This window comes from Planctomycetaceae bacterium, from assembly GCA_041398825.1.
In the GTDB taxonomy this organism is placed as follows: domain Bacteria; phylum Planctomycetota; class Planctomycetia; order Planctomycetales; family Planctomycetaceae; genus F1-80-MAGs062.
Genome location: JAWKTX010000001.1, coordinates 980412 through 1087774, shown reverse-complemented (window position 1 = coordinate 1087774; position 107363 = coordinate 980412). Strand labels below are relative to the sequence as shown.

Sequence of the window (107363 nt, the reverse complement as noted above, 5' to 3'; positions counted from 1 at the left end):
CACGGCGAATCGCGGGAAGGACATTCGGCAGATCAATCTCGGCTGCGTCCAACCTGGCGAAAGTACCGCCACCTTCGGCGACGCCCTGCGGCGGCTACAGAACAAAGCTCGCTACCTGCACACTGATGGTGAACGCACCTATTACGATCCCGCTCAAAACATCAGCCGTGACGCGGAATCCCGGAAAGAGGATTTCAGTATCGAATCCGTCCACGAGCGGATTTCAAAGCTCATCAAGAACACCGAACGAGACAAGGCGGACTTTGAGAAGCTGCATCCATGCCCTTCATCGCCTTCGGAAGTTGTTGACGAGCCGTCGGCCCGTTTGGTGATTTTCCAGCCCAATGAGACACACACATCAAACAGCACGGACTCAGCGGCCATCAAGCAGGCGGAAGCCTTCCTGAACTCCCGTGGGTCGGGGCCGCGAATCTATCGCAACATGCTGGTGTTCGTCGCACCGGACCACGCTCGCATCGCCGAGCTGGAAGATGCCGTGAGATGGAGCATGGCCTGGGAAGCGATCTACTCGAAACGCGAAGAGCTGGACCTGAACCAGTCACAGATCAGGACGGCAGATGCGAAGCGCAAAGAATGGGAAGGCGTCGTTGGACAGCGGATCAGCGAAACGTACTGCTGGCTGATCGTCCCGACACAACTGAAGTCAAGCGAGCCGGTCAGCTTCGAGGCGTTTCGGTTGCGGGGATCGGATTCCATTGCAGAGCGAGCGTCTAAGAAGCTCGCCGACCAGGGGGCGTTGGTCACTGTCTACGGCAGCAACCTGCTGAGAATGGTTCTGGACGATATTCCATTGTGGCGCGGCAACCATGTTCTCGTGAAGCAGCTCTGCGAGGACTTTGCCCAGTACCTGTACCTGCCGCGTCTCAGAAACGACCGAGTATTGCTGGCATCGATTCAGCAGGGAATCTCGATGTTGATGTGGGCAGACGACGGCTTCGCCTACGCTCAAGACTTCGACGCAGACCGAAACCGATACGTCGGTCTTTGTGCAGGTCGAAGTACGCAGGTCTCCGCAGATCACACGAGCCTGGTGGTCAAAGCTGATGTTGCGGCAGCTCAGCTTGCGGCAGCAACAACCGCTGCAGGTGCTGGTCCGGCAGCTGCAGGCCGGTCTGTCGGCGATCCCGGCCCATCTACCACGACAACTTCAGTTGGTGGCACGACGCCCGTTGAACCAGAACAGTTCAAGCCAACACGCTTCTATGGAAGCGTCACGCTCGATGCGACTCGCCTCGGCCGTGACGCCGGACGCATCTCCGAGGAAATCCTCAGCCATCTAGCCAGCCTTCAGGGGGCCAAAGCAGAAGTCACCCTCGACATTGAAGTCCGAATCCCGGACGGCGTCCCCGACAACGTCATCCGCACCGTCACCGAAAACTGCCGCACACTAAAGTTCGACAACCAGGGTTTTGAGGCGGAATAGCCCAAAGAAAAAGGACTCACCGAAACCCATACTGATTGGAAGTGATGACACAATGTCGGGCAATGCAAGATTCAAGCTCAAAAGCGAAACGACGATTCCGGTCGTCGAGAAGTATTTTGAGCACATCGCTACATCACCTCAGACGGACGTTCTGCTGCCCACACAGCACATTAAAGCCGCTGGAATGGGCGGCGAATCCGCGCTGATTCAGTTCCTGATTACCTGGGCTCGAAACAACCCAAATTGTGATGTCATCACTCCGGTCCAATTGGGCGACGCAGAGAATGAGGCCCATTCTCTCAAGCACCTTACCAAGTCGAGCATACTCATTCGTGGCGGTGCTTGTCGCGACGTGTTTGCAGCCGATGGCGGCACGTCGATTCGCAAGAGGACAAACCGTACCTGCTCTCTAAGGGTAGACGAAATGGCAAAGGGCCTTCAGAAGGCGGCGCTGGCCATCGTACTTTTCTCGCCTGCGTCGACCACAGCACCAAAGCATATATCCCCGCGTTCTACTTCTCGGATGGCACACTCAGGAACCGGTCAGAGTTTTCTGCTTTGGCTGAAGAATTACTTTTGTCTCGCGCAGCCGCTTTTACGCGGCAAAACATCCATCCTGCTACACGCCGTGGTCTTGGTCTGATTCTCTACGAATTGATTAAGAACACTCACGATTGGGGGCGAACTGGCGTAGACAACGTCCCTCTTCGGCCATCAGTTCGGGGAATTCTTTTCACACGCCTCAATGTCAATCTTGAAGGTGCGATTGCGTCTGCGGGTGGGAATCCGGCTCTTGAATCCTACGTGACTTCACTCGGCCAGAGAAGTCGAGATAATTATGTACGTTTTCTTGAGTTGTCTGTTTTTGACAGCGGCCCCGGCCTAGCGTCACGGTGGTTAAGTAAGCCGCTTACGGACGACGTGACGGCTGAGGAGGAACTCGCCGCTTGTTTTTCATGTCTGAGCAAGCACAAGACGTCATCTCGTGCATCCAATCGTGGGCTTGGCCTTTACGATGTGATGCACACGCTTGACGAGCTTCACGGATTCATGCGACTTCGTACAGGCCGACTGGCCCTGTTCCGCGACTTTGTCTCGTCACCACTCCAAGCAGATGAACAGATGAACGGACCAACACTGTTCGACTGGCATTCCGCCTCGACAGTTCCAACCCGAATACCACAAACCACAGGGACGCTTTTTACAATGGTGATCCCGTTAGTTGAGGAGAACGCCTGAATGTTCTTCTCTTTCCGATCGGACGACGCCGCGAATCGCCAACACCGTCTTGTGCTGTTCACGACATCAGCCATCGAAATCGATGATCTTCTCGACGCAGTGCAGGAGTACTGCGAATGCAATTCTCCTCCCGATGGAATTGACTTGATCACTCCCGAACCCTACGCCGATGCCTGTCGTGCCGCGACGACCTCCGAGCGGTTCTTCGCACGAATGCCAGCAATCTCGCGGCAGCTTAATACTCCAGCGGTGCGTATTCAGGGTTTCGGAATCGGTGGGCTGGCGCGTTCCAACGATAGGACTTCCGAGATCATTCAGACTGGTCTTGTTACGTTGTATAGACGTCACAACGGGATGATCGAGGCAACTGCTGTTCATCACTACGTTAAGCCATCGCTTCGGCACTGCTCAGCCTTCTTGCGGACTGGCAACGTTATGATCAACGGACCAGAGATAGAGTTCATCGCCGCGTGTTGTCTGCCGTTTGTTCCAGAGCTAATGAGCCGGATTTACTGTGACACGGGTGCAATTCACGCGATTGCGTATGCAATTCTTCGCCTACTTGCACTTTTTGGTGACGATAGAACTCAAAGTGTTGTCACGAGTTTTGGGTCATACAGACTTTTGAAGGAGTTGCGATTTACTGATGCCAGCCGTGCGCTAGTGCTAATCTCTGCATCGACGAGTGGCGAGTTGTCAAAGCAATTGCGGGAAGTGGAGCCTCGTTTTCGAAATCCACAGATCCTTACAATCTACTATCTCGGAGACAATGCGGAGAACGAGAATCACATTTGTGACCTCCTCTACCACGCTGAGCGAAATGGTGATGAATTATTCAAGGATCCAAAGTTACTCTGCCGATGCCTGTCCGATGTGTCGCGAAGGATCGATAGCAGTTCCAATACGAGACCACTTCCTGCCAGAAGGTCTGAATGTCTGTGCGGTACTGATTCGCGCGACAGATGCCCCTCGAGTCTCTCACGTTTCCTCGAACACTTGTGGGACAATGCTCTTACGCCCAACTATGCTGATCCCCACAGCGGCACTTCATCCAAAGACCTGTTTGTCGATTTGGAGCGAGCTTTTGCCGACAGTGCCTTCCTTGGAGTAGCACGGTGGCGAAGCCGTTTTGAAACTCTTGTTGCCCATGCGGTTTCCCTCGATACGCGAAGAATTGTCTGCCTTGACGATCCAGCGTCTCAACATCTTACAGACCGGGTGCGTGACTACTGCGTCTCGCTTGGCAAGTCGGTTCCGGTACTTTCGTTTGGCGAACTCCAGCAAAACCTATCCGATCACACGCAAATCGGAGGCGCTACCCTAGTCGTTGCTTCTGCATTTGCGACGGGACGCCAATTGCTGGGCGTCGCGCAGACATTGCGATATGCGCAAGCGACCGGCGCCCTCAACTATGCAATCGGACTTGTCCGCCCCAATGACCGGGAAGTTCTTCGAGATGGCGCCGCCTCACGTACGGAGACAATGGCCCTGACGAACACGGCTTTCATGTCCTTGATCGGTTCTTTTTTTCCATCACGTCGACCTGATAAAGAAAATTCATGGCAGCGTGAGATGAAGGTTCTGTCGGATCTTGATTCGCCTGCCCCAGTTCTTGACCTCACGGCTTGTCGCGATCGAACAGGCGGCTTCATCGGCGACTCGGGGTCTGCTTAACGAACTATTCATGCCATCAATTACTGGATCGATACTGAAGTTACGACCGGGCTTCGCTTTTGGGATTTCGACTACGCCGCTAAAGACGTTTCTCAAGGAGACGTTTTTACTACGGTTTCGCTGGTCTTGCATTCTCTCCGGCGAGCGGGGCGAAGGGGAATCGTTCACTCGGCCAGTATGATCATGTGCGGCGCGTCATCTCTCCGCGATGCTTTGAGAGGTTCAACGACGGTGTGATACAGGCTTCGCTGCTTCGTGCAGCGTATCCGTCAGAGTTGGACTACAGCATCAACGACGGACTGAGCGAAGAGATGCACGACGTTCTACGCACATTGTTTAGTCAACGGACGACTGAAGTTGGAGAAGCCGCGACTGAGTTCCTTGTGGCGCTTGCAACGCGGCAGTTGCGACTGGTGCCATCGTATCTCAATGCCCTATACGAGGAGTTTGAGAGTGCGGATGATGGTGAAACGTGGAGATTCTATTGGCACTGGATTCGCGTTCGCATTCTCAATGTATGACTGCTGCCTGATGGTTCCGTAATTCGGCGTTTTTCGAAACGGTGCCGCCGTGACCTGAACACAGTCCTCTTTCGCGTCAATTCAGTCTAGTTTTCTCGTGCCGAAAATCAGCGTACCGTTTTGCCGTCAATGGCTGACGAAAACGAGAACATCTGCGGCCGCACCATCGGATACGCTCGCGTGTCAACTTCCGAGCAGGACTTACGCCTTCAGCTTGATGCTTTGAAGAAACATGACAATCCGAAGGACTTGATCTTCACCGACAAGGCATCGGGAGCGAAGGAGGATCGCCGGGGACTGGAAGCCTGTCTTGCTGAACTTCGCGAAGGCGACGCATTGCTGGTCTGGCGTCTCGATCGACTTGGGCGATCGATTCGGCATCGGATTCCGTTCCATCTGCGACGTAGCCATCAACTCCGAGTCCGCCAGCGACGAACTTATCCTGAAGGCTTTCATGGCACCCCGCACTTTGTGCGATTTGCCAAACATCGATGCTTTGATCGAAGTTGACTCTGAAGTGCGTCGTCAGCAGTTTCTTCAATTAGTTCGGCTTGCCCGACCTACCGCGGCAAAACGCGGTTGTAGCCTACAACTGGCGGGCCGATCTTGTGTGGTCTTGTAAGAGCTCGCAGATGTGTTTTCACCGGAAAACACGGCGTTCTGCGAGTCGCCGCCAAGTGCCCGAGCTCGTTTAGGAAACCGACGCTCTATCCTGCTGAGCTACGAGGGCAAGTGTCTTGTTGTCAATGACTTACTGCGACTGGCGCAGGCTGCTGAACATACTGGGCTACAAACGAAACTACAACCGACCCGGAAATCGGAAAGGAGTTTTCGCCGTGGTCAGAAAGCCCCAACCGTCCGTTGAAAAACCGGGACAGGCAAGCAGGACGACTGAAACCATCGTGTTTTAAGATCTCCTGCTCGAGCCATTCCCGTTTTTTAACAGGCTAAGCTAACCCCTGAAAGATATCCGGATTTTCCGCTCTCGAGCTACCCGCCCGGCTGATGGTGCAAGAAAATTCAGGGGAATCCACACGGATAAGGTGTGGATGCAAACCAAACCCAGGTAACGGATCTCGCAGTTCGAGACGCGCTGCATGCCGGAAGAGTGCCCCGTGACGACAACCCGGACGGTTGTGGCCTGGGAAATCTCTGCAATCACTACCTGATCGCAAAACTACGTCTGCGCTGATAACGGAGCACTCTTTCTGCAGACATTTGGAGCACACGGCTCCGCCGTTTGAAAACGGCCTGATCAGCAAGCCAGTTCGCATTGGCTCTGCATTGAGCGAAACGGTCGTAGACTCAACGACTCCTTCAGTGCCCGCCCGACGCCCAAGAAAGCCCGATTCAGCGTCGGCATTCTTCATGAACAAGCGGCACGCAGCACGTATTCCTAAATTGGGAGGGAAGCCGCAGAATGAACCGTGTTTACCTCTCACCGATCAAGAGATTTCTGCCCTACGACAGCTTGGCACCGTTCGGCACCCGTTGATCGGGGACAGCCAGAACGACCACTCCATCGTCCCGGTACAATCCTGTGACGAGGAACTCCGAAAGGAATGGACCAATCTGTCTGGGCGTGAAGTTCACGACGCCGATGATCTGCCGACCCACCAGTTCGTCCTTCGTGTACAAATCAGTGATTTGTGCACTGGATTTCCTGACGCCGATCTCCGGGCCGAAGTCCGCCCTGATCCTGTAGGCTGGCTTCCAGGCTTCGGGGAAATCTTCCACAGAAATGATCGTGCCTACTCGAAGCTCGACTCGCTCAAAGTCTGTCCAGGAAATCGTGTCCATCTGTTCGTTCCCAATCTCAATTGATGACTGCGAACTCTCGCTTCGTTCGGCCTGAATGGGTGCCGATTCTGCTCAAATCGCTGGCGGAGCGGCCAGCAGTATCCCCTGCCAAATGGTCACGGCCTGACCATCAACCACAAGATCATCGATGGCCCCCACTATCCTTCAATTCAGTGAAGCACAGACTGTCAGTCTGCACAAACGATTCACCTTGCAAATGGAACGAGATCGCAAGACGGCTCGTAATCGGGCGTAAGCTCTTGCAGCTCACAGCAAAGAATGCCAGCTTCCTGACCGATCACAGGAAAATCTCACGCCCCCGTTTCAGGAGTCAGAAAAGACGGCGTTCACTGCCCGTTGAAGAATCAGGACAGACACGCAGGACGGCTGTAGACCTTGGTATTTTCAGGTCTCCCGCTCGCCAGTCCCGTTCTTAAAAAGGCTACTTGAGGCCACCGCTAGAGAAAGCGTGGTCGCGGCACGTGCCGTCCTTCTTTGGGAAAACACGCGCCGAGTCGGTATCAACCACACGATCGACAGAACTGAATTGTTGTGCCTGCCGACCGGTACGGATCTGGTCGGCAGTGAATCAATGCTGGCTTAATCGGCGAGTGGCATGACTTCAACTTTGCGAATGGCCACCTTGCTACCGGGATCATGCTGCTGGAATGCAAAATGCCCTGCAGGATAGGTCTTCGCAAAATCCAGGTATTCGTAAAGTTCGTTGCCGTTCACGGTGATCTTCACGCGTGTCATTTCACGACCACGCCAAACATCTTCCCGGACTTCGATATCATAGGTGAACCATTCGTCCGGCTTCACGTGCTGCTGGTAGACGTGACAGAAACCATAAAGTGAACCGGTGCGAATTGGATCCGTATGGGTGCTGTCGATTTGGGCTTCGTAGCCGTCTGTGAATCCCGGCTTGCGAGTTGTTCGGAAGTACAATCCTGAGTTGCCGCCGTCGTTGATTTTCACTTCGGCGCGATAACGGAAGTTCTTATACGGTCCCCTGGAACAGACAAGCATCGATGGTTGTCCCGATCCACGAATCTCTCCGTCGGTCACTTCCCAAACGCTCTTGTCGCTGCCAATGCGTTCCCAGCCATCCAGAGATTTCCCGTCGAATAGTGAGATCCATTCACCATCAGCAGCCAGAGCTGTCGAAGTGAAAATCATGCACAATGAAAAAAGAGAAGCGAACTGACGAACACGATACATCAAAAAAACTCCAAATCTGTGTCTTTACGACCTACGAACCGTCTTTTGAATTCACCAAACCTGTAAGAACGAACCCCGGATTAGATCAGGTTACCGTTAGATCTGTCTGGCATTTGGCCCGGCCGAATGAACTGTCGCACCGAGGTGCATGAAGTCTTGCATCACAAAATCGTGCTGTCTACCGATTGACTCATCATTCCCTGCAACCAGCATTGCACACAATCGGTGTCCGATGGATCGTTATCCATTTGAAATGGAACGGAAGCGATCATTCCGGAGGGCACTCACCGGTGGCTGAATCATCACACTTTGCTTGACGGCAACAGCAGAGTTCCGGTGAAATCCGTACCTGGTCGGTCTTGTGGTGAACAAGTCGAGCCGGGCAAGCGATGCATCGCAGAGGGCTGGTGTGCTTTGGATGGTTTTCTCAAACGCTACAGAATGAAGATAGATCTTCGACAGCGGCGACTTCCGCAGCCCCGCCTGCCGGATGAATATCGCTGGATTCCCTGGCGAAGAGTACTGCTTGAGCGGCACGCGCTGGTTAAGTGGCAGGCATTTCGGAATGATCTGGACGGACAAGTGTTTCCAAGCCTCGGTGATCTGGACGGATGCCGTCGCCTGATGAATGAAATAACCAGCCAGCCCCGATTTTGCCCAAGCGCCACGTGGCTGCTGACAAGGCAACCGACATCGGATGATGCTCCTCAGGATTGCGCCTCGATCCAGGGCATCCTTCGGCGAAACTGTATCGGAGCGATTCAAAACGTCGGTGTGATTCCGGAGCATCGATGTAAGGGACTCGGCCGCTCACTTGTGCTTCAGGCGTTGCATGGATTCCGCTTTAGTGGAATGCACCATGGAGTGCTTGAAGTCACGTCCGAGAATCGCATCGCTGTCAATTTGTACGAATCCATGGGATTCGAAATCTGTGAAGTTCTCTACCGGAACTCCAGCACCGGCGAAGTTGTTTCTGAGCTGCCAGAATGAAATCTGTTCGCTCGATTGCCCCCAGCAGGCAGACGACCGAGCACTTTGACCATCCAGCACTTTGACCATCCAGCACACGGACCATCCAGCACACTGGCTACCGGAATGCTTCGAATCACGTCCGGTAAATGAAGAGTGACAGGGCTTATTTCGGGGAGAGCTGTCGATTCGGAAACATCAGACTGCCCAGAATTCCTGTGACGATGTTGGTGGCCAGCGTCACTGGAGCAATCCACTGGAAGCTGATGGGATCAGCGGTTGAGGTACTGCCCATCATCACTGAAACTGGGCCGGAAAACGCGATCAGGATCGCAACCAGAGTGCTGCAGATTGTGCCAATCCACACGCCAGTGGGGCTCGCAAATCGAACAAAAATAGCGAAAAAAAACAGACCGAATATGGGGGTCGAAAGCAGATTCGCTGTCTTATTGGTGACGGTCGTGATATTTCCGGGTACCTGCCCAACCAGCGAACTGCACAAAACGACAAAGGCACCAATCCCAAAGGCCATCCAGCGAGCTGTTCTTACATGTCCGACTTCTGTCTTTGGACTTCGATCAAATCGATCCATGAAGTCCGTCATCACAACGGCTGTGATGGAATTGACACCGGAATCGATACTTGACATGGCCGCGGCAAACATTGCTGCAACGACGAGCCCTGAAATCCCCGGGGCAAGCAGATAAGAAATGAAATACGGAAACACTTTATCCGCATCCTCTTTCAGGTTCATCGTCTTTGGCAGTTGGTCCGGGTTGGATGCGAAATAACCCAATAATGCAAAACCAACCAGCCCCAGAGTAATCGCCACGACAAACGAAACGATCATCTGAATTCCCAGCGCCCTTCTGGCTGCTTTGACGTCCGTTGTCGCCATGAATCGCTGGACCGAAGTTTGATCGCCGCCGGAGGTGGCAATCAGCCAGGTGGTATAGTTAAGAATCCCACCGATAATTGTCACCCGCACTGCCGGGTTCAGACTAAAGACCGGCTGCGTATCCCAGTTGGGATCCCAATGGGTTGGAAACCATCCAAAGCCGCCCAGCCGCCACGTAATCACACCAAGAACTGTCAGCGCTCCGCCGTACAGCAGAATGGTCTGCATCAGATCCGTGATGACAACCGCTCTTAATCCGCCGATTGAAGTGTAGGTCACCGCGATTGCCCCGGTAATCAGAGCAATCAATGGAATCATGTTCGGGCCAACGCCCAGCATTACAGTCAGAGCCTCTGATGTCTTATAAATTAATAGCGACATCCAGATCAGTCGCAACAAGACGAACATGATCGCGCCGAGCATCCGAATACTGAGCCCAAGCTTCAGTTCAAGTAATTCGTACGCACTGGTGACTCGGTGCTTCATATACACGGGCAGCAAGCCATAGCCAACAACCAGATAGGCGATGGGCAGGCCAAGGGGAGTCAGCATGTAGGCTGGTCCCTTACCGAGCGATTCTCCGGGCATCGATAGGTAAGAAATCGTACTCAGCAACGTGGCAAAAAGCGAGACGCCGATCAGCCCCGGGTGCATGCTTCCGGTTCCGACAAAGTATTCACGTGTCGATTTCTGCTGGCGGCCGTAGTACCACCCGAGCCAAAGCGTGCCGACGGCGTACGCTCCGATGATGCACCAGTCGATGGTCGTCAAACCACGGGCAATCCATTTAGGCTCGGCGTTCTGCGCAAGCAGAAAGGCTGAATCATACATCGCTCTAAGTAGCCTGTTTCAGCAACAAAACTATGGGCAGGAGAGGCTCCTCGAATTCATCGAAAGCCGTGAGACATAAGCCAGCCCCGCAGGACGACTGGAAACCAATCGTGTTTTAAGGTCTCCTGCTCGAGGCAGTCCCGTTTTTTAACAGGCTGCTAGTCTTCCATTTCACGCATTCCGGCTCGACGCGCTTTCATGGCCAAACGAAATGCTTCTTCGTCCCCATACTTTTCGACAGAAAATCGACGTGTTCGCCGAACTCCTGGCCTGGGACTCCATTGAGCCACCCAGTAGTGGTAGACCAGTTCGTTGGGCCCGCGTCGATCCACTTCTTCAGACAGCCGCACACCAACGATACCCGATGTGTTGCGCGACGATTTCACTTTTGCAAGGGCTTTTCGTGACTGGACGGGCAACCTGGCCACCAGTTCATCCCGGTACTCACGCGCTGCCGCGAGCGCTTTTCGTTTTCCGCCGAATTTTCGATCGTTGAAGAATTTGTGGAATGCTTTCCCACGCCGCATGACGCGCACCTCGTAGCCATGGGTGCCGACACCAGCGGTCTCAATATCAATTCGAGTAATATTCTTATTCTTGTTTTCAGCCATTGCCAGGTTCTTTCTTTCTCAAACAATCTGCCGACGCGACGGCTTCACGATGGCCCGAATCTCACGTTACAATCCGGCTGCGTCCAGCAACCAGACTAACAACAACAGTCGCCGAAATCACGCCACACAGTAACGACTTTCCACGACCGTCGACTTTTCCCACTGGCCACCAACAATCGCTCAAACTGCAATGAAGCAACCTGCCATTGACCTGAATGATGTTCGACTGGCATCAGAACGCATCCGTCCATGGATTCGAAATACTCCGGTTCTGTCCTCCGAATCGCTGGACCAGGACCTCGGATGTCACGTTCACTTCAAATGCGAAAACCTCCAGCATATCGGAGCTTTCAAGGCTCGCGGCGCCTGTAATGCCGTCCTGAATCTGTCGGATCATGCTGCAGCATCAGGGGTTCTGACACATTCTTCCGGCAACCACGCTGCAGCGCTGGCCAGAGCAGCCCGGATAAGAGGCATCGAAGCCCACATCGTCATGCCTGTCAATTCTGCCGAGGTAAAACTGGCTGCCGTCCGCAGACTGGGGGTCACTCCCATCCTTTGTGAACCTACTGCTGAAGCCCGCGAAATTCGAGCAGCGGAACTCCTGAAAAAGACAGGAGCCACTTTGATTCACCCTTTTGATAATCCCGATGTGATCGCAGGGCAGGGCACTGTCGCTCTTGAACTTCTATCACAACTGAATCACATCGATGCCGTCATCTGTCCTGTTGGAGGCGGGGGGCTACTTTCAGGAACGTTGACCGTCATCAAAACACTGCGGCCTGATGTCGCAGTCTATGCCGCAGAACCCGAATGGGCGAATGACTGTGCTCGAGGAATGAAGTCTGGTCGAATCGAGCTGAATGATCGATTCGACGCACGATTACCGACGGATTGCGAACGCGCCTCAGCGGTCAACCTGACATTCCCCATCATTCATTCACTGAGGTCGATGATGTCCTTCTGATGAAAGCGAAACTTCCATTATTACCGCTACGCAAACGATCAAAGAGAATTGCGAGTGGTGGCGGAACCATCCGGTGCAGTCCCATTGGCTGCCATCATGCAGCATCGCGAACTTTTTTGGGCAGGCACGTTGCCGTTATTATCTCAGGCGGAAACAGTGCATTCCAGCAGTCCTGCCGCCTGATTGCAGTTCACATCCACAAGCGGGCTGGTGGAGACCGGGTTGCCGGCGAAAATGTCAAACCCCGATTCAGTCAAACGTGACGAAGAAGTCTCGCGATAATTGACGAAGGTCTGAGAATCAGTTTTGAGATTCAGACGAATCTGCCACTTAAGTTGAACCGCCTTCAGTTCCCACACGACGTACCAACCAACTACGGTCGAGTGACAAATTCATCGACCGCAAACAAGGCCCGCGCAGCAGTCATCCAGGCAACGCTTCCGTATGGTCGACGGCGGCGGGATTTCACCTGAACGCCCCAGCAGATCCATCGACCTGCTGCCGTTGAACTGAAATCGCTCCCGCTGCTTCTGCAGGAAGAGATTGAGTCCGCCAACAGATTTCTCGGAACGCGTCGGTACTCGTCGGAAGAGCATTTCCAGTCAGATTGAATCGGGTCGGATGACTCTCAGTGGCAGGAAGATCCGCCAGAAGATGAACGGCAGCGTGCTTTGCAAGCTCCACAAACATGACATCATTCATCAATGTCAGTGCCTGCGGGAGTATTTGATCGGTCTCGCTGAGCGATACCGGATTCACCGCCAGGGCCATCGAAGGTCGTCACCATTGCGAATGGTGCCGTGCGTTGATCATGGTGTAAATACTTCGTCGATAGCGATCTTCTCCTCCACTGACTTCCATTTGGGCTGCCAAAAGCCACTTCTGTTATGCCCGCCGGCTGCAGAGGCATAACGGGCAGCCTCCTTTTTTCAGTGAAAGAACCCCGGAAGCGTAACCAACACAGAGTCACGAATAATCTCCGCCTCAGCCTCAGCCGGGGCATATAGGTCAACAATCGATTTTGCGGATCGCTCACTGCTGCATCGTGCCTGTATACTGAGGCCTGCCTGTAAGTCAAGAGCGCTGACAATCCTCCGATGCAATGACTTGATCGACCATGCATCGTCCTGCACAAATGTAACCGCAAGCCAATCCAGAAGTTCCGGAGTGATCCGGAGGCGATCCCTGCAATCAAAAGATCATCGACAGTCTCTACGATGCCGCGACCGAAGAAGGTAGCCCAATGGCTAACAACCACTCGCGATGTCAGGGGATTCTCAGCACAGACGATCCACCGAGCAAACTCGAGCCGGTTCGCAGGCTGGTCGACCGGCGAGAAATGCAGAACGTCTGGCGTGCCCGGCGTGACCATTCTTCCGGTTGTAAATACTCTCCGCGATGATGACGAAATGTGGGTCGAGGATGATTCTCCGGCGTTCGCTGAACACAAGAGTCGACATCGAATCCGGACGCCGTTGCAGATTCCGGATCTGTTCCACTGGCTCACTTGCAGTTTCAGCGAATCGAACAGGAACTGCTGGAAACAGACGGTTCTGGTCCTCCACGCTCAGATCCACTCAAGGGACTCGCAAAAGCTCCTCAATGTCTGAGGCGTAGTCGGTCGCTTTGGGACCATGTTGCGACTGACAACCTGAAAACCGGAAGCGTCCCAGAGAAGAACAGCGAAGTGCCGACCGAATGACATTTGGATACGGATCGGTTCGGCCTGCCTCGATCGGCTCCTTCAACTGAAAAACGGCGACATGCCTCTCTCCCTGCCTGCCGTGCACAGACCAGCCGGTCTGAATATCCCCATCAATGGCTTGCTTTGCGGTAGCCGGATTGTTGCCAAAACGATTCTGGGCATAGGTTTCACTGGCGTCTTCAATGGAGTGTTTTCCGTTAGCCGAAAAAGACTTCGAACTCAGTCAGAAAAAATCACCCAGAGTTCCCCTCGTAGTACATCGAGCCGGGACCTCGATTTGGTAAACGTTCATCGGTAACGCCTCGAGCCGAATTGCGGTCACGACATGGTCTGCGGGAGCCAGTGTGATTTGATAGTCGTCTCGCTTCGCCGTATCGCCGGACGCGAATGGAATCGTCTGATTCGATCGTCAATATAGGCGGGACCGGAGGTTGCCACGAAGTGCGGATGGAGGATTGCCCAGCTCACTGCGGTAGTGGCCTCCTTCAGCCAGTCGTCATACGACGTCTGGATGGATGCCTGACGACTGCTCAATTTCATCTGCTGACAATTGTCGCGCTAGATCGATCTGGCGTCGCCGATCGAATGTGAACTACCATGCTGTTGAGACGGTGAAACCACAAGCTGTGGCTGAGCGTCCCCACGGTAACTGTCGAACGCTGACAGCGGACTGCTTTAATCGAAACGACGCTTCAACGTCTTTCGGAATTCCCTTCGGTCCACTAGGCCCCCCAACCAGTGGATGAATCACCATCGAATGAACGTGCGAGCTCATAACCAGACTGTTCGACCGTCGACGTGGCGGATTCAATCGGAAGTTCAGTTAAACGGACATTGTTGTCTTTCGGCTGGTCAGGCTGTGATGTTGCGGTGATCAGCTTGCCTGAACCTTGATTTCTACTTAATACAAAATTGCCGCCGGAGGAATTGCCCGGGCCCGGACGGCCCCGTCGGAAGTGCAAATTCACGCAGCTTGTCGAAATCAATTGTCTCCGGAGTCAGCGGACTGACATAGGTCAGTCGATCGGGTAAATGAGAAGGGCAGGCAGCCAACTGTCATCAAGTTGTCGAATCGAGGCTGGTCCGACTGTGGGGAAGCATCATCAGGAAAATGTCCGGCGAATTGATCCGGAATCTGGCGAGGAAGCACCCAGCGCATCAGCTTTTATCAACGTTGCCGGGATCGACCTCGAGACCACCGGCCATTTGTCGGCAAGATTCGAGTTAATTCTTTCGCTTTTGCAATGCGTTTTTCCACTCGTCGTCAGAGGCATCGGCCAGTTCCAGCGATGGCTCGTAGCATTGTTCAAACGCCATCAGCCGATAATAGTCGAGTGGGTGATTGGATCGTACTTGTGGGTATGGCACTGGGCGCACCAAATGAAGCGTGAGTCCAAACCACGTCTCGTTCCTGTGGTGGCAACGCGATCCGTCATTGCATGGAATCGAAACTCCAGTGGATCGATGCCCCCTTCTTCGTTGAGCATCGTATTTCGATGAAAACCAGTGGCAGAATTTTTGCGATGTCGTTGCATTGGGAAGCATGTCCTGCGGCCAGCTGTTCCAATCGTAAACTGATCGAACGGCATGTCAGTATTGATCGCATCAATGACCCAGTCACGATAAGGCCAGATGGAACGGGGTCGATCTTTTTCGTAGCCATTCGTGTCTGCGTAGCGGGCGGTCAGCCATCGACGAGCCCAGAAGACCTCGGTTCCGCCCATATTCAGGCGAGACTGCAAGTTGTCAATCAGCTGACGCCAGGAACAGTTCATCGGCAGATGCTTCTGCTGAAACGAGGCGACCAGCCCACCTCATCGGCTTCCTGAACAGTCGGCGGCAGACCGATGAGATCGAGCCAAAGCGCGCCCGGATCAGCGACATGACGTCAGCTTCTCCCAGGCTCGACCCCGTTTCTCGCTTGCGTTGATGCAGGAAAGCGATCCGATCTCATTCCCAGATTTTGAACGCGTCTTCAGGAACGGGTGGTTTGACCGGTGCAATAAATGCCCAATGCTGTGACCAGTTCGCGCTGGACTGAACCCATTGAACCAGCAGTTGATTTCCGCCGCTGATCCCGTCAGTTGCTTCTTCGGCGTCTGCAGGAGGCATTTGTAAATCAACATCATGCGACAGAATCCGCTGGATCAACTCACCGCCATCGACATCACCAGGGTTCACAATGGAATATCCATCGCGTTGCTGAAGAGTCCATTTTGTGTCCAGTCGGAGGTCTGCCAGTCAAATCGTCGGACTGTAGCGGCTGAAAGCAGGCATTGCTGAGGATCGGGCGAATATCCCGCGCGAAATCAGGGGCGTCTTTGGCAGGCATCAGCCCGCGAAATGGCCACGGCTGTTGTAACAATCGTCACAATTTGCAACAAGATTTTCTGCATTCGTCCCGCCTGCATCACTGTCTTACTGACTGGCTCTCACGGATTTGCCGAACCGCTGTGTGACGAATCACCGGTTTGGCATCTTCCAACCTACGGCAAGCGGCCTTCTCGTGATTCGATGGCAGGCCATCATCCGGCACGTCCGAAAGAGGCCTTCGCGACAGGATGCACTGTTGAGGAAGCTACGTTATCATGGGCCAACTCGCTGCCACGGGGAACTGTGTCTGCTTTTGCCCGCGATTTTCAATGCCACTCCTTCTCGATGATACCACCTACTAAGCCATCGCCAGCCCACGGTGCGCCAAACGGGGCATCATTCGAATCAGTGGCGACCAGGCAATCACGCTCGCACTTTCAGGATTCACGGTCCGCGACAACGGCGGCGTGGCTGGGCGTCACGGATGCTGGGCGGGCTTATGTACTACCTATCGACTGGAAGGATTTCTGCAAATCGACGCACTGGGGCACGCGATTCCATGCTCCGCCATGGTCACTGGCCGACGACGAAGTTTCACTGGCCAGCCGATGGCCGAACTGCACCTTCCGGGAGCGACACCACTCATGGATGCCGTGTTGGAGGATAAACTGCGTCTTGGTGCGAGAATGGCCGGGCGAGGTGAATTCACTATGCGTGCATTCCTGGCCGGAAGAATCGACCTGATACAGGCCGAAGCCGTGTTGGGGGTGATCGATGCGGCACCAGTCACGCTGAACTCCAGCAGGCGGCTCACCCAACTTGGTGGAGGAATTACCGAGCGTCTTTCATCAGTGCGGCAGAATCTGATTCAACTGCTCGAGATCTTGAAGCGGATCGATTTTGTTGAGGAGGACATTGAATTCATCACCTGCAGTCAGATCCTTGAGCATTGCGACTCGCATCCGCACTCGATGTGGTTCAAACTCTCAAAGGACTCCGGCAATCGACTCCCTCCGGCTACCCGTCGGGGGTCCTGCTGTGTACCGGGATCCCAAACGCAGGTAAGGTACGCTGTTCAATCATCTGGCTGGCAGCCAGAAAGCCATTGTATCTCCGATCGCCGGAACCGCCGGGACTACCTTCTGACCAGCGTGATACTCGGAAAGACCCCGTTGATTTGATCGACACCCTGGCTGGGAAGTCAGCGTCGATACGATTATGCAAGCACAGCAAAAACGGGGTCAGCAAATCGAATCACGGACCTGATCGTCTGGTGCACACGAGCGGATATTTCTCCACAGGAGCTCGAACTGGATAAGTTACTGCGTCAACAGCTGGACGCTCATCCGGTGCCCGATGCATGTATGGACCCAGGTCGATCGAAAGTCCGAAACGAAATCTTTTGAATCAGCGCCCCTGCACAGCGGCTGAAATCAGCGTGCTGAGGGCAGGGGTGAACGTCAACTTGTTGATGCAGTTGAGAGCCAACTGCTTTCCAGCAAGCCTCGTCTTGTACGGCGAGTTGCTTGGAAGCACAGCCCTCCGAATGCCGTGATTCACTTCACAATGCTGCAACCGCCTTCAAAACCAGCGATCCATGCGACCCAGTCAGGGGCCGGCGATGAACTCATCTCCGTTGAAATTCGACACTGCCTGCATGCAGTTGGAATGATTCTGGGGGACGTTTACACGGACGACATCCTCGATCATATCTTCAGCAGCTTCTGCATTGGCAAATAGGCACTCCGTTCCGGTACCTACTCACCAGAGACGACTGAAGTCAGTTTGCAATTCACGGACGACCGTACCACAGCGCTTGAACCTGCGTTACGAGATGAGAGCGTTCTGCCGCAGATTCGGTGTTGTGACATTCTTCCACGTCGAAATTCTGCGATGTAGATCCAATCCGCTTCTGTCTTCACCCGCACACTATACTCAGGGGCATCCCCTCGCATTTCCTGCTGTCAGGGAGCTTTGTTTGCGGACTCACTGCCTGTGGATGTACCAGCCATGATTGCTCTCACGCAGTTTCCTGATCCGGACTTTTGATGCATAAGCACCGCCGACACAGGGTAAACCGGCGATGTATTATCTAACCCTAGTTCATGCATGCCATTCGCGTCCTGTTTTTCCAGGACTAACGTGCACATTCGTAGCCGACATCCTTCAGAAAATGTGTCCGAAAACATGAACACGAACTCACAGCTAACTCAAAACCATAAACGCGGCAATACCAGAACCAGAGTCTGGTATTACCGCGTTCGTCAGAACAGAGATTCACACGTCTTGCTGAGAGCCGAATGGAGAAAAGCAACACGAAGTTGCTGGCAGACCTAAAAGCACTTGCAGTCACGGAGCTCGGCATGCAAAGCCGCATTGGCGTTTGCAAATGCATCACCAGCCGTCGAAAAAATCGTACAGGCACGCAGACGATGAATATCGTTGTCTTCAGGTCTCCTGCTCGAGCCAGTCCCGTTGTTCAACAGGCTGTCAGGTTAGGTTATCGCCCGATTTGAACCTTAATTGTTTGATGGTGAGGAAGCGACCATTGCTGTTCGGGGCCGCAACTCGTCCTTCGGGCAGCGCAGTCCATCATCGAACTCCGCGACACAGAATCGATTTCGCCCGGACCGTTTTGCGTCGTACATCGCTGCATCGGCCGCCGCAAACAGGCGTTCCGTAAATTCAGCCGGGTCTTCATTGACCGTCCGCTTCACATAACCCAACGCTGATCGTCACCGGAATAGTCGCGGTGCCAATGTGAACAGGCAGTTGTTCGACCGTTTTCCTCATTCGTTCCCCAATCAGATTTATGACATGGGGACTGACATTATCCAGCAGGACGACAAACTCCTCACCGCCATATCTACCCAGCAAATCGACATCATGACAATGCTGAAGGGCCTCAGCAACCAGTTTCGAGACCTGATCGCCTGCCTGATGGCCGTGTATCATTGATTTTCTTGGTGATCGATGTCAACAACACCCATCCCAAAAGAATGGCCTCTCAATCGATGAACTGCAACTCTCTCTTTCATCTGAGCCACCAGATAGCCTCAATTGTACGCCCGTGAGTACATCGATTCGCGATGCTCGAAGCAGATCCGCAACCCGACGCTTCAACATACCGTTTTCTTCGAGCAATTGGTCCGGCACTTTCTCATTGGCCTCTGAAACCGTTGCCATCGGCGATATCCGAGAGAGTTGATCCAGTCTTCTGAAGAATATCCGCGACAGGCGGCACCTTTCGCGGATCGACCTCAAAATCGGCAATAGCTTCAATGCGATCACGGATCATCTGAAGCAAGTCTTCGATGTCATCTCCACCTGGAAGAGCGAGGTCGTCGAGACACTCCTCGAGCTCAACAATTGATACTCCCGCAAGCTCTTGTCGAGAGCAAAGATGCAATGGCATTCGCTGTCCGGGTGATTTTACCAGACGACTGTCTGAATCAGCCGGTTCGGACTGTCGGGCGTCTGGAAGTCAATCGCCCAGAATTGCGGACACAACGAACGGGCAGGCCAATCTGGCCCAGCATCACCGACGACATCTTGTGGTGAGTGAGTCCAAACTGCCAACTCCAGTGCAGTAAGCGGTACTCCTTCGTCGGCAGCTTTATCCAGTAGCGGCATGGCGAGCTGGTTCAGCTCGTAACATGGCCAGCTTACCAACGCGGATAGCAAACTCGTTGTGTAGCATTCCGATTTGAGTTTCGGCGATCCAAAATAACTCCCCAACATTTCCGATGCCGTCGCCTGAACTTGAAGGATCGCAACCCAGAACTGTTTGAAGTATGACGCATGTTCACCGGGCTCGATTGACTGTCGAGCAAGGAGAAACTGAGAACTAATGGGAACAGCACTGTTCCGCCCAGCAGCGTCGTGGCGCTGACAACATCGCTCACGTCGCCCATATTTCCGTATTGAGAAGAATTAGCCGCCTTCAGCAGCCGGGTTGAAATAGCCGGATCTTTACGAATGACCGAAGCAATCTGGTCAATCGAACTGTCCGGATCATCAAACAATCGTAAGACCTCGATTGCGATCGCTAGGCAACGTTGGCAATTTCAAACATCGTGAAGATCGATCGTCATGGTGCGTCAGTACCTCTGAGGTCAAATCACTTACGTCGTGATCAAAACGAAATAGATTTCTCCACTCACGTGAAACGAAATATGAGTCGGCCTGCATACTCACTACTCCGCAGCCCCCGCTAGATGTATGAGTCACCAACATTTGATCAGAGTCCACAGTTTTTCGATGGAATGGAAGAGTTCTGATCTTTACCATGGGTTAGTACCGCGCGAACTTCTGATCACTTTCCCACCGACCCACCGCCGAAACCGCTCGCCCCAAAATGCATGCTGGTAACCCGCTGCATCTACCTGTTCATCTGGGAACCGGATAATCGATCGCCTGCTTCGCGCTCACGCCTTGCGACAGAATTCCCCTCCAATCTTTCCGCGGAAGACCAGCACCACGAACGACCAGGTTTCCGCATACGTGGAATCAGGTAGGTGAAACCGGCACGGGGCATCGCCCGCCACGCCCTGCAGTCAATCAGCCCGTCAGACCTGGACCTGCATCCCTGCACTGAGTGAAGTGGGAATGGCAGTCGATTCACGCATTCCGGGGATCTGATACATTACTGTCCTGATACAGACTGCCCCGGAGTTCATGGAGAGAAAGCAACATTACAATGCAGGACAGTTCTCAAACATATTGATTCGCAGAAGCCCCAGACACTGGATCAGTTGTTCAGGAATTTCTGCGCATCGGTGTCAGTGCAGATTCTGATATGCTGGCGATGTCAGGCGTTGTGCGGAGTGGGTACGGGATGCAATGGAGCGTACTGGTCTGAGCGCAGTGATCGCGACTGACGGACACCCAATCGTTTACGGAGAGCGTGTTCAGGATCCAGCACTTCCGACAGTGCTGGTCTATGGTCACTACGACGTGCAACCTCCGGATCCGCTCACTATCCTGGACGACTCCGCCCTTCGGAACTACAGATTCGCGATGGAAAGATCTTTGCCCACCTGGTGCCACTGACGACAAGGGTCAGGTTTTTACTCATTTTGAAGTCCATCGAAGCCTGGATGCAGATTCGCGGCAGCCTGCCCGTCAATTTGAAATTCGTGATTGAGGGTGAAGAAGAAGTGGGCGGCGAGAACCTGGACCACTTCCTCAAAGAAAATGCAGATCGCCTGAAGGCAGACGTATGCGTTGTCAGCGACACCAGCCAGTATGGTGATGGAATCCCGGCGATTACCTACGGACTACGAGGAATCATCGCGGCGGAAGTACGTCTCACCGGACCATCGAAGGATCTGCACAGCTGGAATCTACGGTGGCAGTATTACAAACCCGGCAAACGCACTGGCTCGAATGTGCGGGACACTTGTCGGAGATGATGGACGCATCCGGATTCCAGGCTTTTACGACGATGTCATTCCGTTGTCGGACGAAGAACGCCGGCAATTTGCAAAACTTCCATTCGAAGAAAGTGTTTTCCTCAGTGAAACCGGATCCCAGTGCAGCATTCGGCGAACAGGGATTTTCAACTCTTGAACGACGGTGGACACGGCCGACCTGCGACATTAACGGCATCGTCAGTGGTTATTCGGGTGAAGGCCCCCAAGACAATTATCCCATCGGCTGCAATGGCAAAAATCACGTGCCGTCTCGTTCGGGAATGAAGCCTGAGAAGGTTCTGGAAAATCACTGGAGCTATACCTCCGCGATCAGTGTCCTGCTGGCATTTGGACTTGGTTTCTTCCGTTCGGCTGCGAAGCCTTTGTGTTTGATCCGACCAGCCCATGGATTTCAGCGGCAGGCGAAGCCGTTGCTGAAGCGTTTGGGCAGCCGCCTGTTTTCATTCGTGAGGGGATCGATTCGGTGGTACTCAGCTTCAAACAGATTCTGGGAATCGATACTCTTCTGCTCGGATGGGGCCGCAATACAGATAATCTGCATAGTCCGGATGAACATATCCACGTCGCAGATTTCGAGCGCCCGACGTACTGTCGAACGGCTGGTTGTGGCAGAAACTCGGTGGTGTAAAACAAGCTGATTCCGAATCTCTGCATCAGTCTTCAATGTCCGGAGTATCGCCAATCAGTGGACGAGACAAAAACCAGACAAGGATTTGTCTGCAATTCCTTTAACGCTTTTCAGGACCGATCTCCAGTGGGTCCGAACCACTCAATAATTCCATGAACCCAAACATAAACAACGTCGGCTGAAGGAGTGCTAACATGCTGGATCTGCAGTTCATCTGCGATCATCGCGATGAGGTTGAGCAGAATTGTCAGAACCGTGGAGTTCAGGTGGACATCGCGTCCATCGTTCGGCTGCGTGATGAACGCAGTTCGCTGATCACCCATGGCGATGAGCTGCGGCGCCAACAGAAAGAGCTCTCTGCTCAGATTCCCAAAGCATCCGCCGAAGAACGCCCCGCGTGATTGAAAAAAGGCAAGCAGCTGCGTGAGCAGTTGCTTCTGCTGAAGAAAGCAGAAACTGGTCGAAGAACAACTTCGTTCAGAACAGTCACGCGTTCGAACATGACTGACACACCCGGACGCTCGGAGAAGACGACGCGCGAGCTGCGTATGAAGCGTGACCAATTGATTTCAAGCCACTCGATCACTTCGATCTGGCAGCAAAGCTCGATCTCATTGACTTCGAAGCTGGTGCGCGTGTTGCCGGACACGGTTTTTACTACCTCAAGAACGATGCCGTCATGCTGGAAATGGCGGTATTCCAGCGTTGCGTAACCAAGTTGCGCAACAAAGGATTCACGCTGTATACGACACCGGATCTGGCCCGGGATTCTGTTCTTGAAGGCATTGGGACAATCCGCGTGGTGACGAAACTCAGATCTGATATGTCACCAGACTCCGACCTGAGCACGGTTGCCACCGCCGAGTACTCTCGGCGGCGCACCTGAGATCAGACCATTGATCTAGCTGATTTGCCAATCAAGTGCTGCGGCCTGTCCCACTGTTTCCGAACGGAAGCCGGCGCGCATGGTCGCCGCTTACGTGGCATCTATCGCGTCCACCAATTCACCGGAGTGGAGATGTTTGGATTCCAGCCGGCGACGTGGCTGCATCAGATGCACTACATCAGGAAATCGTCGCGATCGAAGAAGAAATCTTTCAGGAACTCGGCATCTGTTACCGCCTGATCGACACAGCAACCGGTGACCTCGGCGGCCCCGCCTGGCCTGGTTTGACGCAGGCTGGATGCCAGGCATGGAGAAGCTGGCGAATTCCAGGGTGAAGTCACATCGGCATCAAACTGTACCGACTATCAGGCGTCGACTGGGATCCGTTATCGCAGCCCGGAAAAGAAAGACGCAATTCGTTCCCCCGGTGAACGGTACGGCCATCTCCTGCGGCAGTACCATCATCGCCATCATGGAAAACTACCAGCAATCAGACGGTACAATCGCAGTCCCTGCGGTTCTTCAACCTGGGTCGGTAAAGTCATCGACTGGTTTCACCATCAGCGTCTCTAACCTTGCAACAACACCACACAAAAGCCCGAAGCAGCCTGCCTCGGGCTTTTTTGTTGTGGGACTGTATCACACAATTCTCCTGCGAATGTCTTCCTGCAAATGCCAGGCACTAATCAAAGGAACGAGTACCGTGAATTTCAGGACTCTTCAAATATCTGCGGACCACCTGTACTGATAACTCTGGTGAATCATCCCGGCATTCAGGCGGATGAAGCATCGCCCCTGATCCAGTCCATTTTCGGGGAGGTTGTTGTCTTCAGCAACCGTGATGGCGAATGGCACCACCTGGTTTCACCCTCGAGTTTACGCATGCTCCCCGGGAAATGGCGTGAGCCTTTGGCATTGATGACGCTGCAGGGAATCGGTGGCTCCGATTACTTTGGAACAGTGCACTGGTCCATGTCGCGGAACTTTGGACGCACATGGAGTCAACCTGAACCGATTTCTGCATTCGCCCGGGAAGTCGTAGCAGGGCGAGGCAAGACGGTCTCACAGCAGGTGTTTGCGATGTCGTGCCGGGTATCATCCGGAGTGGACGCAGATCCTCGCGGCTGGTCATGTGGTTTTTTACAAAAGGGGATTACTTCGCCCGAAGGAGCAGCTTCCAAGGTTTCCCGTTTACGCGACCCGATCATCGGATGGAACCTGGTCTTCCCGGCGTATTCTTGAATGGGATGATCCCCCGCAGGCTTTGTTACACCAATAACTGTGGCCGTATCATTACCCAATGGCGACATTCAAGCTCGCGCTCCGCATTACAGGCCTCCAGGAAGCAGATCGACTTGTTGCAGGGGTGCGTGCCAGCTACGACGGACAGGAACAGAATTCGCGATGTGGGACCGCAATGGCCAATCCGCATGGACGAGGATTGTGGAACCAAGCGTCACAAAATTTAGAAATCAGTTCTGGATCACAATGAGAGCCGAAGACAACCATGGCTATTGCCTACGCTGTAACACGGATTGTACTGGGATGAGAAACAAGCCTGGATCTGGGACGACGGAACAACCATCGAAAATGTCAACAATCACTCAACAACACTGGCTCACGCACAGCGATGGGTTGTATCTGGTCTACACTCGAAAAGACGAATCGAATATCAACGTCATACGCTGGAGATCGCCTCTTGGGTTGCCGAGGTTGATACGAAGAAGCGGTGCCTGATCAGATCCACGGAACAGATTGTGCTCCCATTGGCAGTGATGGAATCCGTGCTCCGGAGCAGGTTGCTTTGATGGCAACTTTCATGTGAAGGAATGCTGGTCCGCATGAGTCATGATTACCGCCGTGGGTGAGTGGATCAGAGCCAAAGGAAACACAGGCGACGTTCTTCTTGCTCGCATCCGATGGTCTCGACCAACAAGTACTTCCAGCTCAAATAAAACCGGATGTGCTGACTGCACTGGAGCATGCACAAAATGATCATGGAGTTAACTACCCGCGTGGGCCGGCAGCCCTTCCGCACGAAGCTAGCTGTTCGTTGAAACACCGGGACAGGCACGCAGGACAACTGGAAACCATCATGTTTTCAGGTCTCCTGTTTGAGCCAGTCCCGGTTTTCAGCAGGCTGTTGGGTTAGACGATTCGTCGCCCATGCACCATCACCTGGTTGATCAGCAATCGGCGACTCAGCAGCAGGATATCTGCGGATTTCCCGACCTCGATGCTGCCTGTTTCATTTGCGATCCCGGCTCGTTCTGCCGGCGTCAGGCTCGCCATCCGGATGACTTCCGGCAGGGGTAACTTCGTGGCAGATATCATCTGACGCACCATGTGATCCATTCCGTTGACCGAACTGGCGAGGCTCCCTTCAGTTGCCCAGCCGACTCGACCATCACTTTCAAACCATGTCCCGCTATGTTCGTTACCAAAGCGATATCGTCCGGAAGGCATGTCCATAGCGCGATTACAGTCGGTGACAAGACACAGCCGGGAAGGTCCTTTCATCATGGCAGCAAAATGAAGCAGTTCGGGTGAAAGGTGCATTCCATCCGCGATCACTTCAGTACTCATTTCCGCATTTGCCAGCACAAATTCAGTCATGCTGCCCTGCATCGGCACTCCTAACCGTTGGCGGACAGAGGAAACGTTGCTCATGGCGCACCAAAAATGGTCAACGTGTCGCATGCCAGCTCGAAAAGCGAGTGCCATTTCCTGCCAACTGGAGTTGGAATGGCCACAGGTGACCAGACATTTCCTGCGGCGGGCCACCTTGTAGAAGTCGATTGCTCCCGGCAGTTCAGCCGCGCAGGTGGCAATCCTGATCATTTGGGTTTGGAAGTATCGGTCGAACTCTTTTGCAACCGGCGGGCGGCACTCATCGCGCGGGTGGCATCCCGTTTTGTCCTCGGCAAAGTAGGGACCGTAGAGATGCACACCGGCAATGCGACTACCAGCGTGATCCGTTCCTTCGCTCTGCACCGTCCGGCAGGCGTCAATCATCGCCATAATCTGGTCGAATTCACCAGTGGTGGTCGTTGGAAAAATCGTGGTGGTGCCGTGCCGTGCGTGTGCAGCGCAGACGGTTTTGACCGCCTGGACTGTCCCATCCATGAAATCAGCCCCTGCACCACCATGGACGTGGATGTCGACAAAACCCGGAGAAATGTATCCTCCCCGGGCATTCAGCGAATGTGTATTTGCGGGGATTCGGCCACCCGATTTCACCGAGACGATCCGACCTCCGTCGATGATGATCACCGCGTCATCCAGGAGTCGATCAGGAAGAATGGCTGTGCCATTGTAGATAATCGTTTTCAAGGAAAACTGCTCCATGTCTGTAGAAACTCAACCCTTCCGCATGGTGAACGATTTGCACATCATTGAACAGGACTGCTGGCGACATCTTTCTGCTGCAGTCGATGATCGCGACCACCCGTGGAGGCTACCCGTGATGGCAACGACATCACCGATCGGCGCAAAACAGAGAACGCTCGTTCTCAGAAAGGTCGATGTCTTCGAGAAGACGCTCTGGTTTCACACGGATATACGTTCGGCAAAGGTCGCGCAGATTCAGGCAGATCCCCGAGCTTCACTGTTGTTCTACGACCAGGCGCTGGGGGTCCAATTGCAGCTTTGTGGCGTCTGCACAATTCACACCACCGATTCCGTTGCGGACACTGTCTGGTCGACAGCTGCGCCGGAAACACTGAGAGCGTACCTTGGCCTACTGGCACCCGGTACGGAAACCGCGGCGTCGAATGTTAACCTGCCGGAGAATGTCCGGGGGCGCATTCCAACACGCGATGAAGTTCAAGGCGGGCGCCGCAACTTTGCGGTCATCATTTTTCAGGTACAAAACGCGGACTGGCTGCATCTTTCACGAAACGGAAATATCAGAGCCTACTTTGACATCATTTCAAAAACACGCCGATGGATAACGCCCTGACATGAACAAAGGTGCTTCGCAACATCATTGAAATGGGATTTGCGACTTCCAGGCGTCTTCCACTGACCTGGCCCGAACGGCATTTCGCTCAGGCCAGGTATGGATCGAATCGCCAGGGCTCCGCTGCGTATCTGCGGCCGACGGACTCAGATGGTTGTTGAGGAGAAACCACCGTCAACGACAATGTTCTGTCCTGTTACGAAAGACGAGGCCTTGTCAGACGCCAGCCAAACGACAGCGCCGGAAAGTTCTTCCGGCTTTCCGAAGCGAGCCATTGGTGTATGCCCGATGATTTGACCGCCGCGTTCGGTGTATGACCCGTCATCCCGGAACAGTAGCGCCCGATTCTGTTCGGCAGGAAAGAAGCCCGGACTGATGGCATTCACGCGAACACCTTTCGTTGCCCATTCGCGTGCCAGAAACATCGTCAGGTTGATCACTGCTGCCTTCGCCGCGCTGTAGGCGACAACGCGTGACAGCGGAATCATGCCGGACATGGAGGCGATGTTGATAATGCTTCCTTTGCCCTGCGCCAGCATAGTTTCTCCAAATACCTGCGATGGCAACAGAGAACCGCCGACCAGATTCAGATCAAAGACGCCATTCCAGGCTTCCTTCGGCAACTTGCAGAAATCCGATCCGGGAGGCAACGTTGCGTCAGGACGATTTCCCCCAGCAGCGCTGACGAGAATGCTGACCGGCCCCAGTTGATTGTTGATCTGATCTCGGGCCTCCGTCAGAGAATCGACACACAACGCATCCACTGACTGAAACATGGCTGTACCGCCAGCTGCTTCAATTGCTTTGACGCGTGCGTGGCCACGCTCTTCATTCCGACCGAGGATAGCGACACGGGCTCCAGCTGACGCCAACGCTTCCGCCATGCTGCCGCCCAGTACGCCGGTACCCCCAGTTACAACCGCAACATCGCCGGTCAGGTTGAACAAATTGCCCGTCATTCATCTGCTTCCTGTATTTGACTGCGGGACGAACCCGCTGGAAAATGCATCCGATAAGGCCCGTATCAGAACTCTGACAGTAGCCTGGGTCAAGCCGATGGGTGCTGTTGCCGAACCTGCGAAACTCATCCATGAACTCATGAACCCGATCCGTGGCAACTTTTCCTCAGGTCGCAACATTCGTTTTGTACTGATTGTTGCCCGGCATGAAACCTGGTTACACTTCCGCCTCGTTTCCAAAAGCTGCACGGCAATCCTGTCGTGAGAGTATCGACCAGCGTAATTGTTTCAGAGCGACCGGAGTGACTTCCCATGGTGTTGATTGCTGACTGGAAGAAATCAACCTTCGACCCCCGAAAAGATCTGGAGGTTGACAAGATTTTTCGATTGGCCATCAAACACAAATGTTCCGACATCCATCTGCAGGTCGGGCGGCCACCCATCTTCCGCATTCGAGGCGGTTTGAAAGAACTGGAGATGCCGCCCATTACCGAAAGTCAGATGATTGAACTGACGTTTCCGATGATGGATCAGCGTAACCTGGACATTTTTCACCGGGACGGCGGTGCGGACTTTTCGAAGGTCGTCGCACTGGACAACGATCCCTGGCGATTCCGCGTCAACCTGCTGACTCAGCTTGGAAAAGTCGGTATGGTCGCCCGAAAGATCGAGCGGTCGATTCCACCGTTCGAAAAGCTGTTTCTTCCCCCCTGTATGGTTGACCATTGTAAATACGACCAGGGGATGGTGTTGCTTGCCGGTGTGACGGGGTCCGGAAAAAGTACGACGATTGCGTCGATGCTGGACTGGATTAACCGCAACATGAATAAACACATTCTGACGATCGAGGACCCGATCGAGTTTATCTACACATCCGACAAATGCCTGATCAATCAGCGAGAAATTGGTCAGGATGTCATCGACTTTCACGTCGCCATGAAACACGCGGTTCGAGAAGACCCTGACATCATGCTGGTGGGTGAAATGCGAGACCGTGAAACGTTCGAAACCGCAATTCATGCGGCAGAAACAGGGCACCTCGTTTTCGGAACGATTCACGCTCCGGGAGCACCCGGAACAATTTCGCGTATTCTGGACTTGTTCCCGTTCGACATGCACAGAGCCATCCGCGCCAGCATGGCGATGAACCTCAAATGCATCGTGGGCCAGAAACTGTTGAAGACGATTGTTGACGTGCCGCCACGCGTGCCCATTGTGGAAATCATGAGCTTCAATCCCACAGTACGTAAACTTGTCATGGAAGAAGCTGACGAAAAGCTATGGTCCGCAATCCGGATTGGCAAGGACGAAGGAATGCAGCTGTTTAATGACAGCCTGTACGACTTCGTGACAAGGGAAATAATCAGTCGGGAAGCTGCCTTCGAAATCTCCCCCAACGTCGAAGAGCTCAAGATGCGACTCAAAGGAATCCAGGTCAAAGGACCTTCGATCCTGTAATTCCAATCAAACCCGGAAACGATACTCCAACGGAGCTCGGGTGAATGCACCCCGTCCTGAACCACAATCTGTATCTCGTCAAAGAGCATGTTGCCATGTTCAAGGCGGCCAACAACTTTGACATATTCGCCCCCGAAACAGGTGAATTGCTCATCGAATGCCGAGAACCAAATCTTGGAGCGTTGACGCGACTGTTTCGTTTCTCCGAATACAAGACCATGACGCCGTTCGCCATTGAACTGGCGACACCATCCGGGGAACCCGTCTTAAACGTCTCACGCGGGATTTCACTGTTCCTTTCAAAGGTTGATGTCCACGACGATCATGGCCAGAAAATCGGTGGCTTCAAACAGAAGCTCTTCTCAATCGGTGGTGCATTCAATGTCCTTGGCCCGGACGACCAGACTCTTTGCACGCTCAAAGGAAAATGGACGGGCTGGGACTTCAGTTTCAGGGCGGACGACGTCGAACTGGCTCGCGTTACCAAGAAGTGGGCGGGGCTGGGCAAAGAGCTTTTTACATCAGCCGACAACTACATTCTGGAAATCTCGGATTCTGTGCCGCGGGATAACCCAATCCGAGGCCTGATCCTCGGCGCTGTTATGTGCATCGACATGGTCTTAAAGGAACGCTGAACAATGAACCGCCTGATCGCATATTCGCTTGCCGCTTTGTCCTGTCTTGCAACTGCAAATGCGCAGGAGAAGCTGACAACAGCCGTCGGCCAGCAGGTGGAAGCCACACTGGCTACCAATGACGGTGGCTCCATTTCTTATCTGATTTATCTTCCCAAAGACTACGACCCATCTGCTGCAAAGCTGCCATTTGTACTTTTCCTGCACGGTCGCGGAGAAAGCAATGGTCCCCTGTCTCTGGTTGCCAAATGGGGTCCACCGATGATGGCCGCCGAAGGAAAGCAGTTTCCTTTCATTCTTGTTTCACCACAATGCCCTCGCGACGATGCATGGTCCTCTGAAGTGCAGCAGAAACGACTCGTCGAGTTGCTCGACCATATCGGCAGCAACTATCACGTAGACCAGAATCGTGTTTATCTGACGGGACTCAGCATGGGAGGCTACGGTTCCTGGCGACTGGCTGCCGATCATCCTTCCCGATTCGCAGCAGTTGTTCCGGTCTGCGGCGGTGGAAAGCCGGAAGATGCTGACGCCCTGAAGGCACTGCCTATCTGGGTCTTTCATGGCGATCAGGACAGTGCCGTTCCCTTCTCGAAGTCTGTAGAGATGGTCGATGCAATCCGAGCTGCCGGAGGCACGAAAATTCGTTTCACCACCATGGAACACATCGGGCACAACTGTTGGTCCGCTACCTACGCAACTCCCGAGTTGTACTCGTGGCTTTTGAGCCACAAACGCGAATAATCGCGTCCCTCAGAGTCGCACGAACCCATAAATCCCGCAGAATTCGGACGCTGCGGGTCGGGTCGTAAGATTGGGCCAACGAAGAAGCAGCGCTTGTCGTACCTCTTTTGATGGTCAATGAGGCGAACCGGGAACCGTAATGCTAAGCTCCCAAGCTTCAGAGTACCGCTGCGCGGCAGGGTGACTGCCGAATTGACTGAAATGGGCATGAACTGGAGGGGCAATCCCATCCATACGTGCCCATTCCCCAAATTGTAAGCGAGAGATGGCGCGTGTCCGACGAACAGAAAAAGCCAGCTGACGAACAGTCTTCCCTCAACGGAGCTGAACCCACCGGGGCCCAGGATGCGGAGGCACCAGAGCCCGACGCGTCTGCGGTGTCAGCAAATTCGGCATCTTCCGAAGAGACATCGAGTGATTCGGTCACTGCCGAGACCTCAGTCACGACGACGCCCCAACTGGAAGATGAACTTCCGGACATCGAACCATTGACTCCGGAACTGGTTGAGGAAGAGGCGATTCGGGGCGATTTCATGCTTCGATGGGCGGCCATATTCCTGGCGTTGTTGTTCGGATTCAGCAAAATGTCCGACACACGCACGCTGGTTCATATCAAGACCGGCGAACAAATGCAGTCGGACGGTTTTCTGCCGTCAGCAGTCGATACATTGTCGTTCTCGGCCGAAGGCAAACCAGCCGTCAATCTCAGTTGGTTATTCGATCACCTGACCAGTCTTGTCTGGTCGGCAGCAGGTGACGCCGGACTCTCTGTTTTCAAGGCTTTGCTTGCGGCCATCACCGCATGGATCCTCTCCCGAATCTCAGTACCGGAGATGCCCACCTGGTGGAATTCGATTTGCGCGGTGTTCGCCATAGTCGCTTGTTCCGGCGATTTCACGGTATCAACCGAAATCATCACTCTGCTGGGCATGGTTATTCTGATGGCAATCCTGCATCAGCATCGCGAAGGAGTGGTCAAAGGCATTACGTGGAAACTACCTTTGCTGATCGCCGTATGGGCAAACCTTGATCCCCGCGCGTGGATTGGCTCCCTTGCAACAGTGCTGTACGCGATCGGTCTGATGACTGTGCGCAGCCGCCGCGAGTCAGCTGTTGATGCCGGTAAGCCACCAGAAACAATGCCTGCGGGGCAGGGCCTGGGTCTCGCAGCCGCTCTTGCAGTCGCCGCTCTCCTGCTGAATCCGTTTCCATTGAATTCGCTGCTTTCTGCAACATCCATTTACTCAGTTGAGTATCCAACGATGCAGGAGCAGCGCCCGTTAATGTCTTCACTGGCTGGTGTCAGCTTCGATAACCGCGTCGACTATTTCTCGATGCTTGACCCCGACGCGTTTACACTGTTTGACCACACGCAAATCGCTGGAATTGCTCTTATTCTGATCGCCGTCATCGCCCTGATTCTGTCGCAAAGTGCTGCTGATCGAGGGTTTGCTTTCATGCTGGCAGGACTCTCTGTGCTGGCGATCTATGCGACACACGAATTGCCAGTCACCGCGCTGACAGCAGCGGTGATTTCAGGAACCGTGATCCAGCGATGGTATCGACGCAACTTCAACCTTCAGTATTCGGTGGACACGAAAGAGCTGATGTTTTCGCGCGGTGGCAGGGCCGTCACTGTATTCGTATTCGCGTTCCTGGGCTTTTGCGTGGTTGCAGGTCGCCTGCCAGGCAATACGCCTGTTGGACTTGGATTCGAAGAAGACACCAAGACAACGATTCGCACGATCGGCGAGCAACTGGCGGAGATCCCGGAAGACGCTCGTATCCTTCATACGCGTATCGATCAAGGTGATATCCTGATCTGGCATGGACGCAAGAGTGCTATCGACAGCCGGATTATTCCATTCGGACGGATGAGCAATCCGGATTCCATTACGGCTCGACATCGCATGATCCTGCGAAATTACCTGCGTCCGCCTCAACCAGCCATCGAAGACGAGGAAAAGAAGAAGCAGGAAGAAGAGCTCGCGGCCGCGACACAGTACGTCGAAGAACTTAACGTCACCCATATGATGCCGCGTCTGGCTCCTCCCGGAGTTCCTGACTATCAGTCAATCCAGATGCTCGCCACGCGGCCGGACTGGCTTCTTGTCGAACTGGGACCGTCAGCTGCATTTCTGGAGCGGGTTTCACCGGACTTACCCCAGGCAGAACGAGCCAAAAAACTTCCAGCATTCGGTGTTCAGGCGTTTCAGGAGGCGGAAAGCACGCCCGCTGTGCGCGTCGATTTTGCCAGAACTCCCGATTTCTACGAAACATGGATCTACCGAAAACGGCCGAGCCAGGACGAGCACGTTCGCCAGGCCGAACATTATCTGCGACTGTCCGGTGGCCAGATGCAGTCGCTCGACCAGGTCATTGCGAGCCTTTCGCTCACCACGCTGGCCATCCGCGAACTCAATCAGTCTCTCTACACCGACCCTCAAAACAGTTATGGGTATCGCCTTCTCGGTGAATGCTATCGGCAGATTAACAATATCGAAGGCATCCTGTCCGGCGTTCAACCTGAAGGCAGTTCCTCCACGCGGGAGGAACTTCGGTACATGCAAAGCGTGATGGCACTTCGCCAGTCGCTCAATAGAAATCCCGACGACGTTGATGTTTGGGGGATCCTTTACCAGTTGTATTCGTCCCGCAATAAACAGGACCTGGCATTGGCCGCCCTGGAGAAATGGCTTTCTTTGCAGGGATCCGGCCGTAAGACAATCCAACAGGAAACGCTCATCAAAGAGATGCGTGACACTCGTAATGCGCTTTCCGACGTTGTGAAGGATAATCAGCAGCGTCTGGAAGAGATGATGCAATCCAACCCGCTGCCGGAAGATGCTACGGAGAAGGGCAACGCGATCATCGGTCTGGCTTCTTCTTTGATTCAGGCCGGCTTCCCACTTCAGGCCCTGGGAATCATGAAGGACCACGACGTCATTGTGCAGCAAAATCCAATGGGACAGACCCTGATGGGGGCTTTGCTGCTGGAATCCGGCGATGTTGAGAATGGCTACCGTTCTGTCACGTCATTCGCTCGCATCGCGAGGGATCAGCCGGATGCATTCCCCGGGATGCAATGGCACCTCGGAGGAGCCATCAGTCAGCTTTCTATCGCCGACTACCAGTCAGCCATCGAAATGCTGTCCATTCAGCTGAAAGAAATCGAACAGGCAAAGGCTTCTCCGGAACCGTACCGGGGCGTTCTGTTATCTGCCCCGCTTGCCAGTGAAGTGAATTTGCTGCCGCAGGCCATGATCTCACAGTGGCCGATCGGGCACCTCAGTTCCCTGCAACTGCCGGTTGCCGGAGTGGCTCGAGCCGAATCTGAGGTCCGATTCCTGATTGCACTTTGCCATATCGAAGACGGGAACGTCCAGGCTGCCCGACTGATCCTTCAGGCAATCATTGTCGAAGATGGAGAATCCGCAAGCCGAAATCTTGCATCGTACTATCTCTCACTCATGGATAAAGACGGGCTGAAGTTCATTGAAGAACACAGCTATTCCCCGTGGGAAGATTTCGATTTCGTTGCTTTCGCTGACAATTCCGCAAACACCGATGGAGGCTCCGTGACGGCTGCGCCGGACACAGCTGGCAAACCTGCGGTTCGTAGCCCGGAGCCTGCTCTGGAAGAAACGCCTGCCGAAACGCCACAGACTCAGGGTGAGCCGAAGAACGAATCGCAGGATTCCGCTCCAGCCGAGCAGCCGGCTGCGAAAACGGACAATTAATCGACCGTAAGAATCTCACGGAAGCGTCCCACTGACGCCAGACTTGTCTGCGTCTCCATCGCCGGACGTGTCATAGCTCGCGTGCGCACGGAGGCAAAACCCGCCGACTTGCAACATTGCATCCGCAAAACCTGTGTCACCGTTTGCGAGCAAGATGGGAGGTATGCAGACGGGCGAGCCCCTGCCCACAGCGGTCATTCTTTGAAGAATCTGCCGCTGTCTGTGAACCACCGGGCGTAGGCGGGCTCCAGCGAACTGGCCATTTTTGCCGATTCGCAAGTATCCCCTCGTGAGAAACAGGCTTGTCGGACGACTGTATTCGGCAGCATCTGCGGATTTACGATCATCCAAAGGGTATGCCGTCCGACGTGTCTTTGAAATCTGGCCATTTCTACCAAAGGTGATCTCGGGATGCTTAACCGTGCCAGGTAACCTCTGCCACAGCCGCGTCCGAACGCGCCGGAATGGCGACAGCAAAGATTGTTGTCGCAGGTTCTGGCGGCAGATCACCTGCTGGTTCGGTTTCGTCAAATCACGGATGAGATTTGCAATGAAAACACTTCAACTTTGCATCGCTACAGCATTGCTGGCAACAAGCTCCGGCTGTTGTCTGTTCGGTGGTCGCTCAACGAATGAGCTGGCTGCCTCTCAATTACATGCTCGCGAACTTTACGCCGAGAACCAGCGTCTGTTGTCATCTCAGATGCAGACCCAGCAAATGCTGGCCAGCGCTGAATCAGAAAAACAGATGCTGTTAGAAAACCTCAGCAACACAGATTCGCAGTTACAGAGCGCGAATGCGCGCGTCGAAAACCTGCTGGCTGAACGCGGAGAGCTCACCGACCGATATGCCAGGGCACTGACGGGAACGGACCCGCTTCTGGCAGGCGGAATTCCCGGAGCGGACCTGACGCCTGATGGATTTATCTACGATGCTGGTACCGGGCTGAACAAATTCCGTCAGGACATCCTGTTCGATCTGGGCAGCGACGCTATCCGGGCGGAAGCAGAACCGATCATTGCCGACTTCGCGTCCACAGTGAATTCCGGAGCGGCCCTCGGAATGAAAATCCTGATTGTCGGTCATACGGACGATCAGCAGATCGTTCGAGGAGAGACCGCGCGAAAACATCCGACCAACTGGCACCTGTCAACGGATCGAGCCGACGCCGTCATTCTGGAGCTGACTAAACGTGGTGTCAGCCCCGAACGCATCGCTTCGATGGGCTATGGCGAGTTTCAGCCGGTTGAAGCGTCGGTTGCCGAAACAGCTCGACAGAGAAATCGCCGTGTCGAGCTTTACATTGTGCCTTCAGACATCAATACGGCCAAATGGGATCCGGTATCTGCCGTCCGATAGCAAACGCCGTGTCACAACCGATCCGGAAGACACTCGATCATGTCACACCAGGAACTTCCCGAACCACTCGATGTCATCGCCGTCGGTGCTCACCCGGACGACGTGGAAATTGGCTGTGGCGGTACGCTCGCGCGGATGGTGCAGCAAGGACAGCGTGTTGGCATCGTTGACCTCACCGACGGTGAACCCACACCCCTGTGCCCCGATCCTCAGATCCGACTTGAAGAGGCAAGACAAGCCGCGGATGCGTTGGGCGTTCACGTTCGACACACACTCAATTTACCCAATCGCCGCTTATTCGATTCGTTCGAAGCGAGAGTTGATCTCGCCAAGATTTTCCGAATTTATCGTCCAAGACTGGTCATCGGAATTGCAGAGAAGACTCCACTGGCTTCACCGGATCACTGGCAGGCGATGCAAATCACCGATGCGGCCATTTTCTATTCCCGACTGTCCAAGTGGGATCAGTACTTCGACGAATTGCCCGTTCATCGAATTGATCGACAGCTTTGGTACCCACTGGGACTTCAGAATCTCAGCCGCCCGGAAGGTGGGGGAGAATTCGTTTCGGATATTTCCGAAACACTGGAAACGAAGCTAGATTCGATCCGCTGCTATAAGACTCAATTTCCACCGGGGAAGGAACGGGTCTTTAAACTCGTGGATAGTCAGGCAAGAATGCTGGGGGCCACCACAGGATTCGAAGCGGGCGAACTCCTGATCAGTGCGACGACACTGGGGCTTCAAAGTGTCTTCGAGACAATATGCGGGGCAACGGTCCGGTGAGCTGCTTTTAGGTTTTCCCCTGTTTCCAGATCCCGTATCATTGACCTGTGTTTTGTATCTTTACTTTTCGGTTTGAGGGCGACTTCACATGTCGCCGGCGAGCATACAGATGGTTTCAATCAGGACTGGTCAGGTCAGCATTACAGGCAATTTTCGTGAGAACAACGAAGACAGCCTGGTCGTTGACGAAGAGCATCGCTTTGTCATCGTCGCCGATGGCATGGGCGGCCAAAGTGCCGGCGAAAAAGCCAGCGCGCTCGCGGTCGAACTGATACCGCAGAAGCTGTTGCAACTGGTCGATTTTTCCGGCGGAGAAAGCGCTGGAATAGTAGATGCGATCGATCAGTCCATTCATCACGCCAACTCCGAAATTATGGCACTCAGCGAGGTTAACCCAAGCTATCGCAACATGGGGACGACGGTTGTTTTTCTGGTGAAAGCAGGCAATCAATTTTTCGTGGGTGGCATAGGCGACAGCCGCGCCTACGAACTGCGTGCGGGAAAGCTGAAGCAGATTACGACGGACCATTCTTTGACACAGGCGTTGATTGAAGCAGGTACAATCTCGGCCACTGAGGCCAGAACGCATCGATACCGTAATGTTCTGTACCGTTATCTCGGGACTCGAGATGGCTCTGCGGGCTCGAATGCGGCAGAGATCACTCCACAGCCTGGCGACCGGTTCCTCCTGTGTTCGGACGGCGTAACAGACGGAATACCAGACGACAAGATTGCTGAATTGCTGCAATCATCAGATGACCCTCAGGCAATTGCAGAGACCGTTGTCGCTGCTGCCCAGGAAGGCGGGTCACGGGATAACATCTCCTGTGTCGTCGTGCTGGTTGACTGACAGTCGATTGTACGATGAATAGAAATTCAGCCACGAAATGGCTCAAAGATAACTCATGGGCGATAACCGCCCGAAAGGACTGACAATGCAGGTTCGTTTCGCCATTACGCTTGCGATTGCCGGCGCGATAGCCAGCATCGCCGCACCGGATGCGACGGGGCAGCAACGTGTGCCCGCCCACAACTGCTCGATCCGCATTCTCAAGGAGATCCCTCTTTCGACCCAGATCCCCGGTCACCTGACTTTCGTGAATCCGGTTGAAGAAGGTCGGATGGTCCGCATCGGTGATATCGTGATTCGATTGGACGACGAGCTAATACAGGCACAGCTCGCCCATCTGGAAAAGAAAGCGGCGTCGACCACAGAAATTGACTTCGCTAAAATCGCTCAGGCTTCAGCCGAAGCGGACCTCGAGGTTCAGGAGTCGGCCAATCAACAGTCTCCCGGAACCTTTACTGAAACAGAAATCCGGCGTGCGAAACTGGAAGTCGACAAGGCCGCAGCCCAGCTCGCAAAGGCATCCGAAGAAAAAACCATTCTTGGCCTGGAGGCCGAAACAAAGCGAGTGGAACTCAAGCAGTACACAGTGGAAGCTCCGATCAATGGAGTTGTGACGAAAGTTCATTGCTTCCCGGGACAGGCCGTGCGGCAGGGTGACCCAGTGCTGACTGTTGCAGACTTGTCTGTTGTTCGAGCCGTCCTGGATATCGACCAGTCCTACTTTGGAAGCATCTCCGTCGGTGACGAAGTCGAGCTCACGGCAACCGGGCACGCGGCAAATCCGACAGCACCTTCTCCGGTACCGAATCCACAAACAAACGGTGGAATTCTGTCCCAGTTCCCAGGCGGTGGCAGTGCCTCACCTGTACAAAGCAGTGCCACACCGGAGAATTTCGCGGAAGCAGCAGCAGTTCCCGGACGTGCATCATCTCTCCGCGGAGAGCGATTTGTCGGACAGGTCACCCATATCCTGCCACGGCTCACGCAGGAAGGTGCCCCGAAAATTGAGGTGTATGTCAATGTCCCCAACAGGACGGACAATGAAGGGCGATACCTGCTTCTGGAAGGGATAGGGATGACCGCCGTTGTCATTCACAAATAGAAGCGCCGGTTGCGTCCTCAAAGAATTGATTCTTGTTCTATCCATCGCCGAACGCTGAAAGCCTCTGTGGCAAATGAGTTCCAGCACTGTCGCATCCAACGAACGCCCGATCCCCCTGAAGAAGCGAGCCGACCTTCAGGTTGCCCGGATTGACTATCTGGGTGTCGGATATCAGGTGATCAAAGACCCGGTCGCTTTGAAATATCATCGACTGCAGGTGGAGCAGTACAGAATTCTGGAACTGCTCGACGGAGAACGCAGCCTGGAACAGGTTCGGGATGACCTGAAGCTGGAATTCCCAACACTTCAGGTCACTTTAAGCGATATCCAGCAGCTGATCACGGATCTCCACAAAAAGGGGCTGGTGGTCAGTAACCGACCGGGGCAGGGTGCTGCCGTCGTTCGCGAAAGGACCAAAACGCGCCGTGAGAAAATCAAACAGACGCTGATGAGTCTGCTTTATTTGCGTCTGCCCGGTTGGGACCCCGAACGCACTCTTCGATTCATGTACCCCTTCCTTCGCTGGATCTTTCATCCGGCGGCCTTCTGGATCTGCATGATCTTTGTTTGCAGTGCCTGGTTGCTTCTGGGAGCAAATCTCGACCAGTTCCGTGGACGCCTCCCGGAATTCCAGAGTTTCTTTGGCTGGCCGAATCTGATCTACCTTTGGGTTACCATGGCCCTGGCGAAAATCATCCACGAATTCGGTCACGGGCTCAGTTGCACTCACTTTGGCGGCGAATGCCATGAAATGGGCATCATGCTGCTGGTCTTCAGCCCGTGCCTTTATTGTGACGTGACAGATTCCTGGATGATGCGGAACAAGTGGCACCGCATCATCATCGGCGCGGCAGGTATGTACATCGAAGTCATCATATCTGCAGTTGCCATCTATATCTGGTGGTTCAGTAAACCAGGACTGCTGCACCATCTGGCCCTGAATACGTTCTTTGTCACCACCATCACCACAGTCATCTTTAATGCAAATCCATTGATGAGATTCGATGGTTACTACATGATGAGTGACTTTCTGGAGATACCGAACCTTCGGCAGAAATCAGACAAGCTGCTGCGCGAGGCATTCAGCTGGTATTGCCTTGGTATAGAATCCCGGCCCGATCCATTTATGCCCGAAACCGGAAAGGCGTGGTTTGTCACTTATGCCATTGCTGCCTGGCTGTATCGCTGGGTGATTCTGGTATCAATCAGCACCTTTTTATACACCGTCCTGAAACCGTATGACCTGCAAAGTATTGGCATCACGCTGATGCTGTTTAGTATGGCGGGAATTGTCTTCGCCATGTTTCGAAACATCTATCAGATTGTTGCAACGCCCCGGATGGAACCCATGAGTAAACCAAAGATTGCCATCAGCCTTTCCATTCTGGCGGTCGCTGTCTGGGCGGCACTCGCGGTAAAAATCCCCTGGCATCTGGAAGCTCCCCTGGTTCTGGAGCCTCAGGGAGTTGTCACCGTCACATCACCATTCAGTGGTCGACTCGTCCTGCCCGATGAATATCGAAAGCGGTACCAGGATCTGAAGAACGCAGAAGAATTTGCTCGAAGTCAGGGAATACCGTTCCAGAATCGCATCGATCCGTCGTCAATTTCCCTCACAAAGAACCTTCCGACGCCGGAGGAATATCCAGCAGCCGCTGTCAATGGTCAAATTGTGGAAGAGGGAGATGTTCTGGCAATCGTTGAAGATTCCATCGATATCCGGAACCGTGATGAACTGATTCAGGCAACCCAAAACTGGATTGTCCGAACACTGGAGGTAAACCAGTACCAGGCCAACGACGACGGTGTCCACCGGGATGAAGCCCTCTTCGAAGCCATGCAGCTTCAGGAACGAATCGAAGAACTGAGCCGCCTGAATCTTGGAAGGATCATCCGGGCGTCCATCAGTGGAAAAGTCGTCGCTGCACCTCGACTACCCGAAGCCCCACGCGACGAGATTGATCCCACAAAGCTGGAACGGTGGTATGGGACACCACTGGACCTGCGAAATGAAGGCTGTTTCGTTGAAGCAGGGCAGGAGATCCTGTCAATAGCACCGTCCGATAAGATTCAGGCCGTACTCTTCATCGACCAAAGTGACCGCGACGAATTAAGAGACGAAATGGATATTGAAGTGCGGCTTGATCATCTGGCTGACGTGACATACGTTTCCAGGGTCAACCAGGTCTCCCCGAAAGGCGAATTGGTTGCACCTGAAGCATTGACCACGCGATTTCAGGGGCCCCTCGGCACGGTCGCCGACCAGCAGGGAAAAGAAAAACTGGCGAGTCCCGCTTATCGAGCGACAGTTCATCTTGATTTTGATCAGGACGACATCCGCACAGACGGTGTGCTGATGCGACCTGGTATGCGAGGCAATGCAAGATTCCTCGTCTCGAACAGATCAGCAGGACAATGGCTCTGGCGATACTTTCTGGAAACGTTCCGGTTCAGGCTGTGAGATTCCATCCTTCCTGTTCTCTTCTATCACAATTCCAGCTTGCGCAGAGTGACCGAGGCAGCGGGGCGTTTGATTTCACCATCAATCCATGTTCGTCCCACTGCTGTGAACCGCGCCTGCTGTTCAGGCGTCAGCCGAAGGTAGCGTGCTGCATCCTGTCTTAAGCGATCCGATTGCTCCACTGCACGTGTCCAGGCCGTCTGTGAGGGAGTTGTCGCCCAGACCGTCAGTTCAATTGCATAGTCAGCCTGTCTCAGCATCGGACCAATGCTGTTTAGTGTTTCCTTCATGGCTGGTGTCAGTGGCGAACCTTCTGATGGCATTTTACCGAGAATGTCAAAGCTGACTTCGCCCTCAATATTGGGTTGGCCTTCCAGCTTGTTCAGCCTTCGAATCTCCTGCAGAAATCGATGGAAATCATCTTTCTGCCGATCGGTGACCCGGCCGCGTTCTTCTGTATCGTCCGGCCCGGCTCCGTTCGGATCCGGTGGACGCTTCTCCGGATCCTCCACCATATACAGCGGTGCGGAATCGACCCCCTGAAATGCATTCTGCGAACGCCCGGATTCATACAATCCCGGAACGCCATGCGATTCCAGGGCTTTAATAAAAGACCCCGTTCCGGCGTGCAGATTCGCGCCGGTCTGTTCTTCGGCCAGCGAATTCAACACAATAAAGAACGCCAGCAGCGCAGTCATGCAGTCCCCGAATGAAACCAGGTAACTCATGTTCGGGCCGACGGGAGGACATTTGCATTTCCCCATCTGACATCTCCTACATTTCAGTTCGCGTCAGGACCATCTTCATGTTGCCTTTCGGCACCGCGCCTTCGCCACCGACACTTACAAGAATGCGACCATGCGGGACCTGTTGTGTCTCCATGATGTAACGGGCCATCTGGACGGCGAAATCCACGTCCTGCTTTTCTGAAACACGAAACTCCACCGTCATGGGTAGACCCCGCAACTGGACTGCCAGCATGCGAAGCAATTGTTGTGCATGCGCTGTCAACAGACCGCTGCTGTCACGAAGCAATTGAAGCGAAGCATTCGTGCTGACTCGTTCTGCCGAAACCAGTTCATCATGCTGTGCGAGTGCTTCGAGCCCCTTTGCCACGGATTCGGTTACAGGGTCGGTCTCCATAGGTGCAGCTTCCGCACCGCGTTGTGTCATTCGGGCAGAATTCGGGCGATACCTCACAACAAGCGTATCACTTTCTTTGGTATTCGGTGGATCGCCTGCAAAACCAGTCGCCCCCCCGCCACCGAACACCGCCACCTGCATTCTTTCGAAACTTTCCGGTTCGCTGGACGCAAACGTCAGCAACAGAATAAAGAAGGTCATCAGCAGCGTAATGACGTCGCTGTAAGTCATGAACCACTTTGGTACCTCAGCGGGTTGCGGAGGGCAGGAACATTTCTTTCCCATGACCATTCACTTTCCGGTTATGCCAAAGCTCAAACAACCGACCTGCTGGCTGTCCGTTGAAAAACCAGGACCGGCACGGAGGATGACTGGAAACCATCGTGTTTTGAGGTCTCCTGCTCGAGCCAGTCCTGTTGTTCAACAGGCTGCTAGGCGGCCTGGGCTTTTGCCTCGCCATTACTGCGATTCTTCGGTGATAAGAAGGCCAGTAGTTTCTCTTCCACGGCCCTGGGGGCGTGACCTTCGATCAGAGAAACCAGACCGGAAATCATTAACTCCCGAATCATCATTTCCTCCTGACTTCGGCTCTCCAGTTTGCCCGCGAGCGGGATACAAAACAGGTTGCTGATGACGGCTCCGTACAATGTTGTCAAAAGAGCAACAGCCATACCGCCACCAATCTGGCTCGGGTCATCCAGCGAACGAAGCATCTGTACCAGACCGATCAGGGTCCCGATCATTCCGAATGCTGGTGCGGCGGCGGCGATCGCGTCAACGATCTTCTTCCCCGTTTGATGGCGCTGCTCCACATAGGCAACTTCTGTTTCAAGATTCGCGACAAGCTCTTCACGAGAACTGCCACCAACGACCAGTTCGAGCCCTCGTTTCAGGAATGTGTCATCGACTTCTCCCATATCGTTTTCAAGAGCAAGCAGGCCGTCGCGGCGGGCAGTCGTCGCAAATTTCTTGAACTGTTCAATCACCTCAGGTGGAGTTGGAAGCGACCACAGGAAGCAGTTCTTAAAGACAGAAAACACACTCAACACCTTCCCCATGGGAAAGTTAATCAGGATGGCCGCGATCGAACCTCCAACCGTAATCATCAACGACGGCACATCGACAAACGGCATCAATCCGCCGCCGCCAATCGCAATGGATCCAAGGACAAGCCCCACTCCGAGAACCAATCCAATTACTGTTGCCTTATCCATGTCCCTTCTCCTGTCTCCTGCAGTGATCTGCTCACCACATCGCGACTCTGTATTGTGTTTTCTGTATTGTGTTTTCAGTCATGTTCTTCAGTATCAGGCGGCCTGACGAGCTCGGTAAATCTGCGACAGAATTTCCGCCACCGCACGAAAGAACTCGAATGGTATGTCCTGCCCAACATCGGCAGATGCAAACAGCGCTCGCGCCAGTGGCTTCCGTTCCAGCACGGGAATGTTGTTCTCTCTGGCAATACGAACAATATTCTTCGCAAAAACCCCGGCCCCCTTGGCAACAACCTTTGGAGCCGCCATACGGCCCGTTTCATATTGCAGTGCAATTGCCAGATGCGTTGGGTTCGTCAGGACCACCGTCGCATTCTTCGCGTTCTTCGTTGACTGCTGTTGGGCTAATTCCCGACGCTTTCTCCGCATGGCATCCCGAACATGCGGATCCCCGTTCGAGTCCTTCGATTCTTCCTTCTGCTGCTCGCGAGTCATTTTCAGTCGTTGTTCATGCCTCAACCATTTGATCAGGTAGTCAGTCATGGCCAGTGCGAGCGAAAGCCCACCAAGCATTATTCCGATAGTGAGCCCAAGATCCCACGCAAACGAAACGACCTGACCAACTGAATCGAACTGACAGTTTGCGATCCGATCAAACCTGAGCCACAACAACACAAGCGTTCCCAGCGACAGAAGAATCATTTTTGCAGAGCCCTGAAGACCGCGAATTCCGGATTCCAGTGACCATAGCTTTCCCCATCCGTTGGAAGGAAGTACCCGATCCCATTTGATCTCAAGGGACTTCGTTGAGATCACAAACCCGACCTGCATAAAACTGATCAGCAATCCGGTCGCCATCACAGCCAGCAGAACGCCACCAAAGAGTGCCACAGCTTCAAAGGACATCCACTTCCCGGTCGTTCGTATATGCCATTCGGTCCAGTCATCGGCTGGAATATCCGTCGTCCACAACTGGATCGCCGCCATCAAACGCATACCCAGTGATCGACCAAACATCATGAATGCCCCACAGGCCACCAGCAGAGTTAATGCGGCATTCAGGTCATGACTTTGAACCACGTCTCCCGACTCGCGAGCGCGCTCGCGATGCCGCTCTGTTGGTTCCTCTGTCCCATTATGTTCCTGTCCTTCGGCCATCTCAGAGGTTCACTCCTGTTCCGGCATTCATCAGGATTCCCTGAACGGCGGCAAAGATCTCCGGGAAGAAAAGCACCAGGCCTCCCATTCCAGCCGCCAGTCGAACAGTCATCCCATAGGACATGAAATTAAACTGCGGCACCGCGCGGATTGTGATCAACAGCATGACAACCGTCGCAAACAACAAAACACCCAGAGGGGCGATGACAATGAATCCCTGATTGATCGATGTCGAGACAAGATAGACAACATGATCCCAGCCAGGCATGATCCAGGCAGAAGCGACCGGACGAATCGAAAACGTCGTCTCCAGTGCCAGCAGCATCACGTGATGAAGATTCAGCGCGAAGAACAACATCACACCAATCGCCTCCAGTCCCTGCGAAACCGGGTTGGTTGGCTGATGATCCATCGGCGAAAATATGCCCCCGATCGTTAACCCCATTTCCTGAGCTACCCATGCGCCAGCAATTCGCATTGGTACGATACACAGCCCGAACAGCCAGGCCATTCCGGCCCCGAACGCCGACTCCTTCAGGGCAGCGATAAAAAGGAACAGCAGGTAACCCTGACCTGAAGGCGCATTCAGAATCGCAACAGCACCATCCCAGGCATGGAACGAAACCAGGATGACCGTCAAAGCCACAGAAAGTCCCAGCTTCACGGTTTGCGGAAGGCCCTGACCAGCCAATGGCGGCATGAAGGAGACAAACGCCACCACCCGGAACAGGATCAGCAGTGACGCAATAATGATCGCTTCAATCATTGTGTCACCTGTACGATTCGTTCCATCATCCGCATCGTGAAGGCGGATGACAGCTGAAGCATCCAGGGAAGTGTCAACAGCATTACGGCACCAACAGCCACGATGCGAGGAGCAAAACTCAGGGTTTGCTCCTGAACGCTCGTGACGGTTTGCAGCAGACTGATAACCAAACCAACAATCAGACTCACAGCGACCGCTGGCGTTGCCAGCAGAATGGCCGTCACAAGCAGGTCTCGCCCGATTTCAGCAATTTCGACCGTATCCATGATCTTTGCACCTTCCGACATCCATGTCAGTCGTTCAGACGGGAAGACACCCGGACGCTTCTGAAGACTCAGTTCTGAGGACTACCGTTTCTTCGCTGTTCGGGTCACCTTTGGTCGAACCGACTCCAGCATGGTCTGACGCAACCGAGCGTCCTCAACCTCCTGCACGATGGCTGAAGCCTTCTTCTCGTCCATTAGTCCGAGTAGCAAACCGACCGTTTGCGATCCGCCATTATTCGTCCACTCGATCAGTGTTTCGGATGCTTTTTCCGGAGACATTCCTTCAATCAAAGGAGCCATCGTCCGTGCCTGCAGAAGTGGATCATCCTGCGGTGAATCCGTTGACTCGCCTTCTGCCGGAGTTCGTTGGAACTCCAGTTCCTGGTTCAGTTTTTCCGCACGGGCTTTCTGTTTCTCAAGTTCCAGCTCAAAATTCTTCTTGTCCTGATCCAGTCGAGCACGTTCGGCTTCTGTCTGCTGCTTTGTGGCAACGACCATTTGCAGCAGGTCTTCAGTTGCTTTTGTCTGCGTCTTCGACTGTTCCAGCAAAGTCTCGATTTCGCGTTGTTCGACCTGCATGTCAGCCATCAGCAACTGATGCTGCGATTCCGTTCGCTGCAGAGCTTCTTCTCTTTGAGCTAATGCGGCATGGCGTTTCTTGAGCGAAAGGCTCATGCTGACAATCTCCTCGACAGTCATCGGTTCTGTTCGCACAGCTGTTGGCAGGCGATCATCCGTGGATGGGCGATTCTCACCAAACGGCGAAGTCCGACCGGCGGTCCCTTCCGTCACCGTTGGACTGGTGCCTGGTAAAGGCATGTCCGGCGTTTCCGCCAGATTTGGGTTCACGGCATCAGACGTTTCTTCAACCACTTCAACTGTAGGTTGAGGTCGGAGAAACCAGCCAACACCCGCGGAGACACCGAACAATGCAAAGCCGTAAAGCAGCAGTGGAATCATCTTTTTCATACCGTCGCCTCATTTCTCTTTCGCTGCCACGCTTGTGACGCCTGCTCCTGTAACTCGATGTCTTCCTTCCTGAACATATCAATCCGATGCTCAGCTTTTTCTCGATTCACCAGTTCATTGACGGTCTTTAGTTCCACAGTGGCAGCCTTCAGTACTGCCGCCGCAAATTCGCTTTCCCGTTCAGCATCGATTCGAAGTTTGCGGCATTCAGCCACTGCCTGCTCATGTACTTCAACTTCTTTCAGCAAACTGCCCAGAAATCCGCCGGAGACACCGAACAACATCTGGCTACTCACATTTCGAAGCACTTCCTGAAGGCGATGCTCCTGCGCCTTTTCCTTCTGTTGAGCGTCGATCAGCTCCGAATTCCGCGCAGCAAGTTGTGTCTTCGCGGCATCTTCATGCTGTTCACGAATTCGCTGGATCTGTCGATACCGTGATTCAAATCTCTTTACCATGGCCAGGCCTTGCCAAGTATTTCGAGCTGTTCAAGCGTTTCCTGCCATGTCGATTTCTCATGAACCCTCTGATTCAGGAATCGACGGATCGCAGGCATCAGCTGAACCGCACGATCCACCGTCGCAGATGTCCCTGTCTTATAAACTCCCAACTGAATCATGTCTGAAACTTCGTTCCATGTTGCCAGTATCGAACGCAGCTTTGTCGCATCCTGCTGGTGAGCCGATGTAGTGACTTCCCGAAAAAGACGACTCACGCTCTTCAGCACATCAATAGCCGGATACTGTCCCTGGGTTGCCAGTTTTCTGTCCAGAACAATGTGCCCATCCAGTATTGACCGCGCGGTATCTGTCACGGGTTCATCCAGATCATCCCCTTCCACAAGAACGGTGATTAAGCCTGTGATAGCTCCTTTTTCTCCGCACCCTAATCTCTCCAGGACTTCCGCCATCAGTGATTGCACCGACGGTGGGTAGCCTCGAGCTCCGGGAGGTTCGCCCAGCAGCAATCCCAACTCACGCTGCGCCATTGCAAGTCGTGTCAGGCTGTCCAGAAACAATAGCACGTGGGCGCCGCGATCACGGAAATCCTCTGCAATTGTGACAGCCGTGAGTACAGCTTTGATTCGCATCAGCGGTGTCTGATCCGATGTCGCAACGACCACAGCGGATCGTTTCATCCCTTCTTCACCAAGACAATCTTCGATAAAAGGCTTCACTTCACGACCGCGTTCGCCCACCAGGCAAATCACGTTGACATCAGCTTCTGCACCACGGGCAATTTCCCCCATCAAAGTACTTTTGCCGACACCACTGCCCGCGAAAAGCCCGACGCGCTGGCCACGACCAATCGTCAACAAGCCGTCAATGATCCGCTGGCCGGTAACGAGTGGTTGTGAAATACGTTCACGAATCATTGGATCCGGCACACTCGCCTGCTCCGCACGGTACCGATGCACACGCAGTGGACCCAGTCCATCGAAAGGGCGTCCGATGCCATCGATCACGCGTCCCAGCAACCCGTCACCCACAGGCACCGAACGTCGGCGACCAAGAGCAACGATCTCAAGACCGGGCTGCAGCCCCGTCGTATGATCAAAGCACATCAGCTGCGATTCGTGCTCATCAAACCCAACCACTTCGGCGGTGAGTTCTTTTCCGGCAAGATTCACCGTGCATGTCTCTCCTACGAACGCCGGAATGGACGCCCGCAGCAGACCACGAGCGCTATGCAGTTTCCCGGCGGTCCGGAAAACGTCGCAGCGCCCGGCCATGCGAGCCATCTCCTCGACGTTCAATCTGAGATTCATCAAGATTCTCCATCCATAGACGACGAATTTCTTCCAGCCGACTTTCCATGTCGGACACCAGTAACTTCCGCCCCGATTCAATTCGACACGAGCCACGCTTCAAGCCGGAGTCTTCCGCACAGGTAAACTGCGACTGCAGGTCCTTGTTCTCCGGCTCATTCAGTAATTCGTTCAGGAGTGCTGAATCCAGCGGGTGCAGACAGACACGCACCGGCGTATCGGCCTCCATTCGTTTCAGTGCGAGCCGAATGATGTCATCCACTGCAAACTGCCCCGCATCAATAGCGACTCCGGTCAACCAGGAGGCCGCCACAACAGCCAATTCAACGGCGACATGCTGCAGTTCGTCCAGAGACTGCCGTTGTTGTTCCTGCAACTCTGTCACAGATTCCGCCACGGTCGTCATGAGTTCATGCAACTGCCGCATCTTGTCTGCACGCGCCTTTGCAGCCTGCTTCTCTTTTTGCTCAGGCGTGAATTGAGGGGCTGCATCCGGCACTGATTCTTCCGCAGAAGCTGTACTGCCACGCCCATTCGCAGGGGCACCGGCAGTCCGGGGACGAGCGCCACTCTGTCCGGCCCCCGGATTCGAGAACCGAGCGGCCGCCGCCATATCAGACAAACCGACAATCCGTCCCTGATAACGAACGGATGTCGGAGAACGATTGAGATTGACGCGGATGCGTTTCATGCGGCGTACCCTTTACTCGGTTTCCTGGTCCACACGAGCAATAACTTCCGCAACACTTTCACGAGCTTCCCGGATTCGTGACTCAGGAACCTGAGTCATAAACTCCATCTCTTCCTCAATGGACTGCCGCGCACGTCGTGATAGATTTGTCAGCACCGATTCACGAATGTTTGCCGGCGCATTGAACAATGCCGTCGTTAACGTTGTCCCATCAATTTCGCCCAGGATTCGCTGTATCAGCTTGCCGTCCAGGTTCAGCAGGTCATCGAATCGATACATTTTCTTCATCAATGCCTTGTGGAGTTCCGCGTCCTGTTCTTCGATCGCGTTAACCATCGCCATCCGCTGGTTCTTCGGTACCGAACGCAGGACATCCGCAAGTCGGTCCACGTGTTCACGACGGTCAGGCGGCTCTGGAGAAAGGCTTCGGCCTCGTTGCAGCGTGGCGCGGGCGATCCGTTCCACAAGGATCTGTGGAGCATGCTGTTCCCGGCTGAGTTCCTTGACCACCGACTGACGATAGTCATCCGGCAAAACGCTCAGCGTGTCCGCCGCCAGTTTCGGTTCCAGATTCGCGAGCAGAATCGCGGAGGTTCGAGGTTGCTCTGTCTCCAGCGCCTGGCCGAGCTGCGAGATGCTGAGCGAACGCAAATCGACAATCGGATCTCCCGTCAGTTCAAAGACGGGAGGCCCGGGTTCGGCGGATTCATCATCCGATTCTCCATCGCCACTTCCCTTTCCATTTTCGGTATCGCTCAGCTCATCGTCCGCCGGCTTCTCGTACAGCTTTTGCAGTCCTGCACGGAGCGCAAACTGAAAGAATTCGTCGAATTCATCAAGAATGGCTCTCTGTCGTTTTGGGCGAAACAGCACTTCTCCCGGTGGCTTTGAGATTCCTTCCCGAATGACACTTGCCTTACTCGGATTTAACTGCGCAAGAACAGCTTCGGCGACGTCGTCACCCAGGAGCTGCAGCAGTTCAATCGTTTGTCTTTGGCGATTCATGAGACTTCAGGGCAATAGAATTGAGGATCGGATTCGAACGACCTTGTTACAGATTGATCAGACATAAATGATGAGTTGTCTATGCCGCTCGTCTTGCCGGCCGCGCCGGATTTGCTGCCGGTGGCGAGACCGTCGCGGGTGTAACTCTGGGAGAATCGCCCTCCTCGTCATCCCCCATCCATGCAGCGAGGATACTGGCCACCACTTCCGGATTTGATTTGGCCTGTTCAGTCAATGCCCGAAGTCGCAGCATGTCGGCCATCGACAACGGCTCCTCCTCCGGTGGTGCGACAACCACGGGCCGCATTCGCTTAATCATCAACACGGCAATGACAAGAGCAACCAGGGCGGCCATGGCCAGCGAAACAGACTGAATCAGCCATTGATGTTCATTCCAGTTGAACCCTCCCACTGGAAGTCCTTCGGGGGAATCAACAATCGCAAGCCGATCTGTGATCATGGAGAACTCGTCCCCGCGAGTCATGTCGAAACCCACAGCCTGCTTGATCAAAGATTCAATTTGTTTCAAATCACGCACCGGCGTTTCGGTCGACGCCGTACTTGCCGCTGCTGCGGCCGCGGCCGGATCGGCTGCAGGGTCTGCAGCCGAATCCGCGACCGGTAGCGGATTCACAGTTGGATCCACGACGGCTGAAACTGTCAGACGAAGAATTCGGCCCGGGAACTCGGTCAGCACTTCGAGGGTGTTACTGTTGTCATATTCAATGTCCGACGTTTCTCTGTTGTACTTGCCTCCTCCAGAGTTAACGGAAGACGTATCCGGAACGATGTTTGCCGACGCTCCCACAGAACCGACTGGCAGGGTAACAGTACCGGTCTGCGTAATATTGTCAGTCAACTCCTTCCTTTTCACTTTGGATTCTGCATCGTAAACAGTTTCAGTCCGTTTTTTCTCCTGGAAGTCAATGTCCGCTGTAACTTCGACCGTTGCCTTGTCCGGCCCCAGCCACCGAGTGAGCAGAGTCTCTGCCTTCCTTGCCAGTGAGTTCTCAATCTGTCGCTGAAATTCCAGTTGCAGCGACATGGCTGAGTTCAATCCGGACTCCGCGGAAAACTGCCGCCCCTGTGTATCCATCAGAGTAATGTTTTCAGGCGTGAGACCTTCAACGGCTCGTGAAACCAGCGCGACAATGTTCTTTGCAGCATCTGCCGAGAATCCCCCACCTGGCGTGACGTCGATGACGACACTCGCCGTCGAAGGAGACTTGTCCAGAACAAAGGGAGACGGGTTTGGCAGGCTCACGTGTACCTGTGCCGAGCGGACGCCTCGAATACGACCAATGGTTTTCTCGATACGAGCTTCCAAAGCGCGGCGGCGACGATCTTCTTTTTCAATCGGACTTTCAAACATTCCGGTCGCCGGATTGGCCTGATCCGAAACGAGTGGATCCAGCTGATCCTTCAAAGCTAATCGTGCTGCCGATACCTGGTTTACGGGAACAGAAATGGCGGACCCTGAAAAGTTCATCTCGGCGGGAATCTGTGCAGTTTCCAGGACACCCTTCATTTCGGCCGCGCGTTGGGGCGTCAATTGACCGGCGATGACAACGTATTGATCCTGCAACGCCCAATACAACGTCAGACCGACCAGTGCGACACAGGCAATTGCGGCGGCAGACAGGCCAACTCGCTGAGCCATGCTCCATCGCGCCCAAAGGGCCGAGATCTGTTCTCGAAGTGCTGTTAGAAGTTCCATGATTCTATTCTCAACAGACGTTCGGCAGGGCCGAGTAAACTAACACGCTCATCAGTGCAACGACCGATTGATCAGACCTGCATCCGCATGATTTCCTGATAAGACGCAATCAGACGATTACGAATCTCCATCACAAGTTTGAACGCCAGATCGGCCTTTGACGCAGTTAACACAACGTCGTGAACACTATCTGTTTCCCCGGAGACCAGCTTCTGAACACTGTCAGCGACGGCCGTCTGCTGATTGCTTGTATCCTGAATTAAGCCTTTCACAAGTTCTTCAAATGGCAACTCGCCGCCTGCGGACTTTCCCGTCCCCACAGACGAAAAAGACGGTCGAACGCCCGATGCCGAGCCGCCGACCGTTGAGTTTCCCAGGGATTCCAATGCCATTACCTGGTACCTCGCAGTAACGCCAGTGCCTGCTCGGCAAGCTGACGAAACGTCTCCAGCGACTTGAGATTTGCTTCATAAGCACGGCTTGCAGTCACCATGTCAACCATCTCAACCGGCAGCTGCACATTCGGCATGACAACAAACCCCTCGGCATTTGCATCCGGGTGTCCCGGATCGTAAACCAGCGGCAACGGCGAAGTGTCGTCAGAAACAGCAACGGGCTGCACACCCTGAAGTCCGTCAACTCCGACCGCACCGGGATTCAAAAAATTACTCATCGAAGCGGCAAACGTGACCTGCTGTCGCCGGTAAGGTCCCCCATCGGCAGATCGCGTGGAATGCACATTGGCAATATTGTTCGCGGCCACTTCCATGCGCATGCGTTCGCCAGCCAGGCCACTCGCGCTGATATCCATGCCGGACAGAATCTGATTCATTGACATGTCTAGCTCTCGATTGCTGTTCGCATCTGATTCATTTCAGTCGTCAACAGCTGCAACCAGACCTGTTGCAGCAACGCATTCTTGTTCAGCTGACCGATCTCCCGATCAATATCAACATTGTTACCATCTGCTCGATTGATCAGTCCCGGTGTCTGAATGACTTCCGGCGCAGTGGAACGGTGCCCATCACTCTGCCCTCTGGCCAGTTCCTGACTCAACTGCTGCTCGAACTCAACATCCAGACGCTGGTAGTCCGGCGTATTGACGTTGGCGATGTTGTGACTGATCACTTTGTGCCGCATCTCTGAAGCAGAAATGAGACGTCCCAACAGATCGAATTGAGGATTGAGAGATTGCATATCGGATGTTTCGGCAGGGCTGCTCACAGTCTGCAACCAATACAATCCGCAAAGTTTAGCTGGCTTAACATTCAGGAGGACGCCCGACACGTTCTCCCGTGCGCTGAGTGAAAACACTCACGCATGTCAGTGAAAACCTCAATTCGAGTATCCTCCGGCACTCTGCAGGAAACCCCGGACAAGCCGACTTTCATTCGATGGGAGACCCAACGATGCAAGTTCCTTCATCAGCGTCTGCAGCGGAAAGCACGGATCACACGCGAAGTGAAAGAATCGATGGCAGGTTGATTGATGTCTGATTTCGATACAGACATATTTCCGGTGGCAAATTTCAAACCATTCACAGGTTGCGGGCTGAGCCGAACAAACCGGTTTTCATCGGGACGTATTCACTTTGTCCGGATGTATCCGCCTGCAAATCTCCGGGACTCTTTCATGTGGCCATTTAGTCGCGACGCTCGACACTTCGATACGCCAGTGGATCAGGAACTTGCCGATCGATTAATCACGCACGTCGACGTGCTTTCGGATGTTATTGGCGTCCGGCATCTCGACAAACCCGGTACCATGGAAGGTGCATCTGCGTACATCGAACAGCAATTCAGCCAAATGGGATTTAGCGTTGAGAAAGAGTGTTACGAAATCGGCTCACACTCCACACACAATCTGATCGCACAAATCCCGGGTGTCAGGCGAGCCAGTGAGATCATCATTCTGGGAGCTCATTACGATACCGTCTGGGATTCTCCCGGAGCCGACGACAACGCGTCGGCAGTCGCCGTGCTGATTGAAGTGGCTCGGTTGTTGAAGGATCATCAATCCGCAAGAACAATCCGCTTCGTTGCCTTCACCTGTGAGGAAGCGCCGTATTTCAATCTCGGACAGATGGGCAGCCAGCATCATGCCAGGCAAAGTCGAAGTCGCGGTGACAACATCGCTGGAATGCTGTGTCTGGAAATGATGGGCTATTATCGGGACGAACCGGGATCGCAAAGGTTACCGCCGGGCATTCCCCGATGGGCCACCTGGGCGTTTCCGTCGACTGCCAACTTTCTGGGAGCGATCGGTAACCCAATGTCGTGGAAACTGTGCTGGCAGTTCCGTCGTGGATTCAAACGAGCCACACGCTTTCCGCTGTTCTCAGTTTGCCTGCCGGAGAAGATTCAGGAAATCCGCCGATCCGACAACAGTTCGTTCTGGGACTGCGGCTACCCGGCCCTGATGCTGACCGACACCAGTTTCCTTCGCAGCCCGCACTATCACCAGCCCTCGGACACACCCAACACGCTCAACTATTCGCGGATGAGCCACGTCACGGCTGGAGTCGCAGAAGCGGTTCGACGGCTGGCGAGGTAGCCGTAGACGTAGCCGTAAACGGAACAGCGAACTGTTCTGTGATCACACAGGTACGTTTCGACAGTCGTTATCCAGGCGTCCAGGGAATCTTTCCGATGCGTCCTGTCGAGCTCAATTCGAAATCTTGCTCAATGGCACAGACGTTTTCGAAGGATGGCATCATGATGGCGGACGTGGCCGGCAAGAATGTATGCGAGCGCTCGCACGCTGACTGGTGTTTCGCTCATTGTCCCCATACGTCTCCATGCGTCATCGGGCAGATTCTTCAGCAACAAAACATTGGCCCGTCGTAGTGCTTCAAAGGCCCCAACAATGTCGGACAGGCGGGCGGCTGATTCTTCAGAAGCATTTGCATAGAAGTGTTCGTCAAAACCGGGCAGGGGAGTCTGATCGCCTCTGGCAATTCTTAAGAGTCGATAACCAAAGATGCGTTCACCGTCCGTCAGGTGATCCAACACCTGACGAATCTTCCACGAATAGGGTTTGTGAATAACGGCAGCTTCCGATTCGGGGATACTCTTCCAGAGCTGTACCACTTCAGCCAGCTGCGATTCCAGTACCCGGACGATGTCATTCTCAGGTACCTGTTCCACATATCCCGCATAAAACAAGGCGTATTCGTCGGCGGTGGGTCGCATCTTTAATCCCTTTCTGTCCGCATCTGCCAGCGCCAACGATCGCGATTCGCGGCGATTAACCTCTCAAAACTGCCGCCTTCGGAACCTGGAGCATGAATCCCCGGATGCTCGATTGCGACGGCAACGATTCCAAGCCATGATGATCAGTCATCAGGTCTCAAAATGTTACTCGGGAGTTTACTGGAATGCGACGCTCCGTTGATAAACTGTACCGCATGGCCGTTATCTCACTGGTTGCGCTGTTGCCGACCGTCGTTGCGGCCGAGAGCAGGCCGACGCCCCGCCCCAACGTATTATTGATCTGCATTGACGACCTGAAACCTGTCCTGGGTTGTTATGGTGATGGGACGGCGAAAACCCCGAATATCGATAGACTAGCGGCGCGAGGAGTGGTGTTTGAAGCCGCTTATTGTAATCAGGCAGTGTGTTCACCGTCGCGCAATGCTTTAATGACGGGGCTTCGACCTCAAACGCTTGGTATCTACGATCTGGATACGCATTTTCGATTCGGGGCACCCGATGCCGTTACGGTGGCCGAATATTTCCGAAAAAACGGCTACCACACACAGGCGATGGGAAAGATTCTGCACACCGGCCACGGGAACAAGGAAGACGAGGCGTCGTGGACCACTCCACACTGGCGTCCCAGGGCCAGTCAGTATCAACTGCAAAGCAGCACAGCCAGCAAACGCGACAATAAGAATGGCCCCCGCGGAACAGCCACCGAATCAGCCGACGTTCCGGACAATGCTTACGCGGACGGAATGATTGCGGATGAAGCCGTATCACGGATTGCAAAGGCAGCAAAAGCTGACGAACCCTTCTTCATCGCTGTTGGATTCCTGAAACCACATCTTCCATTCGTTGCCCCGGAAAAATACTGGGATCTGTATGACCCGGCATCACTGCCGATGCCGCAGGTGACCGAAGCCCCCAGGGGAGCACCCTCATACGCAGCGCAATACGGCGGCGAACTGCGTCAGTACAGCGATATGCCAACGAAAGGCGATATTTCGCCAGAGGATACCCGAAAACTGATTCACGGCTACTACGCAGCGACAAGCTACACCGATGCCCAGATCGGCAAAGTTATGGCGGCACTGGATCAGGCAGGCGTTTCGGACAATACCATTATCGTGATGTGGGGAGATCATGGCTGGCATCTGGGAGACCACAGCATGTGGTGCAAACACACCAACTACGAACAGGCAACCCGTATCCCGGTCATTGTCGCCGCGCCTGGGGGCGTGTCGGGGGCGAAGACAAGCTCACTGATTGAAACTGTCGACATTTATCCAACGCTCTGCGAGCTTGCAGGGCTCCCACCGCGCGAAGGTCTCGACGGAATCAGTTTTGCGCAAGTGCTGAAATCGCCCACAATCAGGACTCGCGACAGTGTCATTCACGTCTACCCACGCGGCGGCCGTCTTGGACGAGCCATCAGAACCGACCATTACCGCATGGTCGAATGGAAAAAACCAGGGGACGACAACACAACGGCGGAATACGAACTGTACGATTATCAATCGGATGCACTGGAGACCATGAACCTGGCTGGAAATAAGCCGGAGGTGCTCGCTTCTTTGAAAGTGATACTGGCACAGCATCCGGAAGCCCGGCCGCAGGTGTCCGGGAAAGCGACACAAGAGAAGCCGACTTCGGACAGGAAGAAATCGGCCGACGCATCCACGAAAAATCGAAAACCGCTGGATCGAGTCGCCATGTTCAAAAAGCGTGACAAAGACAACGATGGCAGGCTTTCTCGTGAAGAATTCCTTGCCAATCAACCAGACCCGGACGAAGCCCCCGCTCGCTTCCCGCGTTTCGACAAGAACGGTGATGGCACACTCAGCCAGATTGAATTTGTCAGCAGCGGAAAACAGACAGACGGTGAATAACCCCTTTCGCAGTCCGGCAATGGCGTCGTAGCTTTGAGCTGTCAGCAGGGTTCGTCCGGGAATCTCCGCGTCGGATGCCTAATTCGACTTCAACTCTGTAAAGCCAGTCAGTGAAGATACGAGAGGACCGTTGCCGGACTGTCTGTGCCCGGGCTGTCTGTGCCCGGACGATCCGTGCCCGGACTTACACGAACCTGACATTCGACTCACGCAACCGGAAGAGTGAATGTCCATTGGGTGAATAATTAAGTTCTGATCGTGCGGCGCCACTGCGATTCGGGCATTGCGACCCATTCGAATTGTTCCGGCTTATTCTCAGCGGATCAAACTCAAACGACAGCGCGACGTCGATTCAGGCGTCCATCGGCAGGACAACACTGGAACCGGCGTTTCGACGCCGAGATCGCTGACGTAATCCGAAAGACGGTATAAATCTACGCCAGCGCACTCCGCGTCTCGACCTGCACCGTACGGTGACCCACCTGAACACTGGTTGAATGATCAATTTGTCCCGACTGAATATGAGCCTGAACGGCACGCACACTGGCAATCACGAACTCGAATTCCCGGAGTTCCAGCGGGCGAAACTCCTGGTTTGAAACGAACATTGTGTTAGGCCAGGCTTCCGGCGCGGCGACAGGCCAGCCAAACTGCTCGCAGGCCGCCACATCAGCGGGAGAGCAGAAATTCTGTTCCTGAAGTGAAAACCCAATTCCGTGCATTTGACGTACAGTTCCTGCCCGAACGTCATCGTCATCCTCCACCATCATCAACGCATGGACGACGTCGGGATCATCAAACAGCATCATGCCGATCTCCTGCCCCATTTGTCCCATCACAACCGCGTACCAACGACCGTGAAGAATTTCGGGGCATCGCACTTCTGTAACCGCATCCGTTCGAAGAGAAAGCCAGATTCTGGATCGGTAAAAATCGGCCGCCGCCTCGAAGAACTGCTCGACCAGATTCATGGAGGCACCTTCGATTCCCGTCACGGATGGCATCGAGCGATTTCCGGGCGCCATGAACTGGGTCAGATCTTCGAAAACCAGATCCAGTTTCTCGGCAGTGTCATTCGAGTCGACGCATCCAATCCTCAGTCGATCCGTCAACGGCTTGAGTGACAGCCGGTGGTCCGCGGATGCCACCAGGATACCACCTGGTAGTGTCGGCGTTTCGAGCGAAGGACTATTGGAAGCTATGGCAAGTGTTGCCCCAAGAGAGTCTTCATCCGGCTGCGTCATTGTCAACTGCTGCCCCAGAATGGTTCCGTCGGCTGCATTCAGAACAAGGCACATCCAGGGTTGAGTCGGTTCGCCTGTCTCTTCATCAGGAATCCACAGAGATAAGTGGCGCCAGTCCATCACCCATATCGCGTCGGCATCAATCGGTATTGATTCCAGATCATCAATCGACAGCAGCAGGTCACCGGAAATCGCAGCGGTGGACTGTTTCATCATTGCCAGAATCTGGGGAACATTAGTTCTCTGTTCCACTGCAATGTTCAGCCGCTCCGCAATTGGAGAGACCAGATTCTTCGCTTCTTCGTCAAACACGACAAACGTCGAAGGACGGCACGGCTCTCCTGTTTCCGGACTGGACATAGCATCCAGAATGGTCGCGTAGACATCGGTATCAGTATCGTCGATCACAAGACAAACGGGACGTTCGGATTCCTCATCCAGGATCGTCACAGCGGTATGGTCGTCAGAGAACTCAATTAGAATAAGCCAGAATTCATCGCTCTGATCGAGCTTCAGGGCTCTTTTCACCAACTTATCCCGGCCGAGCGGATCATCGTCGTCATCGAACAGTGATCCAAAGTCGCTCGGATAGTCAGGAAGATCCATACCGTACGTAACTCGCTTCAGCCACGTGATCGCGCCTGGCGTCGACCGCCAGACAGACATGAACATTCGCGCATAGAATTCCGCTTCTTCAGGAGATCCGGGATCGCTCGACCAGTCATCATCTAATAGACTGCCAGTCGCATGCATCAAACGCGGCACTACATACGGATTGAGCTCAATGGCGGCAACCAGTTTGTCCTTCAGCTGTTCAGAAGCGCCCGACTGAATGTATCGAATCAGGATATCGGTCATGACAATGATGATGTCCAAATCGTCATCGTAGGTTGTAGTCAATTCCGCAGCCCCATCAACGTTGCCGACACGTAGCAGAACCGACAGCAGTTGATAGCGGATTTCCATTTCATCTGCCGGATCATGCTGAAGGAGTCGCTCCAACTGACCAATAGCTTCCGTCGACTGGCCAGCCTCATCGTAAGCAGATGCCAAACGATACTGGGCCAGCAGCCATGGCTGCAGCACTTCGTTACTCCAGACAGTATCAGCCGCTGGAGTGACGAACTTCGAATAGTATGGTTCCGTGCGGACAAGCACCTCCTGCAGGATGCCGATAGCCACCGACAACGGAGCTTCGCCGGCTACGATAACAGCCGCTTCAATCAGTTCAGGGTGTTTCTCAATGGAATCCAGCAATGACAGGACAGACGCTTCCCGGTTTGGATTTGACACCAGCGCACGCACCAGGGAATCGACCGTGGGTTTTCTCGTGCGATGAGTCGTCTTACGCTTAGCCGGAGTTGATTTCTTTGCCCCGGCAGATTTCTTTGCCGACGACTTCGCTGCGGACTTCTTCTTTGCCACAATCCTGCGCTCTCTGCTACGAAACGATTCCAATGACACGACGAGGCGGAATCATGTCAGCATTCGCTCAAGGATTCTATCAAACACCATGCCGACTGCGGAAATTCCGCGGGACCACAATCGCAGCATCCGAATCGCAGGGAGTTGTGTAGAGATTTGAGCGAACCATTTATGCTCGTCCGAGTCCCTGCAGGTGCTGGCTTCGCTTCTTCTCTTCTACCGAGTCTCGATGTTTTCGTTTCAGCTATGAAACTCTTGCCTGTCTCGTCTTGTTACTGAGAGTCCCCATGCGTGCGCTGCCCTAACCGAACACCTTCCTGAAGAACGGGACTGGCTCGAGCAGGAGACCTAAAAACACGATAGCTTACCGTCGTCCTGCGTGTCTGTCGCGGTTCTTCAACGCACAGTTAACAGTTAGAAATGTCGTATCGCGGCGTTCAGTGAACGACCGCCATCCGTCGATTTCCGCGCATGAACTGAACTCATTCACCAAAGATGAGATATGCCAACGAAAACAAATTCATCCACAAGTGTGGTCGCTCAGGTGGCCGGAGAAGATGTACGTGCTGGAGACTATATCACCGTTTTGAATGAGGTGGTTGAGTTACCTTCATTTCTCTGGGGGTGCTCTGAGACATCATTCCCTCCTGATGAGATGGTCCGGACACGACAGATTCCGGATATCGCCGGTCAACCGTTCCGAGTGGTGGAAGTCTGCCTGCCATTTGTCTACGCGAGACAACCGAACAGGTCGTTGACGACCTTCGATACTCGGCAACATCAACTCGTGCGAATGAAACGCAGGACGGGCCAATTGGTCTGGAAGGAATTCAGGAAGCACTTCAGGAATTCGCGCAAATGATCCGTGCGCCGCGCAAATCCAAGTCGCGCAGGATTCACTGCCACGGCTGAGGTCAATTCCAAAGAGTCCCGCGGCCTCAGCTGCTGATCGAGAGTTCGCCTGCAGCCGCGGCGAGTACGGAACGGGAACTCAATTGCGTCTCGGATCCACGCCCGCGTCCCGATTCCACGCCCGCGTCCCGATTAAGATGCGCACTGAATCAACGTTTCTCTGATCAGCAGGTCAGACGAACAAGGCTCAATTCACAAACTCCGCATTTCCACCGCCCGGTGTATCTACGAGTTCCAGCGACAAATCATCGGTTCGTCGAGTTTGATCCACGGTCAATGTGAGTCGATGAGTTCCAGCAGGCAGATCCAGACTGAACTGCTTTGCAAGATCAACCGGCTTGTCATTGATCCGTAATTCCAGTCCGTCAATCGAATTCAACTTCAATCCAATTTCCCCGGGCGAGGTCACTCGAAGGGACGTTCGAACAAAGCCCACGCCTCGACTTCCGGATGCTGAACGATTTCGAACCTCGACAACCGGAATGTCCTGCAGTGGTAAAGCGCCGGAGACTCGACTGTATTGTGACGTCCAGACAAATGCAGGATCATCTGTCGCTGCCTGCCCATAGCTGGTTCGACGTAACTGATAGGCTGCCTCCGGTGTCGCCTGCATAACCAGCCACGTGCGTGCAAATCGTTGGCGTGAAACTGTAAAATCAGAGGTTCGTCCGAGTTCGGAAAGGAATCGGACCAGTGATGCGAGTTCCTGATCTGTCAGTGCGTCGACGAGACCTTCGGGCATCAGCGAAACACCCTGAGCCGTCTCTTCAATCTCGCTCCGCAAGATCTCCACAACATGATTGTCCGCCGTTCGCAGTGTCACAGATTCTTTTGACTGCTGAATCTGCACGCCCGACAGAACCTTACCGTCAACGGTGGCAATGACCACTGTGTGGTAGTTTTCCTTGACCTTTGCATTCGGGGCCAGGAGCGATTCGAGCAGATAGTCCGGTTGTGCGCTGGCGCCAAGACTGACCATATCCGGGCCGACTTTTCCTCCGGCCCCGCCAATTGCATGACACTTCAGGCAACCAAGTTGTTCATTCCGAAACACAGCCTCGCCCTGCGAGGCAGAGGAACTGGCCGCAGCCATTCGCAGAAGGCTGTCGCGTTCAGCATCAGACAACGCTTTGCGACTGGTGACGTTGCCCGCAGCTTTTATCTTCGCCTCCAGCTCCGGTGCAACACTTCCCGATTCACGAAGAACACGAAGGATATCCCTGGCCACTTCAGTATCGAGGCTGCGGTTGCCGATGGCCTTGACGAGAAGACCAGCGCCATCTTTCTGCCCCAGAAATGCTCTGGCGATTGAGGCGGCATCATCGTCCGTCTTCATCTGGCTGAGTAAATCGCCGGCGAGCTCGGCCGCCCGTCGTGGCATTGCCGTCGTAAACGCAACCAGAGCCCGTTTCCGCAGACTGATTGCTTCGGACGGACTGGAAATCAGGGAGGCAATCGAATTCAGCAACTCCTGATCCCGGACCGACGCAGCTCCGTTGATGACGGCAAGACGATCTCCCTGGTCGGCTTCCGCGTCTTTTACGAGCTTAGAAACAACCTCACGCGCTTCTGCAACCTTCCATTGCACGGCCCCTTCCAGAGCAGCCTGTCGAGCGAGGGTCTCTTCGGATGTGAGCAATGGAAGCAGCGATTGAGGTTCAAACAGAGGCACGATCTTTCGTGCTGACGATGACTGCAGAAGTGTGCGTAGTGAAGCCGTATCCTGATGCTCCGCAGCCATTGACACCAGCTGACCCATCTGGGCCGCGTTCGCATTGTCCGTAATCAAGTGCATCAACCGACCACGCTGGTCCGCCGTCACGGAGGCGTCGTAAAGTCCCTTCATCAATAAGTCCACCGGCGCGCCACTGCCAATAGCGCTGAAGGCGAACAGAATTTGATCTGCATCGTTATCGAAAGTCAGTTTGCCTTCATTGAATTCCGGCAACCAGCGATCGGAAAGCTCCCGCGTTGTCAGCCACATCGCATAGTCAAGAAACTCATCCTTCGGCTGGCGAAGCGGCTTCAGCGCCAGCTCAATATTCGCAGGCTGGTCGAACTGGCGTACCATGCTGCGGCTGTCGGCATCATGTGACATGATTTCCATGGTTCCGTCAGTCGACATGGCCTGCTGTCGCTGGGAATCATCCAGTGGACAGTAAGACAAAGCCCGTACCGCTTCCAGCCGCACGCGGGGATGGCTGTCTGTGACCAGTTTCGCGAGCCACTGATGTGAATCGTCCATGAAATACTTCCAGTGACTTAAGATGCGAACCGCACCGGCCCGTATTCGTCCATCGGGACTGGCCAGCAATTGCCGCAGCATCGACAGATCCATTTGTCGAGCGGCCTGAATGCACCAGAGAGATTCCAGATGGACGTGATCGCGTTCCTCATCCGTAAGTTCTGCCGTAGACAACCACTCTTTCAGCTCAGGTATGACCGTTTCGCCTCGCTGTCTCAGGATTTGTTTAGCCGCCTGTCGCTGAAAGTTGTCACTGGAACGAAGCAGTTCAAACAGTTCCCGATTGCTCCGGCCGGAAACAGGCTTCCATTCGGAATTCTTCGCACCGGTCCAGCGAATCCGCCAGATGCGTCCATGGGTGTGGTCACGACGTTCGTCACGAAAATCGACTTCGCCGTGCTGGATGATGGGGTTGTACCAGTCTGCAACATAGATTGCCCCATCCGGTCCCAGCTTAACGTCAATGGGTCGAAATGCGACATGATCTGACCAGATGACCTCCTGCTGTTCTCGGGAAACGAACCCCGAGCCTTCCTCTGATAATGTGAATCGCACGACACGATGTCCGCGAAAGTCATTTGTGATTGCGTTTCCCTGCCAGTCCGGGGGCAGGTTCGGTGACTCAACAATTTCCAGACCACAGTGTTTCGGACTTCCCGGATTCAGTCCATGCAGAATGCGTGCAGCATCGGCAGCGGTGAAATAATAGGCTCCGGGAACGATGTAATTGATCCCTTCGCCCCCCGCACCATCGGTTGCAAACGACTGACCAAAACGGTCGAAATGATGGCCCCAGGTATTTACAAGGCCTCGCATGAACACGCCTAATTCCATCGTCTCAGGGCGATACTGCCAGATCCCGCCGGCATTCAGGCGACGTACTCCCCATGGTGTCTCAATGTGACTATGGATGTAGATTGACTGATTGAAGTACAGGAAACCGTCCGGTCCCCAACGCAGCGTATGAAGAATGTGATGGGTATCTTCAGTGCCAAATCCGGACAACACCACTCGTTTGGAATCCGCCTTCAGGTCTCCATCCTTGTCAGCAAAGTGCAGCAGTTCAGTGCTGTTGGCAACGTACGCTCCGCCGTCACCCGGAGCAATTCCTGTAGGAATCAGCAGTCCACTGGCGAACACGTGCGTCTGGTCAGAGACCCCATCGTGGTCTTTGTCTTCCAGCACCAGCACACGATCCGTTGCTTCAGCACCCGGTATGATTTGCGGATAGACCTCAGAACTAACAATCCATAGTCGACCATCTTCGTCGAAGTTCATTTGAATCGGTTTGGCGATCATTGGATCGGCAGCAAACAGATTCACTTCGAATCCTTCAGGCACCCTGAATGTCTGCCGCTCCAATTCCGGATCGGGCGATGGAATATTCTTCAGGTCCCGCTGGGCAAGACCAACATTCGGGAACGAAATGATGGCAACCAACGATGTCAGCCACAACGTCAGGGAAGAATGCAGCAACGATTTGATGAAAGTAGAAAGCATCGAATGTAATCCGTCAGGAAACCGCGTTTACGGTAAATTGAGTGACTATGAAAAGAATCTGAACCCGATGCCCACTATTGTCGGCTGATCTCAATCCGTCGCCACTGCGGCTGTTTCAGTTGCTGAATCTGCGATTCCAGCTCTCTTACGAACGGGTCAAATTGTGCGATTTCCACAGCATTGTTGCCTTGTTCATGTTTTCGAAAACCGAACAGATAGGTGATGTTCTGCGGACGCCATCGATGAAAATACAGCTCGTTTTTTCGAGCCACTGTCAAATTCAGTTGCTCGTATTGCCAGCTCACCGGGGCTCTCAAGTGGAGTTGATCATCAGAAGCAGCAATCAGTACTTGTGGGGCAACTTCGGCGGCGGCGTTGACAGAAGGCGAATGCACCTTTCCGCTCCATCCCATGCCAAGATCCTTGCCCGCAATCTGGATATCAAGAGGGATCGGGGAAACGACGGATTCCTGCAGTTCGAACGTCACCAGCTTATTCGGAGAGCCGTTCCAGACAACATTGCGAACCGCTCCTGCCGTCACACTGATTTTCTGCTCAACCGCATCGACCTGAACCTGACATCCCGATGCGGAGATACCCAGCAATCGATCTCTCGCCACAACACTGGCAACCTTATACCCCCGGGCATTGAAATGCATCCCGTTTTCGGACCACCGTGAAGCTGCCATTGCTAACAAATCAGAATGCTGGGCCGTATCCGGGCTGACGGAAGTGTGCTCCAGAGAGAGTCTCCCATCCACAGCATTCAACTGATCGGTGAAGTCATTGAACAGATCGACAAACGTCAACGCCCGCTGTGAGGCGACCTCCTGGACTGCATTTGCAAATTGCAGAATGCGATCATTAAATCGTGACGGATCCGGAATCGGTCGAACAGCTGGCAATAGTTCGTGAGGCGTCATCAGGACGATCGCAGCAGATGTCGTTTTCAAGTCATCCAGCAGGCGATTGAGCTGAACCTGAAACTGTTCCACGGACAGCCGACTGTTCAGTGCCTCATTCTGGCCATAACAAATGATGATGACTGACGGCTCTTCCGCGCGGACATGCTCAATCATCCGCAGATAGCCCGTCTCCGGTGAATCAAAGATGCCTCTGGAATCTGCGAATACGGTATCCGCATCCCAACCCAGATTTCGGAAGGTCAGATTCAGACCAGGAGATGCGGCAGTCAGCAGTGATTCCAAATGTCCAAACTGTTGGGCGCGTTCAAAGAACGTCGCGCCAAGCAGGACGATGTGATCTCCGTCTCTGAACGCAAAGGGGGACCTCTTCTGGGCAGCCGCCGTCGCAACGACAACAACCTTCGACGCCGACCCCGGTTGAAAGCTGGCAGATCCAGACTCCGTGCTGCCAGCGTCGACCTTCCAGTCCCGCGCGTTGAAGTCAGTTTGCTGCCACCCGACAGGAGGAGCTGTATCCGAAACTCTCCATTCACCGGTCACAGCCTTCGATTCCAGTTGAATAGTCGTGGCCAGCGCAGAGGTTTTCTCCGCTGTCCGTACTTCGATAGCAATACAATTTCGTCCGTTCCTAAGCAGGCTGCTGATATCGAGTTGCAGGGGAGCCACTTGACCGTCGACGACTTCCATGGGTTGCTGCCGAATTATGCGTTGCCCGTTCACATGCAGTGAGACAGTACCTGCGGATGCCAACTTCATTTCGCACGGCTGGCCCGCAGGATTTGCGTTGAATGTGAAGCGGTACCATCGACTCCCGTCGCCATCCGGACGATTCGCCACATGCCAGACCATTGGCACGGAATCGTCGGCGTGTGCGACATCAACAGAATGGCAGGTAGAAAGAACCGCGGAAGTGATCAGTGAAATCTGAAAAGCAAATTGTATCGACATGAAGCAGCCTCGCTCGGCAGTGCAGGGCAGGGATGAGTGGGAGAGAATCAGGAGAGTGATTGAGAGGGCGAATCCAGTCGATGGCCATCGTCAACCTGGACGCCATCATAATGGCGTCGTCGTTGACCTACCACTGAGCGGCAGGTTTCGCACCACGATTGAAAGCTATCCACCGGAAGAATCAGCGGACTTATGTGAAGAACGGTCCCGAGTGACGGGGAGCAGAAACTGCGCCACCAGAAACAAGACAACCGGGGCGACCCACAATGCCCGGGCGACCTGCAGGACAAGGGGAGGCCAGTCTGCCGCTTTGGCAATCACCAGGAACGCAACCATACCAAACAGCGTCCATGTCAGAACACCGCACCCGATCGCTGTCATCTGGCTCTTAAAAACGCCGCGTTCACTTCCGGAATCAAAATAAACGTCCACTGTTCGGCGCCGACGCAGTGATTTATCAACGGCATCATTAAGTTCCATCGCGGTCGAGAACGCTTCCATCCACGGCACGCAGCGGCCTTTATCTCCACAAAGCCATGCGATTCGTGCGAGAATACCTTCCCAGTTCGAAAGTTCGATTCTGGTTGCACGGCCGCCAGCCTCGTTCAGACAAATCACTGTCCCTGAATTCTGCATCGAAGAAGGCGAAGCCGGACCATGGATCGTAATCGTTGCCGGAGGAAGATTCTGTTCGGCCATCGCCGAATTTCCCAGCGTCAATAGCCTTGAGATCAGCTGTCCGTCAGGCGATCTGGACTCGATCGCAGTAATCTGGGTGTAGAGCAACCCCAGCGCCGCTGGTATGTCCAGCATCTGAATCTGACGCTGCCGAAGTGCCAGAGCATCATTCATCCTGATGTGGGTGTCGATAGCAATCTGTAACCACGGTTCAGGGGTCTGGAAGAGCTGATGGGATTCAGACCCCAATTCCTTCAGCTGCATTCGGCCTGTGAGGGGCACAATCGAATGAGTCGACTCGTCCAGTATCAGGTGCAGTTCGAAGCTGAACGCTGTTGTGGCTGATTCCGGGATAAAGACGACAACATGACGATCGGCCTGAACAGCAGATCGCGTCAGGTTCAGTATCTGTTCGCAGTCGTCCATTGCGATCACAACAACATCGACACCCGACGCAAGAAACGCATCTTCCGGGGTAGACTGAACCTGAATCGGGATTCCGGCGGTGGCGAGTTCATTCGCAAGTTGACCGGAGGCATAGCAATGATTCAAACCATGGACCGCGCTATCGTGAATCAGCTGAATCAGCGGCACGACCGAAGGCTGATCCCCAACGACTGAGAACTGCATTTCTGGCCTGTTCTTACAAAAGCTGCTTTGATGGTTTGGGGACTTCCTTCAGCAACCGCATTATCAGATCGTCAACACTTACCCCCTCAGCTTCGGCGCTGAAGGTTGGAACAATTCTGTGACGCAGAACCGGAGCAGCCAGTGCCTCAACATCATCGCGAGTGACGTGATAGCGTCCCTGCAGCAAAGCGCGCGCTTTCGATGCCAGGACCAGTTGCTGACAGGCTCGCGGACCGGGTCCCCAATCAATCATTTCCTTCACCCAACTCGCACACGTTGGATCTTTCGGCCGCGCCGCCCGCACAATATCCAGGACATAGTTCTTCACATGTTCGGGGAGAGGGACTAACCGAACCGTTTGCTGAAACTCAATGATGTTCGCGCCATCAATCACAGGTTTCAGTTTTGCCGACTGATTCGATGTTGTCCGATCGATAATCAGGGACTCTTCATCTCGCGAAGGGTAATCGACAACGACATTGAACAGAAATCGGTCTCGTTGCGCTTCGGGCAGCGGATAGGTCCCTTCCTGTTCAATTGGATTCTGTGTGGCCAGCACAAAAAATGGTTCTTCAAGTCGATAGGATGTCCCGCCGACAGTGACTTCATGCTCCTGCATCGCTTCCAGCAATGCCGCCTGTGTCTTTGGCGGAGTTCGGTTAATCTCATCCGCCAGAAGCATCTGCGTAAAGACAGGACCTCGTTCGAAGACCATATCTCGATGCCCAGTTTCACGGTTCTCCTGGATAATGTCTGTTCCGGTAATATCTGCAGGCATCAAATCCGGAGTAAACTGAATCCGATGAAATGTCAGCCTCATTGTTTCAGCAAGCGACCGAACCATCAGCGTCTTTGCCAGTCCGGGGACACCTTCCAGCAGGCAGTGCCCGCGTGCCAGAATCGCAATCAACAATTGTTCTACGACGTCATCCTGGCCGACGACAACCTGACTTAGTTGCTCCCGAACCAGCTGACACCCCTGAACCAGCCGCTTTGCACGCCGCTGATCATCATCGGGCAATGACTTGTCTGACGAGAATGACTTGTCTGACGAGATGGACATTCAATCCTGCTTTCAAGGCGTCATGATCTGCGAATCGGCTGCAGCGGGCTTTCTGAAGTTCGAAATCCCGTTCACCAGAATGAGCAACTTGATCGACGCCAGGCTGTTCGTCAAATCAGACGGGGCTGCGTTTTCGTATTCGGTCAAGGGTTGCCAGATTTGGCGTCGATCGACCTTTAACTGTTGGTTGAAAAACCGGGGCAGGACGACTGGAAACTATCGTGCTTTAAGGTCTCCTGCTCGAGCCAGTCCCGTTTTTCAACAGGCTGTTCGATCACCGATCCAGTCGTTGGATTGCCTCGCGTAACTCCGCAATTGCCTGATGGTCTGGCTGCAGCGACTCAATCACAGCAACAGATGCTCGAGCCAACTCGTCCTGGCCGGCAGAAATGGCCTGCTGTGCCAGCAACAAGTGGGCGTCAATCAGCTGCTGATCACCAATCGACACTGTTGACTCGCTAACCACTTTCTGCAAGTGCCTGATCGCTGTCAAAGCGTCTCCTGCATCCGCTGAAATCTGAGCGAGATGAAAATGCGCTGTCAGTAGTTGCGGATCCAGATCCAAAGCCTTTGTCAAATCCTTCGTCGCCTGCTGCGAACGCCCCAGCATCAGTGATGCGATTCCCATATTGGCATAGGCCTGGGCATTATCACCGCCAATCTCAATCGCTCGTTTGTAGTGCACAATTGCCTCTTCCGGCTGTCCCTGAAATGCAAGACAGAGCCCCAGGTTGTATTGGGCTTCGTCATTCATGGGACTCAACTCAATGGCTCGCCGAAAATACCCCTCCGCTTCGTCAAGCCGCCTTTCAGAAAAGCTGACGTTTCCGAGGCTCACGTAGGCGAAAACGTAGTCCGGATCCAGCTCCAGAGCACGATGAAAAAGATTCGATGCTCGTATCACATCTCCGGTGGCAGCGTATTCGTAACCAAGCTTATTCAGCGACATGCTGCATTCAGCGACATCCACGGCGTGTGTAAAAAGCGTCATTGTATTTTTCCAGTACGCCGTTTGTCTCCACGCACACAATGTCATTGCCACGACAAATCCAGTTGCGATCACCCGCACCGGCCAAAGCATCAAGCGGCTGCGCCGGCACACCGCGGCACCTGACCAGGCGACGGCGAGCAATAACCCGATCATCGGAAAGTACATGTAACGATCGGCCATCCGCTGAGTACCAATTTGCACGAGACCAATCACCGGAACCAGCGTCCCAAGAAACCACAGCCATCCAACCAGCATCCATGGCGCATTCTTTGCGGTTCGAATTACGCCCGCGGAGACCAATACCAATATCAATCCGCCAACGATCGCCTGCAACCACAATCCTTCTGCAGGGTATGGATAGTAAACCGAAAGGTGCATCGGAACGATCGTCTTGATCAGATAAATCATGTAGCAGGAAATGGCGTTCAGAACCCTGACGGACACAGGGAAGCTTTCGAGGGAAGCAACTGCAGCTCCATCAGCCTGTGCAAAAAACGCCACACCACAAAAGATAACAGTGAGAATCAGATACCCTGATTTCTCTGCCCATCGTAATGAACGCCCGAGAGGCCAGACGTCCATCAACAACAACACACATGGCAAAGTTACTAACATCTGTTTCGATGCCAATGAAAGCGAGTAGGCAATCAGGCTCGCCAGGTGCCAATGTATTCGACGGGCTCCCACGAATTGCAAATGCAACTCAATGCTCAACAGACCAAAGAAAACGCTTAGCACATCCTTTCGCTCGGCAACCCACGCCACAGATTCAACATGCAGCGGGTGAATGGCGAAAACAATCGCAACAAATGCAGACGGATGAATCGCCCGGGTTGTTCGAAACAGTATCCGGAACAACAACAGCGACGAAGCCAGATGAAAAAGCAGGTTAGTCACCAGAAAGCCGCCTGCATTCAATCCATAAATTTCTGCATCCAGCATCAATGACCACCACGTCAGTGGATGCCAGTTCGCGGATCCCTGAACGCTTTCCCGACTGAACGCCCAAACAAGATTCGCCCAGGTCAGGCCTGAACGAACATGGGGATTCTCTGAGACGTACGTGCCATCATCAAAGTTTACGAACTGATGCGACCGAACCTGCCAGTACACAACTGCCGTCAACGCGATGATAATTCCGCAGTAGACGAAGCCGACGTGGCGACGGACCTGCAACGCATCGTCTTGCTTTCGAATCGGAGCAGGGGCACTCATTAGTCTGACTCTGTCTCCCTGAAATGCTTCGTCAAAAAGGCGTCGATTTCGCGAGCAGCCACCTGATGTGCGTAGATCCCGGGATGAGCATCTCGGCTGTTTACGGTCCACTCGGCGGTGGGATTCTTTTCCCATTCCGACTGAAACACCGGAAGTAGATCGAGGTGATCGACTCCGGAATCTTTCCAGTATTCTCCCACCAGGTCGTGGGCATTTTGAAATTCGTAATTGCCGAGGCAATGCACAAAAGGAAAAGTAACAACCAGGAGCCGACCACCTGAATCTTCCACGGCTTCCCGGATCCCATCGAGACGCCTTTGCTGACGCCTCCACTCTTCACTTTCAGCGGTGTATATGCCTGTGACTGACTGATAGTACTTCTGCAGTTTCGGATGCTGCCACATTACCCATCGAGAACGCAATGTATCCAGTAGATAACTGCTGCTGACGATAAGTCCTGGTCGTGCCTGATAAACTCTGGCCAGTTCATCCTGCCACGTGTCCATTAAATCCGAAACATCATTCAGACAATAGACGAGCACGACAACATCCGTTTGGTATCCGGATTGAGGCAGGAAACGGACAAGCTCCAGCTCTTTCTGAGTGTCCCAACCACAATCTGCCAGGACATGAACTTCGTCCCCCGGGCGCATCTTTCGCAGAAGGTTGGCGAATCTTTGATCGACGTCGGTGATGCCCTGACCAGCTGTAAAGGAATCGCCCAGAAAACTCACTCTTCGCTGGCCAGGCGTTGTCTCAGGCAGGTAATGGACGGAATCTCGAAAGCCTGCCATGTTGCGGACAAAATGCCTGCTGAACCAGCGCGCCGAAACTTTCGACAATGAGAACGAATCCGTCGTATCAACAAAGAACCGGTAGTAAATCTCTCCCGAAAAGAGCACGATCGACGACAGGAACATGAAGACAACGAAGTTGCCAAGCAGCAAATTCCGGAAAGAAGCTGGCCTGATCTTCCCGCGACGGAAAGGCACCAGATCAGCAGCAATCCTTAGTAAAAGGAATGGAGCGACTGCCAGGATCAGGAGTGTTAGATTCTCTGCCAATTCTATTTCTCCTGATCCGATTCACGTTCCGCCTGCCAGAGCCGCTCGAGGTTTCCTGTCAGCGGTTTGTCTCCCGGGAATGCAGACTTTATTTTCCGCCAATAGGGCAGAGCCTCATCCGTTCGACCAACTTCGCAAAGAGTATCAATCAGATTCATCACCACGGGCAGATAGTCCGGAAATCGGTGAACTGCCCTTTGTAACACTTCGACGGCCTGATCCGGTTCACCTTGTGTCCTCAGTGCTATGGCAAGGTTCATATAAGCGGGAGGAAACTCCGGCTCCAGTTCAAGACATCGTTCGTAACAAACAATTGCATCGGCGAATCGGTCCTGCTGCACGTAGAGGTTTGCCAAACGAAACTGCGAGATTCCGAGCGTTCGATCAATTCGCACACTCTCTTCAAGACACCTCGTCGCAACAGACAGGTCCCCCCGCCGTGATTCTACATCAGCCAGATTCAACCAGGCCTCAGCATCTATCGGGCGCAGACGGATTGCTCGCCGATAGTATTCAGAAGCCTTTTCCAAATCGTTGATTCTGTCGAACTCGAGAGCCACATTGTAGGAGGTAACCGACGCCATATGGTCAGCATTCACGATTGGCAGACCGGCAATAAGACCGGCCAACACAACTGTCGAGAACGCCGCGAAAGTTTGAAGACGGCGCGCCGTTGACCCCACCGGACTCACTTCCGACTTCTGTTCCTGACCGTTGTTCCAAATCAGATGACGACTGATGTCCACAAGCCGCTGGATTCCTAGACCTGCCGGCAGAAACAAGAGAACAGCCAGCGGGTAGCGGTAACGGCCCATGACGTAAAATGCCAGGACACTCATCGCATACAGCGCGACAGCAAAAGCAATGACCCTGATCGCCGAATTTCGTCGGCCCGCGAGTACACCAAAGACGGCGAGCGGAAAGAGCGTTCCAAAATGAAACACGTGCCGCGTCAGCCTCAATGGAGTTGACCATTCAGAATACGTCTGAAGATCTTCTGTGTCAGTGATCTCTTCGGCATTAGCGAGTAGCAGGAATTTCCGCCCCATCAGCTTCAGCCAGGACACTGGATGTTCGCGGATAAACGTTAACGCCTTTCCAGTCCAGTAAGATGAAACCTGCGAAGGCGATAGCGTGTATCCCAGGGCATCTTCGGCAATTTCAGTCGCGTCGGTACGTTCGAACGCGGCGTTCCCACCACCCTGCCTGACTGGTTGATACATACCATTGGCGTCGGCATTATTCCCAATGAAGAAATTGGGGCCAAACTGCGAAGTTGTCAGATGAAACTGCCCACCGATGAATGCGTTTCGAAACGCAACCGGAAGCAGCACGATGCTTGCCCCGGTGGCCAGAAAGCCCAAAGGCCTGATGCTCCGGAGCACGAGATCCGCCCGGTTTCCTCTCTGGAAGAGCCATCGAAGGCAGACCCAAAGCACGACCGGAAGCAGCACTATTGCATTTTCGCGATTCAAAATCACCAGACCGAACGTTACCCCTAACAAGAGTGGTTTTGACCATTGTGACGGACCATTCTGTTTTGTCGCGATCACCAACGCCCAAATCAGAGAGGCGAACAACAGCGTATCCAAAGATGATTTTTGCACGAGCATGTCAAAGAACAACGCAGGCGCATAGAACGTTGCGATAATGCCTGTGGCCATGCCAGCAGTTCGCCCGAATGAGCGTCTTGCTGCATCTGCCAGTATCACGCACGCAACCGCACCAGTGACAGCCTGGAACACCAGAACTGGCATTCTTTCGAAACCCCAGAGCCAGTAAATACCGCCCAGCGTATAGGGATAGAGCGGCGACTGATAGAAAACGTCCTGCCCAAGTAAATCTCCGCCGGCGATCCGCTGCCCCCAATCGGAGTAACTTTTGGAATCGCCCATGAGCATTGGAAAAAAAGGGGCTTTCGATATCTGCCAGACCTGGACCAGCCGCAGCATCAGCGCAGTCAGGAAAAGAAGGGCCATGCCGGGCAGCATCGCTTTTTCTACGCCGAATCGCGTTGTTTCTTTTGATTGCTGCAAGACGTTATTCAGCCGCTTCATCAAAAATGCCGGGGACAGGAATACGAATCACGGTACTCCAGCAAGCGAGACAATGCGAGTAAAGCGGGTCGGAAAGCGTATTACAGTCGACACGCAAGTTGAAGACTCAACACTGCCCACAATCAAGGCAGCATTGCTCTCCAGGACAACGCCAGACCTTTGACAGAATCAAAACTGAGATTGAAGATCGATGTTCTGGTTATTTCGCGGTCAGTGGTCGTTGTAAATACCTAACACTTTCTGGAGACATCGAATGAGAAGACTGAAGAAACGAGGATTCACCCTGATCGAATTGCTGGTGGTCATTGCGATCATTGCAATTCTGATTGCGTTGCTTTTGCCTGCGGTGCAGCAGGCTCGGGAAGCGGCACGGAGAACGCAATGTAAGAACCAACTCAAGCAGCTGGCACTGGCGTGCCACAACTACCACGATGCCTTCGGTATGTTCCCGATGTCTTCAAGTGCTGACGGATCGCTGGACACAGGAGACATGCCCGGTTCGACCGCGAATAAGGTCCAAAGACTGAATCACAGAGGCTGGATTGGTGTGCTACCATTCATTGAGCAAGCGTCGCTTTACACATCGATCAACACGAGCGGTGCAACCGGCTCTTATAATCGTTGTGGTTCACCAGAGTTGCCTCCCCCCTTCAATGACCCGAACACAAACGGCAATGCTCAGTGGGTCAGCAAGTCGCTGACTGCTTTCCTGTGTCCGTCTGACTCCGGAAATACTCATTACACCGGTGCAACAGTGAATTACGTCATCAGCCCGACCGCTCAGGCAGCAGGGTTCTATGCACCGCTGATCAACTACGACTTCTCTGTCCAGCGCTACAGCAACAGTATGACGCTTTGGTCAAACCGGACGAAGGCATCTCGTCGAATGTTCGGACTTCAGTCCAACAGTCGAATTCGCGACGTTACCGACGGTACAAGCAACTCTGTCATGCTTCTGGAATCAACCCGCGAGGTCGTGAATGGAATCAACCAGTCATGGGGACATTCCAAGTGGGTCGGAAATGGTCTGGACCTTGCCGTGGCAGATCCGGGAGCTGCGTCCGCTCCGAACTTTCGAAAGATCAACTACTGGACATGCTGCCCATGGTGGGCTCCACCCAATACCAAGACAGTGGCCGACAATCGTCTGCGTGACTGGGGAACAGTTGGCAGTCTGCATACCGGTGGCGCGCAGGCGGCACTTGGCGATGGATCCGTTCGATTCCTCAGCGAGAACACTGACGGAACAGTCCTGAACAACCTGGCATTCATTGCGGACGGAAATGTAATCGGGGACTTCTAAGTCACTCGTTTGAGAGTTCCGATCAACAGAAGCCGCATCCCAGCCGGGTGCGGCTTTTCTTTTTGTCAAAATCAGATTCTGCAGGCGGCATTATTCCGCGGTAACAGGTATCGACATCGCTTCACACAGCAATTCTGCGAAGTGCAGGATCCGAAGAGGTTTTCGCTGTCGTTGAATCAGTCCGTCGAGGTGCATTAAACATGACATATCCGCACCGGTCACCACCTGTGCGCCGGCATCCAGATGATCTGTAATGCGGTCGTTTCCCATCATGCAGGAGACATCTTCTTCTGCAACGGCGAACGTGCCTCCAAAGCCGCAGCACTCGTCTTTCCGTTTGAGATTTGCGAACTGAATACCATCGAGGCTGCCCAGCAGGGTCATCAGATTGTTATCTCGAGGAAGCATGACTTCCGATGAAGGAGCCACTCGCAGTTCCCGCAATCCATGACAACTCTGATGGACTCCAACCGTGTACGGGTAGGAACCTGCGACGGATTTTACATTCAGGACATTGACCAGAAACTCGCTCAGTTCCAGCGTACGTTCCCTCACACGATCGGCTGCAGAGTCACGGGTCTGCAGCAGGTGGTCGTAATGGTTTCGTACCATGGAAACACAACTTCCGGACGGAGCCACCACGTAGTCGTAATCTCTGAAGATTTCCACGTAACGCTGCGCCAGCGGACGGGCTTCGTCTTCGCACCCGCTGTTCGCCATTGGCTGTCCACAACAGGTTTGCTGCTCAGGAAAGCAATGATCCACTCCAAAGTGTTCGAGCAGAAGGCACGTGGCCAGCCCAACTTTGGGATAGAACTGATCAACATAACAGGGGATGAACAATGCAACCTTCATTCGACGTCCATTTGATGATCTGAGCTATTCGAAAACGACTTGCTTTCTGATGGCCAGTTCGTTCACATGATTCTCGTCAATCGTGACTCCAAGTCCGGGTCCCGACAACCGCAACCCTCGACCACGATAGCCAAACGTAAGGTCTTCTCTGGTCAGGCGATCTCGCACAAGAAAGCGATCAAAGCTGCCCTCAAGATACCGAATTCCACTGATATTACAGGCGAAATGGCGTCCTGCGGCAGAAAGGATCCCAGTTTCTCCAACCTGACAGCCAAGCTGATACCCAAGTCCGTTCTCGTGAGCGAACGCGGCCAGTTTCAACGAACGAATCAGTCCACCACATTTCGAGAGGCGAATATTGAACATATCGCAGTACTGACCATCGACAGCCCGTCGGGCATCTTCGAGACAACACAAGGATTCATCCAGCATCACCGGCACATTGATTTTCTGACGAACCTCACGAAGCCCACAAACCTGAGAATGCGGCACAGGCTGCTCTAGACAAGTGGGCGCAAATGGCAGCAATGGTTCCAGATGCTTCACCAGATTATGACACGACCAGGCCTCGTTTGCGTCCAGTCGGAGATCAACACGGGGGCCCACAATTGCCCGAACCCGCCTTAGACAGTCCAGATCATCAATCCCCGTGGTCCCGACCTTCACCTTGACCATCCGAAACCCGAACAACCTCATCTTCCACGAAGACAGCCATTGCTTACGTGGCGACATTGATGTGACTGCACCGCTGTAAAATACTTCCTCGCGCTGCTGGCCGATGGAACGAATTGCCGGGTGGCAATGAAGTAAGTCTCCCACACTTTGTTGCAGTGATTTTCCCGCAGCATCAAGTACGGAGATCTCAATCGCACAACGAACGGAATTACCAAACCCCTCACGAACATCCAGACCCGGATCAGGTTCTATCCGGCGAAGCATTGGATCTTCGAGCATCCCAAATAATTGTTCTGCGTCGCGAAACTCCCGTGAAAGCGTCGCGCCAAGATCCGTCTCCTCAAGGTGTCGCCAAACCGAATGGACTGATTCACCTGTCACGTACTCGCGCGGCAGGCCTTCTCCCCAGCCTATACTGCCGTCGCTTAGCTCACAACGAATGAGCAGGGTGTCGTTCGATGTGCGAGTGTGGGAAGCATGCCGTACGGGGTTTCGAAGAACAATGGGGACCTGGTAGGCAGTCAGGCGGGAAATCTGCATGATGGGCTTATCAATTGGAACCGGATGAACAAATGCGGATTCTCTATGAAGGACCGAAAAAAACAAACCGCAGCCTGAAACCAGACTGCGGTTTATAGTTTGCAACCAAGAGAACCCCGGAGCGGTTGACCTGTCCCGGGCGAATCATTCGCCGGGAAGCGTCGTTCTACTCCTTATTCTCTTCTTGTTTCCCGTTTGCAGCCGCGAAGACGGGCATCAACAGAGCCCAAGCGGCTGCTTCAGCCTGAACATCCATCTCATTTTGATCCTGACCGACAGGCATGACTGCACCAGCTTCGGGCTGGATGTCGTTCACAGAACCATCATCCTCGAGTTCGTCGAATGAGAGACCGCCTTCAGCAATCATTTCCATCACAGAATCGATGTTGCCATCACCGTGCGACTCAATCGTCGCTGATCCGACGACTTCATCAACGACTTCGACGGCCGGGAGGATGGCGACCGGGCTGAAGTGCACGACATTGGACGCCGGATGAACGACAATGCTTTCGACATCATCATCAAATCCAAACGCAGCATCAAACGTTGCTACGACCGGAATGGCCACCTCGGAACCCCCGAACAGTGCTGGCCCATCGTTTGCTTCGATTTCCGAATCAATTGACACAACTCGGAAATCGACAGGCTGACTCCATGGCCCCGGATTGTTGTTGCTTGAGATGCCACGAACCCACCAGCGATAAGATTGACCGCGGATCAATGTAATTGGTGAGGCGAATGTTACGAGGCCATTGACGTTCACGGTCGCAGCAATATTCGCATTGTTAATGACGATAGGCTGTCCTGTCGCTGACATCTGCTTCACGACAATCTCGTAACGAGAGACGTTCGTAACAGGGGTCCACGAGAATGTCGGTTTTGTCTGAGTGGTGCTGACCCGAGGAGACTGCCCAACCGGTGCCGCACCAACTCCGGCATTGATGGTGAAGTCCAGCGGCTTGCTCCACTGTGACGAGTTGCCATCGATATCAAAACCACGCACCCAGGACCGGAATGATCCATTCTCGAGAGAAAGCTGTGCGTCATATGTTGTGGTCGTCAGATCAGTCTGATGGATGACTCGCGAGACACCAGTTCCAACGTTATCCACCCACAGTTCGTAGCGAACGTATTCAGCGACACCCGTCCAGATGAAGGATGGTGTATTTGTTGCTGTAACGGCCCCGGACGGGGCAACCATCGAAGGCACTGGCACCTGGAAGTCCGTCCCCGCACTCCAGGCGGACTTCGAACCATCCGAAACATTTGCGCGGACCCACCAGCGGTAGGTTCCGGCGGCCAGGCGGGTCGTCGGGGTGTAGGTAATCGTCGAAGCACCATCCACGTGTGCGACAGCGGGGACGCGAATGACCTGTGATCGTGCCGGACTGACACCATTTACCCAAAGGTCATAAGAATCCACACCTTCGATCGCTTCCCATGTAAACGTCGGCGTTGTGTCCGTTGTGATTCCGACTGGCGAAACAAGAACCGGGCCTTTGGTCGAATCCAGCTGGAATCGGTTAATCAAACTCCAATACCCGGTTTCGCCGCTCTCAGAAACTGCGCGGACCCAGACTCCGTAATCTCCATTCGGCAGGTTCGTCGTCGGTGTAAACGAGGTCGTGGTCAATGATGTTTCATGAACGATCCTCGCCTTGATACCAATCTGGTTCACCCACAACTCGTACCGTGGAGCACCAATATCCGTCCAGGTGAAGGTCGGCGTTCGATCCAGGGTCACTGGTCCGGGAGCTGTAACGGTCGGTCGCACGATGTCGAACTTCTTCGGGAAACTCCAGTCGCCGGGGTTTCCATCCTGATCATAAGCCCGCACCCACCATGTGAAGTTTCCAAGGCCAAGTGCAGTTGCCGGCTCATAGGACGTACCGGAAATGAATTCTTCCCAGGCGACTTTACCCTTCACTTGCGGAGAATTCTGGTTGACCCAGATCTCATAGCGACTGCTGCCTGGCACTGCAGTCCATGTGAAGTTCGGGGTCGGGTCATACGTCGAAGTCACGGGTGACGTGAGCTCCATCCGACGAATCTCGAACTGATACACATCACTGACTGTTGAACCACTCGCGTTCGTCGCTGTCACAACAGCTCGGTATACACCCGGACGCAGGAAGTTGGCAGACGCTGGAGTAAACGTGTTGGTCGTTAATCCGTTCTGGACAATGACACCATTCTGGCCGGTCGTCACATTATCGACGACCAAACTGAATGTACCCGTGCCACCGGTCCATTCGAAGACTGGTGTTGAATCCGTTGTGATCGGATACGGCTTCGTGATAACTGGCTTCAATGGCACGGACACTTCGACGTCGAACACATAGAGATCCGACTGTTGAGGTATACTGTTATCGAACACCCTTAAAGCCACTGTGTGGGATCCGGAAGTTCCAAAGGCGTGAGTCGCAGTCACACCCGTTGCGTCGATTGTGAACGTCCCGGTGTAATCAAAATCCCATTCCCACCTCGTAATCGCACGGAGCCCTGGATTAGTGTGTGTCGAACGGCTACCGGAAAACGTAACCGTCTCGCCAATCCCTGCCGGGTTCGGTGTGGCATCTGCGATCGCGACTGGTTCATTCAGGTAGAATTCAGACGCCCCGATATCAATTCTCACCAGTCCGTCGAAGTTGCCTTCAATTAAACGAGCCGTGCCGGATTGATCACTTTCCAGCAGCAGGTTCGAGGTAGGGAACAACGCATAGCTTCCGGCGTCAACAGCGATACTCGTTGATGCCAGCGGGTGGTACCAGGTGCCATTTGTTGTCGCCGAGGGGTTCACGTTCGTGAGAGGCTGCAAACTAATTCCAGCCAGTGGGGCAGACGCACGGCCGAATTTGTCCGTCGTCAAAAGTCCTGCCGCATTACCATCAAGCGAATCATGCAGCTTCTGCAACAGATTGAAACCGTTGGACGTGACACGCCCCAGTAGGTCACCGTAGATCGGGCTGGCCGTTAGAGTCGTTATGGTTGGATCAGTTGTGTTGCCGGAAATAATGCTGTTTCCAAGCGTAGCAGCCGCACCTGTTTCAATGGCAAGTCCGCCACCACGTGAACCGGACATGTTCGACGCAATTGTCACGTTCGTCATCGTTGAAGTAGCGCCGGTTTCATTGAAGACGCCACCACCTCGTGATACGCCATTATTGGTGGAAAGCGTCACATTCACGAGCGAAGCTGTCCCGAGATTGTTAATACCACCACCGCGTGAACCGGCTCTGTTCAGGCTGATCGAGGAATTCCTTGCGGTCAAAACACCAAGGTTGTAGATACCACCACCCTGATTGAATGCTTCACTGTTGAGTACATTCACATTCTTCAGAGTCAGGGTTCCCGCATTGAAGATCCCGCCGCCATCAAATGCTTCGCCGCCCCTGATGGTCAGGTTTTCAAGAACAAGAGTTGCACCAGGATGAACGTGGAAAACCCGGTCGATCTCAGCCGCGTTAATGAACGTTGCATTGGCCCCGCCACCGCGGATGGTGATATTTCCTGTAATGTCCAGGTCACCAGAAAGCCCCGCGTCTTCGAACCGCCCACCAAGGGACAACGTGTAGAACACGGCTGAAGATGGGGTGCCCGCCAGCTGAATGACACTGGCACCGCCACTGATGTTGGCCTCCATCACGGCACTACGCAGCGTCGAATTCCCCGCCAGGTCCATGGCAAGACCGTCGCCTGGCACGCTGTCAGGAGTGTCTGCGGTCGAATTCACGGTGTTTGAGACAGTCCAGCTGGTGGAGGCGTTCGCTGGAAGTACAACGGCATCTGTATCCCGGATGCCCGACCCTGCCGCCACCAGTGTCAGAGTATAGGTCCCCGCTTCACCGGTGAACGCACCGACGTTCACCGTGTAATGCATTGCGTCGATCCGCGTCACTGTACCTGTCGTGATTGGAATGACGACGCTGCCACGCATCAGCTGGAAGTCAGCGATGTCCACACCCGTCACATCTTCGTTGAAGTTCAGTTCGACAGAGCTAACAGCGGTTGCACGTGGAGATGGACTCACCGAGACAAAGGTTGCAACAGGCGCGCCCGGCAATGATCCACTGCCAGAGCCACCATTCCCGCCCGTGCTTCCACCCGTATTACCTCCACCATTTCCGCCGGTGTTTCCACCTGTATTACCCCCACCATTTCCACCTGTGTTTCCGGCTCCGGAACCTGCCCCCAGAGCAGGCGCATCAATCGACAGACTGTAGGAACGCGTCGTGCCGTAACGGTACGGCTTACCGAGAGATCCGTCGTCACCCCAGTTTTCGAATTCATCACTGAGGATCTCGATGACGTAACTGCGACCGGCGGTGACTGTCACGGGCAGCTGCCGATTTCCGCCACCGGCAGGTGCTGACAGGTAACTAGGCGTTCCATCCGCCAGAGTGACCATTGGCACTTCTTCGGTATTGGCATTCGGATCGATCTCGTAGATCGTGAAGAGCAGGCTGTCTCCCAGTGCGTCCAGTACATCCAGATTCAGAGTGACGGTTCCATTCCCACCCGCCTCGAACCGGTAGTAATCCCGGTCACCTTTCAAGTCCATGGTCAGCGCGCTGTTACCGTTCACGGAAGCAGCAACTCCGTTGACTGAGAAACCAGGACCGGCAACGACACCCAGATCATACGCCCCCAGGAAACTATCGTTGTTTTCCAGGGCGTCCGCTTCGATAGGCGTTTCGCCCGGCAGGACGTTGAAAATGTCTCCACGATCGAGCGAAAAGTTGGATTCACCGTTGAAGCTTGGGGTATCGATACCAGTATCCCACTGGTAAGGCATTTCGCCGCGACCAGTACTTCCAAGGTTAATCACGTCAAAGAAATCACTGAACCCAAGGGTAGAGTTTGTCTGAGTAAAGGAATTCTGCCCTGCGAAGTCTCGTTCAATTCGCCACGCTGAGGTTCCAAGGCCTTCGTACGACCAGGTCACCACATAGTCTGCAGCGTCCGAGTTGTTGAAGAAATCTCTGGACCAGAACAAAGGGTCGGTCCCAATGTCGTTAAAGAACTGAAGTCCGGTGGTCCTTGTAGCATTTCTCTTGCGGGTCAGTTCTCCGCTCCCGAAGTCACCCGAAGGATTTGGATTGCCACCAATCGTCACTTGCCGCGACTTAAAGACACCTTCCCAGTTGTCATAGAAGGCGAATCCGTTAATCACGTCCAGCGTGTTGCCCGTATTCCCCCGGAAGACCAGGTCAAATCGAGACAGCGGATCGCGGTATCCTCGATTCCAGCGGAACTGCGGATTTGATCCGGCGTCGAAGATCGTTCCCATCTGCCAGCCGATTTGCGACACAAAGTTGTCGAAATAAACGTCTGATCCGTAATTACCGTCGAAGGAGTTGTCCAGAATCTCAGCGTCGACCCCCGACAGTCCCAGCTCGTAGGCGGGATCAGAGAATAGATGAAACCCGCCTTCTGCGGTCCCGACGCGAATCACCAATCCCCCGAGTGTTCCATTCTGCTGAGTGAAACTGTGGGTGAAGTCCAGATGAGGATCCACTACCGCCGCATTGCCGGAGTTCGTGTTTACTGAACTATTAATTGGCACAGTACTGGTGATGTTGGCCGTGCCGTTCGATTCGATCAGATTGTCCCGCACACGAAGTTCAATGTTCGGGTTGATCGCGGTCTGAGCATTCTGGAAGATTTCGAGGTAAGCATCCAGCGGATCATTGGGACCATTTTGGCGCTGGAAATGACTTGCCGTGTTTACGACATAGACACCTTCATAGCCGTTCGAGAGGATATCGTTGTTGATCAGCGACACATACGAGTCATGCTGTACCCGGTTGAGAATATCCACCCCGCGCTGGCCGTTGTTCGTGATTCGAGAATTCTCAATCATCAGCCCCGAGTTGAAGTCAAACGGAACATCCTGACCACCACCGGTGACCTGAGGAACAGCAAATCGACTGTCTCCCAGGAATTCAACACCATCCCCCGCGTTGTCGCTGATAACCGCGTGGTTGATTGAGACGTAGACATCGGTGACGGTTTCTTCGCCGTGCTGAAGATTGCCAGGTTCACCGTCGTTGATGCTTCCGTTCAGAAGTCCATTGATAACCCCGGCCTCTGCAGCAGCCTGCTCACGGGTAAAGTGCCCGATGTCAATTCCATCACCGGCGTTGAACTGGAAGTAGTTTCGCGAGGCCTGTATGTGTCGCCGACGACCAGCCTCTTCCAGGTAAGCCCCGGAAGACTGAACAATCTTCAGACCATCTTCTCCGTTGAAACTGAAGAAGTTGGCTTTCTCAACGGTGCCATCACCCAGATTAGCGTTGGTCCCCTGACCGAGCACAAGACCACTCTGGCCGTTGCCACTGAAGTCAGAACTCATTGCTGTAACGTCGATGTCCATCCCACCGACTCGACGCCGGTAAACGTCGTTTTTATCATCAATAGAGACGATTCGAACGCCATCTTCACCATTGTCGCTGAATGAGCTGGAGTCCCACTCGTATGTTCCGAACGTGGCACCGTGACTTCGAAAACCAGTCAAAGTGTTTTGATTGAACTGGGTGTTGCTGAAGGTCGCTGTGAGATCGAGTCTGTCAGAGAAATTGAATGCATCAACGCTCAGGCCGTCACCAATATTGTTGTTGACAAAGGAATCAATGGCCGTCAACTGCACATCAACCACACCGATAGCGATGATACCAATACCGCCCGCCTTACCAGCAGACCCGGGCACATTGTCATTCGGATGGTAACCCCCGTTTAGTGCACCGTTACCATCCACATGGGTATTGTTCATCACAATCCCCATCCGGGCCGCGGCCTGCACATCAATCCGGATTCCGAAGTTTCCGTTGTTATTGATGTTGCCATCGGTAATGTCAAAATCAATTCGGTCCTTCACCGTATTCGCTGCGAAGAAGGACAGCCCGTCACCCGCGTTGTTTGTCGCCCGCGTATTGGTGAGGTTCACAAAATTCAGGTCCGCATCCTCTGAACGTTCAAAGTGGAAACCATCCATGCCGTTATTCGCGATGACATTGTTGGTCGCATTCAGGTCCTGAATTCGAGTCCGCTGAGTCATCACAAAATAAATGCCGTGCCCCTCATTCCCTTCGTTATCTACACCAATCACATTCTGATCGATGACAGAACGTGTCAGCAGCGACACAGCCTCGGCAGGCACAAGCTCATCATCGAGCCGAACAAGAATTCCGTCGCCATTTGTTGTTGCATCTGAATCGTTCTTCGTGCTGGTGATTTGGTTGTTCTGAATTTCAAACGCACCCGTGGCATAGTCCATCGCCTGAATCGCGATACCCGCACGCGTATTCAGATCGAAGACATTCCCGTCGGCCGGGTCGGTGGATCCAATATTGACGCTGAAACTCAATTGTTCGTTGGGAGGCAGCAATGTGCGATTGACATATGGCAGTGTCAAATCGCCCCCGTTTTCTCCCTGAATCCCAAAGCTGTGGGAGGTGATGTTCAGCCCGATTTGTTCGTTCGATGACACCACGTTATTCATGATGTCGCCAAAGAACTGAGTTCCGGTCTTCAGATCCACAAGGATACCAGCCTGACCATTGCCGGTGATGCTGTTCCCGTCAATCTGTTGTGGAACCAGATTTGACGTAAATGGAGTCGAGTCGTTGATTCTTACCCACGCTCCGCCATCCGTGTACGTTCCGGCCCCTGTGGCTCCATCAAGGCGAAACGAATCGGCATTGATCACCGTCACTTTGAAGGTGCCATTCGCTCCGGAAATCCCCTGCACACCCGTGACGCGAATCAAATCGCCCGTTGTCAGGCCATGAAGGGGCGAGGTCAGCACAACACCAGACGTTGTGGAAGCTGCAGTCACGACATTCGCTACCCAGGTACCAAACCCGGAAGACGTATCGTAAGGCGCGACTCCGCTTGTCCCGTCAAGACTAAAGGAATCAGCGTCGATTACGGTGACTTTATGCACACCGTTCGCGGTGATATTTCCGTTGACGTTGGAGATTCGAACTCTCTCACCCGTCGTCAGTCCGTGGCCAGGTGACGTGATCACAATCGGGCCGGCATTGCTGGCGTCGACAACGGTGCCGCGACGAGCCGATGCCTGCAAATCAACCGTAACCGAACCACCGGCGCCCCCAACGATCTCATTGGGGACGTACCAGGCACCGCCCGCAACATAACTGATACCGGGCAGGGTTGGGTCAACGAAATCGAGTGTGAAGGTATCGTTGTCAAGTCGTGTAATTGTGTGCCGGCCATTCCCCGGATGCGCCAGGGATGGGTCATCGTTGATCATCCCCTGAATCACAACTTCATCACCGGTGAACAGATTGTGATTCGCAGAATTGATGACCAGGCGATTGACACCACCAATACGGCGAACCACAGCTGACTGAACCAAACCTGATCGAGTTGAAACCGGCAGAATCGAGAGGCCATTGCCTCCATTGTTCGCGAGGTTGTTGTTGATCACGGCCCCGTAGAAATCGCTGTCTGCCAGCTGCAGGCTGATCCCGTCGCGACCAGATGCAACGAAATCATTCTCGGTGATGACGCCAGTGACGTTACTGCGAAGCTCTGCATCAATCAGCAGACCATGCCCGGGAGCACCTGTCACAACATTGTTGCGAATCATCAGGTTGTTGACCGGGGCTGAAGAGAGATTCAGGTTAATACCATGATTTGCTCCGGCAGTGTTCGCACCCACAATGAACTGCGACGCTGTTACAACAGCAGGGTCACCGGCCATCTGCCCCGCAACAGACTTGTTCCCCGTGAAATTGACCGCCACATCCGCACCAATCAGGTCATCACCGAAGATCGGCGCGGCAATACCGCCGGCAATATCAATGTCGATCAGGAAACGCAGCGTTTCACCGGGGGCGAAGTTGTTGAATGTCAGTGTCAGAAGCTGATTGTTCTGGCTAACAATGGCACTTTGCAGACCTGTTGTCGCCCCGGAACCGCCCACAGCGGTGAATGCCTTTCCGGTCGTGCCGTTCTCGTCAAATTCCAGGCCAATGTCGGACAGGTCCAGAACGAACGTCGTCAACTGCTCGCCCTGCCGCGCGTTGTTCGTTAACACAAACGGCTGAACAAACGTGTCACCTTCTGCGCGGAAAGTCACGTTGGCGCCTTCCGCAGCACCAATCGTGTTGTTCTCAATCGTCAGTCCGTCCAGCGGGCGAGTTGCAGAATCTGCGACGTTCACCTGAATCGAATCGCGATTCAAAGTGGTGATCGCGACGTTGTCGACAATGTGAAAATTGTCCGCCGTCGATCCTGTGACATTCAGAAGAATGCCCTCGTAGCCTGCGTAAGAATTGATGGTGTTCTGAACAATGGTTCCGTTCGCAACATCAGAACCATTGATTGCATCAAGACGGAAGCCGGGCACGGTGGAGTCGTCCAGTGTGAACGCCTTGATGTCGGTCCCGTCAAGATTGATATCGATACCGCGCCCACCAAAGGCCGAACTGATCTGCAGATCCTCGAGAGCGAGGACAGGCAAACGCGGTGTAGAAGTCAGATCGTCCGTCCCGGCGGTTACGTTCACCAGGTCGATCTCAATCCCGTTGGTTGTGAAGCTGCTGATATTCACAGACTCAATGGCGAGGCTTTCGAGAGGGATGCCGGAAAGATTCACGGTGATCGCATTTCCGGATGACGTGGAAACGCTGATCCCTTCGATGATAAGTTCGTCCTTGCCAATCATGTCGGCGTTGTCGATCTCGATGCCCCCAAACGCATTCGTGTAAAGCGTCTGATTGTCGGCATTCACCACCAGAGCGGTCAGCAGAGACCTGGTTTCAAGCTCTTCCGTTCGAACGCGGCGCCGTGCTGCAGCGGTATTCAGACGACGCTGTTGACCGACCGGTGAAAGAAATCGTCGTTTTGCAGCAGCAAGCCAAGTGTTCAGAAGCATTGTATTTACTCACGTCCAAACGGAACCGAAGAGGAACGATGCTGGTCGAGAATCAGCGGAAGAAACCTAAACAAGCCGGAAGATCTGCCTGGTGCAGACATTAACCGCCTGACCCTTCACAAATCCACCAACGCGCAGGGAGCCCCCGTCAAAGAGGATTTCCCCACTTCAATCACTCGGTCGAAGCGTTTCGCTGTGTTCAACAATTTGAGTGACTCTGAAGGGTTTGTAACAGGAGCCTTGAGGGAGACGTACAAATTGGGCGTAACCAACATCTCGCAGTTTTTTCATGCCAAAATTGCCGATACACGGCCACGTCAGGCAATAAACCTGTTTAAAAACTCCGAAACCTCTTTCTGAGCTGCCAACCCGTGGCTGGGTGCTTCGTCACGAGAATCAGGGGAAGTCCGGCAAAGACACAGAAGCCAGATTCTGTCGCCTAATTCTGTTCCAAAGCGGTGTTTTCTTCGACCGGTCGCCCGAAAACCAGCTCCAACTCCTGCTTTTCCCGAAGCCTCCGGGATTCCAGACGTATCGTGTCTTTTGTCATTCGCTTGGCTCCCGGCACCTTGATCACAAGTTGCACGCGATGATCGACAACAGGGACGGATTCGCTGCCTTTAATGATTTTCAGTCCTTCAGCGGTTGTAGCGGCAGCCGCCATCGGCGCGTCACGGTCGTAGGGAATTCTCTGACGGTAGCGGTCTGAACCGACAACCTCGCCGCGAAGATCACCCAGCCGATAGGCTTTCACATCCTCCGGTAGCCGAATTTCGATCACGATCACGTAATTCTGCAGCGCTCCCGGATTGGGGGGATCTGTCCAGGCCGTAAAGCTTCCCTTGGTGACCGCCAATCCCGATTCCGGCAGCTTCAATAGAAAATTACTGCCGCCACCGGCATCCCCTTCGTTCAATTCTTCCGAAGAACTGAATGACATCAGTTCACTGGACTGCATCACTTCAAGAACCGCCTTGTCATTCTCAGCGATCCATGACGCGAGTTGCTCCACAGCTGTCGTTTGCTGGGGCTTCATCAGGCCGATTTCAGGGGTGAGTTCCAGTAAGGGCGACTTGTCCGCAATGTCTTCGTCTGACAGCGAAGCCGCCAGAGGAGAGAGATCGACAGGATCCTGATCCTGAAGATGGAGATGCAGGGCATAGAAGACCACAAACGCAATGGCGTAGGCCACGCAATGCAGAATGGCGGAAAGATACATTCCACAGGCGGGGATGCTGAGCAGCCAGACTCGAAACGATTTTGGCATCGATTCTGACTTACCGTCCTCCTCGCCGCCTGCCTGTGCCCCGCCGACACTGCTGTCATCTGGCGGCAGCGTCGGCAAACGAACCGAGGGCTGGTCAGGAATTTCGGCCCCCGTCGTCTTGTTGTCTGAGTCGGGGCTTTGAATTGGACGATTCATAACTTCAGTCAATCGAGTCGGTAGAATCTCGAACACACGAACAGCAGGAAAGACACGCAATGAAATTGTCAATTCCCGCAGGGGTTTCCCTTCGTCCCGATACAGATTCACGATCAGAGAAATCTTTGTCCACCGGGTACACCGGGGGAAACCAGGAAACAATTCAATCAGAATTGCGTGAACACCCGACTGGACACTCCCACCAGGTCCACAACAAACACCCCATTCTTCGCTTTCAGACTTTCCTGCCTATTCTTCGCTTGTGACATGTTTTTGAAAACCGATCCGTTCGAGCAGTGGGTTCGGATGATTGCATTTCTGCACATCGTCGATCTAGTGACTACGGTCGTCTACGGTGATACCATCCGCAAGGTATGAAGAATCGCAACCGACCTTCCTCTTTCAGGAGTGGAAGAGGACTGGACCTTAACACGAAACTGGCATCAGGATGAAGTCATTTCTTCAAAGACGAGACCCGTGGGGCCATGGCGTTTCGCTATGGTTGATCGCGGCTATCGCTTTCCTGTTGCCACTCATGTGCTGGTCGCTCAGGCACATTGAGCTGGAAAACGATGTTGCCGGTTGGCTGCCAAAGGACGACCCCCAGGCCAAAATCCTGGACTGGTACCAAAACCTTTTCCCGTCAGATGATCGGCTACTGCTGTCCTGGGACGACTGTTCACTGACGGACCCAAGAATTCGGGCATTTATCACGGAGCTCGAGGGAGTCCAGCATCTTGACCACCGTGAAGGTGGTTCTCCCTATATCAGTGATGTAAAACAACCAGCTGATCTTCTGACACGGATGCTGAAAGAAGGTGTGCCCGTCGAAGAAGGTATTCGCAGAACGATGGGGCTGCTTCTTGGCAAAGGGCCACTTTGCGTTCGATTCACAGACACCGGGCGACTTCGTGGCGATTTCATGCAGAAAGAGGTCCTCCGACTCGCTCAGGAGCACCTCGGCCCTCAGGCAACGGTTATCCAGCGCAGCCTTCCTCTGCCCGTGACGGATGGTTTGAGTATCGAAGATGAATCGGCGTGGAAGCTTCACGACGCTCTTGAGGAATATGTTCGATCTGTTCCCTTGTACGACGTCCAGATCTCCGCCCCCAGGATGCACATTGATGTGCAGAAAACCGAAGCATTTCGCGCGGCTTTGAATGAGGCTGCCTCGCCTGATGCAGCAACAGACGGAATTGCAACAAAATGCGTTGACGACACATTCTTCGTCAATGGAGCAATGGCGGCAGTTTCAGTGGGGCTGAACGAAGCGGGGATGTCAGACCGCAATGCCGCACTCGCCGATATTCGTGCGGCAGCCGTTTCGGTAGGCATCCTGCCGGAACAGCTTCACATGGGTGGGCGGCCTGTTGCGGGGACAGCCCTGAATCAGGCTGTAAAACACGCGGGCTGGAATCGTAATTTCCCTCTGTTTGACCTGCCACGCCGGTCTCCAATCCTGCTGTCGGTCATTGTCACCGTCGTCTTGTCGATGATCGTGCTGAAAAGCATTCGCCTGACTCTGCTGGTCCAGGCGGTATCGATGCTGTGTGCAATGGCCGCGGTGTCTCTTGTGCCAGCCACCGGTGGCAGCATGAATATGGTATTGGTGGTGATGCCGACGCTCCTGGTTGTCCTTACGACATCTGCAGCGATTCATCTTTGCAACTACTGGAAGAACTCCGGTATTTCGGACCCGGACACGTCAGTCCATCATGCCGCTTCCGTCGCATGGTTACCCTGTCTGCTTGCCAGTGGTACGACGGCAATTGGCTTGGGATCGCTCGTCGTCAGCTCTCTGGTGCCCGTTCGTGATTTTGGTATCTACGCCTCGATTGGCTGCGGCATCTCATTCTTCTGCGCGTTGTATGTGCTTCCGTCGTTAATGTTGTTCTGGCGGCGCCAGCCACCAAAAGCGGCTTCGATGGATACCAGAGCATGGCGATGGCTTGGCGGACGGCTGGCAAACCATGGAACTCTGGTCTCCCTGGCATGCCTGACCGCCACCATTGCCTGCGGGGCAGGGCTGCAGTTCTTCCGAACAGAGACCAAGGTTATCCGCTACTTTCCGGATGAATCCCGAGTCGTTCAGGACTACAACTTTCTGGAAGAGAATCTCTCCGGCATTGTCTCTGTCGACACAATCGTCAAGTTCGACAAAGCGGCTCAGACACAAATTCCGTTCCTGGATCGAGCGCGAAAGGTCATGGAAATCCAGGAGGCTCTGCGTGAGCATCCTGAAGTCAGCGGCACCCTTTCACTGGCATCGTTTCTGGATCTTAGTGCGCCCGATACCAGCAAGATGTCCCGGCTTGATCGAATGAAAGCCCGGAAAAAGGAAGCCGTCATTGGCGACCGAATTCACGAGTTGCTTGAGGAAGGAGACAGGGAATCATCTGTCTCTTCAATGCTGGCACTTGCCAAAGCAGACGGTGACCTGAACGTACCTGGAGATGCATTACTGAATCGTGAAGGTGATGAACTCTGGCGGATCACTTGCCAGTCAAGCATCATGTCCGATTACGACTATCAGACTCTGACAACCGAACTGAATGAGATTACGCGTGCACGACTGGCCATGATTGGAACATCTGGTACCGGACATATCGTAACAGGGCTGATTCCAATTTTCCTTCGGACACAACAGGCACTTCTGGAAAGCCTGATCAGCAGCTTTGGACTGGCATTTTTTGTCATCGCGATCGTCATGGCATTGCTGCTGCGGAGCGTGCCGGCTGCAATCTTCGCCATGGCGCCCAACCTGACGCCAGTGGTTGTGATGTTTGGTCTTCTGGCGTGGGGTGGTGTTCGAATCGATATTGGAACCATGATTACCGCGTCGGTCGCACTTGGGATTGCCGTTGATGGCACACTCCATTTGATGACGTGGTTCCAGATACTGATTCGGCAGGGTGTTTCCAGAAAAGAAGCGGTGGAAAGATCGCTGGAACACTGCGGACCAGCACTCTGGCAGACAAGCGCGGCTATTGGAATCGGAATGCTGGCTCTCTACCCGGTGGAACTCCTCCTGATCAGCCGCTTCGGCTGGATCATGTCGGGCATGATCTTCGCCGCGCTGGTCGGCGATGTCATCTTCCTGCCTGCACTGCTGGCAGGACCGCTGGGAATGATCCTGGAACGCAGCAATCGACCTCCCGAATCGAAATCTCCGGAGTCCAACGACTCTGCCACCCAGGTCGACGAAGAAACAAATTCATCCAAAAAACAGCTAGCCGACGGTGCTGCAGCAGCTTCCGCCATTGTACAGTCACCAGCAGGAGCACGGACGACCAGAGTCGCAGTCGATCCAAAACCGGCACCTCACATTGGGATGCTGAGCAGCGCGTTACGTCGATCGGTGACGGAGTAGACTGAGTGACTGACTACGTCGAACCTCTTGGAATGCGGGTGCTCATCCGGAAGGATGAAGCTCGCCATCAGACACGCGGTGGGATCGTGCTGCCGGACAGTTCCGAAATCCCGACAATCACAGGTCGTGTGGTGGAAATCAGCGTGCAGATCGAACGCGACGAAGACTTCCCCATTCGAAAATACGACCGGGTTCTGTTCCACCCGAAGAGTGCGATCCCGGTTGACTTTGAGGCAGACAACCTGTTGTTCGTTGTACCGGCGGCCGACATCGTTGCCGTTTTTCGCCGCAGTGATCGCGAAAGGAATCGGGAAAGCTTGAGCGAGGCAGCCGATGCGGACCATTCCAGCATCGACGATCTTGACATTGAGATGGATTTCGACAACGACGACAACTGAATACGCGTCTTCGAAATGTTCCGCTTGTCACCCGGGACGGCCTCGAATTGAAGGCTCCGGATCTCCCGAAGCTGTTTTCAATTCTCGCAGGCGATTCCCCGACCAGAGTCCGTCTGAGATGGCAGCCCGTCCCTGGATCCGTCACACTAGGATCAGGTTCCGTAATCATACAAGCAGGACAGGTATCGCAATGACAACGAACGGCAGTCGGCGAGTAACACCAGCCGATATCGAACGCATCGTGCCCTTCGAGATACTCATCGACCGTCTGGCCCAGGATCGAGAGTCAGCCTGGATCGACTGTCGCAGGACTCTGCACGCATCCCCCGAACCCAGCGGGCACGAAGTGGCGACAACCCGATTTATCGCAGCACGACTGGAGAGCCTCAGATACGATGACGGCCCCGAGATCCACGTCAAAGTTCCGGATCGTGGGACAGGAGTGATCGCCGACCTTAAGATCGGCGAAGTCGACGATTCGACCCGTGTTATCGCAATCAGAGCGGATATCGATGCCCTCCGGATGCCGGACAGAAAGGATGTTCCCTACTGTTCGTCCAGAGAAGGTCTTGCGCACGCTTGTGGACACGATGTCCATACATCCGTGGTACTCGCCACGGCGGAATTGCTGGTCAACCTCACCCGGCGTCTGACGCATTCCGAACTGCCGTCCATCCACATACGGTTTCTTTTTCAGCCAGCTGAAGAAACCTGCGAAGGAGCTCTGTGGATCATTGAAGACGGGGGCCTGCAGAATGTGTCTGCAATCCTCGGCCTTCACGTCGATCCGACCATTCGGGCAGGGCGCGTTGGTATCCGATATGGTGTACTGACAGCACAAGTCGACGAAGTCCTGATCACCGTCACAGGTCGGGGTGGCCACGCGGCTCGACCGCAGCACACGACCGATCCCATTGCTGCCTCGGCAATGCTGATTTCAATTCTTCATCAAAGTGTGCCTCGCCACGCGGACGCCCTCACACCAACCGTATTCACAATCGGATCCATCCATGGCGGAACGGTTTCGAATGTCATACCGGATCGCGTGGATATCGCCGGAACACTCCGAACCACTGACGCAGATACAAGACTGCGAGTGATGAAAATGATTCGGGATGCATGCGATGGTGTCGCACAGGTTACCGGCAGTCATGCCGAAGTTGTCTTTCGCAGTCCGCTGGGTTCTGTTATCAACGATACTCTCGTGACATCCGCTTTTGAAGCGTCCTGCCGACAGGTCATCGGGGATCACGAAATTGTCCCCATCGACAAGCCCAGCATGGGCGGTGAAGACTTTGCAATGTATGTCCAGCATGTGCGTGGTGCGCAGATACGGCTGGGTTGTGCGGGGGATGCGGATGACTGGCCGTTACTGCATTCGCCGGTATTCGACATTGACGAAGAATCCATCGCCATCGGTGTCAGGGTCATGACCAGAACAGCCCTTCTTCTGGCAATGATACCGCGTGACCCCGTGTCCGAATCCGACGCCCTTACCGACGAAGCAGTGGATTCGTTTCGCGCATAAAGTGTCCCGTTGTCGTTCAAAGCATTCTGCTTCCATCACAAACACCGTCGCGAAGTATGCCAGGTGAACAATGACAAAAATGCACTTCAAACCCAACACTAGCCCAACGCTCGGCGTCGAAATTGAACTGCAGCTGGTCGACGCTGACGACATGTCACTTTCAAGCTGTATTGACGAGCTGCTGGCAACGATCCCGTCGCATCTGCAGGATTCTGTCAAACCGGAACTGATGCAGTGTTATGTTGAAATCAACACCAGGATCTGCCGGACCGTGAAAGAAGTCGGAGAAGATCTCGGCGAAAAGATCGCCGAAGTAGAACGAATCGTCGACAAACTGGGCATGCGATTGTTCTGGGCGGCCACACACCCTTTTTCATCGTGGCGCCATCAGCAGATCACAGTGAACGAACGATATTTTCGACTCGTGGCCCTGATGGAAGACGTCGCGCGGCGACTGGTTACCTTTGGACTCCATGTCCACGTCGGAGTCGACAGTGGCGACAAAGCGGTCATGATCTGCGACAGAATGCAACAGCATCTTCCTTTGCTGCTTGCACTATCGGCAAACTCACCCTTTTGGGAAGGACGCAACACAGGACTCAAGTCGAATCGATCCAAGATCATGGAAGGATTGCCAACCGCCGGATTGCCGTACCAGATGCGAAACTGGAGCGAATATGTCTGGCTGGTGAATCATCTGATCGACACAGGGTTCATCAATTCGATTCGGGAAATCTGGTGGGACATTCGTCCGCATCACCATTTCGGTACGGTCGAAATCAGAGTCTGTGATGTGCCAGCCAACCTCAGTCAGGTGCTCGCGATCACCGCTCTGATACAGTGCCTGGTACACACCATTTCCAACGAAATCGACGAAGGCACTTTTCTGGGCGACTACCACCCGATGATGGTGGAACAGAACAAGTGGCGGGCAACACGTTACGGCGCCGATGCGGCATTGGTCAGCTCACACGATTACCAGCAGCGTTCGGTGCAGGTAATCGTCGATACATTGGTCGAACAATTAACTCCTGCCGCCATCGAACTCGGATGTCTTGCCGAACTGCAATCAGTCCGACATATTCCATCCCAAACCGGGGCCGTCAGACAGCTGGAAATCTTTGATGCGACTCGCAGTCGACGTGAAGTCGTCCGTCAGATGATCGAAGAAAATGCCGGTCGGTAGAAATGCGGGGGATTTTCCTGTGGAAATGACGGCCGCCCGCCCCGTTCAGTCAGTCTGAATCAGAATCCCGGAGCAACTTGCGGACGATTGCGACAGTTGACTTCTTTTCCGGGACCATCGACTGAAATCCCGACAGGATCTGCAAATTCATCCCCATTCGCAGGATGTGCAGCGCGATGCCGGAACGAGATTCCGAATGGCGCACCTTTTCGTATCGTTCTGACCCCGGTCGCGGATACGAACCAACTGTCGCAACTACTACAGCGCTTCCAGACGGTGCATCTCCGGTTGGTTCGGACACACGGCAGAGCACGTTCCGGCTTCTTTCGGCAGGCCAACAACCCTAAAAACCGGCCTTCCCGAACGCTTCGACAGTGAAAACCTGCGAAGTTGGCGAATCCGGTGAATGAAAAGGGGATTTAACGAGGTTTTGGGCTAGCCAGGCCTGGTCCCTTCTGCAGTGAATCCCAGTTTGACGGCCGTGATTTTCAGCAATATATTCGAGTGGTCGTTACAGACTGACCGCCCTGCCGGGTACTGTTTGCAGGGTCGGGTCCTTTGTCTGAAACAATTCACTCGACGGTGATTTCAACGAGGAACTCATCTCAATTACAGGCATGACGCCGCACTTAGCGAGCACTTGAGGGCTGAAACGTACCGTTTGCCGGGCGTTTCTGAAGTGTGTCATGCAGATCTACCATTGGCATCGACGTGTCGTTTTCGCTGCCGCACTCCTGTTTGGGACAATTGTTTCGCAGGCTGCAGTGCACGCTTTCGGCAGTAACGTCGACATTTCGAATTACGCGAACGCCACCGATGCGAGACTGGCCGGTGAGGAATTCGAAACCAGGCGGCAATGGGTGGAAGCAATCACTCTTTACGAGGAAAGCCTGAAACGCTGGGAAGACGATGCCGACCTGAAATACGCGCTCAGGCGAACACGAATTCATTTTGGCATAGACCGTCGGTACACCGATCGAAGCTTTGATGCCAATCTGCTCAGCAAAGGCCGAGCGGAAGCGCTGGACCTGTTTGAGAACATCCTCGATCACGTGCAGTTTGACTATGTCGACACGATCAGCATCACGCGTTTCGTCGCCCACGGTACAGAGAGCCTCTATATGGCTCTTGGCAACGAAAAGTTTCTGGAACACAATCTGAAGAACGTCAACCAGACGGCAGTCGATCGTGCACGCGATTTGCTGATCAGGGAATACTGGAATCGCCCGGTCCGCAGCCGCACCGAGGCACGAGCAACCATCACTGGCCTTTGCGACAAGCTCGGACGTGAAATCGGATTACAGGGAACCCCCGTCGTACTTGAATTCATTTTTGGCGGATGCAACGCCCTCGACGAATACAGTAACTTTCTGACCCCCGACCGTTACAGCGAACTCTTTGGCAGTATACAGGGAGAGCTGGTCGGAATCGGCATCGAAATGAAAGCTGAAAGCGGTCGTGGCATGCACCTGGTGAACGTTCTTCTGGAGAGCCCTGCCGAAGACGGCGGACTGTTGCCAGGTGACTATATCACCAACATTGATGGTCGAAATTGTCGGGACGCGACAACAGACGAAGCCGCTTCAATGTTGCGAGGAGTCAGCGGTAGTCAGGTCGAACTTACCTGGGAAACACCCTCCGGGAAATCAAACACCGGAACGTTCACGCGTCGCCGCGTCCACATCCGAAGCGTGACGCGCGCCGTGATGCTGAATCAAACCGCCGGAATCGGATACATCCGAATGGAAGGCTTTCAGAATACGACCACAGATGAACTTGACGATGCCCTTCGCAAGCTGGAACGTCAGGGAATGAAAGCACTGATCTGGGATCTGCGAGATAACCCAGGCGGATTGCTCGAAACCGCTGCCGCAGTGATCGACCGCTTTATTGATCGAGGCGTGCTTGTTTCAACAAAAGGTCGCTCAAGCAATCAAAATCAGGTGTTTCGGGCAAACGCTTACGATACCAGAAATTATCCACTTGTACTGCTTGTGAACGAGAACAGCGCGAGTGCGAGTGAAATCGTTGCTGGTGCCATTCACGATCACCGACGAGGCACAATTGTCGGACGAAAAACCTATGGAAAATGGTCCGTTCAGACGATCATGCACCTGCCCGGAGAAACCGGTCTGAAGCTGACGACAGCTAAATTCTACTCTCCGGACGACAACAATTATTCGGGCAAAGGCCTGCAACCTGACATTGATGTTCCGCAGCCCAGAGACATCCAGCGATCTTTTTTCCGTGGCCGTACCGCTGACGAACTGATGCTGGACACGGACATCGCCAAGGCACTTGAGGTGCTTGAAAACCGTCTGGTCCGGAATTGACTGGCAGGGCGGCGTACACGTTGAACTCCAGCGCTCCGGGTGCCTTCACCGGCAACAGAGTCGTCACGATCACTACCATCCGTCGAATGCCATATGGGAGCCACTGTTTCTTATCAGGTTTTCGCTCCCGGTTGAGATTTTGAGGTAGAGTTGCCGGGTGGCATCAAATGTTTCCGAAGCTCATCAACTTCGAACGACGGTGCCGTTTCTGTCCTGCAACTTTCACTTTCCTCTGTCTCCCTCCGAGATCAGCTGGAGCGAAGTCCATGCGAAGACTGTTGGCAAAACTTCTTAAGGATCAACACGGCATGATCCTCTCATCAGAAGTTGTCCTTGTTGGAACAATTCTGGTCCTTGGATCGATTGTTGGACTCGCAAGCCTTTCGTACGCGGTGAACCACGAGCTGACAGACGTGGCGAATGCATGGCAGTCAAACACGAATTACGGACCAGGCAGTGCAAACCCGGACGGCTATACGCCAGCCTCCGGAGATACGTACACGCTCACCGCCAGCGAAGGAGTTCGTGAGGTCGCGGGTTACTGACCACGGAAATCCGGGAAGTCAGGATTGATGCAACATCCGGGAACGTGACCAGCGCACTTCGTGCAGACACTTCTCCCGAAGGCCGGTCGTTTCGTTCAGAAACGGCCGGCCTTCTTTTTTGCGCCGCAACAGAGTCACCATTGATCAGGATGCATTCGATAAACGCGAAACGGTCCGGACTCAAATGCAACGTCATGATTCCAGGGAAATGCTCCCGGCACAGCTTCGGATTCAGAGACATCCGCCAGTAGAAATCGATGGCCACAGTGCTGAACAGTGGAAAGGATTTCATCGCGGTGTGACGGGAAAAGCTCCAGCAATGACGATATCCCAACGTATCTTGTCGAAGGCATCAATCCAAGAGCGGGATATGCGTGAATACAATGCACATTGTAACACGTCAGTTCACCTGACTGCAGGTTCTGCCGCGATAGGTATCCAATCACCTCTTCGAAGTGCTTCCATTCCGGAAACCGACCGTGTGACAGAACCGCCATTCGTTGCATGGAAGTGCCCTTCGTGACGCAATCAAGCCACAGGTTAATGCGCGGTGGCCGCAATTGTGGTGAAACGATAAGCCCCAGCAACAGAAAGATTGCCACTCCACATCGACGCACCAGCGTCGGTAGCCGCCACGGATACGCAGATAACGCCGCTATTCCCAGGATGACTGGCGGTACCTGAATGTAGTCCATGGGATGCTGCAGAAGCAGTGCCTGACCAAACCACGACAGGTACAGGACTGCGATCGTGACTGAACGACTTGAGCCTCGGTCCGGGGGCCGACTCGCCGCCTCGATGGGATGCCCGGAGCGGGCGTGAATCATTCGTTTTATCTGAATCAGCGAGACTGGAATTGCGAACACATGAACCGCCCACCATGGATGCAGTCGGCGCGCCATCATCCAGAGCCGTCCCCACGATTTCCGTTCACGACCAATCTCCAGATACTCAGGATTCCATTCGGTCTGCATTTCCCAGAAATGTGGCCAGGTTCCGGACTGGACCAGCCAAAAGATGCCTGGCATGCCGGCAAGAAGGCCACCAGCCAATACTCCTGCCGTCCGCCTGAATTCTTCGCGAGGATTGATCGCAGTGATCAAATGAAATCCATTGATCGCAACGACGGACACAGCGATGTGGGGTTTAATCCAGAATGCCACACCCCAGAGAAAGCCCTCAACAACCGGGCCAATCAACCGGCAACGACGGGAACTATCGCCCCGGCCAACACGCAACAGAATCGCCAGCGCAACTGGCAGCAGCATCCACGAGTCTCGCTGGCCGTGGCACCATTCGTTGCGTGAGAAGAAAAACAGGCAGGAAGTCAGAAGAAACGTCCATCCAAACTGCGACCTGCTGCTGACTGCCCATGAAAGCAAAGTCAAAGCGGATGCAACGATGACCAGATTAGCAGACTGCATCGCCAGCGTGGACCAGCCAACGAGTCCACGAATCGCAATATGCACCCAAACGATTCCCGGAAGATTCGGTTCGAGGATATCGCGGTACAGTGTCCCGCCCGATAGCAGCTTTCCAGCCTGTAGATCATACAAAACCGTATCCGATGTCAACGGCATACAAACCAGCAGCGGTATCGATGCAACCGCAAGCACCACCAGCATAAAGACAGCGACGGCTCGCGAAATAACTGCTTCGTCAGGGTTGAGATTGCCTGGTGGTACCGTTTCGGCCACAGCTCGGGATCCAGTGTCACGTTGTGCTACGGAATGAATTGTTCAGCCATATAAACGCTGGATTCACCGGCGCCACCGTGGCTGAGTTCCAGCTTCAGTTTCTCTTCAGCCGAAGCACGGGCGTTTTCTCTTCGCAGAATACGGACTCGAATCCCGTTTGCATCGCCCTTCGCCATTGGCAACAACTGAATCAGGCGAGCAAGTTCGACAGGACGATAAACAGGGTCGGAATCAGACGGCAGCTGCAGCAGATAACTTCTCTCGTCGATCAGCACCGTCAGCACCCTGCCGGATAAAGCCTTCCGTTCGTCATCCGAAAGTCCGTCAGGAACCGCCTGCCAGTTTTCAGCGGCGGGATCAATATCATCCGGTGGCGTTACAGTTGCCATCGGTGGACTTTCAGTCCCCGATTCTCCTTCGCTGGGCGTCGAAGTTCCTGTGCCATTCTTCAGGATCATGTACATCAGAAAAGCCAGAAACAATGCCGCACCACCTGTCGCGGCGCGAGATGTCCTGCGAACAATTTTTCCGGGAGGACTGTTTTCCACTCTGCGCGATGCCATTGAATCTGCCTCTACTTCTCTTCGCCGCTGTCCACATGCCCAAATACGGAACCATCCGGACGAAAACCCATCAGAGAAAAGTCGAACCAACGAGTATTGCCGCTATCCTGCCGTAACCGGTCTATCAGTGCCGGCATGGCATTCGTCGCCCGACGGCGGTAGCCCGCCTGAGCGTCGCCATATGACAGCAACAACAGCACGAGCGTCCTGGGCGAGGCAAAAGATTTGCTTGCCTCAAAGACGCGGGATGTAAATTCTTCTTCCGACTCAAACCCAACAACGTGTAACTGCTCTCCATCACTGATGCGAGCCTGTCCGTTATCGTCCACATGAATTTCCCAGATCGAAACCCGCTTCTGCATCTCGTCGTACTTGAGCACATAGCGGACAAATTCGGTGCCGCGGGCAGCTATTACTTCCCTGAGACGAACTGTCGCTGCTTCGAGACGTTCTGCAGCCTCGGGATCGCCGGAATTTTTCAGCTGAGTAACCTGTTCCATCAGGTTACCAGGCAATTGCATTGCGTCGGCAAGAGCCGAACCCGCCTGATACTGCTGGTCAACAATCGACTGAAACCTGGAACGATATTCACTTCGAAGCGCCTGAACGTCACTCACTTGCCCGGCATGTAATTCTTCCAGTGCCCTTTTTCGATCCGCGAACTCTTCCGCCAGCTGCTGCTCCCTGGCCTCGACAACACGCTGCTTCTGCTGAAGCTCAACTTCCGCGGATTGGGCATTCTGACGCACTTCCATGTACTGAGCAAAAATAACAATCAGCAACAGATCAAGTAATGGCGTGAGCTGGAACGTCAATCGGCGACGGGGCTGAGTCATTGATTTGCCCCCTTGGCTGGGGCCTCTTCAATTGCCGCAACGGCAAACCCCAGTTCGCGTTTCGCCTTGGCAACAATATCCCGAACATGCAGTCGACTATCCGTAAGCCGGGCAAACCGCGTCTCCAGCACACTATTGACGAACATCAGTAGTATGGCCGCGCACAACCCGGCAAACGTTGACCAAATGGCATCTCCAAAACGTCCAACAATGGCATTCATCGTAGTCGATGCGCCTTCCGTTATCGGCGACTGCAATGCCGAACCGATTGCAAGAATGGTCCCCAGAACGCCTGCCAGCGGATAGGCTTCGATCATCGTGCGAGCGACGTTGGTCATCGTTTCGAACGAAAGAGAATCCAGGTATCCACGTTTTTCGTCCAGAATGTGCATTCGTCGAAGACATTCCACACGATCCCCCCGGCGCGCATCATCCTCCAGGACGTCATTGATGTCCTGTACGAATGCTTCGATCTGGTTGGTCAGTGGAGCCGATTTTCCAAGGATGCTGCGATGTTTTAATCCCCGGGTAAAATCATCCAGCGTCCCTGCAATGACCTGCAGGTCGCGCGCGTACCAGGCCCATAACATGCAAAACATGAACACGTGGAACACAGCTGCATAAACAATGATGGTCGTGGTCAGGCCGGAAAGCTCCTGGAGCCACGGACCCGGATTGCTGAAATCAGGCATTGTCATGAACACTCTCTGGCGTCGGGCACACCAAAATCTGTGAATTCACAGCCGCATAACACGGCCATGTTCGCACGACGCGCCGCTACGCAACGAGCGACACATCATCTGGCTACACGGTGTGATTTACGTCAGAAGCCCCCATTTAACCAACCCCAATTGTTTTCAGACCCCAATTCCGGGCAGGAACAGGTTGGACTTATGCCGGAGATCCCGTCGTTGGACGATTCAATGGCGGCAACGCTTCCTCTACGACACCACGAATGCGGGGAAACAGCAAAAATGCCTCAATAATCATCCAGACCTGCAGGCAAAGAATGATCACCGCAGTTGCGAACAACAGCATTTTTCCGTTCTGCCACCAGCCGGTTTGGGGATTAAACATCTGCCACAGCATGGCCCAGGCAGGCATGACAATCATGATCAGCATAGGAATTGCAGCAAACCAGATGGAACGTCCTCGCCGCCACAAATAGAACACAATCACCAGAAAGGCCAGTCCTGCCAACAGTTGATTGGTTGCACCGAACAACGGCCAGAGAATGAGCCCCCCGGTCCCGCCATTTAACTGCTGCCCGGCCGGTACCGGTGCCGGCATTGAGGCTAGCCAGCCAGCCAGAAGTATCGCGAACGCAGTCGCTGCAAACTTGTTGGTCAGAGGCTTCAGTCCGGCAGTGGCTGCCAGTTCCTGGACCACATAACGCTGCAGTCGCGTCGCGCTGTCAAGCGTTGTGGCGGCAAAACATGCAACCAGAACGGCGATAATACTGATCCCCAGTCGGATCGGAATATGAATCGCTGTCAGGAAATTGGCCCCCCCTTCCACAAACGCCTGAACCATCTGATTCAGTTTGAATTTATTCCATCCCTCATTGACCTTGTAGCGAGACTCCCATGCCGCACGTCCGGCCACCTGGACTCCATCCACCTCGCGCGGCTGATACTCAAATCCACCAGGAGACGTTGCACTGGCCACTCGATCGAACTGCCCCATGCCGACGCCCGCACAACATGACAAAATGACCATCACCGCCAGTGCCCCCTCCAGCAGCATGGATCCGTAAGCGACGTACTGGGCGTCATTCTCATTTCGAACCTGCTTGCTGGTCGTCCCGCTGCTTACCAGACAATGAAAACCACTGCAGGCACCACACGCGATTGTGATGAATAAAAAGGGCATGATCGGGGGAGCGTCAGCGGGTGGCGTCGCAACCATTGGGGCACTTTGACCCAAATCTGCGGTGCCATTCAGTCCTGCAAACAAGACTCCAACCAGCAATAACACCAGCGCAATGACCAATTGCTGACTGTTGATGTAGTCCCGAGGCTGAAGCATCACCCATACGGGCAACACGGAAGCAAAGAAACAGTACACCAGGAGCACAACCGTCCAAACCGTTGTGACATTGACCCAGCGTCCGGTTTCCGGAACACCAAACAGCTGCGTAATATCAATCGGAACCACATATGCCCCAAGCCAGACGCAGACGTACACGACAGCCAGGGCCATAACCGACGGAATCAACAACCCGCCATTCCGTTTGTGCGTCCAGAATCCGATTCCGACTGCCAACGGGAGAGAAGCCCACGTTGGCAGCACACTCTCAGGATACATCGAAAAGATCTTGGCAATCACCAGGCCGAAAACGGCAAGAACCACAGTCAATGCCATGAACAAGATGATCAGGAAGAGAACTCTGGCACGCGGTGTGATGACTCTTCCCGCGACTTCGCCAAGTGTCTGGCCCCGATTTCGCAACGAAACGACCAGCGCTCCGAAATCATGAACCGCTCCAATGAAGATCGACCCAAACACGACCCACAAGAGAGCGGGCAGCCAACCCCAGAACACAGCAATTGCCGGCCCGACGATCGGGCCGGTCCCAGCGATGCTTGTGAAGTGGTGTCCAAACAGCACCTGCCGATCCGTAGGTACGAAATCGATGTCGTCTCGCAGTTCCTCGGCCGGAACCAGCGCGGACGGATCCAGTCGGAATACGGACCGAGCCAACCATCGCCCATACGTGTTGTACGCGACGATGAATCCGAAGAAGGAAAGTACCGCGACGAGAAGAGTCAGCATTCGGTGGGACCTCGGTAGAGGATCGTGGTAGAGGATCGTGGCTGGTGAACTAGGAATTCTCTCAATCCGAATCATTCGGCGAAAGGATTCAATCTTGAGGAAATCAATCAGCAAATGACATGATTGGCCAACGCCATCGCGCAGAGATTATCCTGCCAGCAACACTGTTACAAATGCAGCCCGACTCGCGTTGACCGAGCGACCGAAAAACGTGACTTTTCCGTTTGATCCGCTTCTCACAAAGCTGCCATTGTGCACGGTTGTTAGCGCAGCGCCGGGGACGGGAAAACCTCTGCAGTTGCCCCTCCGCTCCGTCGAAACTGTACTTGAAGGAGGGACTTATGCTTGTACTATCACGCCAGAGCGACGAAACCATAATCATCGGAGACAACATCCGAGTCACCATTGTGGAAGTTCGCGGGGACAAAGTTCGAATCGGAATCGATGCTCCGCGAGACGTTGCCGTTCATCGTCAGGAAATCTACGACGCGATACGCCGTGAGGCTCAAACCGCGACACAAAACTAACCTGTCTTACGCTCATTCCCGGGCACTAAAGAACAGGGAGCACTGGAATCTCCAGTGCTCCCTGTTCTTTTTTATTTGATTCTGCGCCGACCAGAGCTCGTCATCCCGCCAGGAGCCAGACGAGAAAACTGACAGCGGCTCCTACACCGAACTCCATGCCAGCAAACAGCTTACAAGCGCTGTCCTGGCGAAGGTGGCCGACAACCGCTTTGCGCCTGGCCGTCAGACCTCTATCCCGCGGAATTGCCATCGTTCTTTGAACCGAAATCTGAGCAAGTGACTGACTGATGATTTGGACTCAGCGAAGCCCGCAAACAGCATACAGCCCAAGCGGTTGTAACAATTGGACGAAGTTTACCGATTATCATGATTTTGCAAAGAATGACTGTAATAACAGCCGATACCAAGGAGGGAAGCGCTGCCAGAAGCGTGCGCTGCCCATTGTTCTTTGGCAACCTAACGCAGAAACATGATCAGATGTGACCTGACCAAAGGTTCACTCATGTGACACTATGGACGGTCATTCAGGCGCCTTCCGGACGCACTGCAAAACCAGAGGGTTGACAGTAAGTCCTGATGCATCTTAAAGTTGTATCGTTTTCAGTAGAAACGATTTCACTAGTCGGTTCATCCGTGGGAGAAGCGCGTCGTGACAAAAAAGGAGATCGTGAAGGCGATTTCAGAAGAGATGGGGCTCACCCAGCTCAAGACGAAGGAGATCGTCCAGAAGACGTTTGACGCCATCATTGAAACACTGGTTGAAGACCGACGAATTGAGCTCCGAAACTTCGGCGTGTTCGAGGTGAAAATGCGAGCCGCCCGAAAGGCCAGGAACCCCAGAACAGGTGGACAGGTTGAGGTGCCTGCAAAATTTGTGGTCACCTTCAAACCTGGCAAGGAAATGGAAGAGAAAGTTCGACAGCTGGAAGAGCAGGAAGCTGCTCGACAAGCCGCTCTGAACCATTCTCACAGTGCAGGTCCGGTTCCGGAAAACCGATCACTCCCCGATGCGATCCCGAGGGATGCGTCATTGGGATCCCAATCGGATCAGGGCCCTCCGCCAGCTTCAAACTACGGTCGAATTGGTTGAACTTGAGTTCTTGAAGTCATCACGTCTCATCTGATCATGGTTCTGAGTTAGGCGATGCGAGTTCTGAAGAATTTGCAGCCAACAGGTATCAACTGATCATCTTCTGAATTACCGCACTGGAAATCGTCATTTTCAACTGCGGATCCCGGGGTCCAGGGAAGGACGCGATGATGTCGCTGCGAAAAAAATTGATGGCTGGCCTCTTGCTGGTTTGTGCAAGCGTAAATCTTGGATGTGCGACGCCACTTTGGTCGCCATCTCCGGACATTCGTGCACGTCAGCTGATTTATTCCTCAGAAAGTATGCGACACATCCCGGAAATCTGGGAACGCATCTGGGGGCTTGAGCTGCCGGACTTGTCGACGCCATACCGCGTTCATGGTGGCGTTATTTGACGCACTGACGATCCGCGCCATATGTGCGGATTACTCAGAAGTCTCCGCGTTTTGGCTGGCTGATTCATTCAACCACATGCCGAAGTCGCGCGCCTGGCAAAATGCAGAAAGCACCTTCCCTGCCCACGGGGACAAAGGTGCTTTCGTCATGCGCTCGCAACAGGGAATGAGAAAGGTTTCCCGCGCAGAATCATGGTGTGCTGCTGACCAGTGTGGATTTGAGCATTTCTGGTGTCACAACACATCGGAATCCGGTATGAAATGCACCGGTGTCCTGTTCGCCCTTCATGCGGGATGAAACCCGATAGCCGACGCAGTATTGCTCGCTGCACATGAACGATCCCCCCCGCTGAACGCGCTTGATAATGCCCGGTTCCTGGGGATCAAAGCTTTTCGATGGACCGGGAGGATTACGAATCGGACTTTCGGTGTAGTAGGCCGGTTGATAGTAGTCGGCACACCACTCCCAAACATTTCCCGACATGTCAAATAAGCCGAATTCGTTGGCAGGGAAGGCCCCAACTGGCGACGTCTGCCTGAACCCGTCCGCCTCGGTGTTGGTGACAGGGAACTCTCCCTGCCAGATGTTATGAAGCCACTTGCCATCGGGATTTCGTTCTTTTCCCCACGGATACGTCTGGTTCTGTCGGCCTCCTCGAGCTGCGTACTCCCATTGAGCTTCCGATGGCAGCGTTTTGCCTGCCCACTGACAGTATTCCTGCACATCCAGCCAGCTGACGTGAACAACAGGGTGATTCTGACGATCGTCGATGTTGGATTCCTTACCCTCCGGATGCTTCCAATCGGCCCCCGCAACGTACTGCCACCAGCTGTAGGCGCCTTTCTCCGGATCAATGTCGTCCCGGCTTGAAAGCTGCAAACTGCAGATGGACCCGGGTTGATTAAATTCTTCGAGAATAGCGATGTCTTTCAGATTTGACTCAGGATCAATGCTTCTGAGTTTCGGAGGTTGCTCCGCCGTCGTTACGTATCCGGTTGCATCTACGAACGCCTGAAAGTCCCGATTCGTGACTTCATACTTGTCCATCCAGAATCCATCCAACTGAACTGTATGCACTGGCATCTCGTCTGGCGCACCATCCCTACTCCCCATTTCAAAGCTTCCTCCCGGCACCCAGACCATTCCTTTGAGGCGTGGATCTTTGGAAACCGGCTCGTCAACCAGCACCGGCGCCTCCGTCGAAGAGGAGGGGTCAGTAGCGCCATCAACCGGCTCAGTTTGCGATTGGGCAGCCGGAGGAGGAGTCGGAGCGGAATCCCCGGCATTCTCATGCAGCATCGCAAAGAAGACGGCTGCAGTCGTAAGGCCTAGGCAGGCAAAGGCGATGAAAGGGTTCTTCACGGCAGGACCTGAAGCAATTGGGCAGAACATGTGGGGAGAAAGCAGGCGAAAGTATCTGAAGAATCAGATGCTTACGTAGTATATCCTGCCACGAACTGTTCCAACATTCAATCGGCAGGACAGTCTTTCAACGGCAGACCCTCATTTCGCAATCGTCCGACGGAATTCATTTCGC

The 107363-nt window shown here is 53.9% G+C and carries 87 protein-coding genes and 1 pseudogene (1 of these 88 only partly in view); 41 read left to right on the top strand and 47 right to left on the bottom strand.

Annotated elements, in window-relative coordinates; translation table 11 throughout:
• The 6 genes from R3C20_03965 to R3C20_03940 all read left to right on the top strand — a co-directional run.
• The coding region (locus tag R3C20_03965; GenBank protein MEZ6039635.1) for a hypothetical protein at nt 1-1444 on the top strand (1444 nt) is incomplete at its 5' end.
• Nucleotides 1445-1496: 52 nt separating this feature from the next.
• Complete coding sequence (locus R3C20_03960) at nt 1497-2087, top strand: hypothetical protein (GenBank protein ID MEZ6039634.1); 591 nt, start codon at nt 1497-1499, stop codon at nt 2085-2087.
• The gene (locus R3C20_03955) at nt 2021-2683 is read left to right on the top strand and encodes a hypothetical protein (protein MEZ6039633.1); all 663 of its coding nucleotides are present in this window, start codon (nt 2021-2023) and stop codon (nt 2681-2683) included. The genes R3C20_03960 and R3C20_03955 overlap by 67 nt, the downstream gene beginning before the upstream one ends.
• The gene (locus tag R3C20_03950; protein ID MEZ6039632.1) at nt 2684-4357 is read left to right on the top strand and encodes a hypothetical protein; all 1674 of its coding nucleotides are present in this window, start codon (nt 2684-2686) and stop codon (nt 4355-4357) included.
• A gap of 311 nt (nt 4358-4668) precedes the next feature.
• Nucleotides 4669-4878 (top strand): hypothetical protein, encoded by a 210-nt coding sequence (locus R3C20_03945; GenBank protein MEZ6039631.1) that lies wholly within the window; start codon nt 4669-4671, stop codon nt 4876-4878.
• A 129-nt stretch (nt 4879-5007) separates the two neighbouring features.
• Nucleotides 5008-5388 (top strand): recombinase family protein, encoded by a 381-nt coding sequence (locus R3C20_03940; protein MEZ6039630.1) that lies wholly within the window; start codon nt 5008-5010, stop codon nt 5386-5388.
• Between the two features lie 951 nt (nt 5389-6339).
• Here the strand turns inward: R3C20_03940 and R3C20_03935 are convergent.
• A complete protein-coding gene (locus R3C20_03935) occupies nt 6340-6678 on the bottom strand; it encodes a tRNA-binding protein (protein MEZ6039629.1) in 339 nt (112 codons plus the stop codon).
• 600 nt (nt 6679-7278) lie between these two features.
• Entirely contained in the window at nt 7279-7899 is a 621-nt protein-coding gene (locus R3C20_03930; protein ID MEZ6039628.1) for a DUF1080 domain-containing protein, read from the bottom strand.
• 441 nt (nt 7900-8340) lie between these two features.
• Here R3C20_03930 and R3C20_03925 point away from each other — a divergent pair, with 441 nt between their 5' ends.
• The gene (locus R3C20_03925) at nt 8341-8889 is read left to right on the top strand and encodes an N-acetyltransferase (GenBank protein ID MEZ6039627.1); all 549 of its coding nucleotides are present in this window, start codon (nt 8341-8343) and stop codon (nt 8887-8889) included.
• A 145-nt stretch (nt 8890-9034) separates the two neighbouring features.
• Here the strand turns inward: R3C20_03925 and R3C20_03920 are convergent, their stop codons facing one another.
• Nucleotides 9035-10597 carry a sodium/solute symporter gene (locus R3C20_03920; GenBank protein MEZ6039626.1) on the bottom strand — a complete coding sequence of 521 codons (1563 nt, stop codon included), beginning with the start codon at nt 10595-10597 and terminating at the stop codon, nt 9035-9037.
• A 158-nt stretch (nt 10598-10755) separates the two neighbouring features.
• Nucleotides 10756-11208 carry an AP2/ERF family transcription factor gene (locus R3C20_03915; protein ID MEZ6039625.1) on the bottom strand — a complete coding sequence of 151 codons (453 nt, stop codon included), beginning with the start codon at nt 11206-11208 and terminating at the stop codon, nt 10756-10758.
• A gap of 190 nt (nt 11209-11398) precedes the next feature.
• On the opposite strand from R3C20_03915, the gene R3C20_03910 reads away from it, so the two are divergent.
• On the top strand, nt 11399-12175 hold the full coding sequence (locus R3C20_03910) for a pyridoxal-phosphate dependent enzyme (protein MEZ6039624.1): 777 nt from the start codon (nt 11399-11401) through the stop codon (nt 12173-12175).
• A gap of 143 nt (nt 12176-12318) precedes the next feature.
• Here R3C20_03910 and R3C20_03905 read toward each other — a convergent pair whose 3' ends face one another.
• The 4 genes from R3C20_03905 to R3C20_03890 form a co-directional block, all read right to left on the bottom strand.
• Nucleotides 12319-12534 (bottom strand): hypothetical protein, encoded by a 216-nt coding sequence (locus tag R3C20_03905; GenBank protein ID MEZ6039623.1) that lies wholly within the window; start codon nt 12532-12534, stop codon nt 12319-12321.
• Between the two features lie 335 nt (nt 12535-12869).
• Complete coding sequence (locus R3C20_03900; GenBank protein ID MEZ6039622.1) at nt 12870-13547, bottom strand: DUF1553 domain-containing protein; 678 nt, start codon at nt 13545-13547, stop codon at nt 12870-12872.
• Between the two features lie 1649 nt (nt 13548-15196).
• A complete protein-coding gene (locus R3C20_03895; GenBank protein MEZ6039621.1) occupies nt 15197-15655 on the bottom strand; it encodes a DUF1549 domain-containing protein in 459 nt (152 codons plus the stop codon).
• Between the two features lie 175 nt (nt 15656-15830).
• Nucleotides 15831-16106: a c-type cytochrome domain-containing protein gene (locus R3C20_03890; protein ID MEZ6039620.1), complete on the bottom strand. Its 276-nt coding sequence runs from the start codon at nt 16104-16106 to the stop codon at nt 15831-15833.
• 452 nt (nt 16107-16558) lie between these two features.
• Here R3C20_03890 and R3C20_03885 point away from each other — a divergent pair, with 452 nt between their 5' ends.
• The 3 genes from R3C20_03885 (at nt 16559) to R3C20_03875 (ending at nt 19151) form a co-directional block, all read left to right on the top strand.
• Nucleotides 16559-17374, top strand: a complete 816-nt coding sequence (locus tag R3C20_03885; protein ID MEZ6039619.1) for a hypothetical protein — start codon at nt 16559-16561, stop codon at nt 17372-17374.
• A 370-nt stretch (nt 17375-17744) separates the two neighbouring features.
• The gene (locus tag R3C20_03880; protein MEZ6039618.1) at nt 17745-17933 is read left to right on the top strand and encodes a hypothetical protein; all 189 of its coding nucleotides are present in this window, start codon (nt 17745-17747) and stop codon (nt 17931-17933) included.
• A gap of 1077 nt (nt 17934-19010) precedes the next feature.
• Nucleotides 19011-19151, top strand: a complete 141-nt coding sequence (locus R3C20_03875; GenBank protein MEZ6039617.1) for a hypothetical protein — start codon at nt 19011-19013, stop codon at nt 19149-19151.
• 202 nt (nt 19152-19353) lie between these two features.
• Here the strand turns inward: R3C20_03875 and R3C20_03870 are convergent, their stop codons facing one another.
• Complete coding sequence (locus R3C20_03870) at nt 19354-19608, bottom strand: hypothetical protein (GenBank protein ID MEZ6039616.1); 255 nt, start codon at nt 19606-19608, stop codon at nt 19354-19356.
• A 250-nt stretch (nt 19609-19858) separates the two neighbouring features.
• Entirely contained in the window at nt 19859-20233 is a 375-nt protein-coding gene (locus R3C20_03865; protein ID MEZ6039615.1) for an HDOD domain-containing protein, read from the bottom strand.
• Nucleotides 20234-21035: 802 nt separating this feature from the next.
• Between R3C20_03865 and R3C20_03860 the strand changes: the two genes are divergently transcribed.
• The 7 genes from R3C20_03860 to R3C20_03830 all read left to right on the top strand — a co-directional run bounded on the left by R3C20_03860 (nt 21036) and on the right by R3C20_03830 (nt 24879).
• Nucleotides 21036-21245, top strand: coding sequence for a hypothetical protein (locus R3C20_03860; protein MEZ6039614.1), 210 nt, complete (start codon nt 21036-21038; stop codon nt 21243-21245).
• 47 nt (nt 21246-21292) lie between these two features.
• A complete protein-coding gene (locus R3C20_03855; protein ID MEZ6039613.1) occupies nt 21293-21607 on the top strand; it encodes a hypothetical protein in 315 nt (104 codons plus the stop codon).
• Nucleotides 21608-21992: 385 nt separating this feature from the next.
• Nucleotides 21993-22256 (top strand): M20/M25/M40 family metallo-hydrolase, encoded by a 264-nt coding sequence (locus R3C20_03850; protein MEZ6039612.1) that lies wholly within the window; start codon nt 21993-21995, stop codon nt 22254-22256.
• Between the two features lie 194 nt (nt 22257-22450).
• Nucleotides 22451-22657, top strand: a complete 207-nt coding sequence (locus R3C20_03845; protein ID MEZ6039611.1) for a hypothetical protein — start codon at nt 22451-22453, stop codon at nt 22655-22657.
• 640 nt (nt 22658-23297) lie between these two features.
• Nucleotides 23298-23477, top strand: coding sequence for a hypothetical protein (locus R3C20_03840; protein ID MEZ6039610.1), 180 nt, complete (start codon nt 23298-23300; stop codon nt 23475-23477).
• 337 nt (nt 23478-23814) lie between these two features.
• On the top strand, nt 23815-24384 hold the full coding sequence (locus R3C20_03835; protein MEZ6039609.1) for a hypothetical protein: 570 nt from the start codon (nt 23815-23817) through the stop codon (nt 24382-24384).
• Between the two features lie 348 nt (nt 24385-24732).
• The gene (locus R3C20_03830; GenBank protein ID MEZ6039608.1) at nt 24733-24879 is read left to right on the top strand and encodes a hypothetical protein; all 147 of its coding nucleotides are present in this window, start codon (nt 24733-24735) and stop codon (nt 24877-24879) included.
• Nucleotides 24880-25290: 411 nt separating this feature from the next.
• Here R3C20_03830 and R3C20_03825 read toward each other — a convergent pair whose 3' ends face one another.
• On the bottom strand, nt 25291-26475 hold the full coding sequence (locus R3C20_03825) for an amidohydrolase family protein (protein MEZ6039607.1): 1185 nt from the start codon (nt 26473-26475) through the stop codon (nt 25291-25293).
• A gap of 13 nt (nt 26476-26488) precedes the next feature.
• Between R3C20_03825 and R3C20_03820 the strand changes: the two genes are divergently transcribed.
• Entirely contained in the window at nt 26489-27103 is a 615-nt protein-coding gene (locus tag R3C20_03820) for a pyridoxamine 5'-phosphate oxidase family protein (GenBank protein MEZ6039606.1), read from the top strand.
• Between the two features lie 146 nt (nt 27104-27249).
• On the opposite strand, the gene R3C20_03815 is transcribed toward R3C20_03820, so the two are convergent.
• Entirely contained in the window at nt 27250-28062 is an 813-nt protein-coding gene (locus R3C20_03815; protein ID MEZ6039605.1) for an SDR family oxidoreductase, read from the bottom strand.
• 312 nt (nt 28063-28374) lie between these two features.
• Here R3C20_03815 and R3C20_03810 point away from each other — a divergent pair, with 312 nt between their 5' ends.
• The 9 genes from R3C20_03810 to R3C20_03770 all read left to right on the top strand — a co-directional run bounded on the left by R3C20_03810 (nt 28375) and on the right by R3C20_03770 (nt 41198).
• Entirely contained in the window at nt 28375-29520 is a 1146-nt protein-coding gene (locus R3C20_03810) for a PilT/PilU family type 4a pilus ATPase (protein ID MEZ6039604.1), read from the top strand.
• 44 nt (nt 29521-29564) lie between these two features.
• Nucleotides 29565-30155, top strand: a complete 591-nt coding sequence (locus tag R3C20_03805) for a phospholipid scramblase-related protein (protein ID MEZ6039603.1) — start codon at nt 29565-29567, stop codon at nt 30153-30155.
• Between the two features lie 3 nt (nt 30156-30158).
• Nucleotides 30159-30899, top strand: coding sequence for a prolyl oligopeptidase family serine peptidase (locus tag R3C20_03800; GenBank protein MEZ6039602.1), 741 nt, complete (start codon nt 30159-30161; stop codon nt 30897-30899).
• 272 nt (nt 30900-31171) lie between these two features.
• On the top strand, nt 31172-34639 hold the full coding sequence (locus R3C20_03795; protein MEZ6039601.1) for a hypothetical protein: 3468 nt from the start codon (nt 31172-31174) through the stop codon (nt 34637-34639).
• Between the two features lie 550 nt (nt 34640-35189).
• Nucleotides 35190-35999: an OmpA family protein gene (locus tag R3C20_03790; GenBank protein ID MEZ6039600.1), complete on the top strand. Its 810-nt coding sequence runs from the start codon at nt 35190-35192 to the stop codon at nt 35997-35999.
• 39 nt (nt 36000-36038) lie between these two features.
• Nucleotides 36039-36785, top strand: a complete 747-nt coding sequence (locus R3C20_03785) for a PIG-L family deacetylase (protein ID MEZ6039599.1) — start codon at nt 36039-36041, stop codon at nt 36783-36785.
• A gap of 109 nt (nt 36786-36894) precedes the next feature.
• Nucleotides 36895-37635, top strand: coding sequence for a protein phosphatase 2C domain-containing protein (locus R3C20_03780; protein ID MEZ6039598.1), 741 nt, complete (start codon nt 36895-36897; stop codon nt 37633-37635).
• An 85-nt stretch (nt 37636-37720) separates the two neighbouring features.
• Nucleotides 37721-38737, top strand: a complete 1017-nt coding sequence (locus R3C20_03775; protein ID MEZ6039597.1) for an efflux RND transporter periplasmic adaptor subunit — start codon at nt 37721-37723, stop codon at nt 38735-38737.
• Nucleotides 38738-38810: 73 nt separating this feature from the next.
• Nucleotides 38811-41198 carry an HlyD family efflux transporter periplasmic adaptor subunit gene (locus R3C20_03770; protein ID MEZ6039596.1) on the top strand — a complete coding sequence of 796 codons (2388 nt, stop codon included), beginning with the start codon at nt 38811-38813 and terminating at the stop codon, nt 41196-41198.
• A gap of 26 nt (nt 41199-41224) precedes the next feature.
• On the opposite strand, the gene R3C20_03765 is transcribed toward R3C20_03770, so the two are convergent.
• From R3C20_03765 to flgB, 15 genes are all read right to left on the bottom strand, one after another.
• On the bottom strand, nt 41225-41962 hold the full coding sequence (locus tag R3C20_03765; protein ID MEZ6039595.1) for a flagellar motor protein MotB: 738 nt from the start codon (nt 41960-41962) through the stop codon (nt 41225-41227).
• 10 nt (nt 41963-41972) lie between these two features.
• Nucleotides 41973-42626 (bottom strand): flagellar motor protein MotB, encoded by a 654-nt coding sequence (locus R3C20_03760; protein MEZ6039594.1) that lies wholly within the window; start codon nt 42624-42626, stop codon nt 41973-41975.
• Between the two features lie 146 nt (nt 42627-42772).
• Complete coding sequence (locus tag R3C20_03755; protein ID MEZ6039593.1) at nt 42773-43555, bottom strand: MotA/TolQ/ExbB proton channel family protein; 783 nt, start codon at nt 43553-43555, stop codon at nt 42773-42775.
• A 93-nt stretch (nt 43556-43648) separates the two neighbouring features.
• Nucleotides 43649-44713: an EscU/YscU/HrcU family type III secretion system export apparatus switch protein gene (locus R3C20_03750; GenBank protein ID MEZ6039592.1), complete on the bottom strand. Its 1065-nt coding sequence runs from the start codon at nt 44711-44713 to the stop codon at nt 43649-43651.
• A gap of 1 nt (nt 44714) precedes the next feature.
• Complete coding sequence (locus R3C20_03745) at nt 44715-45479, bottom strand: flagellar biosynthetic protein FliR (protein ID MEZ6039591.1); 765 nt, start codon at nt 45477-45479, stop codon at nt 44715-44717.
• A complete protein-coding gene (locus R3C20_03740; GenBank protein MEZ6039590.1) occupies nt 45476-45766 on the bottom strand; it encodes a flagellar biosynthetic protein FliQ in 291 nt (96 codons plus the stop codon). Before R3C20_03740 ends, R3C20_03745 begins: the two co-directional genes overlap by 4 nt.
• A 60-nt stretch (nt 45767-45826) precedes the next feature.
• On the bottom strand, nt 45827-46714 hold the full coding sequence (locus R3C20_03735; protein ID MEZ6039589.1) for a hypothetical protein: 888 nt from the start codon (nt 46712-46714) through the stop codon (nt 45827-45829).
• A complete protein-coding gene (locus R3C20_03730; GenBank protein MEZ6039588.1) occupies nt 46711-47172 on the bottom strand; it encodes a hypothetical protein in 462 nt (153 codons plus the stop codon). The genes R3C20_03735 and R3C20_03730 overlap by 4 nt, the downstream gene beginning before the upstream one ends.
• Entirely contained in the window at nt 47166-48482 is a 1317-nt protein-coding gene (locus tag R3C20_03725) for a FliI/YscN family ATPase (GenBank protein ID MEZ6039587.1), read from the bottom strand. Before R3C20_03725 ends, R3C20_03730 begins: the two co-directional genes overlap by 7 nt.
• Complete coding sequence (locus R3C20_03720) at nt 48400-49173, bottom strand: FliH/SctL family protein (protein MEZ6039586.1); 774 nt, start codon at nt 49171-49173, stop codon at nt 48400-48402. The genes R3C20_03725 and R3C20_03720 overlap by 83 nt, the downstream gene beginning before the upstream one ends.
• Nucleotides 49174-49185: 12 nt before the next feature.
• On the bottom strand, nt 49186-50178 hold the full coding sequence (locus R3C20_03715) for a FliG C-terminal domain-containing protein (GenBank protein MEZ6039585.1): 993 nt from the start codon (nt 50176-50178) through the stop codon (nt 49186-49188).
• A gap of 79 nt (nt 50179-50257) precedes the next feature.
• Entirely contained in the window at nt 50258-51895 is a 1638-nt protein-coding gene (fliF, locus tag R3C20_03710; GenBank protein ID MEZ6039584.1) for a flagellar basal-body MS-ring/collar protein FliF, read from the bottom strand.
• A 71-nt stretch (nt 51896-51966) separates the two neighbouring features.
• The gene (gene fliE, locus R3C20_03705; GenBank protein ID MEZ6039583.1) at nt 51967-52287 is read right to left on the bottom strand and encodes a flagellar hook-basal body complex protein FliE; all 321 of its coding nucleotides are present in this window, start codon (nt 52285-52287) and stop codon (nt 51967-51969) included.
• Nucleotides 52287-52733, bottom strand: a complete 447-nt coding sequence (gene flgC, locus R3C20_03700; GenBank protein ID MEZ6039582.1) for a flagellar basal body rod protein FlgC — start codon at nt 52731-52733, stop codon at nt 52287-52289. Before flgC ends, fliE begins: the two co-directional genes overlap by 1 nt.
• Nucleotides 52734-52735: 2 nt before the next feature.
• Nucleotides 52736-53092 carry a flagellar basal body rod protein FlgB gene (flgB, locus tag R3C20_03695; GenBank protein ID MEZ6039581.1) on the bottom strand — a complete coding sequence of 119 codons (357 nt, stop codon included), beginning with the start codon at nt 53090-53092 and terminating at the stop codon, nt 52736-52738.
• 291 nt (nt 53093-53383) lie between these two features.
• Between flgB and R3C20_03690 the strand changes: the two genes are divergently transcribed.
• Nucleotides 53384-54448 carry a M20/M25/M40 family metallo-hydrolase gene (locus R3C20_03690; GenBank protein ID MEZ6039580.1) on the top strand — a complete coding sequence of 355 codons (1065 nt, stop codon included), beginning with the start codon at nt 53384-53386 and terminating at the stop codon, nt 54446-54448.
• Between the two features lie 128 nt (nt 54449-54576).
• On the opposite strand, the gene R3C20_03685 is transcribed toward R3C20_03690, so the two are convergent.
• The gene (locus R3C20_03685) at nt 54577-55086 is read right to left on the bottom strand and encodes a DinB family protein (GenBank protein MEZ6039579.1); all 510 of its coding nucleotides are present in this window, start codon (nt 55084-55086) and stop codon (nt 54577-54579) included.
• A gap of 185 nt (nt 55087-55271) precedes the next feature.
• Between R3C20_03685 and R3C20_03680 the strand changes: the two genes are divergently transcribed.
• Nucleotides 55272-56984 carry a sulfatase-like hydrolase/transferase gene (locus R3C20_03680; protein ID MEZ6039578.1) on the top strand — a complete coding sequence of 571 codons (1713 nt, stop codon included), beginning with the start codon at nt 55272-55274 and terminating at the stop codon, nt 56982-56984.
• Between the two features lie 434 nt (nt 56985-57418).
• Here the strand turns inward: R3C20_03680 and R3C20_03675 are convergent, their stop codons facing one another.
• Nucleotides 57419-59653: a bacterial transcriptional activator domain-containing protein gene (locus R3C20_03675; protein ID MEZ6039577.1), complete on the bottom strand. Its 2235-nt coding sequence runs from the start codon at nt 59651-59653 to the stop codon at nt 57419-57421.
• A 502-nt stretch (nt 59654-60155) separates the two neighbouring features.
• Here R3C20_03675 and R3C20_03670 point away from each other — a divergent pair.
• Complete coding sequence (locus tag R3C20_03670) at nt 60156-60515, top strand: hypothetical protein (protein ID MEZ6039576.1); 360 nt, start codon at nt 60156-60158, stop codon at nt 60513-60515.
• Nucleotides 60516-60752: 237 nt separating this feature from the next.
• On the opposite strand, the gene R3C20_03665 is transcribed toward R3C20_03670, so the two are convergent.
• The 7 genes from R3C20_03665 to R3C20_03635 all read right to left on the bottom strand — a co-directional run bounded on the left by R3C20_03665 (nt 60753) and on the right by R3C20_03635 (nt 73882).
• On the bottom strand, nt 60753-64310 hold the full coding sequence (locus R3C20_03665) for a HEAT repeat domain-containing protein (GenBank protein ID MEZ6039575.1): 3558 nt from the start codon (nt 64308-64310) through the stop codon (nt 60753-60755).
• Nucleotides 64311-64384: 74 nt separating this feature from the next.
• Nucleotides 64385-66184 (bottom strand): GDSL-type esterase/lipase family protein, encoded by a 1800-nt coding sequence (locus R3C20_03660; protein MEZ6039574.1) that lies wholly within the window; start codon nt 66182-66184, stop codon nt 64385-64387.
• Nucleotides 66185-66349: 165 nt separating this feature from the next.
• Nucleotides 66350-67492: a hypothetical protein gene (locus tag R3C20_03655; GenBank protein MEZ6039573.1), complete on the bottom strand. Its 1143-nt coding sequence runs from the start codon at nt 67490-67492 to the stop codon at nt 66350-66352.
• 13 nt (nt 67493-67505) lie between these two features.
• Nucleotides 67506-68555 carry a MoxR family ATPase gene (locus R3C20_03650; protein ID MEZ6039572.1) on the bottom strand — a complete coding sequence of 350 codons (1050 nt, stop codon included), beginning with the start codon at nt 68553-68555 and terminating at the stop codon, nt 67506-67508.
• 274 nt (nt 68556-68829) lie between these two features.
• Nucleotides 68830-70761, bottom strand: a complete 1932-nt coding sequence (locus tag R3C20_03645; GenBank protein ID MEZ6039571.1) for a tetratricopeptide repeat protein — start codon at nt 70759-70761, stop codon at nt 68830-68832.
• Entirely contained in the window at nt 70761-71825 is a 1065-nt protein-coding gene (locus tag R3C20_03640; GenBank protein MEZ6039570.1) for an SGNH/GDSL hydrolase family protein, read from the bottom strand. The genes R3C20_03645 and R3C20_03640 overlap by 1 nt, the downstream gene beginning before the upstream one ends.
• Nucleotides 71826-71827: 2 nt before the next feature.
• A complete protein-coding gene (locus R3C20_03635) occupies nt 71828-73882 on the bottom strand; it encodes a tetratricopeptide repeat protein (GenBank protein ID MEZ6039569.1) in 2055 nt (684 codons plus the stop codon).
• 253 nt (nt 73883-74135) lie between these two features.
• On the opposite strand from R3C20_03635, the gene R3C20_03630 reads away from it, so the two are divergent.
• Nucleotides 74136-75185: a DUF1559 domain-containing protein gene (locus R3C20_03630; protein MEZ6039568.1), complete on the top strand. Its 1050-nt coding sequence runs from the start codon at nt 74136-74138 to the stop codon at nt 75183-75185.
• Between the two features lie 90 nt (nt 75186-75275).
• Here R3C20_03630 and R3C20_03625 read toward each other — a convergent pair whose 3' ends face one another.
• The 4 genes from R3C20_03625 to R3C20_03610 form a co-directional block, all read right to left on the bottom strand.
• Entirely contained in the window at nt 75276-76040 is a 765-nt protein-coding gene (locus R3C20_03625; protein MEZ6039567.1) for a (Fe-S)-binding protein, read from the bottom strand.
• Between the two features lie 24 nt (nt 76041-76064).
• Nucleotides 76065-77255 carry an enolase C-terminal domain-like protein gene (locus R3C20_03620; protein ID MEZ6039566.1) on the bottom strand — a complete coding sequence of 397 codons (1191 nt, stop codon included), beginning with the start codon at nt 77253-77255 and terminating at the stop codon, nt 76065-76067.
• 166 nt (nt 77256-77421) lie between these two features.
• A complete protein-coding gene (locus R3C20_03615) occupies nt 77422-87159 on the bottom strand; it encodes a ubiquitin-activating E1 FCCH domain-containing protein (protein ID MEZ6039565.1) in 9738 nt (3245 codons plus the stop codon).
• 439 nt (nt 87160-87598) lie between these two features.
• Nucleotides 87599-88582 carry a hypothetical protein gene (locus R3C20_03610; protein ID MEZ6039564.1) on the bottom strand — a complete coding sequence of 328 codons (984 nt, stop codon included), beginning with the start codon at nt 88580-88582 and terminating at the stop codon, nt 87599-87601.
• Between the two features lie 448 nt (nt 88583-89030).
• Here R3C20_03610 and R3C20_03605 point away from each other — a divergent pair, with 448 nt between their 5' ends.
• The 6 genes from R3C20_03605 to R3C20_03580 all read left to right on the top strand — a co-directional run bounded on the left by R3C20_03605 (nt 89031) and on the right by R3C20_03580 (nt 97942).
• Complete coding sequence (locus R3C20_03605; protein MEZ6039563.1) at nt 89031-91952, top strand: MMPL family transporter; 2922 nt, start codon at nt 89031-89033, stop codon at nt 91950-91952.
• Between the two features lie 5 nt (nt 91953-91957).
• Entirely contained in the window at nt 91958-92350 is a 393-nt protein-coding gene (locus R3C20_03600) for a co-chaperone GroES (GenBank protein ID MEZ6039562.1), read from the top strand.
• A gap of 190 nt (nt 92351-92540) precedes the next feature.
• Nucleotides 92541-93878 carry an amidohydrolase gene (locus R3C20_03595; protein MEZ6039561.1) on the top strand — a complete coding sequence of 446 codons (1338 nt, stop codon included), beginning with the start codon at nt 92541-92543 and terminating at the stop codon, nt 93876-93878.
• Between the two features lie 79 nt (nt 93879-93957).
• Complete coding sequence (locus tag R3C20_03590) at nt 93958-95064, top strand: YbdK family carboxylate-amine ligase (protein ID MEZ6039560.1); 1107 nt, start codon at nt 93958-93960, stop codon at nt 95062-95064.
• Between the two features lie 686 nt (nt 95065-95750).
• Nucleotides 95751-97397 carry a S41 family peptidase gene (locus R3C20_03585; protein ID MEZ6039559.1) on the top strand — a complete coding sequence of 549 codons (1647 nt, stop codon included), beginning with the start codon at nt 95751-95753 and terminating at the stop codon, nt 97395-97397.
• A gap of 266 nt (nt 97398-97663) precedes the next feature.
• On the top strand, nt 97664-97942 hold the full coding sequence (locus R3C20_03580) for a hypothetical protein (protein MEZ6039558.1): 279 nt from the start codon (nt 97664-97666) through the stop codon (nt 97940-97942).
• 134 nt (nt 97943-98076) lie between these two features.
• On the opposite strand, the gene R3C20_03575 is transcribed toward R3C20_03580, so the two are convergent.
• From R3C20_03575 to R3C20_03555, 5 genes are all read right to left on the bottom strand, one after another.
• On the bottom strand, nt 98077-99639 hold the full coding sequence (locus R3C20_03575) for a hypothetical protein (GenBank protein ID MEZ6039557.1): 1563 nt from the start codon (nt 99637-99639) through the stop codon (nt 98077-98079).
• Between the two features lie 26 nt (nt 99640-99665).
• Complete coding sequence (locus R3C20_03570; GenBank protein MEZ6039556.1) at nt 99666-100202, bottom strand: hypothetical protein; 537 nt, start codon at nt 100200-100202, stop codon at nt 99666-99668.
• A gap of 11 nt (nt 100203-100213) precedes the next feature.
• Entirely contained in the window at nt 100214-101038 is an 825-nt protein-coding gene (locus R3C20_03565) for a hypothetical protein (protein ID MEZ6039555.1), read from the bottom strand.
• Nucleotides 101035-101736, bottom strand: coding sequence for a MotA/TolQ/ExbB proton channel family protein (locus tag R3C20_03560; protein MEZ6039554.1), 702 nt, complete (start codon nt 101734-101736; stop codon nt 101035-101037). Before R3C20_03560 ends, R3C20_03565 begins: the two co-directional genes overlap by 4 nt.
• A gap of 193 nt (nt 101737-101929) precedes the next feature.
• Complete coding sequence (locus R3C20_03555; GenBank protein ID MEZ6039553.1) at nt 101930-103813, bottom strand: carbon starvation protein A; 1884 nt, start codon at nt 103811-103813, stop codon at nt 101930-101932.
• A gap of 341 nt (nt 103814-104154) precedes the next feature.
• Between R3C20_03555 and csrA the strand changes: the two genes are divergently transcribed.
• The 3 genes and pseudogenes from csrA to R3C20_03540 all read left to right on the top strand — a co-directional run bounded on the left by csrA (nt 104155) and on the right by R3C20_03540 (nt 105825).
• Nucleotides 104155-104340 carry a carbon storage regulator CsrA gene (gene csrA, locus R3C20_03550; protein ID MEZ6039552.1) on the top strand — a complete coding sequence of 62 codons (186 nt, stop codon included), beginning with the start codon at nt 104155-104157 and terminating at the stop codon, nt 104338-104340.
• A gap of 646 nt (nt 104341-104986) precedes the next feature.
• Nucleotides 104987-105430: pseudogene (locus tag R3C20_03545) on the top strand (HU family DNA-binding protein).
• Nucleotides 105431-105600: 170 nt separating this feature from the next.
• On the top strand, nt 105601-105825 hold the full coding sequence (locus tag R3C20_03540; GenBank protein MEZ6039551.1) for a hypothetical protein: 225 nt from the start codon (nt 105601-105603) through the stop codon (nt 105823-105825).
• 190 nt (nt 105826-106015) lie between these two features.
• On the opposite strand, the gene R3C20_03535 is transcribed toward R3C20_03540, so the two are convergent.
• Both R3C20_03535 and R3C20_03530 read right to left on the bottom strand, forming a co-directional pair.
• Nucleotides 106016-107188 carry a formylglycine-generating enzyme family protein gene (locus R3C20_03535; protein ID MEZ6039550.1) on the bottom strand — a complete coding sequence of 391 codons (1173 nt, stop codon included), beginning with the start codon at nt 107186-107188 and terminating at the stop codon, nt 106016-106018.
• A 107-nt stretch (nt 107189-107295) separates the two neighbouring features.
• A protein-coding gene (locus R3C20_03530; protein MEZ6039549.1) for an acyltransferase crosses the window boundary here: on the bottom strand, nt 107296-107363 show its end. Its footprint extends 655 nt past the window's final position; only the last 68 of its 723 coding nucleotides appear in the window; its start codon lies off the right edge, out of view; the stop codon is at nt 107296-107298.

Bases quoted from the DNA above. Each gene is read 5' to 3' on its own strand.
- R3C20_03770 (MEZ6039596.1), top strand. From the start codon at position 38,811: ATGAGTTCCAGCACTGTCGCATCCAACGAACGCCCGATCCCCCTGAAG.
- R3C20_03735 (MEZ6039589.1), bottom strand. From the start codon at position 46,714: ATGAAAAAGATGATTCCACTGCTGCTTTACGGCTTTGCATTGTTCGGT.
- R3C20_03935 (MEZ6039629.1), bottom strand. From the start codon at position 6,678: ATGGACACGATTTCCTGGACAGACTTTGAGCGAGTCGAGCTTCGAGTA.
- R3C20_03730 (MEZ6039588.1), bottom strand. From the start codon at position 47,172: ATGGTAAAGAGATTTGAATCACGGTATCGACAGATCCAGCGAATTCGT.
- R3C20_03750 (MEZ6039592.1), bottom strand. From the start codon at position 44,713: ATGGCCGAAGGACAGGAACATAATGGGACAGAGGAACCAACAGAGCGG.
- R3C20_03685 (MEZ6039579.1), bottom strand. From the start codon at position 55,086: ATGCGACCCACCGCCGACGAATACGCCTTGTTTTATGCGGGATATGTG.
- R3C20_03715 (MEZ6039585.1), bottom strand. From the start codon at position 50,178: ATGAATCGCCAAAGACAAACGATTGAACTGCTGCAGCTCCTGGGTGAC.
- R3C20_03560 (MEZ6039554.1), bottom strand. From the start codon at position 101,736: ATGACAATGCCTGATTTCAGCAATCCGGGTCCGTGGCTCCAGGAGCTT.
- R3C20_03610 (MEZ6039564.1), bottom strand. From the start codon at position 88,582: ATGAATCGTCCAATTCAAAGCCCCGACTCAGACAACAAGACGACGGGG.
- R3C20_03620 (MEZ6039566.1), bottom strand. From the start codon at position 77,255: ATGCAGATTTCCCGCCTGACTGCCTACCAGGTCCCCATTGTTCTTCGA.
- R3C20_03900 (MEZ6039622.1), bottom strand. From the start codon at position 13,547: ATGGTCACGCCGGGCACGCCAGACGTTCTGCATTTCTCGCCGGTCGAC.
- R3C20_03920 (MEZ6039626.1), bottom strand. From the start codon at position 10,597: ATGTATGATTCAGCCTTTCTGCTTGCGCAGAACGCCGAGCCTAAATGG.
- R3C20_03655 (MEZ6039573.1), bottom strand. From the start codon at position 67,492: ATGCAGTTCTCAGTCGTTGGGGATCAGCCTTCGGTCGTGCCGCTGATT.
- R3C20_03845 (MEZ6039611.1), top strand. From the start codon at position 22,451: ATGCTGGATCTGCAGTTCATCTGCGATCATCGCGATGAGGTTGAGCAG.
- csrA (MEZ6039552.1), top strand. From the start codon at position 104,155: ATGCTTGTACTATCACGCCAGAGCGACGAAACCATAATCATCGGAGAC.
- R3C20_03895 (MEZ6039621.1), bottom strand. From the start codon at position 15,655: ATGAACTGTTCCTGGCGTCAGCTGATTGACAACTTGCAGTCTCGCCTG.
- R3C20_03665 (MEZ6039575.1), bottom strand. From the start codon at position 64,310: ATGCTTTCTACTTTCATCAAATCGTTGCTGCATTCTTCCCTGACGTTG.
- R3C20_03670 (MEZ6039576.1), top strand. From the start codon at position 60,156: ATGCCAACGAAAACAAATTCATCCACAAGTGTGGTCGCTCAGGTGGCC.
- R3C20_03635 (MEZ6039569.1), bottom strand. From the start codon at position 73,882: ATGAAGCGGCTGAATAACGTCTTGCAGCAATCAAAAGAAACAACGCGA.
- R3C20_03815 (MEZ6039605.1), bottom strand. From the start codon at position 28,062: ATGACGGGCAATTTGTTCAACCTGACCGGCGATGTTGCGGTTGTAACT.
- R3C20_03930 (MEZ6039628.1), bottom strand. From the start codon at position 7,899: ATGTATCGTGTTCGTCAGTTCGCTTCTCTTTTTTCATTGTGCATGATT.
- R3C20_03745 (MEZ6039591.1), bottom strand. From the start codon at position 45,479: ATGATTGAAGCGATCATTATTGCGTCACTGCTGATCCTGTTCCGGGTG.
- R3C20_03790 (MEZ6039600.1), top strand. From the start codon at position 35,190: ATGAAAACACTTCAACTTTGCATCGCTACAGCATTGCTGGCAACAAGC.
- R3C20_03780 (MEZ6039598.1), top strand. From the start codon at position 36,895: ATGGTTTCAATCAGGACTGGTCAGGTCAGCATTACAGGCAATTTTCGT.
- R3C20_03605 (MEZ6039563.1), top strand. From the start codon at position 89,031: ATGAAGTCATTTCTTCAAAGACGAGACCCGTGGGGCCATGGCGTTTCG.
- R3C20_03810 (MEZ6039604.1), top strand. From the start codon at position 28,375: ATGGTGTTGATTGCTGACTGGAAGAAATCAACCTTCGACCCCCGAAAA.
- R3C20_03835 (MEZ6039609.1), top strand. From the start codon at position 23,815: ATGCCAGGCACTAATCAAAGGAACGAGTACCGTGAATTTCAGGACTCT.
- R3C20_03615 (MEZ6039565.1), bottom strand. From the start codon at position 87,159: ATGCTTCTGAACACTTGGCTTGCTGCTGCAAAACGACGATTTCTTTCA.
- R3C20_03585 (MEZ6039559.1), top strand. From the start codon at position 95,751: ATGCAGATCTACCATTGGCATCGACGTGTCGTTTTCGCTGCCGCACTC.
- R3C20_03690 (MEZ6039580.1), top strand. From the start codon at position 53,384: ATGTCTGATTTCGATACAGACATATTTCCGGTGGCAAATTTCAAACCA.
- R3C20_03565 (MEZ6039555.1), bottom strand. From the start codon at position 101,038: ATGACTCAGCCCCGTCGCCGATTGACGTTCCAGCTCACGCCATTACTT.
- R3C20_03540 (MEZ6039551.1), top strand. From the start codon at position 105,601: ATGTCGCTGCGAAAAAAATTGATGGCTGGCCTCTTGCTGGTTTGTGCA.
- fliE (MEZ6039583.1), bottom strand. From the start codon at position 52,287: ATGGCATTGGAATCCCTGGGAAACTCAACGGTCGGCGGCTCGGCATCG.
- R3C20_03725 (MEZ6039587.1), bottom strand. From the start codon at position 48,482: ATGAATCTCAGATTGAACGTCGAGGAGATGGCTCGCATGGCCGGGCGC.
- R3C20_03590 (MEZ6039560.1), top strand. From the start codon at position 93,958: ATGCACTTCAAACCCAACACTAGCCCAACGCTCGGCGTCGAAATTGAA.
- R3C20_03805 (MEZ6039603.1), top strand. From the start codon at position 29,565: ATGCACCCCGTCCTGAACCACAATCTGTATCTCGTCAAAGAGCATGTT.
- fliF (MEZ6039584.1), bottom strand. From the start codon at position 51,895: ATGGAACTTCTAACAGCACTTCGAGAACAGATCTCGGCCCTTTGGGCG.
- R3C20_03820 (MEZ6039606.1), top strand. From the start codon at position 26,489: ATGTCTGTAGAAACTCAACCCTTCCGCATGGTGAACGATTTGCACATC.
- R3C20_03740 (MEZ6039590.1), bottom strand. From the start codon at position 45,766: ATGTCGGAAGGTGCAAAGATCATGGATACGGTCGAAATTGCTGAAATC.
- R3C20_03580 (MEZ6039558.1), top strand. From the start codon at position 97,664: ATGCGAAGACTGTTGGCAAAACTTCTTAAGGATCAACACGGCATGATC.
- R3C20_03660 (MEZ6039574.1), bottom strand. From the start codon at position 66,184: ATGTCGATACAATTTGCTTTTCAGATTTCACTGATCACTTCCGCGGTT.
- R3C20_03950 (MEZ6039632.1), top strand. From the start codon at position 2,684: ATGTTCTTCTCTTTCCGATCGGACGACGCCGCGAATCGCCAACACCGT.
- R3C20_03645 (MEZ6039571.1), bottom strand. From the start codon at position 70,761: ATGAGTGCCCCTGCTCCGATTCGAAAGCAAGACGATGCGTTGCAGGTC.
- R3C20_03940 (MEZ6039630.1), top strand. From the start codon at position 5,008: ATGGCTGACGAAAACGAGAACATCTGCGGCCGCACCATCGGATACGCT.
- R3C20_03910 (MEZ6039624.1), top strand. From the start codon at position 11,399: ATGAAGCAACCTGCCATTGACCTGAATGATGTTCGACTGGCATCAGAA.
- R3C20_03785 (MEZ6039599.1), top strand. From the start codon at position 36,039: ATGTCACACCAGGAACTTCCCGAACCACTCGATGTCATCGCCGTCGGT.
- R3C20_03760 (MEZ6039594.1), bottom strand. From the start codon at position 42,626: ATGGGAAAGAAATGTTCCTGCCCTCCGCAACCCGCTGAGGTACCAAAG.
- R3C20_03960 (MEZ6039634.1), top strand. From the start codon at position 1,497: ATGTCGGGCAATGCAAGATTCAAGCTCAAAAGCGAAACGACGATTCCG.
- R3C20_03720 (MEZ6039586.1), bottom strand. From the start codon at position 49,173: ATGAAACGCATCCGCGTCAATCTCAATCGTTCTCCGACATCCGTTCGT.
- R3C20_03860 (MEZ6039614.1), top strand. From the start codon at position 21,036: ATGGAGCGTACTGGTCTGAGCGCAGTGATCGCGACTGACGGACACCCA.
- R3C20_03765 (MEZ6039595.1), bottom strand. From the start codon at position 41,962: ATGGGGAAATGCAAATGTCCTCCCGTCGGCCCGAACATGAGTTACCTG.
- R3C20_03800 (MEZ6039602.1), top strand. From the start codon at position 30,159: ATGAACCGCCTGATCGCATATTCGCTTGCCGCTTTGTCCTGTCTTGCA.
- R3C20_03870 (MEZ6039616.1), bottom strand. From the start codon at position 19,608: ATGCCATTGCATCTTTGCTCTCGACAAGAGCTTGCGGGAGTATCAATT.
- flgB (MEZ6039581.1), bottom strand. From the start codon at position 53,092: ATGCAATCTCTCAATCCTCAATTCGATCTGTTGGGACGTCTCATTTCT.
- R3C20_03915 (MEZ6039625.1), bottom strand. From the start codon at position 11,208: ATGGCTGAAAACAAGAATAAGAATATTACTCGAATTGATATTGAGACC.
- R3C20_03830 (MEZ6039608.1), top strand. From the start codon at position 24,733: ATGTCAACAATCACTCAACAACACTGGCTCACGCACAGCGATGGGTTG.
- R3C20_03945 (MEZ6039631.1), top strand. From the start codon at position 4,669: ATGCACGACGTTCTACGCACATTGTTTAGTCAACGGACGACTGAAGTT.
- R3C20_03630 (MEZ6039568.1), top strand. From the start codon at position 74,136: ATGAGAAGACTGAAGAAACGAGGATTCACCCTGATCGAATTGCTGGTG.
- R3C20_03625 (MEZ6039567.1), bottom strand. From the start codon at position 76,040: ATGAAGGTTGCATTGTTCATCCCCTGTTATGTTGATCAGTTCTATCCC.
- R3C20_03680 (MEZ6039578.1), top strand. From the start codon at position 55,272: ATGCGACGCTCCGTTGATAAACTGTACCGCATGGCCGTTATCTCACTG.
- flgC (MEZ6039582.1), bottom strand. From the start codon at position 52,733: ATGTCAATGAATCAGATTCTGTCCGGCATGGATATCAGCGCGAGTGGC.
- R3C20_03650 (MEZ6039572.1), bottom strand. From the start codon at position 68,555: ATGTCCATCTCGTCAGACAAGTCATTCTCGTCAGACAAGTCATTGCCC.
- R3C20_03755 (MEZ6039593.1), bottom strand. From the start codon at position 43,555: ATGGATAAGGCAACAGTAATTGGATTGGTTCTCGGAGTGGGGCTTGTC.
- R3C20_03925 (MEZ6039627.1), top strand. From the start codon at position 8,341: ATGAAGATAGATCTTCGACAGCGGCGACTTCCGCAGCCCCGCCTGCCG.
- R3C20_03595 (MEZ6039561.1), top strand. From the start codon at position 92,541: ATGACAACGAACGGCAGTCGGCGAGTAACACCAGCCGATATCGAACGC.
- R3C20_03570 (MEZ6039556.1), bottom strand. From the start codon at position 100,202: ATGGCATCGCGCAGAGTGGAAAACAGTCCTCCCGGAAAAATTGTTCGC.
- R3C20_03875 (MEZ6039617.1), top strand. From the start codon at position 19,011: ATGGGGACTGACATTATCCAGCAGGACGACAAACTCCTCACCGCCATA.
- R3C20_03555 (MEZ6039553.1), bottom strand. From the start codon at position 103,813: ATGCTGACTCTTCTCGTCGCGGTACTTTCCTTCTTCGGATTCATCGTC.
- R3C20_03855 (MEZ6039613.1), top strand. From the start codon at position 21,293: ATGCAGATTCGCGGCAGCCTGCCCGTCAATTTGAAATTCGTGATTGAG.
- R3C20_03775 (MEZ6039597.1), top strand. From the start codon at position 37,721: ATGCAGGTTCGTTTCGCCATTACGCTTGCGATTGCCGGCGCGATAGCC.